At 67.4% G+C, this 115,343-nt stretch carries 105 protein-coding genes, 3 tRNA genes and 1 riboswitch (2 of these 109 cut by a window edge); of the genes, 70 read left to right on the top strand and 38 right to left on the bottom strand.

Annotation, left to right across the window (positions count from 1 at the left end; genetic code table 11):
* The 5 genes from CAM01S_RS09860 to CAM01S_RS09840 form a co-directional block, all read left to right on the top strand.
* Positions 1–429, top strand: partial view of an RluA family pseudouridine synthase gene (locus tag CAM01S_RS09860; RefSeq protein WP_066520462.1) — the final stretch only. The gene continues 498 nt to the left of window position 1, outside the view; the window shows 429 of its 927 coding nt (coding positions 499–927); its start codon lies beyond the left edge, outside the window; it ends in the stop codon at positions 427–429.
* A gap of 198 nt (positions 430–627) precedes the next feature.
* The gene (dnaE, locus tag CAM01S_RS09855) at positions 628–4,107 is read left to right on the top strand and encodes a DNA polymerase III subunit alpha (protein WP_066521190.1); all 3,480 of its coding nucleotides are present in this window, start codon (positions 628–630) and stop codon (positions 4,105–4,107) included.
* Between the two features lie 23 nt (positions 4,108–4,130).
* Positions 4,131–5,444 (top strand): histidinol dehydrogenase, encoded by a 1,314-nt coding sequence (gene hisD / locus CAM01S_RS09850; RefSeq protein ID WP_066520457.1) that lies wholly within the window; start codon positions 4,131–4,133, stop codon positions 5,442–5,444.
* Positions 5,445–5,484: 40 nt separating this feature from the next.
* Positions 5,485–5,964 (top strand): transcriptional regulator NrdR, encoded by a 480-nt coding sequence (gene nrdR, locus CAM01S_RS09845; protein WP_066520454.1) that lies wholly within the window; start codon positions 5,485–5,487, stop codon positions 5,962–5,964.
* Complete coding sequence (locus CAM01S_RS09840; protein ID WP_245631601.1) at positions 5,961–7,103, top strand: quinone-dependent dihydroorotate dehydrogenase; 1,143 nt, start codon at positions 5,961–5,963, stop codon at positions 7,101–7,103. Before nrdR ends, CAM01S_RS09840 begins: the two co-directional genes overlap by 4 nt.
* Here CAM01S_RS09840 and CAM01S_RS09835 read toward each other — a convergent pair.
* Positions 7,078–7,641, bottom strand: coding sequence for a DUF3043 domain-containing protein (locus tag CAM01S_RS09835; protein WP_066520449.1), 564 nt, complete (start codon positions 7,639–7,641; stop codon positions 7,078–7,080). The two genes, CAM01S_RS09840 and CAM01S_RS09835, sit on opposite strands and share 26 nt — an antisense overlap.
* An 89-nt stretch (positions 7,642–7,730) precedes the next feature.
* On the opposite strand from CAM01S_RS09835, the gene CAM01S_RS09830 reads away from it, so the two are divergent.
* The 6 genes from CAM01S_RS09830 to CAM01S_RS09805 all read left to right on the top strand — a co-directional run bounded on the left by CAM01S_RS09830 (position 7,731) and on the right by CAM01S_RS09805 (position 14,573).
* Positions 7,731–9,182 carry a dipeptidase gene (locus tag CAM01S_RS09830; protein ID WP_066520448.1) on the top strand — a complete coding sequence of 484 codons (1,452 nt, stop codon included), beginning with the start codon at positions 7,731–7,733 and terminating at the stop codon, positions 9,180–9,182.
* Positions 9,183–9,306: 124 nt separating this feature from the next.
* Complete coding sequence (locus CAM01S_RS09825; RefSeq protein ID WP_066520447.1) at positions 9,307–9,684, top strand: HesB/IscA family protein; 378 nt, start codon at positions 9,307–9,309, stop codon at positions 9,682–9,684.
* A gap of 269 nt (positions 9,685–9,953) precedes the next feature.
* Positions 9,954–10,856 (top strand): aa3-type cytochrome oxidase subunit II, encoded by a 903-nt coding sequence (ctaC, locus tag CAM01S_RS09820; protein WP_066520445.1) that lies wholly within the window; start codon positions 9,954–9,956, stop codon positions 10,854–10,856.
* An 11-nt stretch (positions 10,857–10,867) separates the two neighbouring features.
* On the top strand, positions 10,868–12,634 hold the full coding sequence (gene ctaD / locus CAM01S_RS09815; RefSeq protein WP_066520442.1) for an aa3-type cytochrome oxidase subunit I: 1,767 nt from the start codon (positions 10,868–10,870) through the stop codon (positions 12,632–12,634).
* A 26-nt stretch (positions 12,635–12,660) separates the two neighbouring features.
* Entirely contained in the window at positions 12,661–13,077 is a 417-nt protein-coding gene (locus tag CAM01S_RS09810; RefSeq protein WP_066520434.1) for a cytochrome c oxidase subunit 4, read from the top strand.
* A gap of 122 nt (positions 13,078–13,199) precedes the next feature.
* Complete coding sequence (locus CAM01S_RS09805) at positions 13,200–14,573, top strand: glucose-6-phosphate dehydrogenase (RefSeq protein WP_066520430.1); 1,374 nt, start codon at positions 13,200–13,202, stop codon at positions 14,571–14,573.
* Between the two features lie 260 nt (positions 14,574–14,833).
* Here the strand turns inward: CAM01S_RS09805 and CAM01S_RS09800 are convergent, their stop codons facing one another.
* Positions 14,834–15,883 carry an App1 family protein phosphatidate phosphatase gene (locus CAM01S_RS09800; protein ID WP_066520428.1) on the bottom strand — a complete coding sequence of 350 codons (1,050 nt, stop codon included), beginning with the start codon at positions 15,881–15,883 and terminating at the stop codon, positions 14,834–14,836.
* Between the two features lie 208 nt (positions 15,884–16,091).
* Here CAM01S_RS09800 and CAM01S_RS09795 point away from each other — a divergent pair, with 208 nt between their 5' ends.
* The 9 genes from CAM01S_RS09795 to holA all read left to right on the top strand — a co-directional run bounded on the left by CAM01S_RS09795 (position 16,092) and on the right by holA (position 27,356).
* On the top strand, positions 16,092–16,751 hold the full coding sequence (locus CAM01S_RS09795) for a TetR/AcrR family transcriptional regulator (protein ID WP_066520426.1): 660 nt from the start codon (positions 16,092–16,094) through the stop codon (positions 16,749–16,751).
* A 158-nt stretch (positions 16,752–16,909) separates the two neighbouring features.
* Positions 16,910–17,827: an ABC transporter ATP-binding protein gene (locus CAM01S_RS09790; RefSeq protein WP_066520421.1), complete on the top strand. Its 918-nt coding sequence runs from the start codon at positions 16,910–16,912 to the stop codon at positions 17,825–17,827.
* A complete protein-coding gene (locus CAM01S_RS09785; RefSeq protein ID WP_066520419.1) occupies positions 17,824–18,558 on the top strand; it encodes an ABC transporter permease in 735 nt (244 codons plus the stop codon). The genes CAM01S_RS09790 and CAM01S_RS09785 overlap by 4 nt, the downstream gene beginning before the upstream one ends.
* Positions 18,555–19,283 carry an ABC transporter permease gene (locus tag CAM01S_RS09780; protein ID WP_066520416.1) on the top strand — a complete coding sequence of 243 codons (729 nt, stop codon included), beginning with the start codon at positions 18,555–18,557 and terminating at the stop codon, positions 19,281–19,283. Before CAM01S_RS09785 ends, CAM01S_RS09780 begins: the two co-directional genes overlap by 4 nt.
* Complete coding sequence (locus CAM01S_RS09775; RefSeq protein ID WP_083527923.1) at positions 19,280–20,206, top strand: ABC transporter substrate-binding protein; 927 nt, start codon at positions 19,280–19,282, stop codon at positions 20,204–20,206. The genes CAM01S_RS09780 and CAM01S_RS09775 overlap by 4 nt, the downstream gene beginning before the upstream one ends.
* A 220-nt stretch (positions 20,207–20,426) precedes the next feature.
* Entirely contained in the window at positions 20,427–22,988 is a 2,562-nt protein-coding gene (gene leuS / locus CAM01S_RS09770) for a leucine--tRNA ligase (protein WP_157071532.1), read from the top strand.
* 108 nt (positions 22,989–23,096) lie between these two features.
* Complete coding sequence (locus CAM01S_RS09765; RefSeq protein ID WP_245631600.1) at positions 23,097–23,873, top strand: ComEA family DNA-binding protein; 777 nt, start codon at positions 23,097–23,099, stop codon at positions 23,871–23,873.
* Positions 23,870–26,512 (top strand): ComEC/Rec2 family competence protein, encoded by a 2,643-nt coding sequence (locus tag CAM01S_RS14380; RefSeq protein WP_083527922.1) that lies wholly within the window; start codon positions 23,870–23,872, stop codon positions 26,510–26,512. Before CAM01S_RS09765 ends, CAM01S_RS14380 begins: the two co-directional genes overlap by 4 nt.
* A complete protein-coding gene (gene holA, locus CAM01S_RS09760) occupies positions 26,415–27,356 on the top strand; it encodes a DNA polymerase III subunit delta (RefSeq protein WP_169795854.1) in 942 nt (313 codons plus the stop codon). Before CAM01S_RS14380 ends, holA begins: the two co-directional genes overlap by 98 nt.
* 85 nt (positions 27,357–27,441) lie before the next feature.
* On the opposite strand, the gene rpsT is transcribed toward holA, so the two are convergent.
* Entirely contained in the window at positions 27,442–27,705 is a 264-nt protein-coding gene (gene rpsT, locus CAM01S_RS09755; protein WP_066520406.1) for a 30S ribosomal protein S20, read from the bottom strand.
* A 235-nt stretch (positions 27,706–27,940) separates the two neighbouring features.
* Between rpsT and lepA the strand changes: the two genes are divergently transcribed.
* The 3 genes from lepA to hemW are packed head-to-tail and all read left to right on the top strand — an operon-like array spanning position 27,941 to position 31,660.
* Positions 27,941–29,788 carry a translation elongation factor 4 gene (gene lepA, locus CAM01S_RS09750; protein ID WP_066521183.1) on the top strand — a complete coding sequence of 616 codons (1,848 nt, stop codon included), beginning with the start codon at positions 27,941–27,943 and terminating at the stop codon, positions 29,786–29,788.
* Positions 29,785–30,435, top strand: a complete 651-nt coding sequence (locus tag CAM01S_RS09745) for a DUF1990 domain-containing protein (RefSeq protein WP_066520404.1) — start codon at positions 29,785–29,787, stop codon at positions 30,433–30,435. The genes lepA and CAM01S_RS09745 overlap by 4 nt, the downstream gene beginning before the upstream one ends.
* Positions 30,436–30,442: 7 nt before the next feature.
* Positions 30,443–31,660, top strand: a complete 1,218-nt coding sequence (hemW, locus tag CAM01S_RS09740; protein WP_066520401.1) for a radical SAM family heme chaperone HemW — start codon at positions 30,443–30,445, stop codon at positions 31,658–31,660.
* A gap of 77 nt (positions 31,661–31,737) precedes the next feature.
* Here hemW and CAM01S_RS14375 read toward each other — a convergent pair whose 3' ends face one another.
* Positions 31,738–32,199 (bottom strand): DUF4870 domain-containing protein, encoded by a 462-nt coding sequence (locus tag CAM01S_RS14375; protein WP_083527921.1) that lies wholly within the window; start codon positions 32,197–32,199, stop codon positions 31,738–31,740.
* Between the two features lie 147 nt (positions 32,200–32,346).
* On the opposite strand from CAM01S_RS14375, the gene hrcA reads away from it, so the two are divergent.
* The 20 genes from hrcA (at position 32,347) to CAM01S_RS09635 (ending at position 52,303) form a co-directional block, all read left to right on the top strand.
* A complete protein-coding gene (gene hrcA / locus CAM01S_RS09730) occupies positions 32,347–33,369 on the top strand; it encodes a heat-inducible transcriptional repressor HrcA (protein ID WP_066520397.1) in 1,023 nt (340 codons plus the stop codon).
* 61 nt (positions 33,370–33,430) lie between these two features.
* Positions 33,431–34,531 (top strand): molecular chaperone DnaJ, encoded by a 1,101-nt coding sequence (gene dnaJ / locus CAM01S_RS09725; protein ID WP_066520394.1) that lies wholly within the window; start codon positions 33,431–33,433, stop codon positions 34,529–34,531.
* A 3-nt stretch (positions 34,532–34,534) separates the two neighbouring features.
* Entirely contained in the window at positions 34,535–35,287 is a 753-nt protein-coding gene (locus CAM01S_RS09720; protein WP_066520385.1) for a 16S rRNA (uracil(1498)-N(3))-methyltransferase, read from the top strand.
* An 88-nt stretch (positions 35,288–35,375) separates the two neighbouring features.
* The gene (locus CAM01S_RS09715; protein ID WP_066520383.1) at positions 35,376–35,729 is read left to right on the top strand and encodes a histidine triad nucleotide-binding protein; all 354 of its coding nucleotides are present in this window, start codon (positions 35,376–35,378) and stop codon (positions 35,727–35,729) included.
* A gap of 64 nt (positions 35,730–35,793) precedes the next feature.
* Positions 35,794–36,870: a PhoH family protein gene (locus CAM01S_RS09710; protein WP_245631620.1), complete on the top strand. Its 1,077-nt coding sequence runs from the start codon at positions 35,794–35,796 to the stop codon at positions 36,868–36,870.
* Positions 36,867–37,328 carry an rRNA maturation RNase YbeY gene (gene ybeY, locus CAM01S_RS09705; RefSeq protein WP_066520376.1) on the top strand — a complete coding sequence of 154 codons (462 nt, stop codon included), beginning with the start codon at positions 36,867–36,869 and terminating at the stop codon, positions 37,326–37,328. Before CAM01S_RS09710 ends, ybeY begins: the two co-directional genes overlap by 4 nt.
* A 6-nt stretch (positions 37,329–37,334) precedes the next feature.
* A complete protein-coding gene (locus CAM01S_RS09700; protein ID WP_066520375.1) occupies positions 37,335–38,663 on the top strand; it encodes a hemolysin family protein in 1,329 nt (442 codons plus the stop codon).
* Entirely contained in the window at positions 38,660–39,682 is a 1,023-nt protein-coding gene (era, locus tag CAM01S_RS09695; protein ID WP_083527919.1) for a GTPase Era, read from the top strand. Before CAM01S_RS09700 ends, era begins: the two co-directional genes overlap by 4 nt.
* Positions 39,683–39,745: 63 nt before the next feature.
* A complete protein-coding gene (locus tag CAM01S_RS09690) occupies positions 39,746–41,002 on the top strand; it encodes a sensor histidine kinase (protein WP_066520373.1) in 1,257 nt (418 codons plus the stop codon).
* On the top strand, positions 40,999–41,712 hold the full coding sequence (locus tag CAM01S_RS09685) for a response regulator (RefSeq protein ID WP_281176696.1): 714 nt from the start codon (positions 40,999–41,001) through the stop codon (positions 41,710–41,712). Before CAM01S_RS09690 ends, CAM01S_RS09685 begins: the two co-directional genes overlap by 4 nt.
* Before the next feature lie 34 nt (positions 41,713–41,746).
* Positions 41,747–42,502 (top strand): ABC transporter ATP-binding protein, encoded by a 756-nt coding sequence (locus CAM01S_RS09680; RefSeq protein ID WP_066520364.1) that lies wholly within the window; start codon positions 41,747–41,749, stop codon positions 42,500–42,502.
* A complete protein-coding gene (locus tag CAM01S_RS09675) occupies positions 42,499–43,887 on the top strand; it encodes an ABC transporter permease (protein WP_066520360.1) in 1,389 nt (462 codons plus the stop codon). Before CAM01S_RS09680 ends, CAM01S_RS09675 begins: the two co-directional genes overlap by 4 nt.
* Positions 43,888–44,051: 164 nt before the next feature.
* The gene (leuA, locus tag CAM01S_RS09670) at positions 44,052–45,827 is read left to right on the top strand and encodes a 2-isopropylmalate synthase (protein WP_066520358.1); all 1,776 of its coding nucleotides are present in this window, start codon (positions 44,052–44,054) and stop codon (positions 45,825–45,827) included.
* A gap of 41 nt (positions 45,828–45,868) precedes the next feature.
* Positions 45,869–46,642 carry a DNA repair protein RecO gene (recO, locus tag CAM01S_RS09665; RefSeq protein ID WP_066520356.1) on the top strand — a complete coding sequence of 258 codons (774 nt, stop codon included), beginning with the start codon at positions 45,869–45,871 and terminating at the stop codon, positions 46,640–46,642.
* Entirely contained in the window at positions 46,639–47,436 is a 798-nt protein-coding gene (locus tag CAM01S_RS09660; protein WP_066520354.1) for an isoprenyl transferase, read from the top strand. The genes recO and CAM01S_RS09660 overlap by 4 nt, the downstream gene beginning before the upstream one ends.
* 78 nt (positions 47,437–47,514) lie before the next feature.
* A complete protein-coding gene (locus tag CAM01S_RS09655) occupies positions 47,515–48,900 on the top strand; it encodes a glycine--tRNA ligase (RefSeq protein WP_066520347.1) in 1,386 nt (461 codons plus the stop codon).
* A 57-nt stretch (positions 48,901–48,957) separates the two neighbouring features.
* The gene (locus CAM01S_RS09650; protein WP_066520346.1) at positions 48,958–49,659 is read left to right on the top strand and encodes a DsbA family oxidoreductase; all 702 of its coding nucleotides are present in this window, start codon (positions 48,958–48,960) and stop codon (positions 49,657–49,659) included.
* Entirely contained in the window at positions 49,656–49,853 is a 198-nt protein-coding gene (locus CAM01S_RS09645) for a hypothetical protein (RefSeq protein ID WP_066520344.1), read from the top strand. The genes CAM01S_RS09650 and CAM01S_RS09645 overlap by 4 nt, the downstream gene beginning before the upstream one ends.
* Positions 49,850–51,004, top strand: coding sequence for a tRNA dihydrouridine synthase DusB (dusB, locus tag CAM01S_RS09640; protein ID WP_066520342.1), 1,155 nt, complete (start codon positions 49,850–49,852; stop codon positions 51,002–51,004). The genes CAM01S_RS09645 and dusB overlap by 4 nt, the downstream gene beginning before the upstream one ends.
* A gap of 21 nt (positions 51,005–51,025) precedes the next feature.
* Entirely contained in the window at positions 51,026–52,303 is a 1,278-nt protein-coding gene (locus CAM01S_RS09635; RefSeq protein ID WP_066520334.1) for a deoxyguanosinetriphosphate triphosphohydrolase, read from the top strand.
* A 19-nt stretch (positions 52,304–52,322) separates the two neighbouring features.
* Here the strand turns inward: CAM01S_RS09635 and CAM01S_RS09630 are convergent, their stop codons facing one another.
* The 5 genes from CAM01S_RS09630 to CAM01S_RS09610 all read right to left on the bottom strand — a co-directional run bounded on the left by CAM01S_RS09630 (position 52,323) and on the right by CAM01S_RS09610 (position 56,600).
* Complete coding sequence (locus CAM01S_RS09630; protein WP_066520328.1) at positions 52,323–53,480, bottom strand: ABC transporter permease; 1,158 nt, start codon at positions 53,478–53,480, stop codon at positions 52,323–52,325.
* The gene (locus CAM01S_RS09625) at positions 53,477–54,088 is read right to left on the bottom strand and encodes an ABC transporter ATP-binding protein (protein WP_217999729.1); all 612 of its coding nucleotides are present in this window, start codon (positions 54,086–54,088) and stop codon (positions 53,477–53,479) included. The genes CAM01S_RS09630 and CAM01S_RS09625 overlap by 4 nt, the downstream gene beginning before the upstream one ends.
* 73 nt (positions 54,089–54,161) lie before the next feature.
* Entirely contained in the window at positions 54,162–55,343 is a 1,182-nt protein-coding gene (locus CAM01S_RS09620; protein WP_066520326.1) for a hypothetical protein, read from the bottom strand.
* The gene (locus tag CAM01S_RS09615) at positions 55,336–56,208 is read right to left on the bottom strand and encodes a hypothetical protein (protein ID WP_066520325.1); all 873 of its coding nucleotides are present in this window, start codon (positions 56,206–56,208) and stop codon (positions 55,336–55,338) included. The genes CAM01S_RS09620 and CAM01S_RS09615 overlap by 8 nt, the downstream gene beginning before the upstream one ends.
* A 47-nt stretch (positions 56,209–56,255) precedes the next feature.
* On the bottom strand, positions 56,256–56,600 hold the full coding sequence (locus CAM01S_RS09610) for a hypothetical protein (protein ID WP_066520322.1): 345 nt from the start codon (positions 56,598–56,600) through the stop codon (positions 56,256–56,258).
* 131 nt (positions 56,601–56,731) lie between these two features.
* Between CAM01S_RS09610 and dnaG the strand changes: the two genes are divergently transcribed.
* The 4 genes from dnaG (at position 56,732) to CAM01S_RS09590 (ending at position 60,868) form a co-directional block, all read left to right on the top strand.
* The gene (gene dnaG, locus CAM01S_RS09605; RefSeq protein WP_066520320.1) at positions 56,732–58,705 is read left to right on the top strand and encodes a DNA primase; all 1,974 of its coding nucleotides are present in this window, start codon (positions 56,732–56,734) and stop codon (positions 58,703–58,705) included.
* Between the two features lie 20 nt (positions 58,706–58,725).
* Entirely contained in the window at positions 58,726–59,655 is a 930-nt protein-coding gene (locus CAM01S_RS09600; RefSeq protein ID WP_066520317.1) for an ATP-binding cassette domain-containing protein, read from the top strand.
* Positions 59,652–60,677, top strand: coding sequence for a D-isomer specific 2-hydroxyacid dehydrogenase family protein (locus CAM01S_RS09595; RefSeq protein ID WP_066520310.1), 1,026 nt, complete (start codon positions 59,652–59,654; stop codon positions 60,675–60,677). The genes CAM01S_RS09600 and CAM01S_RS09595 overlap by 4 nt, the downstream gene beginning before the upstream one ends.
* Before the next feature lie 118 nt (positions 60,678–60,795).
* A tRNA-Asn gene (locus tag CAM01S_RS09590) sits at positions 60,796–60,868 on the top strand.
* Between the two features lie 100 nt (positions 60,869–60,968).
* On the opposite strand, the gene def is transcribed toward CAM01S_RS09590, so the two are convergent.
* Positions 60,969–61,544 carry a peptide deformylase gene (gene def / locus CAM01S_RS09585; protein ID WP_066520307.1) on the bottom strand — a complete coding sequence of 192 codons (576 nt, stop codon included), beginning with the start codon at positions 61,542–61,544 and terminating at the stop codon, positions 60,969–60,971.
* A gap of 40 nt (positions 61,545–61,584) precedes the next feature.
* On the opposite strand from def, the gene CAM01S_RS09580 reads away from it, so the two are divergent.
* The 5 genes from CAM01S_RS09580 to CAM01S_RS09560 all read left to right on the top strand — a co-directional run bounded on the left by CAM01S_RS09580 (position 61,585) and on the right by CAM01S_RS09560 (position 65,974).
* The gene (locus CAM01S_RS09580; RefSeq protein ID WP_245631599.1) at positions 61,585–62,520 is read left to right on the top strand and encodes a multidrug DMT transporter permease; all 936 of its coding nucleotides are present in this window, start codon (positions 61,585–61,587) and stop codon (positions 62,518–62,520) included.
* Between the two features lie 126 nt (positions 62,521–62,646).
* On the top strand, positions 62,647–63,906 hold the full coding sequence (locus tag CAM01S_RS09575) for a glycosyltransferase (RefSeq protein ID WP_245631598.1): 1,260 nt from the start codon (positions 62,647–62,649) through the stop codon (positions 63,904–63,906).
* Positions 63,897–63,971, top strand: a tRNA-Ile gene (locus tag CAM01S_RS09570). The genes CAM01S_RS09575 and CAM01S_RS09570 overlap by 10 nt, the downstream gene beginning before the upstream one ends.
* Before the next feature lie 80 nt (positions 63,972–64,051).
* Positions 64,052–65,173: an AI-2E family transporter gene (locus CAM01S_RS09565; RefSeq protein ID WP_083527917.1), complete on the top strand. Its 1,122-nt coding sequence runs from the start codon at positions 64,052–64,054 to the stop codon at positions 65,171–65,173.
* 261 nt (positions 65,174–65,434) lie between these two features.
* The gene (locus CAM01S_RS09560; RefSeq protein ID WP_066520304.1) at positions 65,435–65,974 is read left to right on the top strand and encodes a DUF3145 domain-containing protein; all 540 of its coding nucleotides are present in this window, start codon (positions 65,435–65,437) and stop codon (positions 65,972–65,974) included.
* A 153-nt stretch (positions 65,975–66,127) separates the two neighbouring features.
* On the opposite strand, the gene CAM01S_RS09555 is transcribed toward CAM01S_RS09560, so the two are convergent.
* The 6 genes from CAM01S_RS09555 to aceE all read right to left on the bottom strand — a co-directional run bounded on the left by CAM01S_RS09555 (position 66,128) and on the right by aceE (position 73,902).
* Positions 66,128–67,375 carry a beta-ketoacyl-[acyl-carrier-protein] synthase family protein gene (locus CAM01S_RS09555; protein ID WP_066520301.1) on the bottom strand — a complete coding sequence of 416 codons (1,248 nt, stop codon included), beginning with the start codon at positions 67,373–67,375 and terminating at the stop codon, positions 66,128–66,130.
* 113 nt (positions 67,376–67,488) lie between these two features.
* Entirely contained in the window at positions 67,489–67,737 is a 249-nt protein-coding gene (locus CAM01S_RS09550) for an acyl carrier protein (RefSeq protein ID WP_066520299.1), read from the bottom strand.
* A gap of 72 nt (positions 67,738–67,809) precedes the next feature.
* Positions 67,810–68,844, bottom strand: coding sequence for a beta-ketoacyl-ACP synthase III (locus tag CAM01S_RS09545; RefSeq protein WP_066520297.1), 1,035 nt, complete (start codon positions 68,842–68,844; stop codon positions 67,810–67,812).
* Positions 68,841–69,770 (bottom strand): ACP S-malonyltransferase, encoded by a 930-nt coding sequence (locus CAM01S_RS09540; RefSeq protein ID WP_066520295.1) that lies wholly within the window; start codon positions 69,768–69,770, stop codon positions 68,841–68,843. Before CAM01S_RS09540 ends, CAM01S_RS09545 begins: the two co-directional genes overlap by 4 nt.
* Before the next feature lie 156 nt (positions 69,771–69,926).
* Positions 69,927–71,150 carry a PucR family transcriptional regulator gene (locus tag CAM01S_RS09535; protein WP_066520286.1) on the bottom strand — a complete coding sequence of 408 codons (1,224 nt, stop codon included), beginning with the start codon at positions 71,148–71,150 and terminating at the stop codon, positions 69,927–69,929.
* Between the two features lie 7 nt (positions 71,151–71,157).
* A complete protein-coding gene (gene aceE, locus CAM01S_RS09530; protein ID WP_066520285.1) occupies positions 71,158–73,902 on the bottom strand; it encodes a pyruvate dehydrogenase (acetyl-transferring), homodimeric type in 2,745 nt (914 codons plus the stop codon).
* Between the two features lie 220 nt (positions 73,903–74,122).
* On the opposite strand from aceE, the gene CAM01S_RS09525 reads away from it, so the two are divergent.
* From CAM01S_RS09525 to CAM01S_RS09515, 3 genes are all read left to right on the top strand, one after another.
* Positions 74,123–74,596, top strand: a complete 474-nt coding sequence (locus tag CAM01S_RS09525; RefSeq protein ID WP_066520284.1) for a peroxiredoxin — start codon at positions 74,123–74,125, stop codon at positions 74,594–74,596.
* A gap of 108 nt (positions 74,597–74,704) precedes the next feature.
* Positions 74,705–74,777: transfer RNA gene (locus CAM01S_RS09520), tRNA-Val, on the top strand.
* Positions 74,778–74,927: 150 nt separating this feature from the next.
* Positions 74,928–75,212 (top strand): hypothetical protein, encoded by a 285-nt coding sequence (locus CAM01S_RS09515; RefSeq protein ID WP_066520281.1) that lies wholly within the window; start codon positions 74,928–74,930, stop codon positions 75,210–75,212.
* Positions 75,213–75,260: 48 nt separating this feature from the next.
* On the opposite strand, the gene CAM01S_RS09510 is transcribed toward CAM01S_RS09515, so the two are convergent.
* Positions 75,261–76,094, bottom strand: a complete 834-nt coding sequence (locus CAM01S_RS09510) for an aldo/keto reductase (protein WP_066520280.1) — start codon at positions 76,092–76,094, stop codon at positions 75,261–75,263.
* 70 nt (positions 76,095–76,164) lie between these two features.
* On the bottom strand, positions 76,165–77,535 hold the full coding sequence (locus CAM01S_RS09505; RefSeq protein WP_066521163.1) for a sugar porter family MFS transporter: 1,371 nt from the start codon (positions 77,533–77,535) through the stop codon (positions 76,165–76,167).
* A gap of 255 nt (positions 77,536–77,790) precedes the next feature.
* Here CAM01S_RS09505 and CAM01S_RS09500 point away from each other — a divergent pair, with 255 nt between their 5' ends.
* A complete protein-coding gene (locus tag CAM01S_RS09500) occupies positions 77,791–78,204 on the top strand; it encodes a VOC family protein (protein ID WP_066520278.1) in 414 nt (137 codons plus the stop codon).
* A gap of 84 nt (positions 78,205–78,288) precedes the next feature.
* On the opposite strand, the gene CAM01S_RS09495 is transcribed toward CAM01S_RS09500, so the two are convergent.
* Positions 78,289–79,242, bottom strand: a complete 954-nt coding sequence (locus CAM01S_RS09495) for an AraC family transcriptional regulator (RefSeq protein ID WP_066520275.1) — start codon at positions 79,240–79,242, stop codon at positions 78,289–78,291.
* 174 nt (positions 79,243–79,416) lie between these two features.
* Here CAM01S_RS09495 and CAM01S_RS09490 point away from each other — a divergent pair, with 174 nt between their 5' ends.
* The 7 genes from CAM01S_RS09490 (at position 79,417) to CAM01S_RS09460 (ending at position 87,196) form a co-directional block, all read left to right on the top strand.
* Entirely contained in the window at positions 79,417–79,773 is a 357-nt protein-coding gene (locus CAM01S_RS09490) for a hypothetical protein (protein WP_066520272.1), read from the top strand.
* A gap of 8 nt (positions 79,774–79,781) precedes the next feature.
* Positions 79,782–79,886, top strand: a riboswitch (TPP riboswitch).
* A gap of 91 nt (positions 79,887–79,977) precedes the next feature.
* Positions 79,978–80,637, top strand: a complete 660-nt coding sequence (locus tag CAM01S_RS09485) for an ECF transporter S component (protein ID WP_066520270.1) — start codon at positions 79,978–79,980, stop codon at positions 80,635–80,637.
* Positions 80,638–80,718: 81 nt separating this feature from the next.
* Positions 80,719–82,935, top strand: a complete 2,217-nt coding sequence (locus CAM01S_RS15100; protein ID WP_066520267.1) for an ATP-binding cassette domain-containing protein — start codon at positions 80,719–80,721, stop codon at positions 82,933–82,935.
* Positions 82,936–83,102: 167 nt separating this feature from the next.
* Positions 83,103–84,122: an SDR family oxidoreductase gene (locus CAM01S_RS09475; protein WP_066520263.1), complete on the top strand. Its 1,020-nt coding sequence runs from the start codon at positions 83,103–83,105 to the stop codon at positions 84,120–84,122.
* Positions 84,119–84,829, top strand: coding sequence for an SDR family NAD(P)-dependent oxidoreductase (locus tag CAM01S_RS09470; RefSeq protein ID WP_066520261.1), 711 nt, complete (start codon positions 84,119–84,121; stop codon positions 84,827–84,829). The genes CAM01S_RS09475 and CAM01S_RS09470 overlap by 4 nt, the downstream gene beginning before the upstream one ends.
* A 130-nt stretch (positions 84,830–84,959) precedes the next feature.
* Positions 84,960–86,012: an L-threonine 3-dehydrogenase gene (gene tdh, locus CAM01S_RS09465; protein WP_066520258.1), complete on the top strand. Its 1,053-nt coding sequence runs from the start codon at positions 84,960–84,962 to the stop codon at positions 86,010–86,012.
* Complete coding sequence (locus CAM01S_RS09460; RefSeq protein ID WP_066520255.1) at positions 86,012–87,196, top strand: glycine C-acetyltransferase; 1,185 nt, start codon at positions 86,012–86,014, stop codon at positions 87,194–87,196. The genes tdh and CAM01S_RS09460 overlap by 1 nt, the downstream gene beginning before the upstream one ends.
* Positions 87,197–87,402: 206 nt before the next feature.
* On the opposite strand, the gene CAM01S_RS09455 is transcribed toward CAM01S_RS09460, so the two are convergent.
* A complete protein-coding gene (locus CAM01S_RS09455) occupies positions 87,403–88,380 on the bottom strand; it encodes a helix-turn-helix domain-containing protein (RefSeq protein ID WP_066520250.1) in 978 nt (325 codons plus the stop codon).
* Between the two features lie 134 nt (positions 88,381–88,514).
* Positions 88,515–89,087: a TetR family transcriptional regulator gene (locus CAM01S_RS09450; protein WP_169795861.1), complete on the bottom strand. Its 573-nt coding sequence runs from the start codon at positions 89,085–89,087 to the stop codon at positions 88,515–88,517.
* A gap of 77 nt (positions 89,088–89,164) precedes the next feature.
* Here CAM01S_RS09450 and CAM01S_RS09445 point away from each other — a divergent pair, with 77 nt between their 5' ends.
* Positions 89,165–90,214: a zinc-binding alcohol dehydrogenase family protein gene (locus CAM01S_RS09445; RefSeq protein WP_066520240.1), complete on the top strand. Its 1,050-nt coding sequence runs from the start codon at positions 89,165–89,167 to the stop codon at positions 90,212–90,214.
* Positions 90,215–90,295: 81 nt separating this feature from the next.
* Here CAM01S_RS09445 and CAM01S_RS09440 read toward each other — a convergent pair whose 3' ends face one another.
* The gene (locus tag CAM01S_RS09440; RefSeq protein ID WP_169795860.1) at positions 90,296–91,528 is read right to left on the bottom strand and encodes an FtsW/RodA/SpoVE family cell cycle protein; all 1,233 of its coding nucleotides are present in this window, start codon (positions 91,526–91,528) and stop codon (positions 90,296–90,298) included.
* Positions 91,529–91,634: 106 nt separating this feature from the next.
* Here CAM01S_RS09440 and CAM01S_RS09435 point away from each other — a divergent pair, with 106 nt between their 5' ends.
* Positions 91,635–92,378, top strand: a complete 744-nt coding sequence (locus CAM01S_RS09435) for a class I SAM-dependent methyltransferase (protein ID WP_066520229.1) — start codon at positions 91,635–91,637, stop codon at positions 92,376–92,378.
* Here the strand turns inward: CAM01S_RS09435 and lgt are convergent.
* The gene (lgt, locus tag CAM01S_RS09430) at positions 92,375–93,370 is read right to left on the bottom strand and encodes a prolipoprotein diacylglyceryl transferase (RefSeq protein WP_083527914.1); all 996 of its coding nucleotides are present in this window, start codon (positions 93,368–93,370) and stop codon (positions 92,375–92,377) included. The two genes, CAM01S_RS09435 and lgt, sit on opposite strands and share 4 nt — an antisense overlap.
* Positions 93,371–93,508: 138 nt before the next feature.
* Between lgt and CAM01S_RS09425 the strand changes: the two genes are divergently transcribed.
* Genes CAM01S_RS09425 through CAM01S_RS09415 form a run of 3 tightly spaced genes read left to right on the top strand, consistent with a single transcriptional unit; the run spans position 93,509 to position 96,390 of the window.
* Complete coding sequence (locus CAM01S_RS09425; RefSeq protein WP_066520227.1) at positions 93,509–94,051, top strand: GtrA family protein; 543 nt, start codon at positions 93,509–93,511, stop codon at positions 94,049–94,051.
* A gap of 1 nt (position 94,052) precedes the next feature.
* Positions 94,053–95,243 carry an NAD-dependent epimerase/dehydratase family protein gene (locus CAM01S_RS09420; protein ID WP_066520225.1) on the top strand — a complete coding sequence of 397 codons (1,191 nt, stop codon included), beginning with the start codon at positions 94,053–94,055 and terminating at the stop codon, positions 95,241–95,243.
* 7 nt (positions 95,244–95,250) lie between these two features.
* Complete coding sequence (locus CAM01S_RS09415; protein ID WP_066520223.1) at positions 95,251–96,390, top strand: glycosyltransferase family 4 protein; 1,140 nt, start codon at positions 95,251–95,253, stop codon at positions 96,388–96,390.
* A gap of 260 nt (positions 96,391–96,650) precedes the next feature.
* On the opposite strand, the gene CAM01S_RS09410 is transcribed toward CAM01S_RS09415, so the two are convergent.
* From CAM01S_RS09410 to CAM01S_RS09395, 4 genes are all read right to left on the bottom strand, one after another.
* Positions 96,651–97,988: an extracellular solute-binding protein gene (locus CAM01S_RS09410; RefSeq protein ID WP_066520221.1), complete on the bottom strand. Its 1,338-nt coding sequence runs from the start codon at positions 97,986–97,988 to the stop codon at positions 96,651–96,653.
* Between the two features lie 130 nt (positions 97,989–98,118).
* On the bottom strand, positions 98,119–98,925 hold the full coding sequence (locus CAM01S_RS09405) for a carbohydrate ABC transporter permease (protein WP_066521158.1): 807 nt from the start codon (positions 98,923–98,925) through the stop codon (positions 98,119–98,121).
* A gap of 116 nt (positions 98,926–99,041) precedes the next feature.
* Positions 99,042–99,992 (bottom strand): carbohydrate ABC transporter permease, encoded by a 951-nt coding sequence (locus CAM01S_RS09400; RefSeq protein WP_066520219.1) that lies wholly within the window; start codon positions 99,990–99,992, stop codon positions 99,042–99,044.
* The gene (locus CAM01S_RS09395; protein ID WP_245631597.1) at positions 99,989–102,025 is read right to left on the bottom strand and encodes a beta-galactosidase; all 2,037 of its coding nucleotides are present in this window, start codon (positions 102,023–102,025) and stop codon (positions 99,989–99,991) included. The genes CAM01S_RS09400 and CAM01S_RS09395 overlap by 4 nt, the downstream gene beginning before the upstream one ends.
* Positions 102,026–102,244: 219 nt before the next feature.
* On the opposite strand from CAM01S_RS09395, the gene CAM01S_RS09390 reads away from it, so the two are divergent.
* Positions 102,245–103,273: a LacI family DNA-binding transcriptional regulator gene (locus CAM01S_RS09390; RefSeq protein WP_066520216.1), complete on the top strand. Its 1,029-nt coding sequence runs from the start codon at positions 102,245–102,247 to the stop codon at positions 103,271–103,273.
* Positions 103,274–103,370: 97 nt separating this feature from the next.
* Here CAM01S_RS09390 and CAM01S_RS09385 read toward each other — a convergent pair whose 3' ends face one another.
* The 7 genes from CAM01S_RS09385 to CAM01S_RS09355 all read right to left on the bottom strand — a co-directional run bounded on the left by CAM01S_RS09385 (position 103,371) and on the right by CAM01S_RS09355 (position 110,383).
* On the bottom strand, positions 103,371–104,996 hold the full coding sequence (locus CAM01S_RS09385) for a N,N-dimethylformamidase beta subunit family domain-containing protein (RefSeq protein WP_066520214.1): 1,626 nt from the start codon (positions 104,994–104,996) through the stop codon (positions 103,371–103,373).
* A gap of 28 nt (positions 104,997–105,024) precedes the next feature.
* Entirely contained in the window at positions 105,025–105,915 is an 891-nt protein-coding gene (locus CAM01S_RS09380) for an SDR family oxidoreductase (RefSeq protein WP_066521147.1), read from the bottom strand.
* Between the two features lie 106 nt (positions 105,916–106,021).
* A complete protein-coding gene (locus tag CAM01S_RS09375; RefSeq protein WP_157071505.1) occupies positions 106,022–106,195 on the bottom strand; it encodes a hypothetical protein in 174 nt (57 codons plus the stop codon).
* 33 nt (positions 106,196–106,228) lie between these two features.
* Positions 106,229–106,423, bottom strand: a complete 195-nt coding sequence (locus tag CAM01S_RS09370) for a DUF2795 domain-containing protein (protein ID WP_066520210.1) — start codon at positions 106,421–106,423, stop codon at positions 106,229–106,231.
* A 5-nt stretch (positions 106,424–106,428) separates the two neighbouring features.
* Complete coding sequence (locus tag CAM01S_RS14670) at positions 106,429–107,415, bottom strand: glycosyltransferase family 2 protein (RefSeq protein ID WP_157071504.1); 987 nt, start codon at positions 107,413–107,415, stop codon at positions 106,429–106,431.
* Complete coding sequence (rfaE2, locus tag CAM01S_RS14665) at positions 107,412–108,938, bottom strand: D-glycero-beta-D-manno-heptose 1-phosphate adenylyltransferase (protein ID WP_066520209.1); 1,527 nt, start codon at positions 108,936–108,938, stop codon at positions 107,412–107,414. Before rfaE2 ends, CAM01S_RS14670 begins: the two co-directional genes overlap by 4 nt.
* Entirely contained in the window at positions 108,935–110,383 is a 1,449-nt protein-coding gene (locus CAM01S_RS09355; protein WP_083527912.1) for an aldehyde dehydrogenase family protein, read from the bottom strand. The genes rfaE2 and CAM01S_RS09355 overlap by 4 nt, the downstream gene beginning before the upstream one ends.
* Before the next feature lie 177 nt (positions 110,384–110,560).
* Between CAM01S_RS09355 and CAM01S_RS09350 the strand changes: the two genes are divergently transcribed.
* Positions 110,561–111,688: a glycosyltransferase family 9 protein gene (locus CAM01S_RS09350; protein ID WP_066520206.1), complete on the top strand. Its 1,128-nt coding sequence runs from the start codon at positions 110,561–110,563 to the stop codon at positions 111,686–111,688.
* Here the strand turns inward: CAM01S_RS09350 and CAM01S_RS09345 are convergent.
* The 4 genes from CAM01S_RS09345 to CAM01S_RS09330 form a co-directional block, all read right to left on the bottom strand.
* Positions 111,657–112,349, bottom strand: coding sequence for an SDR family oxidoreductase (locus tag CAM01S_RS09345; RefSeq protein WP_066520204.1), 693 nt, complete (start codon positions 112,347–112,349; stop codon positions 111,657–111,659). The genes CAM01S_RS09350 and CAM01S_RS09345 overlap by 32 nt on opposite strands.
* Positions 112,350–112,427: 78 nt before the next feature.
* On the bottom strand, positions 112,428–113,801 hold the full coding sequence (locus CAM01S_RS09340) for a PfkB family carbohydrate kinase (protein WP_066521140.1): 1,374 nt from the start codon (positions 113,799–113,801) through the stop codon (positions 112,428–112,430).
* Between the two features lie 8 nt (positions 113,802–113,809).
* Positions 113,810–114,457, bottom strand: coding sequence for a D-sedoheptulose-7-phosphate isomerase (locus CAM01S_RS09335; protein WP_066520201.1), 648 nt, complete (start codon positions 114,455–114,457; stop codon positions 113,810–113,812).
* Between the two features lie 2 nt (positions 114,458–114,459).
* On the bottom strand, positions 114,460–115,343 hold the 3' portion of the coding sequence (locus CAM01S_RS09330) for a glycosyltransferase (protein ID WP_066520198.1). It continues 454 nt past the right edge of the window; the window shows 884 of its 1,338 coding nt (coding positions 455–1,338); its start codon lies beyond the right edge, outside the window — the gene reads right to left on this strand; it ends in the stop codon at positions 114,460–114,462.

Genomic DNA, 115,343 nt, shown 5'->3' with positions numbered 1-115,343 from the left:
GTCGAGAAGGTCTATCACGCGCTCGTCCAGGGGCATCCAGACCCCTCCGCCGGAACGATCGACGCGCCGATCGGCAGGCACCCGTCGAATGAATGGAAGTTTGCCGTCGTCGCCGACGGGAAGCCGAGCGTGACCCATTACGAGACGCTTGAGGCCTTCCGCGCGGCGTCCCTGCTCGAAGTGCATCTCGAGACCGGTCGTACGCACCAGATCCGCGTGCACATGGCAGCGACACGGCATCCCTGCGTCGGGGACACCATGTACGGCGCCGATCCCGTGCTCGCCGGCGAGCTCGGGTTGACGCGGCAGTGGCTCGATGCCGTACAGCTCGGTTTCGATCATCCACGGACCGGGGAGTGGGTGTCCTTCGAGGCGTCCTATCCCGAGGATCTGCAGCGCGCGCTCGACACGGTGCGCGCAGCCTCCTGAGCCCGTCTGCTGCCGGGCTTGAACGTCCGACCGCGGGCTTCCTGCCATCCCCGTGATGCTGGCGCAACGGCCCACGCGGCCACGCCGAGGATGTCGTCGGCCGCGATTAGGCTTACTCCACCAGCGTCGATCGAGAACAGGGGTCCCGTGACCAGCTCCGATTCCTTCGTCCACCTTCACGTGCACAGTGAGTACTCGATGCTCGATGGCGCTGCACGAATCGGTCAGCTGGTGTCCGAAACCGCCGCGCAGGGCATGCCCGCGGTCGCGGTGACGGACCACGGCAACATGTTCGGCGCGTTTGACTTCTGGAAGACGGCGACGGCGGCAGGAGTCAAGCCCATCATCGGCACGGAGGCCTACCTCACGCCCGGGACGCACCGGTCCGACAAGACGCGCGTCCGGTGGGGCGATGGTGGTGGCGACGACGTGTCCGGGTCGGGCGCCTACACGCACATGACGATGTTCGCTGCAACCACGGAAGGGATGCACAACCTCTTCCGGCTGTCGTCGCTCGCCTCGATCGAGGGGTATTACTTCAAGCCACGGATGGACCGGGAACTCCTCGAGCGCTACCACGACGGCATCATCGCGACGACAGGGTGCCCATCCGGAGAAATCCAGACGCGCCTCCGCCTTGGCCAGCTCCAGGAAGCCCGGCAGGCCGCTGCAGACTTCCGAGACATCTTCGGCGCCGAGAACTTCTTCGCGGAGATCATGGACCACGGTCTCGGAATCGAGCGTCGGGTGATGAGCGACCTCATCGACCTTGCGAAGGACCTCGGGCTTCCGCTCGTCGCGACCAACGACCTCCACTACACGCACGCCGGCGACGCGACCTCGCACGCCGCGCTGCTGTGCGTCCAGTCCGGATCGACGCTGAACGATCCCAATCGGTTCAAGTTCGACGCGGACGAGTTCTATCTGAAGACGCCGGCGCAGATGCGCCATCTTTTCCGAGACCACCTCGACGCCTGCGACAACACGCTCGCGATCGCGGAGCGATGCGACGTGCAGTTCAACACTGCGGCGAACTACATGCCCCGATTCCCGGTGCCGGAGGGTGAGACCGAGGAAAGCTGGTTCGTGAAGGAGGTCGAGAAGGGCCTTCACTACCGCTACCCCGACGGCATTCCGGAAGCCGTCCGCAAGCAGGCGGACTACGAGGTCGGGATCATCACGCAGATGGGGTTTCCGGGCTACTTCCTCGTCGTCGCCGACTTCATCAACTGGTCGAAGAACAACGGCATTCGCGTCGGCCCCGGTCGTGGCTCCGGCGCTGGCTCCATGGCCGCCTACGCAATGCGGATCACGGATCTCGACCCGCTGAACCACGGATTGATCTTCGAGCGGTTCCTCAACCCCGACCGCGTGTCGATGCCCGACTTCGACGTCGACTTCGACGACCGTCGCCGCGGGGAGGCGATCAGGTACGTCACCGAGAAATACGGCGACGAGCGGGTCGCACAGATCGTGACCTACGGCACGATCAAGGCGAAGCAGGCGCTGAAGGACTCATCGCGCGTCCTCGGCTTCCCATTCGGCATGGGCGAGAAGCTGACAAAAGCGATGCCGCCGCCCGTCATGGGGAAAGACATTCCGCTCACCGGAATCTTCGACAAGGAGCACCCGCGCTACAAAGAGGCGGTCGATGTCCGGACGGTGGTCGAGACAGATCCCGACGCGCGCACTGTCTTCGACACAGCGCTCGGCCTTGAGGGGCTGAAGCGGCAGTGGGGCGTGCATGCTGCCGGCGTGATCATGTCGAGCGAACCGCTCATCGACATCATCCCGATCATGAAGCGCGAGCAGGACGGTCAGATCGTCACGCAGTTCGACTACCCCGCGGCGGAGTCGCTCGGTCTGATCAAGATGGACTTCCTTGGGCTGCGGAACCTCACGATCATCAGCGATGCGCTCGACAACATCCGGAGCAACCGAGGGGTCGAGCTCGATCTCGAGACGCTTCCCCTTGAAGATCCGGAGGCGTACGCGCTGCTGCAACGCGGCGACACGCTCGGCGTGTTCCAGCTGGACGGCGGCCCGATGCGTGGGCTGCTCCGGCTGATGAAGCCCGACAACTTCGAGGACATCTCGGCGCTCATCGCCCTCTACCGCCCGGGCCCCATGGGCGCGAACTCCCACACGAACTACGCCCTGCGCAAAAACGGTGAGCAGGCGATCACGCCCATCCACCCGGAGCTCGCCGAACCACTGGCAGACATCCTCGACACCACCTACGGCCTGATCATCTACCAGGAGCAGGTGATGGCGATCGCGCAGCGTGTCGCGGGGTTCTCACTCGGCCAGGCGGACATCCTCCGACGCGCGATGGGGAAGAAGAAGAAGTCCGAGCTCGACAAGCAGTACGCCGGGTTCGAGCAAGGCATGCGTGAGAACGGCTACTCGCCTGCCGCGATCAAGACGCTCTGGGATATCCTCCTGCCGTTCTCGGACTATGCGTTCAACAAGGCGCACTCGGCGGCGTACGGGCTCGTCAGCTACTGGACCGCGTTTCTCAAAGCGCACTACCCAGCCGAGTACATGGCCGCGCTCCTCACCAGCGTCGGCGATGCCCGCGACAAGCTCGCGCTCTACCTGAACGAGTGTCGGCGCATGGGCATCAACGTCATGCCGCCGGATGTCAACGAGTCGATCGGCTTCTTCGCGGCGGTTGGGGATGACATCCGATTCGGTCTCGGCGCCGTGCGGAACGTCGGGTTCAACGTGGTCGATGACATCGTCGCGGCCCGGACAGACCGGGGACGATTCGAGTCGTTCCACGACTTCCTCCGCAAGATCCCGATCACGGCGTCGAACAAGCGCACCGTCGAGTCGCTGATCAAGGCGGGCGCGTTCGACTCGTTCGGCGACACCAGACGTGCGCTCGTCGAGATCCATGAGTCGGCCGTGGAGGCCGCTGTGAAGGTCAAGCGCGACGAGGCGCATGGAAACGTCGGCTTTGATTTCGACAGCCTCTTCGCGGAGGACGCGGAAGCGTCGCCGTCCCTTGTCGTCTCGCAGGTACCGTCGCGTCCCGAATGGGCGAAGCGCGACAAGCTTGCGTTCGAACGCGACATGCTCGGGCTCTATGTGTCCGACCACCCACTCGCCGGTCTCGAGCTCGAACTGGCGAAGCATCAGTCGACGACGATTGCGGATCTGCTCTCAGCCGACGACGGTATCGACGGCGAGACCGTCACCGTCGCGGGGCTGCTGACGAGTGTGCAGCACCGCGTGGCGAAATCGAGCGGCAACCCATACGGCATCGTGCAGATCGAGGACTTCGGCGGTGAGATCGGCGTGATGTTCCTCGGGAAGACGTATCAGGAATTCGGGCCCTCGCTGACGCCGGATGCGATCGTCGTGCTTCGCGGGCGCGTCACCGTCCGCGACGATGGCAAGGCGCTCCATGCGGTGAGCATGTTCCAGCCGAATGTCGGCGACTCTGCGTCGAGCGGTCCGCTGACGTTGTCGCTCCCGGAGCGTCGCGCGACAACCGAGACGGTGAGTGAATTGGCCGCTGTTCTGGCCCGACACTCCGGGTCGACCGAGGTCAGGCTTCGCCTCCTCCGCGACGACGCGGCGCGCACATTCGAGATCCCGTTCCCCGTCCACGTCACGCCCGACCTCTTCGGCGAGCTCAAGAGCCTGCTTGGCCCGTCATGCCTCGTCTAGCGCACCGGTAACCTGGTCTCCTTATGATGCGACGTATCGACCTGCGTGGCGGCCTCCCTGACCGCGCGACGCTGGCCGCGATGATGCCGCGTTCCGTCGGTGATATTGCCAGCGCAACCGACGCCGCGCGGGAGCTCGTCGATGGCGTCCGATCCGGTGGTCTCGTCGCGCTTCGCGCGCAGGCGGAGCGTTTCGACGGCGGGGCTCCCGACTCGGTCCGCGTGCCTGCGGAGATGCTGCAAGCGAGCGTGGCATCGCTCGCGCCCCGGTTGCGGTCGGCGCTCGAGGCGTCGATCGACCGTGTGCGAACGGCCTCGGCGGCCCAGATCCCGTCAGCATCCACCACGCTTTTCCCCGATGGGGGCGTGGTGGAGCAGCGGTGGCAGCCCGTTCGGCGTGTCGGCCTGTATGTTCCCGGCGGCAAGGCTGTCTATCCGTCGAGCGTGGTGATGAACGCCGTCCCCGCGCTGGTCGCCGGCGTCCAGTCGATCGCAATCGTCTCCCCTCCGCAGCGCGCCCACGCTTGGGGCGTTCATCCCACGATCCTCGCGGCGACACACCTCCTCGGCGTCGACGAGGTCTACGCGATCGGCGGTGCGGGAGCCATCGGCGCTCTCGCATACGGCGTTCCGGAGATCGATCTCGAACCGGTCGACCTGATCACCGGGCCCGGCAACAACTACGTTGCAGCCGCAAAGCGCCTTGTCCGGGGCGTCGTCGGGATCGATGCGGAAGCCGGTGCCACCGAGATCCTCGTCATCGCGGACGACTCGGCGAATCCCGCGTTCGTAGCGGCCGATCTGATCAGCCAGGCGGAGCACGACGAACAGGCCGGAAGCGTACTGGTCACCACGTCGGAGGCGTTTGCTGACCGGGTTGAGGCCATGATCCCGGAGCAGGTTGGTTCCTTGGCAACGGCAGCGCGCCTCCAGACCGCGCTGGAAGGGCCGCAGTCGGCAGTCGTTCTTGTGGATTCACTCGCGGATGCTGCTGCGGTGAGCAATGCGTACGCGCCCGAACATCTTGAGATTCAGACGGCCGCAGATGAGGCGGTCGTGGAGTTGATCGATGCCGCGGGAGCAATCTTTGTCGGCCCGAGCTCGCCGGTCAGCGTCGGAGACTACCTCGCCGGATCGAACCATGTCTTGCCAACCGGCGGACAGGCGCGGTTCAGCTCCGGGCTCAGCGCGAGCACGTTCCTCCGGCCGCAACAGCTCATTCGCTACGGTGCGAGCGCACTCGCCGCGGTTGCACCGCACATCGAGGTCCTTGCCGCCGAAGAACACCTCCCCGCACATGGCGCTGCCGTGGCCGTTCGTGCACAGCACGACGCGTGAGGCTGAGCGTCTGACCGCGACCCGGTAGCCTGATCCGACCATGTTCTGCCCGTTCTGTCGCCATCCTGACTCGCGCGTCGTCGACTCGCGCACCACCGACGACGGCACGGCGATCCGCCGACGTCGTCAATGCCCGAACTGCGGGCGTCGGTTCTCGACGACGGAAACAGCGAGCCTCAACGTTGTGAAGCGGAATGGCGTTCTCGAACCGTTCAGCCGCGAGAAGATCATCTCCGGCGTACGGAAGGCCTGTCAGGGGCGGCCGGTCACCGATGGTGATCTGGCCATCCTCGCCCAGAAGGTCGAGGAGACCGTTCGCGCTTCTGGGGCGAGCCAGGTCGACGCGAACGAAATCGGTCTGGCAATTCTCGCACCGCTCCGTGAGCTCGACGAGGTCGCCTACCTTCGATTCGCAAGCGTGTACCAAGCGTTCGAGTCGCTCGAAGACTTCGAGGACGCGATCGGTCAGCTTCGAGTCGATCACCATGGCACGGTCGACGCTGCGGACGAGCGAGCATGAGCGCGGGAATGGCGGAGGCCTTCGTCCGCAACGCGTACCGAATCGTCTTCCGCGTCGTGTTCGCGCCGATGGATCCTGAGCGCGCGCATCATCTGGCGTTCGCTGTCATCCGGGTCCTTCCGCGGATCCCGATCATCCGCGGCGTGCTCGAGCACTACGGTCGGCCGGGAGCCGCGGACGGCGTCACGACCATGGGCATTCACTTTCCATCGCGGTTCGGCCTTGCTGCGGGCTTCGACAAAGACGCGAAGGGAATCGCAGGGCTCGGGTTGCTCGGGTTCGGGCACGTCGAAGTCGGCACTGTCACCGCACGAGCGCAGCCAGGCAATGAGCGACCTCGCCTGTTCCGACTGATTGCGGACCGCGCGCTGATCAATCGGATGGGCTTCAACAACGATGGTGCGGATCGAGTCGCGCGTCGACTCGAGCGTGCGCGTCGTCGTCCCGGCCGGCCGGTCATCGGCGTCAACATCGGTAAGAGCCGAGTCGTGAGCGTCGACGCGGCGACGGAGGACTATGTCACCTCGACGCGCACGCTCGCACGGTTCGCGGATTACCTCGCCGTGAACGTCAGCTCCCCGAACACTCCGGGCCTCCGCGGGTTGCAAGCGATCGATCAGCTCCGCCCGCTTCTCAGCGCTGTTCAGGAGGCGGCCGGCAGTACTCCGGTCCTCGTCAAAATCGCCCCGGACCTCACCGACGACCAGATCGATGGGATTGCGCAACTCGCCGTTGAGCTTGGGCTTGCCGGACTGATCGCGACGAACACCACCATCGGGCGCGAGGGGCTACAGACGTCGTCCGACACGATCTCGTCGATCGGCGACGGAGGGCTGTCCGGCGCGCCGTTGCGTGATCGCGCACTCACGGTGTTGCGGCGGGTTCGAAGCGCGGTCCCCCCAGAGATGTGCGTCATCGCGGTCGGGGGAGTCACGAGCGCCCAAGATGTGCAGGACCGGCTCGATGCGGGGGCAACGCTCGTGCAGGGCTACACGGCGTTCCTCTACGAGGGACCAACGTGGGCGATGCGCATCAATCGGGAACGGCGCCGTGCCGTGTCTCGGAAGGCGCGTGCACAGGCAGCGGCCTCCCGGCACCAGCCGGACGCGCCCGCTACTTCGGGTACTCGCCGCGCTTGACCTGCGGCTTCGGCAGCCGCAGGAATCGCATCTGGAACGAGCGATTCACGATGTACCAGAAGGTGCCGCGCTGAACCGAACCGAACTTCGCGGTGAGTTTGCGGCCGAGAATGCGCCAGGTGATGAACGCGTCGAGTGCGAAGAGCGCGACGAACGCCCAGATGAGCAGCATCGCGATGTTCGCGAGCGCGCCGCCGACCGTGGATGTCAGCAGGACGATGAACATGATCGGCAGCATGACCTCGCCGAGGTTCCATCGCGCGTCGATGTGGTCGCGAACGAATCGTCGCTGCTCACCGCGGTCCCGCGCGGCGAGGTATCGCTCCTCTCCGTTCGCCATACCGGCACGAGCCCGATCACGCTCCTGATTGAGCCGAGCGCGAGCGGCCTTTCGGTCCGCGGGGGTGGCGCCGACGAGCGGTCGACGATTCGCTGCTTCGCGCTCGCGACGGCTCGGCGTCGGACGACCCTTGCCCGGACCTGTCGGCCCGTCCGCCTGGGTCGTCGTCGTGTTCGTCTTCGGTGCCGCTTTGGCCACGGTGTTCCTCGATCCGTATCGCGCTCCGTTCGCACCGGCTCCGAGGTCGACCCTCAGGCCGCCACGGGCCGCCTCCTAAGATTACCGGCATGACCGAACCCGCACAGTCCGCACCCGCCACCGATGCGTCCCTGCTCGACGCCGTACGCGAACAGGCGCATGCGGGCCTCCCCGCGACGATCGCGGACCTCTCGCGCCTCGTGCGGATTCCATCGGTCTCATGGCCTGCGTTCGATCAGTCCCAGGTCCAGCGGAGCGCTGAGGCGGTCGTCGAACTCGCAACGAGCACAGGGTTGTTCGACGATGTCCGCATCGTCCGATCCGCGGAGTCCGGCGGCGCTGACGATGCTGATAGCGCGACAGGAGAGCCGTCGCTCGGGCAGCCTGCGGTGCTTGCAACCCGTGGTGCACGGGACGGGCGGCCGACCGTCATGCTCTATGCGCACCACGATGTGCAGCCGCAGGGCGATGATGCGCTGTGGGAAACGCCACCGTTCGAACCCACGCTGCGCGGCGAGCGCCTGTACGGGCGTGGTGCTGCCGACGACAAAGCCGGCGTCGTGACGCACATCGCCGCACTCCGTGTGCTCCGCGCGGTCCTCGGCGATGACCCAGACCTCGGCATCGTGCTCTTTGTCGAGGGAGAGGAAGAGGCCGGCTCCAGGTCCTTCGCAACCTTCCTCCGTGAACAGCACGATGCCCTCGCTGCTGACGTGATCATCGTCGCTGACAGCGACAACTGGTCGACGGAGGTTCCCGCCATCACCGCGACCCTTCGCGGCAACGTCACCTTCAAGTTGACGGTCAGCACCCTTGAGCACGCGTCGCACAGCGGGATGTTCGGCGGCGCCGCTCCGGACGCCATGATTCCGATGGCTCGGCTTCTCGCGTCGTTCCACGCGCCCGATGGACAGCCAGCGGTCGAGGGGCTGCGGTCATATGACGGTCCGGTTCCCGAGCGGTCCACCGATCAGCTTGCGGCCGAGGCTGCATTCCTCCCCGGCGTGCAACCTGTTGGAACGGGCCCGGTGCTGGGGCGCATGTGGTATCAGCCGTCGATCACCGTCACGGGTATGGATATCCCGAGTGTGGCGAACGCGTCGAATACGCTTCTTCCGACCGTATCTGCGCGCGTGTCGGTGCGCGTCGCCCCGGGGCAGAGCGCGCGCGAGGCCTTTGACGCAATTGATCGCCACGTCCGGTCCAATGTCCCGTTCGGCGCACACGTGACGATTTCCGACCTCGACACCGGTGACGGCTTCCTGGTGGACACGCGCGGATGGGCAGTGCAGGAGGCCCGCACAGCCATGCGCGAAGGATGGGGTGCCGAGCCGGTCGAGCAGGGGATCGGAGGCTCGATTCCGTTCGTTTCGGACCTCGCGCAACAGTTCCCGGACGCGCAGATTCTCATCACCGGTGTCGAAGACCCCGACACGCGGGCCCACAGCCCGAACGAGTCCCTGCATCTCGGTGTCCTCCATCGAGGCATCACGGCGGAAGCGATCCTTCTCGTCCGGCTTGCGCTCCGCGACCAAGGCTGACCCGGTCACACGTCCCGTCGGGATGCCCATCGCCGGCAGGGCGGTGGACCTGCCGGCGCTGTCGGCACCCGTGCTTACAATCGAGACAGGCGTGTGAAGCGCACCGCAGAAGAGGGAGACGGCAATGACCGACACCACCATCACCACGAAGCCGGACGCGCCGGTCGAGACGCCGGTCCACGGCGTTCTGCTCTCGGATGCCGCTGCGAGCAAGGTGGCCAGCCTGCTCGCTCAAGAAGGCCGCGATGACCTTCGGCTGCGGCTCGCCGTTCAACCGGGCGGCTGCTCCGGACTCATCTATCAGCTCTACTTCGATGAGCGACTGCTTGACGGCGACGCGGTCGCGTCCTTCGACGGCGTCGAGGTCGTGGTCGACCGGATGAGTGTCCCGTACCTGGACGGCGCGACGATCGACTTCGAAGACACCATCCAGAAGCAGGGCTTCACCATCGACAATCCCAACGCGCAGGGCAGCTGCGCATGCGGCGACAGCTTCCACTGACTCGCTCCGTACGCGGGGTGAGCACGGTTCGATCCATGGGCGAGACGAACGGGCGTACGCCGTCCTTCCGACCGCTGTGATGGGGCTGCGCAGCGCGTTGGAGACCAGTCTCTGAGCGGATCAGAAGGCGGCCATACACGCGCGGCCCGTGCACGAGGCGCCTGTCGCTGCGAGTAGGCTAGGAGTTGTTCCAACGAAGCTGGGACAGACCGTGCGTCGACCAAAACCGGCACCGGGATCCCCGCTTCACGACCTTCCGAGAGGTAATAGTGCGTTCGAATCGCCGTAAACGTTGGGCAGTCATTCCGCTGGCTGTCGGTCTGGTCGTCGCACTGGCCGGCTGCACGCAGGAGCAGTTGCACGGCTGGCTTCCCGGCACGAATACGACGGTCAACACGACGAATCACACCTCGAGCGTCGTCGGTCTCTGGGTGACGAGTTGGATCGTCCTCCTGCTCGTGGGGTTGATCGTCTGGATCCTGATCATCTGGGCCGCGGTCATGTTCCGTCGGCGGAAGGGTCAGACTGGCCTGCCCATCCAGCTGCGCTACAACATGCCGGTCGAGATCTTCTACACGGTCGTCCCGCTGATCCTGGTCCTGGGGTTCTTCGCGTTCACGGCGAAAGACCAGGCCGCCATCGAGAAGCCGTTCGCTCACCCGGACGCGACGATCCACGTCTACGGCAAGCGCTGGGCGTGGGACTTCAACTACATCGACACGAGCAATCCGAACCAGAGTGTCTACACCCAAGGGATCCAAGCCCAGGAGATCCAGGGTGCGAACGGTGCGATCAAGACGAACGAGCTGCCCACCCTGTATCTCCCGCAGGGCAAGAAGGTGCGGATCGAACTCTCGTCGCGTGACGTCAACCACTCCTTCTGGATCATCGACTTCCTCTACAAGAAGGACATGATCCCGGGTCGACTCAACGACGAATACGTGATCCCCGAGAAGCTCGGAACCTACGCCGGCAAATGCGCGGAGCTCTGCGGCGAGTACCACTCGCTGATGCTGTTCCAGGTGAAGGTCGTGACCCCTCAGCAGTACGACACCTACCTGGCTTCGCTGAAGAAGGCCGGGAACGTGGGTCTGCTCGGGAGCGAGTACAACACCAACACGAATCAGCCGAACAATGTGACGCCCGTCCAGGCGTCAGGTGCAAACAAGTAAGGCGCACACCGATGACCACTTCTTTCGTCGGCCAATCTGCTCCGACCGCGGCGCCGGGCTATCAAGCGTCGCGTGTGGGGCGGAAGGGCAACGTGATCGTCCAGTGGATCACGTCCACTGACCACAAGACGATCGGGTACATGTACCTGATCACCTCCTTCTTGTACTTCCTCCTCGCCGGAGTGATGGCACTGGTGATTCGTGCGCAGCTCTTCGAGCCGGGCTTGAACATCGTCGCGACCAAAGAGCAGTACAACCAGCTCTTCACCATGCATGGCACGATCATGCTGCTGCTCTTCGCGACGCCACTGTTCTCGGGATTCGCAAACGCGGTCATGCCGCTCCAGCTTGGCGCCCCTGACGTCGCGTTCCCGCGCCTCAATGCATTCGCGTTCTGGCTCTACTTCTTCGGAGGCCTGGTCGTTGTCGGCGGTTTCCTGACACCACAGGGCGCCGCGTCATTCGGGTGGTTTGCGTATGCGCCGCTGTCGGACACGACTTTCACACCCGGGCTCGGCGGTTCGCTCTGGGTGTTCGGTCTCGGCCTGACCGGATTCTCGACCATCTTGGGCGCCGTCAACTTCGTCACAACGATCATCACGATGCGCGCCCCCGGAATGACGATGTTCCGGCTCTCGATCTTCACGTGGAACACGCTGGTCACGTCACTGCTCGTTCTGATGGCGTTCCCGGTCCTCGCAGCGGCGCTGTTCGGGCTCGGGCTCGACCGCGTGTTCCACGCGCAAATTTTCAATCCCGCAAACGGCGGAGCGCTGCTCTGGCAGCACCTGTTCTGGTTCTTCGGGCACCCAGAGGTGTACATCATCGCGCTCCCGTTCTTCGGGATCGTGACCGAGGTGTTCCCGGTCTTCAGCCGGAAGCCGGTGTTCGGGTACAAGACGCTGGTCTACGCGACCATCTCGATTGCAGCGCTGTCCGTGACGGTCTGGGCGCACCACATGTACGTAACCGGTGCAGTTCTGCTGCCCTGGTTCTCGCTCATGACGATGCTGATCGCGGTGCCCACCGGCGTGAAGATCTTCAACTGGGTCGGAACGATGTGGCGGGGATCGGTGACGTTCGAAACGCCCATCCTCTGGGCGATCGGCTTCCTGATCACCTTCACCTTCGGTGGTCTGACGGGCGTCATCCTCGCCTCACCGCCGCTCGACTTCGCGCTATCCGACTCCTACTTCGTGGTTGCGCACTTCCACTACGTCGTCTTCGGAACCGTGGTCTTCGCGATGTTCTCCGGGTTCTACTTCTGGTGGCCCAAGTGGACGGGCAAGATGCTCAATGAGCGGCTGGGCAAGATCCACTTCTGGCTGCTGTTCATCGGCTTCCACACGACCTTCCTGATCCAGCACTGGCTCGGCGTCATCGGGATGCCCCGTCGGTACGCGACCTACCTGCCACAGGACGGGTTCACGTGGATGAATCAGCTGTCGACGATCGGCGCGATGCTGCTCGGAATCTCGATGATTCCGTTCGTCTTCAACGTGTACGTCACCGCGCGGAACGCGCCAAAGGTCGCCGTAAACGACCCGTGGGGCTACGGACGCTCGCTCGAGTGGGCGACGTCGTGCCCGCCGCCGCGGCACAACTTCACGTCCATCCCTCGCATCCGGTCCGAGTCGCCAGCATTCGACCTGAACCACCCCGAAGCGGGTATCCCGATCGGGTTCGGTCCCCTCTCTGACGCTCCGGATGCCGCAGTGCACGACGCCGGGATCGGACGGACCAAGAATCCGGGCGCGAGCAGCGGCCAATCGATCTGACGCACAAGGAGTAGTGAAAAGCCGCCATGCGCGCCAACATCAACCTGTTCTGGATCATCGCGATCTTCTTCTTCCTCTCGGATGCCATCTACACGATCTTCGGGGTCATGTACTACGGTCATCCGGAGTGGGTCGGCACGGTGGCGATCGGACTGACCGGTGTCTTCGGAGTCTTCATCGCGTTCTACCTCGGGCGCACGCTCTCAGCGCAAGGCGGCACGCTCCCTGAGGACCGTCCAGACGCCAACATCGAGGACGGAGATGCCGAGCAGGGCCACTTCAGCCCCTGGTCATGGTGGCCGATCATGCTCGCAGGCTCAGCGTCGATCTGCTTCCTCGGCGTGGCCGCTGGTTTTTGGATTTCGTCCATCGGAATGGCGCTCGGTGCGGTTTCGCTGGTCGGGTGGGTGTACGAGTATTACCGAGGGAACTTCGGTCACTGACCGAGTCCCACGGATTGACGGGCGGCGCCGCTTCGGCGCCGCCCGTCGTATGAATCGGGAATGGAATGCGGCCCAATCTGTTCCTCGAGTAGGCCGTCATCCGATGAAAGGAGTCACCGCAGGTGACTGACAAGCGCACACTGATCGTCTTCGGCGCGACCGGGGATCTCGCGGCCCGGCTGCTTCTTCCCGGGCTCGGAACGTTCCTGCAATCCGGGCGCGCTGTGCCCGTCCAGCTGATCGGCACCGGACGAAGCGAGCGCAATCCGGAGCAATGGCGCTCGGTGGTGGAGAAGGCGTTCGCGTCGCAAGACGTGAAAGGCCCGGAGGTTGACGCGACACTGGCGACCACTGAATTTGTCCAGGGCGACCCGACTGACCCGGATCACCTCCGTCGGCTCTTCGATGCCGCCGATGCCGAGCCCGTTCTCTACTTTGCGCTGCCGCCCCAGATTGCTGCGGCGATCTGCGAGGCGCTCCAGCATGTCGACTTGCCGGAAGGGACGACGCTCGCGTTCGAGAAGCCGTTCGGTACCGATGCGGCGAGCGCACGACGGCTGAACGACTCGGTCCTCGGCCTCGTACCGGAAGACCGCATCCACAGGACCGACCACTTCCTGGGCCGGACAACGGTGCTCAACATCATCGGCCTGCGGTTCGCGAACCGCCTGTTCGAGCCGATCTGGAACGCTGACAACATCGAGAAAGTGGACGTCTTCTACGACGAGACTCTCGGGCTCGAAAATCGGGCGCAGTACTACGACGAGGCCGGTGCACTCATCGACATGATCCAGTCACACCTCCTGCAGGTGCTCGGTCTTGTGACGATGGATGCGCCCGCGGCGATCGACGCCGTCGAGTTCCGTTCATCCCTTGCGCGCGTGCTTCGCTCGACGCGCCTGCTCGGCGGAGACCCGGCGATCGCGTCGCGCCGTGCTCGGTACACAGCGGGTGCGATCGGCGGAAAAGACCTCCCGGCCTACATCGATGAGAAGGGCGTTGAGCCGTCTCGGCAGACCGAGACCCTTGCCGAAGTCACGGTCGAGGTCGACAACGCACGCTGGGCGGGTGTTCCGTTCACCCTCCGATCTGGAAAAGCACTCGGCGTCGCTCGCAAAGAAGTTCTCATCACGTTCAAGCCGGTACCGCGATTGCCGTCCGGTCTTCGTGGGCGTCCGAAGACCGACACACTCCGGATCGTGCTGAACCCTGACGAGATCGAGTTGAGCGTCTCAGCAAACGGCGGCGGCAATCCGTTCGAAATGGGCCAGATGGTGCTCAGCTCGTCATTCAGTGATGGCGAGCTCACCCCGTACGGCGAGGTGCTCAACGGCATCTTCCATGACGATCCACTGCTGTCGATCCGCGGGGACGTCGCGGAACGGTGCTGGGAGATCCTCGAACCAGTGATCGACGCGTGGCGGAAGAATGTCGTGCCGCTTGAGGAGTATCGGGCTGGATCTCGTGGCCCCGCTGACTGGGAGTCGTCCTCCTGACGCGACGCCTCCTTGCGCGGCCGCAGGTGCGGCTGATCAAAGGTCGGGCCCCGAAGCACATGCGCTTCGGGGCCCGACCTCTGCGGTTCTGCCGGAGCGAAGGTGGGCGGCCGCGGATCATGCGCGCCTGCTCAGCCCTCCGTTCAGCCTCCTGGCCTATCCGCCAGCCACCTGGCACTACTGGTTCGACCAGTCCCGACCTCAGGGTCTGTGCCGTCCGGCTCGATGGGCTCGTTCCGGGTGGACTCCACCCGGGCTAGCTAGATGGGATCGACGAGACCGATGCGTACAAGCTCTTCCCAGATGCCAGCACCGTCGGGTGCGTACATCCAGGGCGCTTCGGAGGACTTGTTGCGTTCCTGCGCGCGAGAGCGTCCGCCGGCGAGTACCGCCTCGCTCGTCGACAACTGTCTGATCGCGATCCCCGCCACGTGGTCGGCCTGCTGGCTCACGAACTCGCCATAGAGCTCTTCGTCGTGTTGGCCGTCGTCGCCGATGAGCAGCCACTCGATGTTCGGGAAGTCATCTGCGAGGCGACGAAGGCTCTCCTGCTTGTGCAGACGGCCGCTGCGGAACAGTCGATCGTGCGTCGGGCCCCAGTCGGTGAGGAGCATCGTCCCGGCCGGGTACATGTTGCGCGTGAGGAATCGCTCGAGTGTCGGTGCCACGTTCCATGCGCCCGTGGAGAGGTAAATGACCGGGGCGCCCGGATGCTGCGCGAGCACGCGCTCGTACAGAACGGACATCCCGGGCACAGGGCGACGCGCATGCTCGGTGAGCACGAACGAGTTCCACGCCGCCAGGAGGGGCCGCGGCAGGCTGGTGACCATCACGGTGTCGTCGACGTCGGAGAGCAGGCCGAACCGGGTCTCGGGATCCACGATGAACACGTGCGCGACCACCGAGCGCAGTCCTTCGGCGGTCAGTGTGATCGTGCGCCAGCCGGGCTCGAGATCGATCGGCACCTTGGCGTCGACGACGCCACCGCGGTCCGCCTGCACAGTATGGCTGGAACCCCCTGCAGTCACGGTGACCGTTGCCCCATCGACGGCGACGGAGGTGAAGCTGCGCCAACCTCTGACGCCTTCGAAGGCGGCATCGGATGCGAGTCCGCGCCGCGTCAGGATCACCCGGCACAGCACCCGGATCCAGCCGGGCGCGCCGTAGCCCGTGTACGGAATCACGGTGGGCACCATTCCCCGGGACCGGGCGCGGCGCTCGCGAAGATCTTGCACAGCGTCTTCGATCTGCGCAGCGCGGTGGAGGATCGGCTCGACTCGCGCGAGTTCCTGGGGCGTCCGGTCGGGCACCCGACCATCATTCCATGGACTTCCGGCCCTGGTTCGACCTGGGCCGGGAGACGTACCGTTAGCCGGTCGCCGATATGAGCGCGTGACGAATCCCGAGAACAACTCCATGAGAGTTCCGAGAGTCGCAGGTGAGTGCCAGACAAGTTCTGCGAGAGTTTCGGAGTACTAAGTCAGTCGGTCGCGCATCGCGCGCTATCAAGGAGAACACGTGCTCGTCACCGAGGTTTCGAACGCACTGCCGGGGGGATCATCACTGCTCAGGAATGAGCCGGTCCAGGCCCGCAGTTCGGCGCGGCTGACCGCGCTCCTCGACGCCGCCGCGGCGGTCATCGACGAGATCGGGCTGGAGCGTCTCACGACGGCTATGGTCGCCGAGCGTGCCGGCGCCTCCATCGGAACGGTCTACCGGTACTTCCCGGATCGCATCGCAGTCGTCGAGGCGCTCGCGATGCGGTGCACGCAACGGCTGCGTGATCGATTCCTCTCCGCCATCGACGCGTCCCGCGCGTCGACGTGGCAGGAGGGCTCGGACGCACTCATCGACATGACCGTCGATATGTATCGGACAGAGCCAGGCTTCCGCGCAATCCGCTTCTCTGGCGAGAACGTGGCGACCGACGACGACGATGAGGATCGTCTCGCCTCCTTGGGTGCCGCTGTCGTGACGATCTTCCACGAGCGGTTCGGCATACCCGACACCGAGCGAGTGCGCCGTGCATTCGTGATCCTGGCCGAGTCGTCACATGCCGTCATGGCACGAGCCCATCGTGACCCCTCGCGGCCGGATCGATCGCTCATCGATGAATACCGCGCGATGTCGCGGGGCTACCTTTCCTCCGTGATCGACACGGAGGCTGCCGCCGGCTGATTCCCGGAACACGCGCGGGGGAGACCCGCAGTCAGATCAGTTGAACGCCTTCATCGGCGGTCACGACTGTGTCACGGAATGACATCGGCCCGACCGATGTCGGAGGCGAGGGGTACTGTCAAGCGGGCCGGGCTAGCCGACGACCAGAAGGACACCCCATGATCGAGTTCCGCTCGGTACGCAAGACGTACCCTGACGGCACCACAGCGGTGGACGACTTCAGTCTCGTCATCCCATCGCGCAGCACGACTGTCCTCGTCGGATCGAGCGGATGCGGTAAGACAACCCTGCTTCGGATGATCAACCGCATGGTCGACCCCACTTCCGGCGTTGTCGCGATCGACGGCGACGACGTCGCGGCGGTCCCAGCAGTGGGCCTGCGCCGCCGCATCGGCTACGTGATGCAGAACTCTGGGCTCCTGCCGCACCGCCGCGTTGTCGACAACATCGCGACCGTGCCGCTCCTCACCGGCGTCCCGAAAGCTCAGGCGCGTGCGCGCGCGTTGGAACTGATGGACACGGTCGGACTTGATCGCGGGCTCGCCCAGCGCTACCCCTCGCAGCTCTCCGGCGGACAGCAGCAGCGCGTCGGGGTTGCGCGAGGGCTGGCCGTCGACCCGAACATCCTCCTCATGGACGAGCCGTTCGGCGCCGTCGACCCGCTCGTCCGAAACGACCTGCAAGACGAGTTGATTCGTCTGCAGCGCGATCTCGGCAAGACGGTCGTATTCGTGACGCACGATATCGACGAGGCGTTCAAGCTCGGCGACCAGGTAGTCATTCTCAAGAAGGGCGGCGAAATCGCGCAGCAGGGCACGCCGGCGGAAATTCTCGCCGACCCCGCCGATGACTTCGTCGCTCGGTTCATCGGGGCTGGTCGCGGTCGCCGCGCCCTCCGAATCGAGCAGACGCCGACCGGTCCGGTCGTCGTCGACGGCGACGGTCGTGCGGCGGGTGTGCTGACCGGACCGGTTCCGGTTTCACCCGCCCCCGCTGCATCCGAGCTGCCCTCAGAGGCCGCGGCATCCCCCGAGGATGTCGCGGGTGCTTCGGCGCAGGGTGGGGGCACGCGGTGAACTGGGTGCTGTCGAACCTCGGCACGATCTGGTCCGACACGCTCGCGCACCTTGTGGTGGCGCTCCCGCCGATCGTCGTGAGCTTCGTGCTGTCGGTGCCGATCGGTTGGCTCGTCGTCCGTCTTCGTCGCGCGAATAGCGAATCTGCCGCCGTCCGAGGAGTGTCTCGCGGCGCGGGCGGAGTGATCATCACGGTGTCGTCCTTGCTGTATGCGATACCGTCCCTGCCCCTGTTCATCGCGCTTCCGAGCCTCATCGGGACGAACATTCAGGACCCGATCAACATCGTGATCGCGCTTACCCTCTACGGTCTTGCGCTCATGGTGCGCTCGACGGCCGATGCCTTGGAGAGTGTCGATGCATCGATCCTTGACGCTGCCTCCGCGATCGGCTACTCGCCAGCGCAGCGCTTCTTCCGCGTCGAACTTCCGCTCGCCGGGCCTGTGCTGCTCGCGGGCATCCGCGTCGTGGCAGTGTCGACGATCTCGTTGACCACAGTGGGTGCCGTGCTCGGCGTGATCAGTCTTGGCTCACTGTTCACTGACGGAATCCAACGGGGCATCCCCGAGGAAATTCTCTCCGGCATCGTGATGGTGCTGATCCTCGCGTTCGTGATCGACGCAGTCCTCGTCGGGCTGGCGCGCCTTATCCTCCCGTGGTTGCATCGAACGGCGACCCCGTCCGGGCGCAAGCGTGCGGCGGCACCACGAGAATCGACGGTTGCGTCATGATCATTGGACAGGCATTCGCGTGGGTCTTCGACCCGACGAACTACCCCGGCCCGAGCGGCATTCCTGCGCTCGCGTGGGAGCAGGTCTGGATCACGCTCCTTGCGGTCGCTATCGCGGGGCTGATCGCCGTTCCCATCGGGTACGCGGTCGGACACACTGGGCGCGCACGAGGCTTCGCCATTTCGGTGTCCGGCGGCGTTCGCGCACTGCCGACGCTGGGTGTGCTCACGATTTTCGGCCTTTGGCTCGGAATCGGTCTCCAAGCCCCACTCATCGCACTCGTGATTCTCGCGGTCCCCTCAGTGCTCGCCGGGGCATATGCGGGGGTCGAGTCAGTCGACCCCGTCACGGTCGACGCGGCTCGAGCGATGGGCATGACTGAGTGGCAGATCCTCTGGAAGGTCGAGATTCCACTCGGACTGCCGCTGCTCATCGGAGGCATCCGAGCGGCGGTACTCCAGGTTGTGGCAACAGCGACGCTCGCCGCGTATGTCGGCGCCGGCGGCCTCGGCACCTATCTCTTCAGTGGGCTGAAAGTGCAGAACTATCCGGAGATGCTCGGCGGTTCAATCATCGTCATCGCACTCGCAATTCTCTTTGAGATCCTCCTCGCGATCCTCCAGCGGGCCGTCGTGCCGGCCGGAGTCGCCGCGAAGGGCCGCTCTCGTCGTCGGAACCGCCGCGCGCGGTCGTCTACTCCCATCCTGGAAGGAACCCCCTCGTGATCACAGCAACCAAGATCCGCGCAGCACTCGCCGCTGCGCTCGCCGTCGGCGTGACGGCCGCACTCGTCGGGTGTTCTTCCGGCAATCCGCTTTCAAGCGGCTCTTCCGCGTCCGCTGCGCCGGCTGGCACGATCGTCATCGGATCGCAGCAGTACTACTCGAACACGATCATCGCCGAGCTGTATGCGCAGGTGCTCGCCCACGACGGCTTCACCGTGAAGCGTGACTACAACATCGGGCAGCGCGAGGTTTATCTGCCGCAGATGGAGAAGGGCAACATCGACGTCCTTCCCGAGTACAGCGGCAACCTGCTGCAGTACTTCGACAAGTCGTCGACGGCGTCAAGCCCGGCGCAGATCGCAGCGGGGCTGAAGACGGCACTGCCGAAGACCATCACCGCGCTTCCGGCAGCTCCGGCCACCGACCAGGACAGCTACACCGTCACCAAGGCGTTCTCGGACAAGTGGGGCGTCACATCGCTCGCGCAGCTCAGCAAGGTGACAGTGCCCCTCACGGTCGGAGCGAACTCGGAGTTCAAGACGCGACCGTACGGGCCAGACGGGCTGAAAAAGGATTACGGCGTCACCGTCGGATTCACCGCCATCGAAGACTCGGGTGGCGCGTTGACGGTCAAAGCGCTGAATGATGGCTCGGTGCAACTTGCAGATATCTACACCGCAGACCCAAGCATCAAAGCGAACAACTTCGTCACGCTCAAGGACCCGAAGAACCTGATCCTTCCCCAGAATGTGACGCCGATCGTGTCGAAGAAGGTCAACAGCAAGGCGCAGGCCGACATCGAGAAGGTCGACAAGTATCTGACGACGAGCGCGCTGATCACCCTGAACTCGGAAAGCACCGTGGGCAAGCAGCAGACCTCGGCGATCGCGAAGAAGTTCTTGCAGCAGCATGGGCTGATCTGATCGATCCATGCGATCACGGAGGGCGTCGGGAGACCGGCGCCCTCCGTCGTTCCGGTCGTCATCGACGGTGCGCGACCAAGCGAAGGGCGGAAGGTCTACCGCCGCGGTCTATAGCTGGTGGCCTCGACCGCGGACGGCGGGGAAGTGCGCGACCGATATCCTTGGAGACCGGCGCCGACTCTGTGGGTCGCGCCGCGCCTCCCGATCGAATGTGAGCACAGTGACGAACGAGCCGAACGCCGAGGACCCGCACGCCTACGACTTCCGCGCCATCCAGGCGAAGTGGCAGGCCCGGTGGGAACAGATGGGTCTCTTCACCGTCGACCCCGACGACCGCCGCCCGCGGAAGTACATTCTCGAGATGTTCCCGTACCCGTCCGGTGACCTTCACATGGGGCACGCCGAGAACTGGGCGCTCGGAGACTTCGTCGCTCGCTATTGGCGGCAGCAGGGGTTCAACGTCCTGCATCCGATCGGTTGGGATTCGTTCGGCCTCCCCGCGGAGAACGCGGCGATCAAGCGTGGCGTCGATCCGCGCGAATGGACGTACGCGAACATCGAGCAGCAGAAGGAATCCTTCAAGCGCTACGCGCCGTCATTTGACTGGACCACAGAGATTCACACCTCGGACCCCGAGTACTACAAGTGGAATCAGTGGCTCTTCCTGAAAATGTACGAGAAGGGCCTCGCGTACCGGAAGGACAGCTGGGTCAACTGGGATCCGGTCGATCAGACCGTTCTCGCGAACGAGCAGGTCCTGCCCGACGGCACATCCGATCGCTCGGGCGCGGTGGTCGTCAAGAAGAAGCTGACGCAGTGGTACTTCAAGATCACGGACTACGCCGACCGGCTCCTCGACGATCTCAACCAGCTTGAGGGGCGTTGGCCGGCAAAGGTCCTCGCGATGCAGCGGAACTGGATCGGCAGGTCCGTCGGCGCCGATGTTGACTTCGTCATCGAGGGGCGATCTGAGCCGATCACCGTGTTCACGACCCGTCCGGACACCATCTTCGGCGTGACGTTCCTCGTTGTCGCTCCCGATTCGGACCTCGCGACCGAGCTCGTCGCTGACGCGGGCGTCGACGATGCGACCCGCCGCGCGTTCGACGAATACCTCGTGCAGACGCAGGCCACGAGCGAGATCGACCGCCAGAACGCCGATCGGCCGAAGACGGGCGTGTTCACCGGGCGCTATGCGCTTCACCCGATCACGGGGGAGCGGATGCCGATCTGGGCCGCCGACTACGTGCTCGCGGACTATGGCCACGGCGCCGTCATGGCAGTGCCGGCCCACGACCAGCGTGACCTCGACTTCGCGCGAGTATTCGACCTTCCGATCCGGGTTGTCGTGGACACGAACGCGCCGGTCACCGGCGCGATTCCGGTGATTCCGGAGGGTGCGTCGATCGACGACCTCGATCTTCCGCCGCTCGACCCGAAGTCGACCGGTGTTGCACTCGCCGGGCAAGGGCGCATGATCAATTCCGGTCCGCTTGACGGGATGTCGAAGCAGCATGCCATTCAGGCCGCGATCGAGCTCCTTGAGGAGCGCGGGGCCGGGCGCGCTGCGAAGACGTATCGACTTCGCGACTGGCTGATCTCGCGGCAGCGTTTCTGGGGAACCCCCATTCCCATCATCCACGGCGCCGACGGCACCGAGTACCCGGTCCCCGAGGATGAGCTCCCCGTCCTCCTGCCGAACAGCGCGGGCTTGGACCTGAAGCCGAAGGGCACGTCGCCGCTCGGCGGCGCCACCGAATGGGTCACCGTGCCCAATCCGGTCGACGGATCACCCGCGCGTCGTGACGCGGACACGATGGACACCTTCGTCGACTCCTCCTGGTACTTCCTGCGCTTCCTGTCGCCCCGCGACGACACCCAGGCGTTCGACCCCGAACGAGCCCGGATGTGGGCGCCGGTCGATCAGTACGTCGGCGGCGTCGAGCATGCCATTCTGCACTTGCTCTACGCGCGCTTCGTCACCAAGGTGCTCTTCGACCTCGGCTACGTCGACTTCACCGAGCCGTTCTCGGCGCTCCTGAATCAGGGCATGGTGCTCTCTGGCGGCTCGAAGATGTCGAAGTCGAAGGGAGGCGTGTCCCTCGGCGACGAGCTCGACGCGCACGGTGTCGACGCCATCCGACTCGTCATGGGTTTCGCCGGACCGCCGGAAGACGACATCAACTGGGAAGACGTCTCGCCGGCGGCCTCCGTGCGATTCCTCGCTCGCGCCTACCGACTCGCCGTCGACGTTCGTTCTGCTCCCGACGTTGTCTGGGCCGAAGGCGACCGAGCGCTGCGGCAGGTGACGCATCGATTCCTGCAAGACGCGCCCGGGCTGATGGAGTCCTTCAAGTTCAACGTCGTCATTGCGCGTCTGATGGATCTGGTCAACGTGACGCGGAAAGCTGTCGACCAGGGTCCGGGGCCCGCTGACCCGGCGGTCCGTGAGGCGGTGGAGACAGTCGCGCTCGGTCTCTCGGTATTCGCGCCGTACACCGGGGAAGAGATGTGGGCAAAGCTCGGCTATGAAGCGTCCGTCGCGACATACGGTTGGCGCAAACCCGACCCCACGCTGCTGGTGCAGGATTCCGTCACCGCGGTGGTTCAGGTGAACGGCAAGGTGCGCGACTCGTTCGAGGTCGCGCCCGGGATCGAAGCCGGCGAGCTCGAACGCTTGGCCCGCGATTCGCATGCAGTTCGTCGGTACATCGGTGAGCGCGAGATCGTCAAGGTGATCGTTCGCGCGCCGAAGCTGGTCAATATCGCGATCAAGCCGTAGGGCGCCACTGGTGGCCGCGGGCCCTCCACAGGCTGCATGTCTGTGGCGGACCGCACCCGTGTCGGGAGCGGGAGCGGTTGCTCCCGGGGCGCCAAATAGCGTGAGCTCGTGCTCGACCTTCCGCCTCCGCCCGGGTCGCTCGACGTCCGCGCCGATGGACCGGACTCCCAGATGTCGGGCGACCCGGATTCGCCCCCATCCGGCGCAACGCGGCTGGCGGTGTCGCCCCGAGCCATGATCGTGGTGGCCGGGGTGGTCGCGTTCGTCGTGATCGTCACGATCGCGATGGGAGCCCGGGCTGGCCGGACCACGGAGATCGTGAACCTCGCCCCCTCCGCGAGCGCACCGACAAACCGGCAGTCGACGTCCGGCGACGGGACTCCCAGCGAAGAAGCGCGGACCGCACCGGTCGACGTCGTCGTCCATGTGCTCGGCGCCGTTCTCCAGCCCGGACTGGTGCGCCTCACCGCTGGCGCTCGTGTGGAGGCTGCGATCGCCGCGGCAGGCGGCATCACCGATCGGGCCGACCTCGCTCGGGTCAACCTCGCGCGTCCGCTCATCGACGGTGAGCAGCTCTACGTTCCAGCGACCGGAGAGGTCGACCTCCCGACCCCGTTGCCCCCGAATGTGAGCGGTTCAGACGGCAACGGCGGGTCGGGTGGTGCAGCCGGGTCCGGCACACCACAGGCCGGCTCGCTCGTCAACATCAACACCGCGGACGCTTCCCTGCTCGCCACGCTGCCCGGCATCGGGGCCGCGATGGCCGGCCGGATCATCGCCTGGCGGGAGGCCCACGGTCGCTTCACCGAGATCGATCAGCTCCTCGACGTGTCCGGGATCGGGGCCGTCCGATTCGCCGAACTCGAGCCCCTGGTGACCCTGTGAGCGACCCAGGGCCGGCTTCGGCGATGTTCGCGGGCGGCCGAACGGCATCGGCGCTCAGGGTGGCGATTCCTGCTGCGTGCGTCTGGCTCGCCGCGGCGCTGCTCATCGGAGTACCAGAACGCGCCGTGTGCGTGGCGGTCTGCGTCGCGCTGACACTGGGCGTCACTGCTGGCATCGCCGTGGCTGTCCGCCGGAGACCGCCGATCGCTCGGCTGCGCGCAGCGATTTCTGTGGTACTGCTCGCACTGCTGCTCGTTCTGGCAACGGCCGTCTGCGTCGTGGTCGGCCTGCAGAAGCGATCGTCTCCTGCCGTGCTCGCCGCCACGTCCACTCCCGTCGACCTCGACCTCGAGATCCGTCTCGCTCGAGACATCGAGCCGCGCGACCGCGCCTGGTCGGCCTCACTCGTCGCCGTCCAACAGGGGGATCCAATGGGCGGGGCGGACGCTCGTTCAACCGGTCACGGGCCTCCTGTTCGCGTCATCCCACCCCGGGGCGAGCGCGTGAGCCATATCGGAGCGGGCGCTGTGGTGCGGATTCAGGGCCGGCTCGTCCCGACGGAGCCGGGCGATGCGGCGGTCGCCCTCATCTTCGCGCGCACGACTCCGCTCCTGGTCAGCGCACCACACGCCGCGGACGCGTGGACCGATGCGGCACGGACTGCCTTCGCAGGAGTCGTCGCCCCGCTGCCCGCGCCGGGGGCTGGGCTTCTCAGGGGTCTCGCCATCGGTGACCGATCGGGAATCGACGACGGGACGGATGCCGCGATGCGTGCCGTCGCTCTGACGCATCTCACCGCTGTGTCCGGATCGAACTGCGCGGTTCTCGTGGCTCTCGTCGAGGGGATCGGGCGGGCGCTTCGAGTTCGAACCTCGGTCCGCCTGATCGTCTCGCTTGTCGTGCTTGGCCTGTTTCTCGCACTCGTCCGCCCGGACCCGTCCATCGTGCGGGCAACGATCATGGCTGTCGTTGTACTGCTCTCCGCGAGCGTAGGGCGACGAGGCCGAGGCATTCCACTCCTCGCGCTCGCCGTCGTCGTCATGATCCTGATGGACCCGTGGATCGCTCGATCGTTCGGGTTCACGCTCTCCGTACTCGCCACGGCCGGCGTGTTCGTCGTCGCGCCCGTGCTGGCCGCTGCGCTCGCGCGCCGACTCCCAGCAGCGGCTGCCGCCGCGATCGCTGTGCCCGTGGCCGCGCAGGTGGCGTGCTGGCCCGTGACCGTGCTTCTTGCGCCGGAGATCCCGACCTTCGCGGTGCCCGTCAACATCGTGGCGGAGCCCCTCGCACCCGTCGCCACCGTGTTCGGACTCGGCGCCTGCCTGACCGCTCCGCTGGTGCCGGGGCTTGCGTCGGTCCTCGCTACCATCGCGTGGCTTCCCGCAACGGCCATTGCGATGCTCGCCCGTGCGGCCGCGCAACTTCCTGCTGCGACGATCCCGTGGCCGCCGGGTCCGCTCGGTGCTGCGGTCGCGGCCGGTGTGTCACTCGCGGTGATTGCAGCAGTGCTCGGCAGTCGGGGCCTCCGGCCGGCGGCAGCCGCGAGTGCAGGAGTGCTCGTCATCAGCGGTGTCGCGCTCGTCGCCGTCCCGCAGTTGGTCGTGCGCGGAACCCTGCCGGGCGACTGGAGCGTCGCGATGTGCGACGTCGGGCAAGGGGACGCCACCGTGCTCCGGGATGGCGAGCACGTCGCGCTGATCGACACCGGTCGCGACGACGAACTGCTGAAGCGATGCCTCGACCTGTTGGGCATCGACCGGGTGAGCGTCCTCGTCGTGACGCACTTCGATGAGGATCACGTCCGCGCCGCTCCGTCTATCGCGTCCAGCGTTGACACGGTTCTCATCGGTCCGGTTGCTCGGCCCGGCGACCAGCGCATCGTCGACGATCTCCTTCGGGGCGGAGCCGATGTTCGTCGAGTCGCGGCCGGAGACGTGGTCGCGGTCGGGGACTATGCCCTCCGCATTCTGTGGCCCGAGCCGCACGACGAGGCCGGCGGGAACCCGTCGAGCGTGGTCGTGTCGGCCTCCGCGACGCGGGAGGGCTCATCGTTGTTGTCGGCGTTGCTGCTCGGTGATCTCGGCGAGCGGGCGCAGCGCTCGCTCCGTCACTCGGCTGCTCTGTCGACGGCGTCGGCACACGCGCTCGACGTCGTGAAAGTCTCCCACCACGGCTCTGCCGACCAGGATGCATCGCTCTATGCCGCGGTCGGCGCGCGCATCGGACTCATCGGTGTTGGCGCCGACAACGGATACGGGCACCCGACGCAACGAGCGCTGAGCATGCTCGACCACAGTGGGACCGCGGTCTTTCGCACCGATGAGCGAGGCACCACCGTTCTGTCGCGATCGACAGACCACACCATCCGGGTATGGGCCGAGCGGAACGACGCCGCGGCTGCTGGGGCACGCGCACGTCAGCCCTCCGACTTACACTCGACGTTGCCCCCGACGAGCGAAAGAAGCCATGCCCGCGAAACGAGTCAGCCGGTCCGTAGCAATAGCGCAACTGTCGTGGTCGGACGTCCGCGCCGCTCCGGTGGTGCTCGTCACCGGGCCGGAGCAGTTCCTCGCCGAGCGGGCGACACAACTGCTCCGGCAGCAGCTCGCCGCCATCGATCCCGCCCTCGAGATCTCTGACATCGAGGCCGACCAATATGCGCCGGGATTGATTGCGACGCTTGCGAGCCCGTCGCTCTTTGGGGAGCCGCGCCTCCTGCGCGTGAGCGGGGTCGAAAAGTGCACCGATGCGTTCATCGCCGACATGATCGCGTACCTTGAACGACCCGCCGACGACGTCACCATCGTTCTCCGCCACGGCGGCGGCGTGCGCGGCAAGAAGCTGCTCGATGCCATCAGGAGCGGCTCGGGTGGGGGCATTGAAGTGCAATGCCCCGAGTTGAAGCGCGAGACCGACCGCGTCGATTTCGTGCAGGCGGAGTTCCGCGCTGCGAAGCGGCGAATACGGCCCTCGGCGGTCCGCACGGTCGTCGCGGCATTCGCGGACGACCTCGCGGAGCTCGCCGCCGCGTGCCGACAGCTCATTGCGGACGACGACCAGGAGATCACTGACGCGACGGTCGACCGGTACTACGGCGGTCGCGTCGAGACGAATGCGTTCAAAGTCGCCGACATCGCCCTCGGCGGCCGCTCAGCCGCGGCGCTGGTCGAACTGCGTCACGCTCTGGCGACCGGGGAAGCGCCTGTACCCATCGTGGCGGCCTTTGCGAGCAAGTTGCGCACGATGGCGAAGGTGTCGGCCTACCGCGGCACCCCCGCGCAGGCTGCGCAGGCCCTGGGCCTCGCGCCCTGGCAGGTGCAACGCGCACAGCGCGATGCTGCGGGGTGGACAGAAGCGGGTCTTGCGGGCGCGATCCTCAGTATTGCCGAAGCGGACGCAGCGGTGAAGGGCGGATCTCGTGATGCCGAATTCGCGCTCGAAACCATGGTTCGCACGATCGCGCGCCGTGGCGAGCAGCGGTGACCGGCAGCGCCGACAAACGACGAGGCCGCCCCGACGCGTGTGTTCGGAGCGGCCTCGTGTTGCGGCGACGGGTCGTCGCGGGGGCTCAGGAGAGCGCGGACACCTTCTTGGCGATCGCGGACTTCCGGTTGGCTGCCTGGTTCTTGTGGATGACGCCCTTGCTCACTGCCTTGTCGAGCTTCTTCGACGCGAGCGCCAGCGCGGCGGCGGCCTTGTCCTTGTCGCCAGCAGCGACGGCCTCGTTCGCGTGACGGATGAAGGTCTTGAGCTGCGACTTGTACGCCTTGTTGCGCTCCTGCGCCTTCTGATTGGTCTTGATGCGCTTGATCTGCGACTTGATGTTCGCCATGTGTTGATTCCTGTTCGACTCGGACGGGTGGAGCGACAAGTGGGGGTAGAGGGGCCCGTGTCGCATCGCGTTCCACCCGTGGGCGACGGAACGCGTAAATCCAGCGGTCAAGCCTAGCAGTGGTGCACGCTTCGAACAACGCGACGCTCTCGGGCTGCGCTGCGTGCACCGACCGGGCTGGTCGCGCACCCCGGACGTGGGAGAATCGTCCGACCGCGACACCAACCGAGGAACCGTGAGCCCACAAGCATCATCGCCGCTCGAGCCCGCTTCGACGCCGGCGTCGGCGATCCGCAATTTCTGCATCATCGCGCACATCGACCACGGGAAGTCCACTCTCGCGGATCGAATGCTGCAGATCACCGGCGTCGTCGACGAGCGGGCGATGCGCGCCCAGTACCTCGATCGGATGGACATCGAGCGTGAGCGCGGCATCACGATCAAGTCGCAGGCGGTGCGCATGCCGTGGGACGTCGACGGTGCGACGTTCGCGCTCAACATGATCGACACCCCCGGCCACGTCGACTTCTCCTACGAGGTCTCACGGTCGCTTGCTGCCTGTGAGGGAGCGATCCTCCTCGTCGATGCTGCGCAGGGCATCGAAGCGCAAACCCTCGCAAACCTGTACCTCGCCCTCGAGAACGACCTCGAGATCATCCCCGTGCTGAACAAGATCGACCTGCCCGCGGCGGAACCCGAGAAGTATGCCGCCGAACTCGCGCAGCTCATCGGCGGTGACCCCGACGATGTCCTCCGCGTGTCCGGGAAAACGGGTGCGGGCGTTCAGGAGCTGTTGGACCACGTCGTGCGGCGTGTTCCCGCGCCCACCGGCACAATGGACGCTGCCCCGCGTGCGATGATCTTCGACTCGGTCTATGACAGCTACCGAGGCGTGGTCACCTACGTGCGCATGGTGGACGGGCGAATCGGGCCGCGCGAGAAGATTCAGATGATGTCGACGCGGACCACGCACGAGATCCTCGAGATCGGTGTCTCGAGCCCGGAGCCGACCCCGACAAAGGGCCTCGCTGTCGGCGAGGTCGGCTATCTCATCACGGGTGTCAAGGACGTCCGGCAGTCGAAAGTGGGCGACACGGTCACGAGCGCTGCCAAGCCCGCCGGCGTTCCGCTCGCCGGCTACGTCGACCCGAAACCCATGGTGTTCTCCGGGCTCTACCCGATCGACGGGAGCGACTATCCGGAGCTTCGGGAGGCGCTCGACAAGCTGAAGTTGTCGGATGCCGCGCTGGTCTACGAGCCGGAGACCAGTGTTGCGCTCGGCTTCGGGTTCCGCTGCGGTTTCCTCGGGCTTCTCCACCTCGAGATCATCACGGAACGTCTCAGCCGGGAATTCGGCCTCGACCTCATCACTACCGCGCCGAGCGTGATCTACGAGGTCACGACCGAGGATGGCAACGTCACTGCGGTGACGAACCCCTCCGAGTTCCCGAACGGACGCGTGACCAGCGTGCGCGAGCCCGTCGTGCGGGCTGCGATCCTCGCACCGAAGGACTACGTCGGCGCGATCATGGAACTGTGTCAGTCGCGGCGCGGAAGCCTCCTCGGAATGGAATACCTCGGTGAGGATCGAGTCGAGCTCCGGTACTCGATGCCGCTCGGCGAGATCGTGTTCGACTTCTTCGACCAGCTGAAGAGCCGCACCCAGGGCTATGCGAGCCTCGACTACGAGCCGATGGGCGAGCAGGAAGCCGACCTCGTCAAGGTCGACATCCTCCTGCAGGGGGAGCAGGTCGATGCGTTCAGTGCCATCGTGCACCGCGAGAAGGCCTACGCCTACGGGACGATGATGGCGGAGCGCCTTCGAAAGCTCATCCCGCGGCAGCAGTTCGAGGTGCCGATTCAGGCAGCGATCGGAGCACGAATCATTGCGCGCGAGAACATCCGTGCGATGCGGAAGGACGTCCTCGCCAAGTGCTACGGCGGTGACATCACGCGGAAGCGCAAGCTGCTGGAGAAGCAGAAAGAGGGCAAGAAGCGCATGAAGATGGTGGGTCGCGTCGAAGTGCCCCAGGAAGCCTTCATCGCCGCGCTCTCCGGGGACGTCGAGGAGAAGAAGCGATGACCGCGCGTCAGACGCACCGGCCCACATCGCTCAGCTATGCCGCGGTCGGCGCGACGCAGGCGCCTGACCTCATGACCTATCCGCCCAAAGGCTTCGTTCCTCGGGAGGATCGCACGCGGATCGGACACGGTGACCAGCGATTCGAGACGGCATGGCTGCAGACACTGACGTGGCAGATCCAGGAGCGAGCCGGGATCGGCGTGCATGTCGACAGCGTGCCTCCCGAGGATGAGGTCAGCTACACCCCTGTCACGTTCGACGACAGCGGTGCCGCGATCGAGGCGGCGTCGATCGGGTCGACGACCACGACGCGGTTCGCACCCGACGGAACTCCGCTGATCGTGCCTGGTACGACGGCGACGCTGACGCTCCATGCGTACGGTCGCTCGATCCATGCGCCGGTTCGTGTCGTGTCCGTCGTCGACGAACCGGACCGCAAGGGATTCGCGTACGGAACGCTCGAGGGGCACCCGGTGCGCGGCGAGGAATCGTGGGTCATCGAACGCACAGCGGACGGCTCCGTGTGGCTGCAGGTCCGCGCGTTTTCCCGTCCCGCGAACTGGAAATGGCGCCTCGTGGGCCCGCTCCTGCGTCGACAGCAGCGTCGCATGACCGAGGAGTATCTCCGAGCGCTCGTGGGGGAGTGACCGGGGCATGCCGAGCGCGCTTCCGTTGGGCGATCCTGCCCCGAGCGACGGGTTGATCACTCCGGCCACGGGCGTCGGCGCCGTGCCGTTCGGGGTGTACGTGCACGTGCCGTTCTGCCGCGTTCGCTGCGGCTACTGCGACTTCAACACATATACGGCATCGGAGTTGCGCGGCGTCCGCCGCGACGACTATGCCGGGCACGTCCTGCGGGAACTCGACTTCGCCGCGTCGGTACTCGAGCGCTCGGGCGTTCCGGCTCGCCCCGTGTCGACGGTGTTCTTCGGCGGGGGAACCCCCACGATGCTGCCCGCATCCGATCTCTCGATGATCCTCGCGCGGATCCGTTCGCTCTGGGGTCTGGAGGCCGGGGCTGAGATCACGACGGAGGCCAACCCCGATTCTGTGGACGCGGACACCCTCGCCGAACTCGCATCCGGTGGCTTCACGCGGGCGAGCTTCGGGATGCAGTCCGCGGTGCCGAACGTGCTGCGAACGCTCGACCGCACGCACGTTCCGGAGCGGGTGCCGCTGGTGGTCGAGCAGGCCAGGGCAGCGGGGCTCGACGTGAGTCTCGATCTCATCTATTCGACGCCGGGGGAGTCGCTTGCCGATTGGCAGACCAGCCTCGACGCGGCGATTGCATGTGAGCCGGACCACATCTCCGCCTATGCCCTGATCGTCGAGGCAGGTACCGCTCTTGGCCGCGACGTTGCTCGCGGTGTGATCGCCGCTCCGGATGACGATGTTGCCGCAGATATGTACGAGCTCGCGGACGCGCGGTTGAGCGCGGCCGGATACGAGTGGTACGAAGTCTCGAACTGGGCCCGCGGCGAGGAGCACGCAAGCCGGCATAATCTCGCGTATTGGCGCTCGTTCGATTGGTGGGGGGCCGGCCCTGGGGCGCATTCGAGTGTTGCGGGCACGCGATGGTGGAACGTCAAGCACCCGGCGGCCTATGCCGCTCGCGTGCTCGACGGCGCGTCACCAGCTGCGGGCCGCGAGGTGCTCGACGCCGAGACGCGCTCGTTCGAGCATGTCATGCTCGCGGCGCGCGTCCGTGGCGAGTTGCAGTTGAACGAACTCGCGCCGACTGCGCGCACGCGTGTCGCAGACCTGATCGCTCGCGGGCTCGTGGATGGTCGGAGCGCGCTCAATGGGCGACTCGTGCTGACGCTGCGAGGGCGTCTCCTCGCCGACGCAGTCGTGCGTGAACTCCTGGAGTAGACGGCTGCGGAGCTGGCGCGACGTGACACCAGCTCGAGTGTCGATCCGCCTCCGGGTCGCCCGAGTGTGCGACGGCGTCAGCGCCGGATGAACTCGATGCTCAGCGGATAGGTGAAGAAGCGGCCCTGATTCGCGGCGACCGCCGCCTGAACGGCGAACACGATCGTCACGATGAAGGCGGCCAGGTTGATCAGGAAGCCGATCCCGATGATGGAGGTCGCGCCTCCGATCAGATAGGCGATGAGCATCGTCAGGTTGAAGTTGAGAGCGACGCGGGTGTGCTCACGGACGAATGCGCCCCGGTCCCGGAGCACGAGGTACGCGACCAGGGGCGCGACGAACGAGAACAGGATGCCGCCGACATGCGTCAGCGTCGACCAGAGGCGCTGATCCTCGGGGCGAAGCGGCTGCGGCGGTTGCCAGTCGGGGTGGTGGGTTGCGTTCCACTCGGGGCCCGGCCCGCTCTGACCGTAGCTTGGTTGGAATCCGTTCGAGCGGGGGTCGTTCGGCGCTGAGCCGCCGGGCGGGGTCGTACTCATGGCGCAGAGCGTACCGCGTCGTGTCGACGACGTCCTCGTTCGGGTGCGGATCGGTGGGTGTCGGCGCCCCGGCGTAGAATCAGCAGTCCGAGGCGGAGAGTGCCAGGTTCCGTCGGAGTTCCGTCCGTAGGCCGTGAGGAGGTCGTCGTGGTCAGCGAACGCAGTCTCGAGGTGTTGCAGGCGATCGTCCGCGATTACGTGGCGTCTCGGGAGCCGGTCGGATCGAAGACCATCGTGGAGCGTCATGCATTCGGTGTCTCCGCGGCCACGATTCGGAACGACATGGCGGCGCTCGAGGAAGAGCAACTCATCGTTGCGCCGCACACGTCGTCCGGCCGGGTCCCGACCGATAAGGGATATCGCGTCTTCGTCGATCACCTCAGCGAAGCGCGCCCGCTGACCTCGGCGCAGCGGCACGCGATCGAGACCTTCCTCGGCACCGCGACCGACCTCGACGAGACGCTCGCCCGAACGGTTCGTCTCCTGAGCCAACTCACCAACCAGGTGGCGCTCGTGCAATACCCGTCGATGGCGCGGGCGCGCGTGCAGCACATCGAACTCGTCCGGCTCGGCGACGCCCGCTTGATGAGTGTGCTCATCACCGACACCGCACGAGTGGAGCAGCGTGTGCTCGACGTCGATGTATCGCTTCAGGATGACGTGCTCGCGGCGCTGCGAACGGTGATCAACGGCGCCGTGGTCGGTGTGCTCCTGCAGGACGCCTCGACCATCCTGCGTGCGCTTCCCGAGCAGGTGCGGCCGGAGTGGCAGGCGCTCGCCGGAGTTGTCGTCGCGAGTCTGGTCGAACAGGTGGGTGCGAACAGGACGGATCGGCTCGTGCTCGCCGGGACAGCGAATCTCGCAAAGAGCGAGCAGGACTTCGCCGGCGGCATCTTCCCCGTGCTGGAGGCGATCGAAGAGCAGGTGACCCTCCTGCGGCTGTTCGGCGAACTGCAGCTCGACAGCGCGGCCGTCACCGCGAGCATCGGCGAGGAGAACGCCGAATACGGCCTGAACGCGACGAGCATCGTCGCCGGTGGCTACGCTGCGTCGGGCGGCGAGGTCGCCCGCCTGGCCGTGCTCGGGCCGACCCGGATGGACTACGGGTCCAACATGGCCGCGGTTCGTGCTGTCGCCCGATATCTGTCGAGCCTGCTCGGCACACCGTGAGTCGCCGCTCCCCGACCGTTCGCCCTTGACCGTGACCGCCCCCGACTCGACAGAGGAATTCGTGGCTGACCATTACGACGTACTCGGCGTCTCGCGTGACGCATCGGACGCCGACATCAAGAAGGCGTACCGCCGTCTCGCTCGCGAGTTGCACCCGGACGTCAATCCCTCGCCGGACGCCGCTGAGCGATTCAAGGACGTCACGCACGCGTACGACGTGCTTGGCGATCCGGAGCAGCGCCGACGCTACGACGCAGGCCCTCAGGCGGGGAACCCCTTTGGCGCGGGCGGATTCGGCGACATCTTCGACGCATTCTTCGGCGGGGGCGGTGCCCGCGGCGGAGGGCCTCGCAGCCGTGCGGAGCGCGGCCAAGACGCGTTGCTGCGTATCGAGGTCGATCTCGACGAGGTCGTATTCGGCACGCACAAGGATGTCGAGGTCGACACCGCCGTACTCTGCGACACCTGTGGAGGCTCGTGCTGCGCCCCAGGGACCGGTCCGGTCACCTGCGACATCTGTCACGGGACGGGTCAGATTCAGCGCACGGTTCGGTCGCTCCTCGGCAATGTCGTGACGAGCGCGCCCTGCGGCACCTGCCGAGGGTATGGCACTGTGATCCCGAACCCGTGTCCCACTTGCCAGGGTCAGGGACGCGTGCGTGCGCGCCGGTCCATTCCCGTCGACATTCCGGCGGGGGTCGACTCCGGGCTTCGTCTTCAGCTCCCCGGGCAAGGGGAAGTCGGCCCAGCCGGTGGACCAGCGGGCGACCTCTACCTCGAGGTCCGCGTTCGGCACCACGAGGTGTTCAGCCGTGACGGCGACGACCTGCTTGCAACCCTCGAGGTGCAGATGGCGGATGCCATCCTCGGCACTGCCGTGCGCGTGGACGGGCTCGATGGCCCAGTCGATCTCGAGATCCGGCCAGGCGTGCAGAGCGCAGACGTCCTCGTGATCAAGGACCGTGGGATCACGCGACTTCGCGGGAACGGTCGGGGTGACCTGCGCGTCGGGGTGCAGGTCGTGACGCCCACGAAGCTGTCGCACAAGGAACGCGGGCTCATCGAGTCGTTCGCGAAGGCGCGGAAGCCCCAGGCGCCGCAGCTCGCGCGATTCCAGCAGGGCATGTTCGGCAAGCTTCGAGACCGCTTCTTCGGAGCCTGATCGGTGGCGTCGCTGTACTTCGTCGAGACCCTCGCCGGAATGGCCGAGGGATCGCTCCTGGCCGTGACGGGCGCCGAAGGTCGGCACGCCAGCACGGTGGCGCGCGTGCGCGTCGGAGAGCGGCTCCGTGTGGGAGACGGGAACGGCACCGTCGCGGAGGTCGTCGTCGAGCAGACCGAGCGGGACTCGCTCATGGTTCGGATCGATCGGCTCGCTCATGTCGATCCGCCGCGGCCGACATTGGTGCTCGTCCAAGCGCTCGCGAAGGATCGCCGGGATGAGATGGCCGTCCAGGCGGCGACCGAGGTGGGCGTGGATGTGATCGTCCCGTGGGCCGCTGCACGCAGCGTGTCCCGTTGGGACGGCCCGAAGATCGAGAAAGGCCGAGCCCGCTGGACGGCGATCGCTCGGGAGGCCGCCAAACAGGCGCTCCGGCCAACCGTGCCGCGCATCGGGTCGCTGGTGTCCACGGCAGACCTGCTCGCTGGACACGGCGATGTGGTTTGGGAGGCGCGCATCACCACCCTGGTTCTCGATCCGACCGCGTCGGCTCGCCTGTCGACCTGGCGGTCGGGAGCCGATGCCGAGGCATTGGCGCTCGTGGTCGGTCCTGAGGGCGGCATCGACGATGGAGAGCTCGAGCGCTTCGCCGCGGCTGGCGCCCACCGGGTCCGACTCGGCGATTCGGTGCTCCGCACCTCAACCGCCGGACCGGTCGGGCTCGGCCTCCTGCAGGCGGCGCTCGGCCGATGGTGATGCCCGGCGCGAGGCCTGCCCGGCCACGAGCATCCGCGCTCCGCACCGGGGAAGGTTCGGCGTCAGCCGTGCGTTCTACGATGGAACCATGAGCGAGAACCCGAGCATCTTTACGCGGATCATCGCGCGGGAGATCCCCGCGACGATCGTCGCTGAAGACGATCGGATGATCGCGATCGAAGACATCGCACCGAAGGCGCCCGTCCATGTGCTCGTGATCCCCAAGACGCAGCAGTATGCGACGGTATCCCAGCTCGCGGCGGGCGACCCGGACCTCCTGGCACACATCGTTGCCACGGCGCAGCGCATCGCCGATGAACGCTCCGCTGGGGAGTTCCGATTGGTATTCAACTCGGGATCGTCCGCCGGTCAGACCGTGTTCCACGTCCACGCACATGTGCTCGCAGGTGATCTGCAGGAAGGCTCTCTTGCCGCTCAGTAATGCTGATGGAACGCCGTCCAGCGACGGCTCCGCCCTGTCCGAGCTGACCGTCGACGGCATCGCGATGGTGCAGCTCCTCGGTCCCCAGGACCGGTTGCTTCGCACGCTCGAACGGCAGTACCCGGCGGTGCAGGTACTCGTTCGCGGGAACGAGGTGACGCTGACGGGGCCGGAGCGCGACGTTGCGCGTGCGCGCGCCCTCGTCGACGAACTCATCGTGATGGTGCGCCGCGGTCAAGACATCGGCCAGGCGGACGTCTCGACGTCGGCCCGTGTGATCGCAGACGATCGCCGTCCGACTGAACTGTTCGGGGAGCCGATCGTGTCGAGTCGCGGCAAAGCGGTGCGCCCGAAGACCGACGGCCAACGCGCCTATGTGGCTGCCATCGACGAGAACACCATCACGTTCGGTATCGGCCCGGCCGGAACCGGTAAGACGTACTTGGCGATGGCGAAGGCCGTGCAGGCGCTGCAGCGTCGCGAGGTCAACCGTATCATCCTGACTCGGCCTGCGGTCGAAGCCGGTGAGCGCCTCGGGTTCCTTCCCGGCACGCTCACTGACAAGATCGATCCGTACCTGCGGCCGCTGTACGACGCCCTGAACGAGATGATGGATCCGGAGCTGGTCCCGAAGCTCCTCGCCGCCGGCACCGTGGAGGTCGCCCCGCTCGCGTACATGCGCGGTCGGACGTTGAACGATTCGTTCGTCGTCCTGGACGAGGCGCAGAACACGACGCCGGAGCAGATGAAGATGTTCCTGACCCGACTCGGCTTCGGCTCGAAGATGGTCGTGACGGGCGACATCACCCAGGTCGATCTGCCGGGTGGGGCGAGCGGCTTGCGCATCGTGACGCAGATCCTCGCCGGCGTCCCGGACATCCACTTCGCCCGCCTCGGGAGCGAGGACGTGGTCCGGCACACGCTTGTCGGGCGGATCGTCGACGCCTACACCCGCTATGACGAGGAGCGAATGGCTGCAGAGGCCGGGTATCGACCTGGCGGACGCGGAACTGCTCCGACGGGCAACATCGCGGGCGCCAACCGCGCCGAGCGTCGCGGCAGAGTCCCGCAGGATCGGCAGCAGCCGTGGTACCACCAGGAAGCCCGGTCCGGGCGCGAGCAGCATGGGAGCGCGCGGTGAGCATCGAATTGAACAACGAGTCCGGTATGTCGGTCGACGAGGACGCAATTCAGCGGCTCGCGTCGTTCGCGCTGGACGCATTGCATGTGCACGCCGACGCCGAGCTCGCCATCGTGCTCGTCGATGAGGGCGCGATGGAACAGCTCCATGTGCGGTGGATGGACGAGCCCGGTCCCACCGATGTCTTGAGCTTCCCGATGGACGAGCTCCGGCCCGGCACCGAGGACGACCCGACGCCTCCCGGGCTTCTCGGCGACATCGTGCTGTGCCCGCAGGTCGCTGAGGCGCAGGCAGTTGCCGCGCACCATTCGACGCTCGACGAGCTCTTGCTGCTGACCTGTCACGGCCTGCTGCACCTCCTCGGCTTCGACCATGCGGAGCCCGATGAGAAGGCCGAGATGTTCGGCATTCAGGGTGAGATCCTCAGCGCCTTCGCGGCGCAGAGTCGGGGGCGGTGACCGCTCGTGCTCCTCGTCACCGTCCTGACAGCGGTGGCCGTGGTGCTCGTCGTGCTCGGAGGGGTGCTCGCGGCCGCTGACGCCGCGCTCTCCGTCCTCTCACGTGCCGACCTGGAGGAACTCGCGGAAGCGTCGCCACCAGCAGCGCGCCGCCGCCGGTCGTTGACGGCGATCGCTGCTGATGTGGACGCGCATGTGAACGCGCTGAACTTCTTCCGGGTACTCGCCGAGACGGCCGCCGCGGTGCTCGTCACCATAGCGCTCGCGCGGACGTTCGGTTCCTGGTGGGAGACGCTGATCGTCGCGGCGCTCGCGATGAGCGCCGTCTCGTTCGTGCTCGTCGGCTCCAGCCCACGGAGTGTTGGCCGGGCACGTCCCGAGGTACTGCTGCGGTGGTTGAGCGGACTGATCCACGGCGTCCGCATCGTCCTTGGGCCGCTCGCGTTGGTCTTGATCGTCATCGGTGATCGCGTGACTCCTGGTCGACGTGGAGGTCGGGCAGTGTCGAGCGAGGAGCAGCTGCTGTCGCTCGTCGACGAAGCGACAGAGAGCAACGTCCTCGAAGCCGACGATCGCGAGCTCATCCATTCGGTCTTCGAGTTCAGCGACACACTCGTCCGCGAGGTCATGGTGCCGCGAACGGACATGGTCACGGTCGACGCCGCCGCGTCGCTCGCCGCGGTGATGGACCGGTTCCTCGCTGCCGGTGTGTCGCGGATCCCGGTCATCGGGACGACTGCCGACGATGTGCGGGGCGTGGTGACGTTGCGCGACGTCTCCCGAGCGCTATACGCGGACCCGACGGCGTCGTCGGCGCGGGTCACGACACGGCTTCGACCTGCGGTCTTCGTCCCGGAGTCGAAGCCTGCGGACGACACCCTGCGGTTGATGCAGGCGCAGCGGAGTCATCTCGCCCTTGTTGTCGACGAGTATGGCGGCGTCGCAGGCCTGGTGACGATGGAAGACCTCATCGAGGAGCTCGTCGGGGACATCACCGACGAATCCGATCGTGAGGCGGTCGATCACGTGGAGATCGATGACGGGGTGTGGCGGGTGTCCGGTCGAATGCCAATCGACGAGCTCGGCGAGCTCTTCGGCGTCGAGCTGGACGACGATGACGTCGAGACTGCGGCCGGATTGCTCACCAAGGAGCTCGGCCGCCTTCCCGCCGCCGGTGAGCGGGCGACTGTGTCGGGCATCGTGCTCGCAGCCGAGCGGGTCGAGGGACGTCGGAAGAACCTCGTGACGCTTATCGTGGAGCGGTCGGCTGAACTCCGGTCGGCTGAGGACGCGTTCCTCGGAACGGCTGTGCCAGAGATCGGGAATCAAGAATGACGGACGACATCGGCCACGACGCTTCGCTCGAATCCGATGGTGGGACCAGGGGTGCCGCCCCGATCGATGCTTCGACGGCGGACGGTGTGGCTGACCGACCGTTCCGGGCGGGCTTCGTCTCGTTCGTCGGGCGTCCGAACGTTGGGAAGTCGACGTTGACGAACGCGCTGGTCGGCGAGAAAGTGGCGATTACGTCCCCGAAGCCGCAGACGACGAGGCGCGCCATCCGCGGCATCGTGCACCGGCCGGATGGTCAGGTCGTCATCGTGGATACGCCGGGCGTGCACCGACCGCGGACACTGCTTGGCGAACGGTTGAACGACCTGGTCCAGTCGACGCTCGCGGATGTCGACGTCATCGGATTCTGCGTGCCAGCCGGCGAGCCGATCGGGCCGGGCGACCGCTACATCAACGACACCCTCGAACAGTATCCGCGGGCGAAGAAGATCGCGATCGTCACGAAGATCGATGGCGTCGGGAAAGAACGCGTCGCCGGGCAGTTGCTGGCCGTCTCCCAGCTCCGCGACTGGGACGCGATCGTCCCGACGTCGGGGACCAGGTCGCTCCAGCTGGAGACCCTCCTCCACGAGATCATCGGGCTGCTTCCGGAGTCGCCGCAGCTCTACGACGCGGAGACCGTCACGGAAGAGACCATGACGGATCGCATCGCGGAGCTCATTCGCGAGGCGGCGCTCGACGGTGTTCGGGATGAGCTCCCGCACTCGCTCGCGGTGGTCATCGACGACATCGACGAGCCCGCGGAGTCGCCCGAGACGGATGCCCCCGCCGCGGAGCGCACCAACGGCGCCACTCGAATCTTCGCGAACCTCTTCGTGGAGCGCGACAGTCAGAAGGCGATCGTGATCGGACGCGGTGGGGAGCGGCTCCGCGACGTCGGCACGCGCGCCCGCGCTGAAATCGAGCAGCTCCTCGGGCGGCACGTCTACCTGAACATCCGGGTGAAGGTCGCGAAGGAGTGGCAGCGCGACCCGAAGCAGCTGTCCCGGTTGGGGTTCTGACGTCTGGCGCTTGTCATCCTGGGGACTGATCCGCGAGGCGACGAACCGCTCTACGGTATTCGTGTGATCCGGTCCGTGGTGCGCAGTCAACTGCTCTTCGACGCCGCGCTCGCTGTCATCCTCGCCGGGTTCGCGGCGTTCGCCGCCCGGCTCGATGTCGTCTCGACGCTCGCAGCCGCCGGAATCGGGATCGCCGTTGCGCTGCGGCGCATCGCGCCGGGCATTGCGCTCGGCGTGGCAAGCCTGATCGCGGTCGTGCAGATGCTGCGACTCGAGCCATTTCTCGTGCCGGATCTCCTGATTCCCGTGGTCATGTACGGAACGGCCGCCTATGGCACTGCGCGTACCCGGCGGCTCGGCCTCATTGCGGCGTTCGCCGGTGCCCTCGTCGGTGCTGCGTATCTCCTGCTTCGGCTGGACCTTCCGTTTCAGGAGGCCATCCGGACCCTCGGGTCGTCAACGCAAAGCAGACTCGAAGTCATCCAGCGCTTCGGCGCGGTCTTCCTCGTCGCGCTTGCGATGCTGCTCCTTCCATGGCTTGCCGGCCTCGTCGCGCGGAGCCGGACAGCTGCGCGCACCTCGAGTCGGGCGCGCCTCATCGCGGAACGCGACGCCGCGCGCGCCGATCGCGCCGTCGCCGTCGAACAGGAGCGCGTGCGCATCGCCCGAGAGATGCACGACATCGTGGCGCATTCGCTCGCCGTGGTGATCGCGCAAGCGGACGGGGCCCGCTACGCATTGCGCGACTCGCCGAGTGCCGCGGAAGACGCGCTGACCACAATCGGCGCGACGAGTCGACGGGCGCTCGGCGATGTGCGCGAGATGCTCGGTGCACTCCGTCACGAGGAGGGCAGTGCGCCGACGCATGACGCGAGCGACCTCGCGCGTCTCATCGGCGACATGCGGGAGCTCGGTGTGCAGATCCGACTGCATCAGCGCGGCGATGCGAGCCGGCTTCCGACCACCACGCAACTCGCGCTCTACCGGATCGTGCAAGAGGGGCTCACAAACGCCATGAAGCACGGGGTCCCCGGCGGTCCGGTCGACCTTCGGATCGACACCGATGGCGACCCGATGCGTATCGAGATCGTCAACGGGGTCGGAGATCGATCTGACCTCGCCCCCGGTACGGGCCACGGTCTCGTCGGGATGCGCGAGCGGGTGTCCATGTCGGGCGGTCGCCTGTCCGCAGCCCGCGTCGACCAGACCTTCACGGTCGACGTCGCCCTTCCGCGCCCACCCCAGGTCGACGCCGATCGGGGTGACCGTCCCGCGGTCGTCGCAGGCACTGCCGATGGCGATTGGAGGGCATCGCCGTGACCGCGTCGCCGATTCGGGTCGCGCTCGTCGACGATCAGGCGCTCTTCCGTGCCGGCATCCGCATGCTCCTCAGCTCGCAGGACGATCTCCGATTCGTCGGAGAGGCCGGAGACGGTGCGGACGGCGTCGACCTGGTCCGGTCCCTCGAGCCGGACGTCGTGCTGATGGACGTCCGTATGCCCGGCATGGACGGCATCGCCGCGTCAGCCGCGATCACCGCCGACCCCGCCGCGCGCACGAAGGTGCTCGTGCTCACGACGTTCGACTTCGACGAGGCCGCGGCCCGTGCCGTTCGCGCGGGTGCCAGCGGGTTCCTTCTCAAAGACGCGGATCCCGAGTTCCTCCTCGCCGCGATTCGCACGGTGCATGCGGGGACCGCCGTATTCGCCGCATCCGCAACGCGGGAACTGCTCCGGAGGCACGAGTCGCCTCCCACGCGCTCGCCGCTGCCCGACTCCTACCGCACGCTGACCCCGCGGGAGCGGGAGATCTTCGGTCTCGCCGCGATCGGGCTGAGCAATACCGAGATCGCCGCCCGTGAATACCTGAGCGAAGCGACCGTGAAGACGCACATCTCTCGGATCCTCGCGAAATTGCGGTTGCGCGATCGCGTGCGTCTCGTCGTGTTCGCGCACGAGCACGGTCTCGCCGACGCCGCCGAGCGGTCGGAAGTCATCCTCCAGGATGAGATGAGCCAGCCCGACGACTGACGCGCACCGGGCCGTCGCCCGACACGCTGAGAGCATGACCGAACTCAGCAGTCCATCGGGGACGCCGATCCTTCAACTGGAACGTGTTTCGAAGCGATACGGGCAGAGCGTCGTCGCGCTCGATCACGTCACGCTCAACGTCGTCGCCGGCGAATTCACCGCCATCATGGGGCCGAGCGGCTCCGGGAAATCGACGCTGATGCACGTGGCGGCGGGGCTCGACAGCGTCTCGGACGGACGCATTCTGATCGACGGCATCGACATCACGCGCACGCCTGATCGCGGCCTGACGGAACTGCGCCGCCGGAAGGTCGGGTTCGTCTTCCAGTCGTTCAATCTCGTCCCGACACTCGATGTCGCCGAGAACATCGCGTTGCCGATCACGCTCGACGGACGACGACCTTCCGGGGCGGAGTCGCAATGGATAGCCACGCTGGTCAACCAGCTCGGGTTGCGCGACCGCCTCCAGCACCGACCCGCACAACTGTCCGGCGGCCAGCAGCAACGGGTCGCAATCGCCCGCGCACTCGCGACGCGGCCGGCTGTCATCTTTGCGGATGAGCCGACCGGCGCGCTCGACTCACGGACCGGGCGTGAGGTGCTCGCGATTCTCCGACGAGCGACGAGCTCGTGGGGGCAGACCGTTGTGATGGTCACCCACGATCCGATCGCGGCGGCGACCGCGGACCGCGTCGTGTTCCTCGCGGACGGGCGCATCGAGGCTGATCACAGCGGCCTTGACGCGGCCTCGATCAGCTCGGTCGTGCTCGGGCTGGAGACAGCGGCATGACGCTCCTGCGCGATTTCGTCTCGACGCTGGTCGTCGCCGCGCTCGGTTCCGCGTTCGGCAGCGCGATGCTGATAGCCAGTGCGCTGCTCGGCGACTACGCAGTCGCGAGCGGGCTCCAGCGCTTTACCTCCTTGATCGCCGTGCTCGACATCGTGGGCTTGGTGTTCCTCGGCATCGCGCTCTACGTGTCGGGCGTCGTGACCGCGAACACATGCGCGACCGTGATCGCCGGACGCAGCCGTCTCATCGCCCTTGAGCGCCTCATCGGCGCTTCGAGCGCTCGCCTCCGATCGACGATCACGCGCTCCGGACTGCTCGTCGGCGCGCTCGGCGCCATCGCCGGGACGGCGTTCGCCGTCCTTTCGGGCGCAATCGTGCTTGCAGCACTCCGCAATGCGGGCGTGTTCCCGCCCGGCCACTACACGCTCATCCCGACGACGCTGATCCTGCCCGGCGCAGGCGTCGTCCTCACCACATGGCTCGCATTCCGTGTCGGTTCCCGACGCGTCCTCGAGGTGCGTCCCATCGAAGCGCTCGCGGGCGAATCCCGGTCGGCGCGCACGGATCGTCGCGCATCGCGGGGCCGCGCGGTGGCAGCACTCCTGGCAGTGATCGCTGGGACTGCGTTGCTCGCGATGGGCGTGCTCGGGTACAGCGCGGGCCCGGAGATGGTCTTCGTCGCGATGCTTGGCGGGTTCGTGTCATTCACGGGAGTGGTGGTCGGAGCGCCGTTCTTCCTGCCACCGGTTCTCGGCGTGGTCGGACGCCTCGGAGCATCGAGCCCTACCGTGCTGCTCGCCGGACGGAACGCTGTTCGGGAGCCCGCTCGGGCTGCCCGCGCCACAGTCGGCCTCGTGATCGGCGTGACGCTCCTCGTCACCTTCTCGACAGCCCTGGCGACGTATGAGCATCAGATCGTCGGACAGTTCGACCTTCCCAAGGCGACGCTCGTGGCGACCCATCGAGCGTTCGCAACGATGGATGCGATCGCCGGCGGCCTCGCCGGCTTCTCGGCAGTCATCGCAGCCATCGGCGTGATCAACGTCCTCGCGCTCGGGATCCTGCAACGCCAGCGCGAGGTCGCGCTGCTGCGCGCGATCGGACTCACCGGCGCGCAAGTCCGTGGCATGGTCGTCATCGAGTCCTTGCAGATGGTCGCGACGGCGTTGCTCGTCGGGGTCGTGCTCGGCACCGTGTATGGGTGGGCGGGCGCCGTGGCACTCTTCGGATACAAGACAACCGGTGCACCGATCGTGCCGGTCCTGCCGCCGACGACGCTCGGCATCGTCGCTGTCGGCGGCGGGCTGCTCGCCGTGCTTGCGTCGATCGCCCCGCTGCGCCGTGTCACCCGTGTCCCCCCGACCGAGGCCCTCGCCGTCGAGTAGTCACGGCAGGTGACGAGCTGGGATACCAGTGCTACGGTGGCGGTGATGCTTTCGGCAACGCTCCTCCTTCGCTGCCGCGACGGGGCCTGACACTCGGCCCACCCCGTCGCGGAGTTCGTCGTGGCCGTACCACTCCAGCCGACGAAAACACAGAGGTACGCATCATGCAGAACACGCAGCGCCCGTCAGGGATGCCGATTCACAAGTACGTCCCGTACGCCGAGCAGATCACCGTCGACCTTCCCGACCGCACGTGGCCGTCCAGGCGCATCGAGCAGGCTCCGCGGTGGTGCGCGGTCGACCTCCGGGACGGCAACCAGGCACTGATCGATCCGATGGACGCGGACCGGAAGCGCACCATGTTCGATCTCCTCGTGCGCATGGGCTACAAGGAGATCGAGGTCGGCTTCCCGAGCGCGTCCCAGACGGACTTCGATTTCGTCCGCTCGCTGATCGACGATGACGCAATCCCGTCGGACGTCACGATCCAGGTGCTCACACAGGCGCGCGAGCACCTGATCGACCGCACCTACGAGGCGATCGACGGTGCGAAGCAGGCGATCGTGCATCTCTACAACTCAACGTCGATCCTGCAGCGCGAGGTCGTGTTCCGAACGGACGTCCAGGGCATCGTCGACATCGCCCTGGAAGGAGCGCGGCTCTGCAAAGCAGCCGAGGCGCGGCTCCAGCGCGGCACCCGGGTCTTCTACGAGTACTCGCCCGAGTCCTACACCGGGACGGAGCTCGACGTCGCGCTCCGTGTCTGCAACGAGGTTCTCGAGGTGTTCGAGCCGACCCCGGATCGCAAGGTGATCATCAATCTGCCTGCAACCGTCGAGATGGCGACCCCGAACATCTACGCCGACTCGATCGAATGGATGTCGCGACGTCTGCACCACCGTGAGAACGTGATCCTCTCGCTCCATCCGCACAACGACCGTGGCACGGCCATCGCGGCCGCAGAACTCGGCTACATGGCAGGTGCGGACCGGATCGAGGGCTGCCTGTTCGGGAACGGCGAGCGCACGGGCAACGTCGATCTCGTCGCGCTCGGCATGAATCTGTTCACCCAGGGGATCGACCCGCAGATCTCATTCGCGGACATCGATCAGATCAAGCGCACGGTCGAGTACTGCAACCAGTTGCCCGTTCCAGAGCGACAGCCTTGGGCGGGGGATCTCGTCTACACGGCGTTCAGCGGATCACACCAGGATGCGATCAAGAAGGGCTTCGAGTCGATGGAGGCTCGTGCCTCCGCCGCAGGAACGACCGTCGACGAGATCGTCTGGGCCGTCCCGTATCTGCCCGTCGATCCGAAAGACATCGGCCGCTCGTACGAAGCGGTCATTCGCGTCAACTCGCAGTCCGGCAAGGGCGGCGTTGCCTACCTGCTGAAGACGGACCACGCGCTCGACCTCCCGCGCAGACTGCAGATCGAGTTCTCGGGCGTGGTGCAGCAGCGCACCGACGCCGACGGCGGCGAGTTCACGTCCGAGGCGATCTGGGAGCTCTTCAAGGACGAGTACCTGCCCGCGGACGTCGACGAGGAGAAGTGGGGTCGGTACGAGCTCACGAAGACAGCGACGGCGAGCGACTTCACTGGATCGACGCATCTCTCGGTACGGCTTCGTGTCGACGACGATGTGCTCGATGCGGAGGCCGACGGCACCGGGCCGATCGATGCGTTCATCGATGTCCTCCGGCAGCAGGGCGTCGTCGTCACGCTGTACGACTACGTCGAGCACACGTTGAGTGCATCGGGCGATGCGCAGGCCGCGTCGTACGTCGAGCTCGACGTCGATGGCCGGCGTCTCTGGGGCGTGGGAATCGACGCTGACATCGCCACGGCCTCCCTGAAGGCGATCGTCTCCGCCGTGAACCGGGCTATCCGCGCCGGCGCAGCGACCGGTACCGAGGAGCCGGTGCTCGCCGGAGCCTGAGCGGTCCCCACGGTGTCGGCCCCGCGCGGGATACTTGACGAATGCCGTTGTACCGGGACGAGTGCGTCGTACTGCGCACCCATAAGCTGGGTGAGGCAGACCGCATCGTCACGATGCTGAGCCGGCAGCACGGCAAGATCCGCGCGGTGGCCAAAGGCGTCCGTCGAACCGCATCGAAATTCGGTGCCCGACTCGAACCGTTCATGGTCGTCGACGCGCAGTTCTATGAGGGCAGGTCGCTCGACATCGTGACGCAAGCGGAGTCGCTCGGCTCGTACGGTGCGGACATCGTGGCCGACTATCCGAGCTACACCGCAGCGAGCGCCATGGTCGAGACGGCGGACCGCCTGAGCGATGCCGACGCGGGCCTCCAGCAGTACCTGCTGCTCGTCGGAGCGCTGCGGTCGCTCGCGCGACGAGAGCACCCGACGGCCTCGACGCTGGACTCCTACCTGCTGCGCGCCATGAGCATCGCCGGCTGGGCACCGTCATTCGGCGACTGCGCGGTCACCGGCGACCCCGGCCCGCACAGCGCGTTCGTCGTCCAACTCGGCGGCGTCGTCGCGGACCGCGCGGCGCCGCCCGGAGCGCCTCGTCTCGATACGCCGACGCTGTCCCTCCTCGGGTCGCTCCTCGCTGGTGACTGGACAGCGGTGGACGGAGCCGACGAACGGACGCGATCACGCGCCTCCGGTGTCGTCGCCGCGTACACGCAGTGGCATCTGGAACGCGCGCTTCGATCGCTCCCGCATGTCGACCGACACGAGACACCGGCACCCATCGCAACCACATCGCAAGGATCCACACACCCATGAGCCCCCGCCGCAAGGTCGTCCTCGATCCGATCCGTCCCGTCGACTGGACTGGAGAGGAACCGCCGGCGATTCCTGCGCAATTCGTGCCGAACCACGTCGCGATCGTGATGGACGGGAACGGCCGGTGGGCGAATCAGCGCGGCCTGCCTCGGATCGAAGGGCACCGTGAAGGGGAGGCATCGTTGCTCGACGTCGTCGCGGGCGCGATTCAGATCGGGGTGAAACACGTCTCGGCGTACGCGTTTTCCACGGAGAACTGGAAGCGGTCGCCAGAGGAGGTGCGGTTCCTCATGGGATTCAACCGGGAGGTTCTGCACCGGCGTCGCGATCAGCTCAACGCCTGGGGCGTCCGGATCCGGTGGGCCGGGCGTCACCCGCGCCTGTGGCGAAGCGTCGCGGATGAGCTGCAGAAGGCCGAACGGGCTACTGCGCACAACGACGTGATCACGCTCACGATGTGCATCAACTACGGCGGCCGGACCGAGATCGCAGACGCCGTCCGGAGCATCGCTGAGGAGGTCGCGGCGGGCCGGATGAAACCGAACCAGGTCACCGAGCGAGCCATCGCACGGCACCTGTACATCCCTGACCAGCCCGATGTCGACTTATTCGTGCGCAGTTCCGGTGAGCAGCGCACGAGCAACTTCATGCTCTGGCAATCGGCGTACGCGGAGATGGTGTTCCTCGACCGTCTCTGGCCGGACTTCCGACGGGCCGATCTGTGGGCGGCCATCGATCAGTACGCCCGCCGGGACCGGCGCTTCGGCGGGGCGGTGGACGTCCCCACCCGGTGAGCGTCCCGCTAGCATTGCGGGGTACATCGCCCGTGCCGTACACCCAGTCCGGCGCGCAACACAGGAGTTCACCACCGCATGGCACAGCCCTCCCGTCTCGACAACGTCATCGCCCTCGCGAAGCGCCGCGGCTTCGTCTTCCAGTCCGGTGAGATCTACGGAGGGTCGCGCAGCGCGTGGGACTACGGTCCGCTCGGCGTCGAGCTGAAGGAGAACCTGAAGCGGCAGTGGTGGCAGCGGTTCGTGCGCGGCCGCGGCGACATGGTCGGCCTCGACTCGGCGGTCATCCTTCCGCGCAAGGTCTGGGAGGCGTCTGGTCACGTTGCGACGTTCACCGACCCGCTCGTCGAGTGCCTCCACTGTCATCACCGCTTCCGGGCGGACCACCTCGAAGAGGGCTTCGCCGCGAAGAAGGGGCGCGCTCCGGAAGGCGGGTTGGCGGAGGTGCCGTGCCCGAACTGCGGGACGCGCGGCCAGTGGACCGAGCCGCAGATGTTCTCGGGCATGCTGAAGACGTACCTCGGGCCGGTCGAATCGGAGGAGGGCCTGAACTTCCTCCGACCGGAGACCGCGCAGGGTATCTTCGTCGACTTCGCCCAGGTCGTCACCACGAGTCGGATGAAGCCGCCGTTCGGGATCGGCCAGGTCGGCAAGGCGTTCCGCAACGAGATCACGCCCGGGAACTTCATCTTCCGGACCCGTGAGTTCGAGCAGATGGAGATCGAGTTCTTCGTCCCACCGGCCGAGGCGCCCGACTGGTACGAGCGCTGGATCGCGGATGCGATCGCCTGGTACACGGATCTCGGCATCGATCCTGACAACCTGCGGCGGTTCGACGTGCCCGACGGGGAGCGGGCGCACTACTCGGACGCGACCGCCGACATCGAATACCGCTTCGGCTTCACCGGCTCGGAGTGGGGTGAGCTGATGGGCGTCGCGAACCGCACGGATTTCGACCTCGGCAATCACATCCGAGAATCCGGACAGGACCTTCGGTACTTCGATCAGGCCTCCGGCGAGCGGTACATCCCGTACGTCATCGAGCCGTCCTTCGGTCTGACGCGCGCGCTCATGGCGTTCCTCATCGATGCGTATCACGAGGACGAGGCGCCGAACGCGAAGGGTGGCGTCGACAAGCGAACTGTGATGCGGCTCGACCCGCGTCTTGCTCCCGTCAAGGCGGCGGTGCTGCCGCTGTCGCGCAACGAGCAGCTGTCCCCGGTCGCTCGCGGACTCGCGGATGACCTGCGCAAGCACTGGAACGTCGACTTCGACGACGCTGGCGCGATCGGGCGGCGCTATCGGCGTCACGATGAGATCGGCACGCCGTTCTGCATCACCGTCGACTTCGACACCCTCGAGGATCATGCCGTGACCGTGCGCGAGCGCGACACGATGGCGCAGGAGCGAGTCGGACTCGACCGTCTGCAGGGGTACCTCGCGGGCCAGTTGCTCGGCGCGTGATGCGCTCGGGTGAAATCCGGCCGGAATGCGGGGCCATCATGCAGCGTTCGGTCGGGCATGAGTGACGTTGTGAAGGTCGATGTCTGGTCCGACATCGCGTGCCCGTGGTGCTTCATCGGAAAGCGCAAGTTCGAGGCCGGGGCCGCGGCATTCGCTGCTGCGCACCCCAATGCCGCCATCGACGTCGAATATCACTCGTTCGAGCTGAGCCCGGACACGCCGGTCGACTTCGAAGGGTCGGAGGCCGACTACCTCGCACAGCACAAGGGACTTCCGGTCGAGCAGGCGCAGCAGATGGTCGACCGCGTCACCGGCATCGCCGCGCAAGCGGGGCTCCAGTACGACTACGACGCGTTGCGCCACACGAACACGATCAAGGCGCATCAGGTGATCCACCTCGCGAAGGTGCACGGCAAGCAGCTCCCGATGATCGAGCGGCTGTTCGCGGCCTACTTCGAGCAGGGCCGGCACCTGGGTCACGATGACGAGCTCGCCGACCTCGCGTCGGAGCTCGGTATCGATCGGGTCGAGACGCTGCGGGTGCTGCAGGATGACACCTTCCTGGACGCCGTGCGGGCCGACCAAGCGCAGGCGCAAGCCTATGGGATCACCGGAGTTCCGTTCTTCGTCCTGGATGGCAAGTACGGGGTGTCGGGTGCGCAAGAACCGGAGGCGTTCGCGCAGGTGCTGAGCCAGGTGCTCGAGATGCGCGCGGCAGACGGAGCGCACGGTGCTGCCGACCCGGAACCGGCGCGATGACGGAGCCGATCGTGAATGTCGGCGCGACGACGGAGCCAGCCGTGCAGGGTGGTGACGGTGCGAACCCGACGGGTGATGCGCCTCCCCAGCCGTTCGCGCAGCAGCCCGGTCTGATCCCGATCGTGATCGACCAGTCCGGACCGGTGTGCGTCGGCGATGTGTGCGATCTCCCGTGGGAGAATGGGGCGCGATGACGATCACGGACACCGCTTCGACGCCGCTGCAGATCGGCCGCATCCAGGTCGACACGCCGGTCGTGCTCGCACCGATGGCGGGCATCACGAACACCGCGTTTCGACGCCTCTGTCGAGAGTACGGCGCAGGTCTTTACGTCTCCGAAATGATCACCTCGCGCGCACTCGTCGAACGCACGCCCGAGTCGATGCGTCTGATCCGCCACCACGAGTCCGAGACGCCCCGGTCGATCCAGCTCTACGGCGTCGAGCCGAACACGGTCGCCGAGGCCGTCACCATGCTCGTCGCGGAGGACCGCGCCGACCACATCGATCTCAACTTCGGGTGTCCCGTTCCGAAGGTCACCCGGAAGGGCGGCGGCGCGGCACTCCCGTGGAAACTCGACCTGTTCCGCGACATCGTCGAACGCGCGGTGAAGGCGGCTGGCGACATCCCGCTCACGGTCAAGATGCGGAAAGGCATCGACCGCGACCACCTCACATATCTCGAGGCGGCACGGGCTGCCCAGGGGGCGGGCGTTGCGAGCATTGCGCTCCATGCCCGCACGGCGAGCGAGTTCTATTCCGGCCAGGCGGACTGGAGCGCGATCGCAACGCTGAAAGAGACCATCGCCGATGTCCCGGTGCTCGGCAACGGCGACATCTGGTCCGCCGCGGACGCGCTCCGGATGGTGGATGAGACCGGTTGTGACGGTGTCGTCGTCGGTCGCGGATGCCTTGGGAGGCCGTGGCTGTTCGGCGATCTCGCCGCGGCGTTCCGGGGCGAGCGTGCGCAGGCGATGCCGTCCCTCGGAGAGGTCGCCGAAGCGTTCCGCCGGCATGCAGAGCTGCTTGTCGAGTTCTTCGAGGACGAGGACCGCGGGTGCCGCGATATCCGCAAGCATGTGGCGTGGTACTTCAAGGGGTATCCCGTCGGAGGGGATGTTCGGTCGTCGCTGGCCACGGCGAGCAGCCTGCAGGAGATCGACGATCTCCTCGGACAGCTCGATGGGGCGCAGCCGTACCCGGGCGCGGACGCCGAGGGGCCGCGCGGCCGCGCCGGGCACCCGAAGAAGCCGTCCCTCCCGGACCGATGGTTGGAGAGCCGCGAGATCGACACCGAGTTCCGCAAGGTGCTCGCTGCCGCCGAACTGCATCACTCCGGCGGCTGACCAGTGCGCGGAGGAGTGTGAATGGGAGCGAGCGCGAGTTACGGGCCGGCTGACGCGGAGCGCTGGCTCCCGGAGGAGCATTCCAATCGACGGAGTGACTTCGCACGCGATCGGGCTCGGCTCCTGCACTCGAGCGCGTTACGTCGACTCGCCGCGAAGACGCAGGTGCTCAGCCCGACGACGGGTATGGACTTCGCGCGCAACCGCCTGACGCATTCGCTCGAGGTCGCGCAAGTGGGGCGTGAGCTCGCGGACAGCCTGGGGCTCGACCCGGACGTCGTCGACACTGCGTGTCTTGCCCACGACATCGGCCACCCGCCGTTCGGACACAACGGGGAAAGCGCCCTGAACGAGTGGGCGGCAGACTGCGGCGGGTTCGAAGGCAATGCGCAGACCCTCCGCCTGCTCACACGCCTCGAGCCGAAGGTGTACAGCGACGACGGTCGCCCCTTCGGACTGAACCTCACGCGGGCGAGCCTGGACGCGAGCTGCAAATACCCGTGGCCGGCTGCGCAAGGCACGACAGAGCCGTCGTCCGGACGACGCAAGTTCGGCTTCTACGACGATGACACTCCCGTCTTCGCCTGGCTCCGAGCGCAGGCGCCGCGCCGACAGCGGTGCATCGAGGCGCAGGTCATGGATATGTCCGATGACATCGCGTACTCGGTCCACGACTTCGAGGATGCAGTGGTCGCCGGGTTCATCGATGTCGCCGCGCTCGGCGACCGCGTCGGCGAGAACGACATCGTCTCCGCGATGCACGCCTGGGTCGGCGATGACCTCAGCCGGGACGAGCTCCTCGACGCGTTCGATCGGCTCCGATCGATGTCGCTCTGGATGACCACGTACGAGGCATCCCGACGCGACCAGGCGCGGTTGAAGAATCTGACAAGCCAGCTCATCGGACGGTTCGCGCGAACCGCGACGGAGGCGACTCGCGCCTCCTACGCGTCGGGATCGCTCGTGCGGTTCGCCGCGAGCGTCGTCGTTCCGCCCGAGATCATCAGTGAGATCGCGGTACTGAAGGGCGTCGTCGCAGCTTTCGTCATGACGCACGACGACCGACGTCCGGTGTATGAGGAGCAGCGCCGTCTCCTGACGGAGCTGCTCGACGCGCTCTGGCAAAGTGGCGGCATCGATCTCGAACCAGGCTTCGCGGCCGACTGGCGTGCTGCTGACGGGGATGCGGCACGGCGCCGGGTCGTCCTGGACCAGGTTGCGAGCCTCACAGACCAGAGCGCGATCGCATGGCATCGGAGGCTCGTGATCGGCGATCGGGCGCCGGTCACCCTGGTCTGAGATCGGCGGCTCGGACGCGTCACTCCGTTCGGAGCAGATCGGCCGGGTTGACTCTGGACGCCGTCCACGCAGGGAACGCGCCCGCGGCTGCGCCGACGAGCGCGCTCGCGGGAAGGACGAGCAACAACTCCGGCCTGAGGATGAGCGACCAGTTTTGGAGCTGAGCGCCGGTGGCGGCAACGAGCACGCCGAGAGCGAAGCCCGCCGCTCCACCGATCAGCCCGAGAATCGTCGCCTCGAGGAGGAATCGCGTTCCGATCGACGCTCTGGTCTCGCCCATTGCCCGGCCGATGCCGATCTCGCGTCGCCGCTCACGAACGGCGATCTGCATCGTGGTCACGAAGCCTGCGAGCGCAGAGATCAGCACGATGGTCGAGATGCTCACGACGAAGGCTCGGCTTCCGGAAAGGAGCTGGCGCCGCAACTGCTCCGGTGACGGGTCGGTACCGATGGACACATTCTCGGGATCCTCCGGAAACACCGCGACCGGGAGGACATCGGCGAGGGCATCAGCGTTACCGGCGTGTGCCATGATCTGCATGGCACGCTGCTCCGGAAGGATCCCGAGCCGTTGCGCGGTTGCCGGTGGCAGCAGGACCGATGTGTTCGCACTCGAACCATCGAGCCCGTCGCGGACGACGCCGCTCACGAACACGCTGACGCCATTGACTCGGAGCGTGTTCGATCCGTCTGTTGGAGAGAGTCTGAGTTCCTTGGCTAACGCGGCCCCGATGAGCACGCCATCCGCGATTCCGTCAGGGTCGGCCGAAAAGGTACCCGCGACGATGCGGGCGCCCCGGGCGTCCAGTCCCTCGGCTGTCGTAATGACGCTCGCGACGCGGACCGGCTCGTCGGCCAATGGAGGCTGGGCGCTGACATGCGGGGCGCCTCCATCGCTGTCCGTGTAGGTCCCGGCCCGCAGCGCCCCACCGGTCGTCCGGATCCGCTGTGTCAGTTCCTGCTCGGAGCGTGTCCACGCGTCGTGTGGCAGTGCGGCGATCACCCGATTGGAGCGCAGGCGGTCGACGGTCGCTGCGGTTTCGTGTGCGGCGGTCTCACTGAGGCCCTGCACGCAGACGAGGGTGGCGGTCCCGACCGCTACGGCGGCGACCGTCAGCAGCTGACGGCGCCAGCGGCGAGTCACAGCGAGCACGGAGATGGAGAGCGCGCTGTTCATCGGCGCCGCTCGACTCGCCCGTCGGTCACGACGAGTTCGGCCCCGCAGCGTTCCGCGACCGAGGGGTCGTGCGTGACGACCACAACAGCGCAGCCGCGGGTACGCGCGCCGAGGATCAGATCGAGCACGCGGCTGGCGTTCCGGGAGTCGAGGTTGCCGGTTGGCTCGTCGCACAGCAGCAGATCCGGTGCGGCGACGAGCGCTCGTGCCACGGCGACGCGCTGTTGCTCGCCCCCGCTCAGCACGTTCGGGCGGGCCCACGCCCGGTGCGGGAGCCCGACTCGGGAGAGCTCCGCGGCGGCGCGCTCGCGTCGATCCTGCCACGATCGACCCGATATCCGGAGTGGCTCGGCGACATTCTCGACAGCGGTGAGATGCGGCACGAGGTGGAATGCCTGGAAGACGAACGCGATCCGTTCGCGACGGAGCCGGGTGCGTTCACGGTCACGCAGCCCGGCGGTGTGGAGGCCGTTCACCGCGTAGTCGCCGGACGTCGGTTCGTCGAGAAGCCCGAGAATGCCCAGGAGGGTGGACTTGCCCGAGCCGCTCGGTCCGACGATCGCTGTTGACTCACCGCTCCGCAGGTCGAACGACACGTCGCTGAGCACGCGCTGGTCCGAAGCAAATGACCGGCAGATCCGGTCGAGCGACGCGACAATTCGGGGACTTGTGGGTTGCGACTCAACGGGCACTTGCATCGGGGAGCCGTATCGCTCGACCAGCGGAGATGTTCGAGCCGGAGATCGAACAGACTCCGTGGGCGCAGAGACCAACTGAGATCGGCAGCGTTATGCCGTCGCGCGCCACGAGCCATCGTTCGCTCCCTCTCGAGCGGATCGCGACTTCCGCGACACGGAGGCCGTCATCGGGCGTCGTCGCGACAGTCACCGTCGCTGACCCCGTCGCTCCGAGTGAAACCCGGTCGGCAGTGTCGAGCGCGAACGATGCCCCGCGGACCCTGCCGCCGGGATCCGAACCAGAGGCCGAAGTGGTATCCGCGCCGTTCGTGCCCTCCGTCCCGTCGCCAGGTTCTGTCGATGCATCGGAAATGCGCGATCCAACGCTGGCTGCGATTGAGGAGCCATCCGCGAGCGCGACGGTCACCGGTTGCCCAGCCTCAATGGCATCGGCTTCGCTGTCGGGAACAGTCATTCGGAGCAAGCCTGTCGGAGGGAGGAGCCGACAGAGCGGCCCATTGACGACGGTGCCGCTCTGCCCGCATCGCGTGGTCGAAACCACAGGAACCCTCGGAGCGGCGACGAGTTCGCCTTCTGGGACCGCGGTGCCGGTCGCTGTCGTGAGGTCGGTTGGGGTTCCGGTCGAGTCGACGGGCTGATGCGACCTGTCACGGTACAGAAAGAACACTGCCCGAGCGGTCCCCGGGCCGAACTTCCCGCTCGCGTCACTGCCGAGTCCGTACCCGAGTCCTCGAAGTCCGCGCTGGAGCGCGTCGACATCGCGTCCAACTGTGCCAACGGTCATGGACCGGTAGAACGGGACGTCGCTCGTGATAAGAAATGTCGGGCGCTCGTTGACGACAGCGATGACGGCACCCTCGTCGAGCGGGGTGTCCGGGGCAGCGCCTTCTCGGGTGACGATGCGCGTTCCGCTGGTGCTCTCGGCGGCTCCGGATACGACGCTCGCCCCGTCCGTCATCACCGTGACGCTGCCGGAAACGGACCGGCGAACCGAACCGGACTCGATCACGGTCACCCCAGTGTGGAGGGATGGAGTCGGCGTCGACGCCTGGGACTGCTCGTGAATGCCGCTGACCGTCAGGGTCGCGGCCGAACCGGCGACGACGACGGCGCTGCAGGTCGCGGCGCCGGCCGTGAACCATCGCGCTCTCCGTGGATCAGCCATTGTCGATGATGTTCTTCGCCTGCTTCTGCGCCGTGCTGAGGTCGTCTCGCCATGCGATGATCTGACCTTCGTGCGCGATGACCCAGTGTCCAGCGGTCCGGAAGAACAAGCTGTTCGTGTCGCTCGTCATGCCGGACTCGTGCTGGCACTTCGCGTCAGTCTCCGCCATGACCGCTTCTGCTGGCTTCGGCGGATCGCCGGGGTCGCGATAGACCCCGAATCGTTCTCGTGCCTGCTTCGAGGCATTCGTTTCCTCTGGCCCGAGCACATAGCCGGACGTTGCCATGCATGACCGGTAGCTGGGGAGATCGCGCTTCAGAACACGAGCAATGGCCGAGGGTTCGAGCTGCGCATAGATCTCGTTGGCGAAATTCTCAAGCCGGAGCGCGGTTTCGACGGAGCCGTAGACCGCGGTCGTACCCTCGGCCGCGCACCCTTCGGCCGAACGCGAGACGGTGCCGCCACGCATGAGCGTGACGCTCACCTGACGAGCGTCGGAGGCTCCGTGGAGCGCGATCGCGAACCTCGTGCTGTCTGCGCTGTCAAGATGTTTCCCGAATGCGCTGATCGGATCGTCCGACTCCCTGATCGTGGTTCCGTATCCGCTGACCCGTGCCGCCGACGCGCTTGCGAACAGGCCGGGCACCCCGGCGATCGACGACGTCGGGTTGTGGGCGAAATCGGAACCATATGGGATATCGAACCCCGCTCGAAGAAGGCAGGAGCGAGTCGCGATGAACTCAGCCTCGGTGACTTCCGAGGGCGTCTGCGCCAGCGCCACCACGCTCCGCTGAAGTCGATCGGGAACGGGGCCCTCTGCCTTCGGAGCGGAGCACGACGAGAGCGCGGAGACGAGAATGCACAATCCTGCAATCCGACGCCATTGACGCGGCACCTGAGATCGCATCAGCGTCAGGCGCAGCCGCCGGCGGTCCCTGCCCAGAGGAAGTCAGTGACCCGATTCATGGTGCCGAGCGTCGAGTAGGACCCCTGGGCGAAGCGGAACCGGATGATGTTGATTCCGGCCTCGACATTTACCGCACACCAGCGGCGACTTTGCGCGTTCTTCGCAGATGACAGAAGGTTGTCGGCGACATCGACGGTCGTGTTCGCGGTCGTCGAGCTCTGCACGAGAATCGAGCCGCTGTAGTTCGTATTGGACCAGCCAGTGAAGGTGGCTGCGCTCGCCGGAGCAGCGACTCCGGCGGCGCCGACGACAGCAATTCCGATGACGGCCGCTGCGAGTGCTTTCCTCATGTGATCTCTCCTCACCTGCGTCGCCGGATGGCAGAACGCTCCGTACACCTTGGCTGCCCTGAAATATTAAAATTTCGAATGAGAGGCAATGGCTCGCGGGGGAGGTCCCCGCTCAGAACTAGGATCATCGGGTGGCACGGATCGCGCGGAACGACATCGACGAGCTCCGCGCGCGCGTCAACATCGCTGAGGTTGTCGGGGACTACGTTGCGCTCAAATCTGCGGGCGTCGGCAGTTTGAAGGGCCTCTGTCCGTTCCACGACGAGCGGTCGCCCTCGTTCCATGTCCGTCCTCAGGTCGGGCGCTACCACTGTTTCGGCTGTGGCGAGGACGGCGACGTGTTCAGCTTCCTGATGAAGCAGGACCACATGTCCTTCCAGGAGGCCGTGGAGCGGATGGCAGCGAAGGTCGGCTTCACGCTGCACTACGAAGAGGGCGACGGCCCGCGGACCGACTACAACACGCGCGCCCGGCTCATCGCGGCGAACGAGGTGGCGCAGGAGTTTTTCGTCGCCCAGCTGACCTCGCCCGGTGCGGAGCCAGGCCGGCGGTTCCTCGGCGAACGCGGATTCGACCCGGCCGCGGCGCAGCGCTTCGGCGTGGGATTCGCCCCCAAATCGTTTGATGCGCTCCGCGACCACCTGACGCGCCGCGGCTTCACCATCGACGAGCTCATCAGCGCAGGGCTGCTGAGTCAGGGTGACCGATCTCCATACGACCGGTTTCGTGGTCGGCTCATCTGGCCGATCCGTGACGTCACCGGCGCGACAATCGGTTTCGGTGCCCGCCGCCTCCTTGAGGACGATAAGGGGCCGAAGTACCTGAACACGCCCGAGACGCCGATCTACCACAAGAGTCACGTGCTCTACGGGATCGATCTCGCTCGGCGCGACATCGCGAAGAGCAAACAGGTCGTCATCGTCGAGGGCTACACCGACGTCATGGCGTGTCACCTCGCAGGGGTCACGACGGCAGTCGCCACGTGTGGAACATCGTTCGGCGTCGATCACATTCGGGTCATCCGACCGATGATCGGCGACTCGGCCGGTCAGGCGCTTTCACAGAGCGGCGAGATCGTGTTCACGTTCGACCCCGACGATGCCGGTCAACGCGCAGCGTCGCGAGCCTTCGCCGAGGAGCAGCGGTTCGCAGCGCAGACCTATGTCGCGGTCGCGCCGGGTGGTCTCGACCCGTGCGACCTCCGGCTGGCGCGCGGCGACGACGCGATCCGACGCCTGGTCGCGGCCCGGCGGCCCATGTTCGAGTTCATGATCCGGCGCCGTCTCGACGCGCACGACCTCGAGACGGTCGAGGGCAGGGTGAGCGCGCTTCGCGAGTCCGCGCCCGTCGTCGCCGGAATCCGCGACCCGGCACTCAGCCAGGGGTATGCGCGGAATCTCGCGGGCTGGTTGGGCATGGACCCCACAGACGTCAGCAGGGCCGTCGCAGCCGCCCGGCGGCGTCCCGAGCAGTCGACGGCGCAGCGCGGTGCTGCCGCGACCGGGTCCGACAGACCTGCATCGACCCAGCGCTCGAGCGAATCGATCGGCGGCCATGGTGCCGATCGGCGCGACGCGAGCGAGCCACGTCGAATGGCGCCGTCCGAAGAGGAGCCCCGTGCCACGATGCGGGCGCTCCCGAACGACCCCGTCACGCGAATGGAACGAGACGCCGTCATGGCGATGGTCCAGCAACCGACACTCGTGGGTGGTCCGCTGCTCGGCCTCGCTGCGGCCGCGCGGTTCTCGAATCCAACGCTCGCAGTCGTCCGCGATGGCGTGGTCGCGAACATTGACGCCGTCGCCGATCCTGCGTGGCTTGACCGAGTGCTTGCAGACGTGCCCGAGCCCCTGCGGACGCTCGTCCAGGAGCTCGCGCTCGCACCGATTCCCGCCCGATCCGATGAAGACCTCGCCGCATACTGCACGAGCATCGTGACGGCGCTCGTCGAGCGCGATCTCCTCGCGCGGAAGGCGTCGCTGCTGGGTCAGTTGCAACGCGCCGATCCGCGCGAGCACGCCGAGCGCCGTGCCGAGTTGCAGCGGCAGCTCGTTGAGATCGACGCGCAGCGCCTCCGGCTTCGCGCGAACGCAGAGGGGCTGTGACCGTGCGTAGGGTTGAGTCCATGGACGCAGCGGTCGTGGCCGACGACGTATCGATCGAGTATCGCGGCTCGGCGGTGACCCGTCCCGTCCGCGCCGTGGATGGCGTGACGTTCACGCTGGAGCACGGCGAGATCCTGGCGATCGTCGGCGAGTCCGGGTCCGGCAAGTCAACCATCGCGGCAGCGATCGCAGGACGCCTCGGTGATCGCCGTGCGGACGAGAGCACCGCGCGGCGCCGGATCGTCGGCGGTCGGCTCGAGGTGCTCGATCAGCAGGTGCGGAACCTCCCGGCACGTTCCCGCCGTCGTACGCGACTCACCGGCCGGATCGGGTACCTCGCGCAAGACGCAGGAGATCGTCTCCCGCCGGACCTCACCGCCGGCGAGACCATTGCGGCGCCGATCTACGCCCGGGATCGTCGGTTCGACCGTCGCGAAGCCGGTCTCATGGTCGCACGCCTCGTCGACGCCGTGCATCTCCCGCTCGGCGTCATCGAGGCAGGCACCTGGGAGCTTTCCAGCGGCCAGCGTCAGCGCGTGGCGCTCGCTCGGGCACTCATCCTCGAGCCGGAACTGCTCGTCGCGGACGAACCAGCCCGCGGCGTCGATGTCCTCGTTCGGCAGTCGGTCCTCGAGGCGCTGACCGGACTGCAGCGGAATCGACGGTTCTCGGCGATCGTGGTCTCAAGCGATCTCCGCGAGGCGCGGGCGCTCGCCGACGCGGTCGCCGTGATGCGGTCCGGGCGGATCATCGGAATCGGTGCGTTCGACGATGTCCTCGACTCGCCGACGGACCCGTACTTGAAGACCCTCGCCGCGACCCTCGGACGGCCGGTCCGTCGGCCGGCTCCGACGTCGCGGCGCGTGGCGAGCGCCGTCGGCGCGGGCGCGATGGCCTCCGCACCTGGGAAGCCGGACGCGGTCGATGACACGCAGGAGGACATGCCATGAGCGAGCAGCCCGTCGGGACCGCCGAGCACGAATATCGCGGACACCGAGCGGTCGTGACCGACGCAGGCCGCCCACTTCCGGGGCCGGTGCCGACCCCCGGACCGGTTGCGATCCTCCCGGAGCCGGGAGCCTTGCCCCGCGAGGCGGTCGAGTCCGCTGGCGTCACGGTCGCTCCGCTCTCCGACGAGACCGCCGGAATCGTGTGGCTCGATCCGCGTGACCCGAACGGTCTGGAGGCTGCGCTCGCCTCCGCCCCGTCCGCCACCTGGGTGCAGCTCCCGTTCGCCGGCGTCGACGCGTTCGCGCATCTCATTGCCGCGCACGGCGATCGAGTGCTGTTCACGAGCGCAAAGGGGGCGTACGCGGAGCCGGTCGCTGAGCACGCGCTCGCACTGACGCTCGCCACCATGCGAGTACTCCCGAAGCGGGCACGCGCCGAATCGTGGTCACGCGAGCCGGAGGGCGTGTCGCTCTACGGTCGGTCAGTGCTCGTGATCGGTGCTGGGGGAATCGCCCTCGAGTACATGCGGCTTCTGCAGCCGTTCGACGTCCGCGTGACGGTGGTCCGGCGGGCCGAGGAGCACGTCCCCGGAGCGACGCGCACGGTCGGCACGGACCGTCTGGACGAGGTGCTCCCGGACGCGGACGTGGTGATGATCGCCGCTGCGATGACCCCGGACACGTCCAAGCTCTTCGGAGCGCGCCAATTCGAGCTCATGCGACCGGAGGCGCGACTCGTCAACATCGCGCGCGGGGGACTGATCGACACCGACGCGCTGGTGGACGCGCTCCACTCCGGAGCGATCGCGGGTGCTGGACTCGACGTCACCGATCCTGAGCCGCTTCCCGACGGGCATCCGCTCTGGCGCGCTCCGAACGTCGTCATCACGCCGCACCAGGCGGACACGCCGGACATGGTGGCTCCGCTCCTCGCCGAACGCATCCGTGTCAACGCCACGGCGTTCCGCGGGGGCCAGGGAACGGGATTCGTCGGCGTTGTCGACCCCGCTGCGGGCTACTGAGCCGGACGTCTGCTCGCGCGCGCTGCCCGCTGCGTGGTCCGTTCGCACTCAGGATTGCTGCTATGCTCGATTCCGCTCCACGGGGGGCGGAGGCTCGCTGAAGCCCCCGGAGCAGTGATCCTCGATAGCTCAATTGGCAGAGCAGCCGGCTGTTAACCGGCAGGTTCTTGGTTCGAGTCCAAGTCGGGGAGCAACGCGAAGGCCCGCATCGTCAGATGCGGGCCTTCTTGCGCTGCTGAGGCTGGCGTTGCTGAGGCTGGCGTTGTCGAGGCAGCGGGTCGATCCGCGCGTTCACCCTTCCGGGTGATCGCGTCCCGGGAGCCACTGCTGTCCCGGCCCACCCCAGCTGCGCTTCCGGATCGCCTTGGCGACCTGCTTCGCGTGCGGGTGCGTGAGACGGTCGGCGTAGAGCACGCCGTCGAGGTGGTCGTACTCGTGCTGGAAGATGCGTGCGAGCCAGCCGTGTGCCTCCAGTTCGAACTCGGTGCCGTGCTCGTCCTGCGCGCGGAGGATCGCCGATGCTGCGCGACGCAACGGGAAGCGCTCGCCCGGAATCGAGAGGCACCCCTCGGACTCGTCATCCTCGTCGAGCTCTTGCTGCGACTCGGGAACGGCCGGACTGATCCAGAGCGTCGGGTTGGCGGCGACGCCGCGCCACGCAGTTCCGTCCTCATCCGTCCATGCGTAGACGAACACCCGCTTGCCGACGCCGACCTGCGGCGCGGCAAGTCCGACGCCGGGGGCCAGCGCGACGGTCTCGAACATGTCGGCGACGAGTTGCTGGAAGTCGTCGTCGAACGCGGTCACGGGCGCAGCGGGGGAGTGGAGGACGGGATCGCCGGTGATGCGAATCGGAAGGACGGCCATTCGTCCAGGTTATCGGGGCGGTCCGGGATAGCCTCGTGGCGTGACCCCGGAGATCAGTGACCTCACCTCCGGTGTCAGCCAGCTTGCGTCGAAGGTCAATCTGACGCCGTTCCAGGCGCTGATGATTCCGGTGGCACTGGTGGGGGCGCTGTTTCTCACCCTCGGAACCCAACTGCAGAGTCGCGGTGTGCAGCGGGTGGAGGCGCGGCTCGGTCGGCAGACCTCCGGCCTCAACGTTCGGCATCTGCTGGCGCTCGTCTCGAGCGGCTATTGGGTGCTCGGCACCGTGATGCTCGGCCTCGCGGTCGTCTTGCAGTTGACGAGCATCACATTTGCGCCGCTGATCGTGGTGCAGCCGCTCGGCGCGGTCGCGCTCGTGCTGACGACCTGGTTCTCAAGCCGGCAGTCGGGGATTCCGCTCAGTGCCGCATCGCGTCGCGCGGTGTGGACGTGCATCATCGGCATCGGGGTATTCGTCTTCATCGCGGCGCTCGTCGGCCACGAGACGGTTATCTCGAGGGCGCAGCTGGTCACGGTGCTCATCGTGCTCGCGGTCGTGTTGGCCCTCGTGCTCGCCTCGTTCCGGTTCGTCGCCCGGCATCGAAGCGCGCTCTACTACATCATCGGTGCTGGCGTGCTCTACGGATTCGTCGCAACCCTCGCAAAGGTCACGCTGAACAGATTCGTCAACCACGCGTTCGACTGGGTGACCGTGTTCGCGATCATCGGGGTGATCGTCGCAGCAGCGCTCGGCGGGTACTTCGTGCAGAACGCGTACTCATCCGGGCCAGCGGACCTGGTCATCGCCGGCCTCACGGTCGTCGATCCGATCATCGCGGTCAGCATCGGCGTGATCGTGCTCCAAGAGGCTGCGGGCGCTCCGGTGATCGCGGTCCTCGGATTCCTTGCCGCCGGGGCGACGGCCGTCACCGGGGTGTTCCTGCTCGCCCGCTACCTGCCCAAAGGGCGTCGCTGATCCGGATCGCGCACACCAGCCCCACTCTGCGAGGATGGGACTGATGGCCCGTGTGCCATGCACCCGCTTCCGAAGGGGTGCGGTAGCGTTTGGGGCCTACCGAGCATGACGAGAGGACGACCCGCCGTGCCAGGATCGGACGAGGCGACCGAGGTGACCCCGCACGTGGACGATGCCGATCTTCCGGTCGACTGGGCACCGGATGCGGGCAGGCGTCTCCGGGTCATGATCGCCGCAGACACGTTCCCACCGGACGTCAATGGGGCCGCCACGTTCGCGGAGCAGCTCGCGGTCGGGCTCGCGCAACGGGGGCACGAAGTCCACGTCATCGCACCGGCCTCCAGTCGGCAACATGGCACCTTCGACGAGGAGCATGGCGGTGTCACGCTGATCGTGCACCGGCTCTTCTCGCTGAAATGGCCACTGCACGCCTGGTTGCGGTTCGCGCTCCCGTGGAATGTGCGCCGTGACGTCGGCCCCATCATGGAGGCCGTCCAACCAGATGTGATCCACATCCAGTCGCATGTCGTGATCGGTCGCGGTGTCGCCCGCGAGGCGTCCGAGCGTGGAATCCGAGTCATCGCGACCAACCACTTCATGCCGGAGAACCTGCTCGAATACGCTCCGTTCGGCAAGCACACGCTGCCGATCGCGCTGAAAATCGCGTGGGGTGACGCAGCGAAGACGTACCGGTTTGCGGACGCGGTGACGGCGCCCACACAGCTCGCTGCCGACTACCTGGAGGCCGCGATCGGCAAGCGCGACGTGATGGCGATCTCCTGTGGCATCGACATCTCGCGCTACGTCTCGATCGACGAGCGCCCAGAGCGGAACGAGATCGTCTTCGTCGGACGGGTTGCGCCGGAGAAGCAACTCGACGTCCTGGTGCGCGCGCTGCGGCACCTTCCGGACGAATTGGAGGCGCGACTCACCATCGTCGGCGACGGCGAGCAGGTGCACAAACTGACGGCGCTGGCACGCGAGCTCGGGCTCGAGCATCGCGTTCGCTTCCTCGGGTTCGTGTCCGACGACGTGAAGCGGCAGACGCTGACCCACGCCACAGTGTTCGCGATGCCCTCGACCGCAGAGTTGCAGAGCATCTCGAGTCTCGAGGGCATGGCATCAGGACTGCCGATCGTCGCCGCGAACGCGATGGCGTTGCCGCATCTCGTCGATGGGAACGGGTACCTGTTCGTCGCCGGCGATGAGCTCGATCTCGCATCGAAGCTCGCCGCGGTGCTCACCGCACCCGAGGACGCCTACCTGCGTATGAAGCGCCGGAGCGTCGAGATGGCTGGGCTGCACGACATCAATCGCACGCTGTCGACGTTCGAGGCGCTGTATCGTGGGAACTCGGTTGCCGCTGGCGCCGGTACGGGGCGGTAGCCAAGCTGGTCAAGGCAGTCGGCTCATAACCGAACGATTCGCGGGTTCGAGTCCCGCCCGCCCTACGATCCCCCGGGAGTTCGCGGATCACGCCTTCCGGCCAGTCTGGCCCTGCGGCGTCGGTTCCCGCCGGTAGGGTCATCCCATGAGAAAGCGCGCCGAGCCTCCGAAGACGGCCCGGCTGCACCCGAACGTGACCATCGACACGAGTCACGGCGATTCGGGCGTTCGAATCAGCGCGTTCCGAATCGGATTCGTCGGCACTCTCGGGGTGCTCGTCGCCATTCTCGCCGGAACGCTGGTCAAAGAGCTCTCGACGGTGTTCGTCTACGTCGGTGTCGCGCTGTTCATCGCGCTCGGGCTGGACCCGCTGGTGTCCTTCCTGGAGCGGTTCATCCCGCGCTGGCTCGCGATCCTCGCCGTCGTGCTCGGGGTGCTCGCCGTGTTTGCCGGGATCATGCTCGCGATCGTGCCCGTCATCGTCGAGCAGGCGGTGAAGCTCGTGCAGAACTTCCCGACGTTCGTCCAGGACGTCTCGCAGTCGCACTGGTTCCAACAGCTGTCCAAGCAGTTCTCCGGCACGTTCGACATCAACAAGTCGCTCCAGTCCGTTCAGACGTTCGTCGAGCAGCCGAGCCACATCCTCAGCTTGAGCGGTGGCCTCCTTGCCGTCGGAGCCGGTATCGCCTCCGGCCTCACCGGCGTGATCATCGTGTTGATCCTGATGCTGTACTTCCTCGCGTCGATGCGCAGTATCAAGCGGCTCACGTATCGGTTCGTGCCGGCGTCGCGCAGAGAGAACTTCGCGGAGGTTACGGAGCAGATCACGCAGTCGGTCGGGCGATATGTCGTCGGGCAGATCGTCGAGGCGGTGCTCAACGGGGTGCTCAGCCTCATCTTCCTCACCATCATCGGTGCCCCGCTGCCGGTATTGCTGGCGACCTTCGCGTTTCTCGGGGCGCTGATCCCGCTCGTCGGAACCCTCGGGGCAGCCATCGTGATCAGCCTGCTCTGCCTGTTCGCGTCGCCGGCGACGGCGTTGGCGTCGGCGATCTACTACCTGATCTACATGCAGGTGGAGGCGTACGTGATCGCTCCGCGGATCATGTCGCGGGCAGTGCAGGTGCCCGGTGCGCTCGTCGTCATCGCCGCAGTCGCGGGCGGCACGATCGGCGGGGTCCTCGGCGCGTTGGTCGCCGTCCCCATCGCCGCGTCGGGCATCATCATCGTGCAGCAGGTCATCTATCCGCGGCAGGATCAGCTCTAGCCGGCCAGGCCACCGCTGCGGCAGGACCAGCTCTCCGCGCCGCGAGGTCACCACTGTCCGTTCCCGCGGCGGTTTCCCGCGGCGGCCTGCTCTTCACACCCTGCTCGATTCGATCGCCGGATTGTCGACACGCATCCTCGCCCGTTGGGCGTGTAGTGGCGCGGAATGCCATGCGCCGTGCATAATGGGCCCTGTCCGCAGGGACATCACAATCAGATATCGAAAGACGGTTCCCGGCGTCGGGATCCTCCACACAGGTCGATGGGGAAGTCGCACCTGACGAACGGAGGAATCGTGACGAAGCAAGGAACCGCGTCCGGGGTGCTGTATGTGCACTCCGCGCCGCGCGCGCTCTGCCCGCACATTGAGTGGGCAGCTGGTCGCGCTATGAGTCGCGCCGTGAACTTCTCGTGGGTCGATCAGCCCGTGCTTGACGGCGCGCGGCGTACCGAGTTCACCTGGACTGGTCCGGCCGGGACGGGCGCGGCGATCGCGTCCGCGCTTCGCGGATGGGAGCACCTCCGGTTCGAGGTCACCGAGGACGCCTCCGCCGAGGCCGACGGCGGCCGCTGGATGCATACGCCCGATCTCGGGGTCTTCTACGCGCAGACCGATGTCGTCGGCAACATGGTCGTTCCGGAGGACCGCATTCGGTATGCGATGGAGGTCGCCGGAAGCAACGCGCTCGAGCTGCAGCGTGAACTCCGGCTCGCGCTCGGCCAGGCGTGGGATGAAGAACTTGAGCCGTTCCGCCGGGTCGGCGAGGCGAACCCGGTGGTGTGGCTTCACCGCGTGGGGTGATCGGCTCGGGTTCCACTCGTCAGGTGCACGTCGAGGGCCGGGAGGTATGAACCTCCCGGCCCTCGTTCGTCCGTCTGTGGCGCAGACCGCGGACGCGCGCACGCTTCGGCCTATCGCCCGAGGCGTACCGTGCCGGGCGCGGGTTCTGCCGCGTCAGGCCGTGCGGAACGCCACAACCGCGTTGTGGCCGCCGAATCCGAAGGAGTTGCTGACCGCGAGGAGGTCGCCGCTCGGCAGCGGTCGCGGAGCGGTCGCGACATCCATGACGATTTCCGGATCCTGTTCGGCGAGGTTGATCGTCGGCGGAGCGACGCGCTCGTGGAGTGCCATCACCGTGAAGAACGCCTCGATCGCGCCGGCACCGCCGAGCAGATGTCCCGTCGACGCCTTCGTCGCTGAGACGACCACGTTGTCGAGATGGTCGCCGAAGACGCGACGCATCGCTTTGTATTCGGCGATGTCGCCAACAGGAGTCGAGGTCGCGTGTGCGTTGACGTGAACGACGTCCTCCCGCGCAGCCCCGGCGTGCTCGAGGGCCTGGATGACCGCACGTGCAGCGGCGCTGCCTTCCGGGTCGGGTGCGGTGATGTGGAACGCGTCCGAGGTGATTCCGGCGCCAGCGACTTCCGCGTAGATGGTGGCACCGCGCGCTTCGGCGTGCTCGCGCGTCTCGAGGATGAGCGCCGCCGCGCCGTCGGCGAGGACGAACCCGTCGCGGGTGACGTCGTATGGGCGGGACGCCGTCTGCGGGCTGTCGTTGCGTCGTGAGAGCGCCTGCATCGCGGCGAACGACGCCAACGGCATCGGGTGCAGTGCCGCCTCAGTGCCGCCTGCGATCACGACGTCGGCGTCGCCGGATGCGACGTGACGGTACGCCTCTGCGAGCGACTCGGTGCTCGATGCGCACGCGGAAAGGTACGTGCGTGCGCCGCCGCGCGCACCGAAGTCCATTTCAATAGCGGCAGCCGGCCCGTTCGCCATGAGCATCGGCACGGTCATCGGGAGGACGCGACGCGGACCCTTCTCGCGAAGCGTGTCCCAGCCGTCGAGGAGGGTGTTGACGCCGCCGATGCCGGTTGCCCAATCGACGACAAGCCGCTCCGGGTCGACGGTCGCGTCGTCGATGCCGGCGTCGGCCCATGCCTCGCGCGCCGCGATGAGGGCGAGCTGCGAGGACGGGTCGAGGCGCTTCATCTCGGGCCGCGTCAGCTGATCGGTGATGAACCGCCGGGCCTGCCCCGCGAAGTGCACCGGGATCTCGTAGCGCTCGACCCAGTCGGCTTCGATCGGAGTGATGCCGGACTCGCCGGCGAGGAGCGCCTGCCAGGATGCGGGTGCCGTCGCGCCGAGGGGCGAGATGGCGCCGACTCCGGTGACGACGACGGTTCGGTTGCTGGTCATGACGACGTACTTTCTCGGTTGGACCGGCGCAGCGCCGGAGGTCGCACTGAACGTCGAACGCCGTGGCCGACGACCCGGTGGGTCAGCGGGCCACGGCGTTCAAGACGGTTCGGTCAGTTCTGCGCCTTGACGATGTAGTCCACGGCGTCACCGACGGTCTTGAGGTTCTTGACTTCCTCGTCCGGGATCTTGACGTCGAACTTCTCTTCGGCGTTGACGACGATGGTCATCATCGAGATCGAGTCGATGTCCAGGTCGTCCGTGAAGGACTTGTCTGCCTGGACGGTGTCGGCAGCAATGCCGGTCTCGTCATTGATGAGCTCGGCAAGGCCGGCGAGGACTTCTTCGTTGGACAGGGCCATTGCTGTTCTCCTTGGGTGTCGTGTGACCGGGGTCAAGCCTAGGGCACGGGGTGTGTAGCGGATTTGCGGGGATCAGGGGAGGACGACGACCTGTGCGCCGAAGACCAGACCGGCTCCGAAGCCGATCTGGAGCGCAAGACCGCCGTGGAGCTGTGGATGCTCGGCGAGGAGCCGATGCGTTGCGAGCGGGATGCTCGCCGCCGACGTGTTTCCGGTCGTCGTGATGTCCCGACCGATCATGACCGATTCCGGGAGGCCGAGCTGCTTCGCGAACTCGTCGATGATTCGCATATTCGCCTGGTGGGGAATGAATGCGGCGAGCTGGTCCGCGGTGATGCCGGCAGCCTCCAGTGCGCGCTTGGCGACCGTGACCATTTCCCAGACCGCCCAGCGGAAGACCGTCTGTCCTTCCTGCCGGATGGTGGGCTGCGCTCCGCCGGCGCGCCATTCCGGATATGTCCTGGTCATCCAGATCGCATCCCACTTGGAGCCGTCCGATCCCCAGATCGTGGGGGCGATACCGGGATAGTCGCTCGGCCCGACGATCGCGGCTCCGGCCCCGTCGCCGAGCAGGAACGAGATCGAGCGATCGGTGGGGTCGACGATGTCACTGAGCTTCTCAGCACCGATGACGAGGACGTACTCCGCGATCCCGGTCTTGATGAACGAGTCGGCTTGCGCGATGCCGTACGCATACCCGGCGCACGCTGCGCTGATGTCGTATGCGGCGGCCGGTGTTGCGCCGATGCGCTCTGCGAGCAGGGTCGCCATCGATGGCGTGGCAACGGTGTTCGTGACCGTCGAGATGAGGACGACACCGATTTGGGACGCGTCGATGCCTGCCGCTGCGATGGCTTCGCGGGCTGCCACTTCGGCGAGGTCGACCGCCTGGACGTCCGCCCCGGCGCGGACCCGGGTGACGATTCCGGTGCGCTGCCGAATCCACTCGTCAGAGGAGTCGATCGGACCGACAAGGTCGTCGTTCGGCACGGACCGCTCACCGCGGGCGGCTCCGAGGGCCACGATGCGTGTGAACTGGTGGCCTGTTCGCTGCGCCAGTTCCGGGAGGCCCGCCGGGCGTCCGTTCGACGATGTCACGTCCGTCATGCGCTCGCCTCCGCCTGGTCGAGCAGCGCGACTGCTGCGGGCAGGTCATCGGGCGTTGTGATGCCCACTGTCGGGACGCCGCGCATGGCCCGCTTGGCGAGACCCACGAGGGCGCCGGCCGGAGCAAGCTCGATCACGCCGGTCACATCCGACTCGAGGAAGGATGTCATGACGGCATCCCAGTGCACGGGGTTCGCGATCTGGCCGACCATGAGGTCGACGAAGCGGCGCCCCGAGTCGATACGGGTTCCGTCCGCGTTCGTCCAGATCGGAAGCGTCGGGTCGTTGGCGGTCACCGCAGCAGCGACGGGACGGACGCGATCGACGGCGCTGGCCATGTACGAGGTGTGGAACGCTCCGGCCACGCTCAACGGGAGGACGCGCGTCTTCTCCGGGGGCTCGGCGGCGAAGGCTGCGAGAGCGTCCGTCGGCCCGGCGACCACGGTTTGGCCGCCGCCGTTGAAGTTCGCGGGGGCAAGACCGCGTTCGGCGAGAATCGCGGGGAGGGTTGCCACGTCGCCACCGAGCACGGCGCTCATGCCGGTCGACTCGGTGGCTGCTGCGTCTGCCATCGCCCGACCGCGCTCTGTGACGAGTCGGAGCGCGTCGGTCGGCTCCAGGATGCCCGCGATCGCTGCGGCGGTGAACTCTCCGACGGAGTGCCCGGCGACGCCGCCGACGCGGCTCCGACGACCATCTGCGAGCAGGGCCTCGGCGGTGATGAGTCCTGCTGCGACGATGAGCGGCTGAGCCAGCGCCGTGTCCCGGATGGTCTCCGCGTCTGAGTTGGTGCCGTGCTCGGCGAGGTCGATTCCGATGAGCTCGGACCACGATGCGACGTGCGAGCGAACACGCGCATCGGCGAGCCACGGAGCGAGGACCCCGGGCTTCTGCGAGCCCTGTCCTGGAGCGACGACGACAATCACCGGACAATCCTCCCGAAGCCCGCGAGGGGGTTCCGTGTGGACTTCCACACAGAATCAGGCGAACGCTTGTCGGGTGTCGCCAGACGGGGACCCGTCCCCGTTCAGCCGCGGCCCGGCCGATCCCGCGATGCGGCCGCGCGTCGGGGACGGGAGCGCTCAGCGCCGTTGCACCCGGCGGCGTCCGTTCGAGGATTCGGACATCGCCCCGATGATGAGCGCGGACTGCACAATGAGTGCGTCCCGGGGGTTTGTGGCGTCCCAGCCGATGATGTCCGCCACGCGGCGCAGTCGGTACCGCACCGTGTTCGGATGCACGAACAACTCACGGGCGGTCGCTTCGAGTGAGCGCCCGGTGTCGAGGTAGCACCAGAGGGTTTGGAGCAGCTCGGTCGACTGATCCTTGAGCGGAATATAGATGCGCTGCACCAGTGCTGATCTGGCGAGTGGGTCGCCGGCGAACGCCCGTTCCGGGAGGAGGTCGTCCGCGAACGTCGGCCGCGGCGCGCCACGCCACGCGCGGGCGACCGCGAAGCCGGCGAGGGCTGCTTTCGCGCTGGTGGATGCATCCACGACGCCGGGGACTTCGTTCCCGAGCACTAGGTGTCCTTCGCCGAACTGCGACTCCAACGCGGCCGCGATCGCCATGAAGGACGTCGGCTCCTCGCCGTCGGGGGTGTCGTCTCGGGGCGTTGCCCGGCCGATGACAACGACGAGCCGCGAGCCCTGAACGCCGATGAGGACATCGGCATCCATGTGCCGAGCGGTCCGGCGGATCGTGTCCACTTCGAGTTGTTTGGGCGCCGTGCCGACGAGCACTGCGACTTCGCCGTGGCCCCGCCACCCGAGTGCCGCGATCCTGCTCGGCAACTCATCGTCGTACTCGCCCGACAGGATGGAGTCGACGACAAGCGCCTCGAGGCGGGCATCCCACAGTCCGCGCGCCTCCGCCGCTCGCGCATACACGTCCGCTGCCGCGAACGCGATGTCTCTCGAGTAGACGAGGATCGCCTCCTGGAGGAGATCGTCGCCCGATGCGCGCTGTTCGACAACTTCGACGACGACACGGATGAGTTGCAGTGTCTGCTGCAGGCTGACCGAGCGGAGCAGCTCCCGGGGTGCGCTGCCGAAGACGTCCGCGGCGGCGATCCACGGGGTGGAGGCTGTGCCTTCGAACCACGAAACGAACGACGTGATCCCCGCCTGCGCGACGAGTCCGACCGCGGAGCGCCGACCGGGTGGCATTTCGCTATACCAGGGGAGCGTCTCTTCGAGGCGCTTGATCGTGGCGCTGGCAAGCTCACCGGACACACCGCGGAGCCAGGAGAGCGTCCGTTCCCGGTCGCGCTCCCGGCCCGCAGTGTCCGCTCGCAGCGTCGTCACTGCCAGGTCAGCTTTCGCCGCCCGCGCTACCCGTCGTGCCTGCGCTGACATCGTGGAGGCGGTACTTGTCGATCGCCGCCTGCACGGTCGACGGGTCGATCTCGCCTCGTCGGGCGAGCTGCTGCAGTGTGCGCACCACGACCGACGGACCGTCGATCGTGAAGAAGCGTCGGGCAGCGGCCCGCGTGTCGGAGAACCCGAACCCGTCGGCGCCGAGCGTGGCGAAGTCGCGCGGCACGAACTGCCGGATCTGGTCCGGCACTGCGTGCATGAAGTCGGTGACCGCCACGACCGGTCCTTCGGTGTGCTGCAGGCGCTCGGTGACGTACGGGGTACGGACCGGCTCGTTCGGGTGCAGGAATGCGTGCTCGTCGGCTGCCAGGCCGTCGCGGCGGAGCTCGCCCCAGCTGGTGACGCTCCAGACGTCGGCCGAGACACCCCAATCCTCGGCGAGGAGCCGCTGGGCCTCCAGGATCCACGGCACGGCGACGCCGGAAGCGAGGAGCTGGGCCTTCGGGCCGTCGTGGTCGGAACGCTGGAGGAGGTGCATGCCTCGCACGATCCCGTCGACGTCGACATCCTCCGGTTCGGCGGGCTGCGGCATCGGCTCGTTGTAGACGGTCAGGTAGTACATGACGTTCGGGTCGGCGTGCTTCGGGGTGCCGTCCTCGTTCGTGCCGTACATGCGCTCGAGCCCGGACTGCACGATGTGCGCGATCTCGTATCCGTACGCGGGGTCGTACGCGACCACCGCGGGGTTCGTCTGCGCGAGCATGAGCGAGTGGCCGTCCGCGTGCTGGAGGCCTTCTCCGGTCAGGGTGGTGCGTCCGGCCGTCGCGCCGATCAGGAATCCGCGGGCCATCTGATCGCCCGCCGCCCACAGGGCGTCGCCCGTGCGCTGGAAGCCGAACATCGAGTAGAAGACGTACACCGGGATCAGCGGCTCACCCTGGGTCGAGTACGAGCTTCCGACGGCGGTGAACGCTGCGACCGCTCCGGCCTCGTTGATGCCGACGTGGATGATCTGTCCTTGCGGGCTCTCCTTGTAGGCGAGGAGCAGTTCGCGGTCGACCGACGTGTAGTGCTGACCGTTCGGGTTGTAGATCTTCGCGGTCGGGAAGTAGGCGTCCATGCCGAACGTCCGTGCTTCGTCCGGAATGATCGGGACGATTCGCTCACCGAAGTCGGGCGAGCGAAGCAGATCTTTCAGCAGGCGCGCGAAGGCCATCGTCGTGGCGACTTCCTGCTTGCCGGACCCCTTCTTCGCGATCGCGTACTTCGAGTCGTCCGGCAGCGTGATCGCCGTGTGGGCTGTACGGCGCTCCGGCACGTAGCCCCCGAGGGCCCGACGACGCTCGTGCATGTACTCGATCGCTTCGTCGTCCGCACCGGGGTGGTAGTAGGGCGGCAGGTAGGGGTTCTCTTCGAGCTGCGCGTCGGAGATCGGGATTCGCATCTCGTCGCGGAACTGCTTGAGGTTCTCGAGCGTCAGCTTCTTCATCTGGTGGGTCGCGTTGCGCCCCTCGAAGCTCGGCCCGAGCCCGTAACCCTTCACGGTCTTCGCGAGGATGACGGTCGGTTGGCCCTTGTGCTCGACCGCGGCCTTGAACGCGGCGTACACCTTGCGGTAGTCGTGCCCGCCACGCTTGAGGTTCCAGATCTGGTCGTCGGTGTAGTCCTTGACGAGCTCGAGCGTCTTCGGGTCGCGGCCGAAGAAGTTCTCGCGCACGTAGGCGCCGTTCTCGGCCTTATAGGTCTGGTAGTCGCCGTCCGGGGTCACGTTCATCAGGTTGAGCAGTGCGCCGTCGGTGTCGCGCGCCAGCAGGTCATCCCACTCGCGACCCCAGATCACCTTGATCACGTTCCAGCCCGCACCGCGGAAGTAGCTCTCGAGCTCCTGGATGATCTTGCCGTTGCCACGCACCGGACCATCGAGGCGCTGCAGGTTGCAGTTGATGACGAATGTCAGGTTGTCGAGGCCGTCGTTGGCGGCGACCTGAAGCTGCCCGCGCGACTCGACCTCGTCCATCTCGCCATCGCCGAGGAACGCCCAGACGTGCTGGTCGGACGCGTCCTTGATGCCCCGGTTGCTGAGGTACTTCGCCTGCTGCGCCTGATAGATCGCATTGATCGGGCCGATCCCCATGGACACGGTGGGGAACTGCCAGAAGTGCGGCATGAGCCGCGGGTGCGGGTATGACGAGAGACCGCCGGCCGCGTGCGATTTCTCCTGACGGAACCCGTCGAGTTGTTCGGCGCTGAGACGCCCCTCGAGGAACGCGCGGGCATACATGCCGGGGGAGGCGTGTCCCTGGAAGAAGACCTGATCGCCGCCGGACGGGTGGTCCTGCGCACGGAAGAAGTGGTTGTAGCCCACCTCGTAGAGGGCTGCGCTCGACGCGTACGTCGAGATGTGGCCGCCCACGGCGATCCCGGGACGCTGCGCGCGATGCACGGTGATCGCAGCATTCCAGCGGATCCACCGCCGGAATCGACGCTCGAGCTCCTCATCGCCCGGGAATTCGGGCTCGTTCTCGGGCGCGATGGTGTTGACGTAGTCCGTCGTCGGAACCATCGGAACGCCGAGGTGGAGCTCTTTGGACCGCTTCAGGAGGCTGAGCATGATCTCGCGGCCGCGGCCGTGCCCTTGCGACTCCACGAGACCGTCGAGCGATTCGCGCCATTCGGCGGTCTCTTCCGGGTCCTGGTCGTGGCTGCCTGCGCTGTACGGGTCCTGGTCGTTCACCGTCACCCTTGACCTCGTTCGTTCTCGTGGTGGACATGTCGAGCCCGAGGCCGGGTCGCGACCGTTTCGAGCCTCACACACTCTAGTTCCTGGCACCGACGACCCGCTCGCCCGGCGGTGCGCTTGCGTTCGGGCAGAGCCGGCGTAGTATTCCCGATCGTGCTCGCCAACGCGCGCACGCGAATCGGGCGGCCATCCGCTGCCTTGAGAGGGAGACGCACCGGCCATGGCACTCGAGATCGGTTCACTGGCACCGGACTTCGAATTGCCCAACCAATTCGGCGAGCACGTGCGACTCAGTGACTTCCGCGGCGTTCGCCCGGTCGCGCTCGTGTTCTTCCCGCTGGCGTTCTCGTCGACGTGCACGAACGAGTTGTGTGCGCTGCAGGAAAATCTCGCAATGTTCACCGACCATCGCGTCGAGTTGCTCGCGGTGAGCGTGGACTCGAAGGCCGCATTGCGATCGTTCGCCGACGCGAAGGGATACGACTTCACCCTCCTGGCGGACTTCTGGCCGCATGGGGCCGTGTCGAAGGAGTACGGCGTGTTCCTCGAGCGCAAGGGATTCGCGACCCGAGCAACGTTCGTGATCGACGCGGACGGCCGGATTCGCGCCTCCGTGATCACTGAGCCCGGCGTCGCCAGAGACATCGCCGAATACCGACGTGCGCTCGATCGGCTCGCTCCCGTCCACGCCTGAGTCGTTGCCGCACTGCGCTGCGGAACGCCGACGGTCCTGAGGAATCGGCGGATTCGGAAGAACGGTACAGTGGGGCGCCAGGCGCCACGCGCCACGCGCCACGCGCACGGGCCTTTAGCTCAGTTGGTAGAGCGCCACGTTTACACCGTGGATGTCGTCGGTTCGAACCCGGCAGGGCCCACTGTCTCCCGTCTTGGCGGCGAATAGCCGCGACCCGCCGTGCTCAGGAGGATCGAGACGAGTTCCTCCGCGACACATGCGTAATCCAGCACGGGGGCGGCGACGCCCGGTAGCCGAGAGCGGCCGCAAGCGGCGAGCATACGATGGCGCAATGAGTGACCACGAGCACATTGACGAGCACACGAACGACCCGATTCACGGCGCTGACGAGCCGGTTCATTCCTTCGACCAGACCAACGGAGTCGTGGAGGGTCTCGACGGCGATGCGGACGCTCCGGAGAACGCAAACGGCGATGTCGGCGACGAGCGCGCTGCATTCATCGCGGCCCCGGCTCCGGGTGCGCAGATGGCGCCCGGTGTGTTCCCCGTCGGCGCCGAAGCGGCCGACGACGAGACGGAGGCCGACCCCGATTCCGACGACCCGACTCCGGCCTGATTTCCCCGTCGCGGTGGGCCAGGGAAGGGCTCCCGGCGGGCGCGATCGTCAGTTCACCTGAGACGGGTCTCCGCCGACGCGTCGATTCTCGTCGAGCTCATCGATCGCGCGCATTTCCGAGTCCGTGAGCTCGAACCCGAAGAGGTCGATGTTCTGCGCCATCCGCTCGGGCGATGTCGTCTTCGGAATGACTACGTTTCCGGTCTGCAGGTGCCATCGGAGCACCACCTGCGCCGGAGTGACCCCGTGCGCTCCCGCGGCCGCCTGAATCGGCGCGAGAGTGAAAAGGTCGTATTTACTTTGCCCAAGAGGTCCCCACGCCTCTGTGACAATCCCCGCACGCTCGTGGAATGCTCGCAGCTCGCGCTGCTGGAAGATCGGGTGCAGCTCGACCTGGTTCACCGCCGGAACGACCTCGGTCTCATCGAGGAGGCGTGTCAGGTGTTCCACGAGGAAGTTGCTGACACCGATCGCCTTCGCTCGTCCGTCCCGGAAGAATCCCTCGAACGTACGCCAGGTCGTGATGTAGCGGTCGCTTGCCGGCAGCGGCCAATGGATCAGGTAGAGATCCAGGAAGTCGACGCCGAGCGCCTCCAGGCTGCGTTCGAACGCGGCCGCGACGTCGCCATCGCGGTGGTGATCGTTTCGGAGCTTCGTGGTCAGGAAGATCTCATCGCGCGGGATTCCTGATGCGCGGAGTGCGGCGCCGACCTCGCGTTCGTTGTTGTAGCCGGTGGCCGTGTCAATGTGCCGATAGCCCGCCGCGAGCGCCTGTTCGACGACGCGTTGGGTGTCGCTCGGCTCGACCTTGAACACGCCGAACCCGAGCTGGGGGATCGTCGTCCCGGAGTTCAACCGAACCTGTGGTGTGTGAGCGCTCATGGCGCCAGTGTCGCACAGCGCCGCATGTCACCGCCGTTTCCGGTGCCCGGAGCTCTGAGTACCTGACCGGTCATCGAGAGGTGAGCTCGCTTTGTATCGACTCGAGGGACCGGTTGCTTGTCTCCGGCACCCGGAAGGCGAAGAACAGGAACGCGACGATTCCGAGCCCCGTGTAAACGAAGAACACGCCCTGGGTGGTGATGAGTTGCGTGGCAGTCAAGTACGTTCCTGCAACGACGAAGTTCGCAGCCCAGTTCACCATCGTCGAGACGGCCATCGACTTGCTCCGGATGCCGATCGGGAAGATCTCGGAGATCATGAGCCAGAACACCGGACCGAGTCCGATCGCGTACGCCGCAATATACAGGATGAGCCCGACGAGAGCGGTCCAACTCGCGTGGTGCTGCAGCCAGGGGCTCCAGAAATAGACGCCGAGGAACGCAAGCGCGACGGTGAGCCCGGCCGTCCCCGTGAGCAGGAGCGGCCGTCGGCCGACGCGGTCGAGCAGAACGACTGCCACGATCGTGAACACCACGTTCGTTATTCCGATCGACACGGTTCGTGCGATGGAGGAACTGCTGGTCAAACCGGTGTGCTGGAGGATCGTCGGTGCGTAATAAATCACCGTATTGACCCCGACGAACTGCTGGAAGAACGCGAGCCCCATCCCGACGAACAGCAGCGGTCGGATCGACTTCGACACGAGGTCGCGCCAGCGGCTCGACGACTCCTGCTTATTCGCGTCGCGCATTCCAGCCAACTCATCGTCCACGTCCGCGTGCGGATCGTCGTGCCGAAGACGCTCGAGGACCTTGCGGGCGTCATCATCACGGTCCCGCATCATCAACCAACGCGGCGTGTGGGGCACTGTGAGCATTCCTATGGCGAGCGCAGCACCGGGGATCGCAGCGATCCCGAGCATCCAACGCCAGTTCCCCGGAACTCCGGTGAATGCGGTATTGACCAGATACGAGATAAGGATGCCCGTTGTCACCGCGAGCTGGTTGAACGACACGAGGCCGCCGCGAATGCGAGGTGGCGCCGACTCCGAGATGAAAAGGGGGGAGACGAACGATGCGGTACCGACCGCGAGGCCAAGCACGAATCGGGCGACGATCAGCATCGGAACATCCACGGCGAAGGCGCATGCGATCGCCGCGACGAAGTACACCGAGCCGGATACCACCTTGGTCCACTTCCGACTGAATGCGTCGGCGGCGAACGCTGAGATGAGCGCACCGCCGATCGCGCCAAGCAGCAGGACGGAGACGATCCATTCCTGCTCGGTCGGCCCCGCATGGAGATCCTTTTTGATGAAGAGGATCGCGCCGGAGACGACACCGGTGTCGTATCCGAACAGCAGGCCACCAATTGCCGCGACTATCGAGACCCGGATCAGGAGCGGATTCGCGCTCGCTCGAACCTCCTGCAGGTATCCCATCGACCGCTCCTTTCGCACCGCGTGTTTCGGGTCGGTGCCGACCGATCGCGTCGGCAATCGACGTGTCAGCCGGGTTGCACACCATCCGTCGCTACGCGGCGAGGCCTTGCGGGGCATCCAGGGCTGTCAGGTGTGCGCTGCCCAGCCGAACGGGCTTCGCCGCATGCTCGACCCGAGATGCAGGCCTTGACGTGCCATCGCCGACACCGCGACCATGAACCGTCACGCGAGACCGCGCGAGAAGGTGAGGATGCGATGCAGGGGTTCGGACCCACTCCGTATCTGCTGATGGCTGGAACAGCGCGAGAGGCGCTCGAATGGTGGGCCTCGGTATTCGGCGGAGCCGTGTCGACGCACACGTTCGAGCAGTTCGGGCGGACCGACGGGGATCCGAACGCTGTCGCCCACGGCACGCTCACCGGACCGGTGTCACTCTATGCAGCCGACGCTGGAACCGACGACGCCCCCTTCGCGAGCGCCGGGCTGTTCTTCGCCCTGCTTGGGACAGGCAGTCCTGAGCAGTCGAAGAAATGGTTCGATCGTCTCAGTGAGGGCGGGCATGTCATCGACGCTTTGCAGCAGCGTGGATGGAACGCATGGGACGGCCAGGTGCGTGATCGGTACGGCGTGACCTGGCTCGTCGGCTACGAGCTGGACTCGGCATCGTAAGCCGCCGAGTCCAGGACCCAAGCGCGCAAGCGCGCAAGCGCGCAAGCGCCCGAGCGCGCAAGCGCCCGAACGCGGCGAAACCGACTAGAGCAGCCGACGTCGGCGGAGCGTCTCCGAGGGAGCCTCCCCGAATTGGTCGCTGTAATAGGCGGAGAACCGACCGAGGTGCCGGAACCCGTGCGCGAGCGCCTGGCTCGCAACACTCGTGCTCAAGGGTGAATGCATCAGGAGTTGCGCGCGGACTCGGTGTAGCCGCGTCTCACGGAGAAAGACGAGCGGGCTGGTGTGGAGATGCCGCTGGAATGAGGCCTGCAACGTGCGCGTCCCGACGTCGACGGCCGCGGCGATCTCGATGATCGTCAGCGGCTCCGCGGCGTGTGCCGCGATGAACTCCTGCGCGGCTCGTAGGGTCTTCCCGCCGGCGAGTGCCGACGGCGCCGGTCGCGCATCGTAGGCCTCGACGACGGCCTCGGCGACGAGAAGGTTTGCCCGGGTTCGCACGGCCCGGTCCGAAGCGGGGTCCAGCAGGACGGGTGCGTGAGTAGCAATCGCCTGGCGGAGCTGCTCGATGCGCTCAGGACTGGCTGCGCGCCGGAACCGCAGCGGCGCGGGCGGTCGGCCGATGCGCGCAGCGGCCACAGCCTCCAGGAAGTCACCCTCGAATCGAACGAGATTCTGGGTGGTCGGCGGTGCATCGAACGTGAAGGGGCGCCCCGCGGGGTACATCACCGGGATGCCGGGGATCATGGTGGTCGGCTCGGCCCCGTCAGGATCCAGGATGACACCGGGGGTGCTCGTCCAGGCAAGGAAATATTGCCGCCCGGAAGGGATGGTGCCCCACCGGCGAGCGTCTACCGTCGTGCTGCCGAGTGTGACGGCGCCGTCGCCGACCGCGCGATAGCGATAGCCGAAGTTGGTGGCGGATCGGTCGAAGTGGATGTCGTTGCTGTCGTACACGTGCTCGTAGAAGTCCACCGCCTCGTCGATGGAGTGCCCGTGTTGCTCGAAGTTCAGGATGGGAAGCGAGTCAGAAGGCATGCACGTCCCATTGTGAGTGGTGCCACTGTCAAACGGGCTGGATGTCCACGAAGACGCCTCCCACGAAGAAGCCTCCGACGCTGACGCCGCCGAAAGGGAGTGGCTCCACCTCGAGAGTCTGCGGGATTGTCATAGGGCCGAGCCCTCGCGACTGCGGCGGCGTTGAGTGAGCGTGTGAAATACCTGGTGTACGGCGACAACAAGGTCATGACGGGCGATGCGATCGCAGAGGCGGTGCTCGCCTATGCGGCAGCGCTCGGCCAGAACGGGACGACTGACATCGTCGAGGTGCCGACCATGGACGAGCTCGGCCAGACCGCGGTCGCCGAAGTGCTCGTCGGGCCGGCGAGTCAGGTCATGGTGGAGGTCGCCCCCGACGACGAACTCGAGCCCGAGGACGAGCAGCTCGTCGACGAGTTGCATCGCCGTACCGCCGAGGTCGGCGGCGGTCGATTCGTCGATGCGGCGTCATCGCATTCGAAGGACCCCGCTGCGCGCCGCTTGCGCACGGACCCCCCGACGCAGGGGTAAGATCACACCTCGTACGACAGGGGAGCGCCCCGAGCGCTGAGAGTGCGGCTTGCCGCAGACCCTCCGAACCTGATCCGGTTAGCACCGGCGAAGGGAGTCGAAGATTCTCGAGACACCACGGCACCATCGCTCTGGCGACGGCTGCGCAGCATGGATCCTCCTGTCCGCACTGACCTTTTCGCGGAATCAGGAGCAGACAGCATCATGACCGGCACGACCTCCGGTGCGGTTCGCCGCACGCCCCCCACATTCATCCCTGCTCGTGCTCCACTGCCTCGGTGGCGCGCGATCGACCTGCTCACTGCGGCGATGGTCGCCGTCGCGTTCGGCGTCGTGTTCTGGGCGTTCGACACATTCGTGTATCCGGTGGTCTCTGCGGTCACCGCCGGTTTCCCGCCCCTCGGCGAGCTGGCACTTGGCGTCTGGCTCATCCCCGCCGTCGTGGGCGCCCTCATCGTACGGCGGCCCGGTGCCGCTGTGCTCACGGAACTCGTCGCAGCGAACGTCGAGCTCCTGCTCGGGAACCAATGGGGGATCACCGTGCTCGCGTCGGGATTCCTCCAGGGCGTCGGCGTCGAGATCGTCTTCGCGATCCTGCTGTGGCGCCGATTCGGAGCGGTGCCAGCCGTGCTCGGCGGCATGCTCTCGGCGGCACTCGAGATCGCCTGCTACGAGTGGTGGTCGTACGTGCCGTCATACTCCTGGGGCTGGAAGCTCATCTACCTGGCGGCGGGCCTCGTGTCGGGCGCCGTCATCGCCGGCCTTGGCGGCTGGTCACTCACCAGAGCCCTCGCACGCTCGAGTGCGCTGAACGCGTTCCCGGCCGGACAGGAGTTCCACGAAGGCCGCACCAGGAAGGCCTGAGTCATCGACAGAGCGACCGGACGCGGCGCCCTGATCGAGGTCGACGGGCTGACCTGGCGTCCATTCGGCCGATCACGACCGGTGCTCGACGGGTTGACGCTGACGATCAAGCCCGGCGAGCGAGTGTTACTCGCCGGACCGAGCGGCAGTGGTAAGTCGACGCTGCTCCGAGCGCTCGTCGGCGGCCTCGAGACCCAGGGCGGCGGCGAGGTCCGGGGATCGATCCGCATCGACGGGGCGGAGCCGGAACGTGCGCTGAGCGGTCTGCTCCTCCAAGACCCGCGCGACGCGACGGTTGCGGAGACTGTCGGCCGGGACACGGCATTCGGTCTCGAGAATCGAGGGGTGCCGCGGACGGATATCTGGGAGCGTGTGCGATCCGCGCTCACGGAGGTCCGCCTCCCGCAATCCCCGGACCGCGCGGTGCGATCGCTCTCCGGCGGCGAAGCGCAGCGTCTCGCGCTCGCCGGGGTGCTCGTCCTCGGACCGGGACTGCTGCTCCTCGACGAGCCGACGTCGATGCTCGACCCGGTTGCTGCCGGAGCGGTGCGCGAGGCGGTCGTCGCCGCCGTCGAGGCAACAGGGGCGACGCTCGTGCTCGTGGAGCATCGATGCGCCGAGTGGATGCCGATCGTCGACCGGGTAATCGCTCTGAGTGCTGACGGCAGTGTGATCGCCGACGGCGACCCGGCCGCCGTGTTCAGCAGTGTCGGGGCGACGCTCATCCACGATGGCGTGTGGGTGCCGGGCGCACCGCAGCCGCTGCCCGTCCCGACCTCTCCGGATCTCCTCGTACCGAGCATCGTGCTGTCGCCCGGATCTCCGGCCGTCAGCGCAGCGCGAGTCTCGGTCGACCGTTCGATGCGCTCGCCGCTCGCTCGCGGCGAGGAAGAGCGCTGCGTCCGGACGCTGGACTCCGTTGACGTGGTGGCTGTGTCCGGCTCGATCCTGGCGATCGTCGGCCCCAGCGGCGCCGGGAAGTCGACACTGTCCGGGTTGCTCGCCGGCCTCGAAGCGCCGACTGCCGGCGCGGTTCGAGCGTCCGCTGCGCTCGCCGTCGCGGGAGACGACCGGCCGGCCGCATGGCCCGCCGCCGCGATTCGCGCACGGATCGGATGGGTTCCCCAAGATGCGGAACTCGCCGTCCTCGGACGCACGGTCCGGCAGGACGTGCTCGTCGCTGCCGAACGACCTGAGGACGCCGACCGGATCCTCGAGCTGCTCGACCTCGCACCGCTGGCGGACTCGGACCCGCACCAGCTGTCCGGCGGTGAGCAGCGCCGACTCGCCGTCGCAGCTGCGATCGCGCAGCGTCCAGCCATCCTCGTCCTCGATGAGCCGACCGTAGGGCAGGATCGGCGCACGTGGAGTGCGGTGACCGGACTGCTCCTCGCCGCCCGGGAGGCCGGGGTCGCCGTGGTCGTGACCACGCACGACCCGAATATGATCGCGTTGGCCGACCGCGTGCTCCGACTCGATGCCGGTCATCGCGCGGACCGCCCGCTCCGGGCGATCGAGCACTGCGTCGACGAGCCCCCTGACGCTCAGCGCTCGAGCGCATACGCCCGCCCGCCCGCACGTTCGCCCGGTCTCGCCCTCCGATGCGGGCCGCTCGCGCTCGTCGGCGCCGCGATGCTGTTGCTCATCGGATCCCTCGGCGTGACCGGGATACCCTCCCCGCTCGCGGGGATCCTTGCCTGGCTGGCGCTCGCTCCGTTCGTTGCGCGGGGGGCGCGGCTCCAGCCCCGACGGCTCCTGCCGGGTGCGATCGCGGCCCTCTCGGTCGGGTTCTCGTCGTGGCTTCTCGGGTCGCCGCACTCGGCAGCGGTCGGGGTCAGCGCTGGACTGCGGATCGCGTTCTTCGTCCTTCCCGGCATCTGGCTGGCCGGACTCATCGAACCGTCTGCCTTCGGAGACCACCTTGCGCAACGCCTGCACCTTCCGGCACGGCCGGTCGTCGCCGCATCGGCAGCCCTCCAGCAGTTCGATCGTCTTGCCGCCGACTGGCAGCAGCTTCGCGCGGTTCGGCGAATGCGCGGCGTCAGCGCCGGGCGCAGCCCGGGTGCGCGCGGCCGCGAGTTCGCCGGGATGACCTTCGCCCTGCTCGTGCGTTCGCTCCGGACAGCGGCACGGATGTCCGTCGCGATGGATGCCCGCGGATTCTCGGCCGCCCACGATCGCGGCATTCGTCGCTCGTGGGCCGAAGCCGCGCGGTGGGGTCGTGCCGACACGACGCTGATCGTGCTCGCCGCGGTTGTTGCCGCGATCCCGACCGTCGTTCATCTGCTCGTCACCTAGCCGGGCTGCTCCGCACGTCTTCCAGCGGAGCGGTCTCGCGCCGCGGCCGCTGTCCGGGGGCCGCGTCGGCTTGCCAGAGCGTCGCCGATCGGGGGCAGGATGGGCGTATCCGGCAGGATGCCAGGCCAGGGCCGCGCAGCTGCGGCCGACCACCAGGAAGGAACACGATGACCGGAGCGAGTGTGCTCTTCATCGGCGGAAGCGGCGTCATCAGCGCGGCATGCGTGCGAGAGGCTGTGCAGCAGGGATTCGACGTGCACGTGGTGAACCGGGGGAAGACGGACGCGCGGCCGCTCCCGGAGACGGTGACGCGCCTCCAGGCCGACAGTACCGACCGGGATGCGCTCGCAGCGGCGGTCGGCGACCGCGTCTGGGATGTCGTCGTGAACTGGATCGCGTTCACGCCCGAGCAGGTCCAGGCAGACATCGATCTATTTGCGGGGCGTGCACGGCAGTACATCTTCATCAGTTCCGCGTCGGCGTATCAGACGCCTCCGACGCATCTGCCGATCACCGAGTCGACGCCGTTGAAGAACCCGTACTGGGAGTATTCGCGGAACAAGATCGCGTGCGAGGACCTGCTCATGGGCGCGTATCGCGAGCAGGACTTCCCGGTGACGATCGTCCGGCCCTCGCATACGTACGACGAGACCCGCCTGCCGTTCACCGGTGGATGGACCGTCATCGACCGGATGCGAAAGGGCAAGCCGATCGTGATCGCCGGTGACGGCAGCTCGCTCTGGACGATCACGCACGCACGCGATTTCGCTGTGGGCTTCACCGGGCTCCTCGACCGCGCTGATGCGATCGGAGAAGCCGTGCACATCACGGGTGACGAGGCGCCGACGTGGGACCGCATCGCGGCGGAACTGGCCGTTGCCGCGGGCGTCGGCGACCAGCTCCGGATCGTGCATGTGCCGACGGACGCGATCGTCGCCGCAGACCCGGAGTGGGGCGCCGGCCTGATCGGCGACAAGACGAACAGTTCCGTGTTCGACAACACCAAGATCCGCAGGTACGTCCCCGGGTTCACTGCCCGCACGACCTACCGGCAGGGCGCCCGCGAGGTGCTCGCCTGGTTCGAGGCGCACCCGGAGGAGCAGCGGGTCGACGAACGTCTCGACGCGCTCATGGACGAGCTCGCCGACCGATATGCGCCGAGCGGCGCGGGGGAGGGCGCGCGATGAGCCGCGTGCTGGTCACCGGGTCCACCGACGGGCTGGGGCGCCGGAGCGCCGAAGCGCTGCTCGACGCCGGGAACGAGGTCATCGTGCACGCCCGCTCTGACGAGCGGGCGCGTGTGCTGCAGCCGCTCCTCGACCGCGGGGCGACGCTCGTCATCGGCGACTTGGCGAGTGAATCCCATGTGCGCGCGATCGCCGACGAGGTCGCTGCGCGCGAGGTGGATGCGATCATCCACAACGCCGGCGTCAATACCGGTGGGCAGATCTTCGCGATCAATGTGCTCGCTCCGTATCTGATGACCGCCCTCTCGCCGCAGGTCCACCGGCACGTGTATCTCAGCAGCGGCATGCATCTCAGCGGCAGCCCGACGGTCGACATGCAGCATGAGGGCTCGGTGAGCTACGCGGACAGCAAGCTGCTGATCACCGCGTTCGCAGCAGCGCTCCCGCGGTATCGCGAGGAGACGGTCGCGCACGCCGTGGACCCGGGCTGGGTTGCGACCCGCATGGGCGGTCCGGGCGCCCCGGACGATCTGGAGGCAGGACACGAGACCCAGGATTGGCTCGCGACCACCGAGGACAACGCTGTGCGCGACTTCGGCTACTGGTTCCACCGTGCTCGGCGCGACCCGAACCCGGCGGCGCTCGACGAGGCATTCCAGGATCGGGTCGTTCACGTCCTCGCGGAACGCAGCGGCGTGACGCTGTAGGCGCGCCGCGTCGACCCGACCGAGCCTCCGGCGGGTGTTTGATTGTCGGTGGCCGGTCGGAACCGCGATCGTGCCGCACGCACCTCGACATGCGCCACAAGCGCGCGTCGAACGAGGAAGACGAGGGCCGATGAGGGCGCTGTACAAACCGGATGCTGGGCCGGGACTCGTGATGGTCGATCGACCAGAGCCTGTTCCCGCGGCGGACGAGGTGAAGATCCGTGTTCTGCGGACCGGCATCTGCGGGACGGACCTGCATATCCGTTCGTGGGACGACTGGGCTGCATCCGCGGTCACGGCGCCGCTGATCCCCGGTCACGAGTTCTTCGGCGAGGTCGTCGAGGTCGGTCCATCCGTGCATGACGTCCAGGTCGGCGATCTCGTCTCCGGAGAGGGGCACATCGTCTGCGGAACCTGTCGGAACTGCCGAGCCGGGCGCCGACAGATGTGCATCCGCACGAAGGGGCTCGGGGTACAGCGGGACGGCGTGTTCGCTGAGTTTCTGACGCTGCCCGGCGCGAACGTGTGGGTGCACCACGAGTCCATCGCTCCCGAGGTGGGCGCGCTGTTCGACCCGCTCGGCAATGCCGTGCATACAGCGCTTGCATTCCCGGTCGTCGGTGAGGACGTCCTGGTGACGGGCTGCGGGCCGATCGGACTGATGGCGATCGCGGTCGCGCGGCATGCGGGCGCCCGATTCGTGGTCGGCACGGACATCAGCGAGAACCGGTTGGCGATGGCGGAACGCATGGGCGCCGACCTCGGTGTGAATGTGCGTGGCGACGGCGCAGCGGTGATCCGCGAGGCCCAGCAGCAGCTGGGCATGCGCGAGGGGTTCGATGTCGGCTTCGAGATGTCCGGTGCGCCGCAGGCGTTGCCGTCGATGGTGGCGAACATGAACCACGGCGGGCGCATTGCGATGCTCGGCCTTCCGTCGGGTCCGATCGCGGTCGACTGGGGAACCGTGGTGACCCACATGCTCACCGTCAAGGGAATCTACGGCCGGGAGATGTTCGAGACGTGGCAGGCGATGGGGTCGATGCTGCAGACAAGTTCTGTGCTGCGCGAGCGGATCGCATCGATCGTCTCTGCGACATTTCCGGCGCGTGACTGGGAGCAGGCGTTCGCTGCTGCCGCCACCGCGGACGGCGGCAAGGTCATCATCGATTGGACGGAGCACTGATGTACGGATCGATTCGAGCACACCTCGCCGACGAACTCGCCGGGATCGACGCTGCGGGGCTGACGAAGCGAGAGCGTGAGATCACGGGACCGCAGCGCGCCGCGATCGAGGCGGACGGCCAGCCGCTCCTGAACTTCTGTGCGAACAATTACCTTGGGCTCGCTGATGCGCCGGAACTCGTCGATGCGGCGAAGCAAGCGCTTGATCGGTGGGGTTACGGCATGGCGAGTGTGCGCTTCATCTGCGGGACCCAGGATCTCCACCGAGACCTTGAGCGCCGTGTGGCGGCCTTCCTCGGTACGGAGGCGTCAATCCTGTATTCGTCGTGCTTCGACGCGAACGGCGGACTCTTCGAGGTCCTGCTCGGCGCGGAGGACGCGATCATCTCGGACGAGCTGAATCACGCCTCCATCATCGACGGCATCCGGTTGAGCAAGGCGCAGCGATTCCGATACAAGAATCGGGACATGGCCGATCTGGAGGCCCAACTCGCGGCCGCCGCATCCGCCCGGTTCCGTGCGATCGTGACCGATGGCGTGTTCTCGATGGACGGCAGCATCGCGCCGCTCGGAGCGATCTGCGACCTGGCCGAACGGTACGAGGCGCTGGTCATCGTGGACGATTCGCACGCCGTCGGGTTCGTCGGCGAGCACGGCCGCGGGACGCCGGAACTGTGCGGCGTCGAGGGGCGCGTCGATGTGTACACGGGGACGTTCGGCAAGGCTCTCGGGGGAGCCTCGGGAGGGTACGTGGCTGCGCGACAGGAGATCGTCGACCTGTTGCGGCAGCGGTCCCGCCCCTACCTGTTCTCGAACTCACTCGCTCCGATGATCGCCGCGGGCACGGTGGCCGCGCTCGACCTCATCGAACGATCGGGCGCCGCGCGTCGACGGCTGGTCGAGAACGCTGCGCTGTTCCGCTCGCTCATGACCGAGGCCGGATTCGATCTGTTGCCGGGCGAGCATCCGATCGTGCCGGTGATGTTCGGTGACGCAGCGGTCACGGCACGAATTGCCGACGCGATGCAGGAGCGCGGCATCTACGTCACGGCCTTCAGCTACCCGGTCGTTCCGCGAGGGCGGGCGCGCATCAGGGTGCAGCTGTCCGCCGGGCACACCGACGAGCAGATCAGGCACTGCGTTGCCGCGTTCATCGATGCACGAGGCATCGCGACATCGGCGTAGCAGCCGCAATGCGACGGGTGTGCGGTCAGGCCTTCGTGTAGCGGGCCATGTCGGCGATGAGTTCCGCCATGTTGATGGGCTGGGTCGGGTTCGGGTCGACGTGCGGGAGTTCCGAGGTCATGGCGTTCATGGGGTGCCTTCCGGTGCTCGTTGTGCCCCACCAGGGGTACAACTCATCATGCTCCGCGAATAACTCGGGAGGCTAACTATGCGCTCGCGAGGCTCGCCGATCGGATAGCCCGACCCTGGGCGAGCGTCGCGGACGGCAGCTCACCGAACTGACTGGCGTAGTAGGCGGAGAACCGACCCATGTGCGTGAACCCCCATGCGATCGCCCGGTCGGAGACGTTCCAGGAGCGCTCCGGGCGGAGCAGCTCGGCGCGGACACGATGCAGGCGAACGGTGCGCAGGAACTCCATGGGGCTCATCCCGACGTGACGCTGGAACGCGGCCTGGAGCGTTCTGGCGCCCGTTCCGGTTGCGGCCGCAACGTCGCTGATCGTGATCGGCTCGGAAGCGTGCGCGACCATCCATTCCTGTGCGCGACGTGTCGTCTGCGACCCACCTCGCCGCTGGTCGACGACAGGAATCGGCCGGAACGCTTCGATGACGGCTTCCGCGACCCGGAGGTTCGCGCGCCGGCGAACGGGCAGTGGTGTCAATGGATCGAGGAGCGCTCCGGCCGACTCGCTGATCGCGCCGCGGAGGATCGCCAGCGCTTCCGGTTCTGGACTGCCGGTGAACTGCAGCCTCGTCGGCGCGTCCCCGGTCCGTGCCGACTCGACGCCCTCGAGGAATTCGCCGCCGAAGCGCAGTAGATGCTGCGTGGTTGGGAGCGCTTCGAATTCGAACGCGCGACCCGTGGGGTACATCATCGGCACGCCGGCACGCATCTGGATCGGGTCGGAGCTCGCGGTGTCGAGCGTGATGCCGGGGCCGGTTGCCCAGGCGAGGATGTACTCGGTCCCGGGATCGATCGTTCCCCATCGCCGTGCGCGTACAGCGGATGTGGCGAGTGCGACGTCTTGGTCACCGACCGCCCGGTATCGGTATTCGAAGTCGGGTGCCGCACGATCGATGTGGATGTTGTCGCTGGTGTAGATCGCTTCGTAGAGCGCGACGGCGTCATCGATGTCGATTCCTCGACGATCGATCGGAGCGTGGGGTGTGATGTCTGCTGGCATTCGCCCTCAGCATGCGGCATCGGCCCTGCTGCGCTGCTATCGGGGTACGGATGATCCGCGAAACGCATGATTGTCAGGACGCCGAACGAACTGCGCCTGGTGCCTCTGAGGGGCTGTCACCTCTCTGCCCCAGATCAGACCGAGAGCTCGTCCAGTGCGCGGCGGACGTCGGCGATGCATCGAAGGATCGTCCGGCTCGGGAGATCGGTGTCATCGTCCGCAAGCCACTGGTCGAGTGCCGCGTGCAGGGTTCCGATGCCGAACGCGGCGAGGGCGGAGGCCGCGTGCTCGGAGACACCACGTTCGACGAAGCCGACGCGGACTGCTTCGGTGAGGTCGTCGCGCTTTCGGGCGTCGCGTTCGCGGAGCGCGGGCTCTGCCGCGATGATCGGACGGAGTCGCCGCATTGCCTCCCGGCGCGGCGGGAACCGTTCATCGGCGATGCTGCACATCCCGCTGACGAGGAGTTGCATCGGCGGCACCTCGGCGGGCGCCGCCGCGAGAAACGCACGGGCCAGCGTCGGGATCGTGTCGCCGTCGAAGATCACCTCTCGCTTGTCGGGGAAGTAGCGGAAGAACGTTCGTGTGGTGAGGCCGGCCCGAGCAGCGATCTCCGGAATCGTCGTCGCCGCGTAGCCCTGCGTGCTGAACAGGTCGACCGCGGCTCGCTCGAGTCGTCCTCGTGCGTCGGGCTGCCAGCGGCTCATGGCGGAAGCATAGACGATGACACGTCGTGCCATGGGGTACATAATGACATCACGTGTCATCACTCAAGGAGTCCGCAATGAACGAAGCACTCTGGTTGTCGCGGCCCACGGGGCGGCTCCGGCTGGCGTCCGCCCCGCGGACTCCTCCCCGAAACGGAGAGGTCCTCGTGCGTGTCCGTGCGGTGGCGTTGAACCCGGTCGACGCGATCCCCGGCATCGCCCACTACGTCGTCACGCCCTGGCTGCGATATCCCACCGTGCTCGGGACGGATATCGCAGGAGACGTCGTCGACGTCGGGCCGGGCGTCGAGGGGATCGCGCCCGGAGACCGGGTGCTCGGGTTCGCGGCGGGCCTGGAGCGGAGTGCGAACCGCCCTGCCGAAGGCGCGTTCCAGCGGTTCGCCATCCTTCGCGCGCGGGTGGTCACGGTCCTCCCGCCCACCGTGAGCTGGACGGAGGCCGCCACATTGCCGCTGGGGATCGCGACGGCGGCCGCCGCGCTCTTCGAACCGGACCAGCTCGCACTCGAGCTGCCGACGAGCGATCGGCAGCCGGAGCGCGATGCATCAGTCCTGATCTGGGGAGGCTCGACGAGCGTCGGCTGCAACGCGATCCAGCTCGCGACGAATGCGGGCTACGACGTGGTGACCACAGCCTCCCCGAAGAACGCAGAACTCGTCCGGAGTCTTGGCGCACGGGTGTCGGTCGACTATCGCGATCCCAAGGCACAGAACACCCTGCTCGAAGCACTGCGCGGCCGGTTCCTCGCCGGCACCGTCGCGATCGGAGGCGGCTCGCTGACAAAGACCATCCCGATCGTCCGCGCCGCGCAGGGCTCGGGACGCCTGGCTTCCGCCTATCCGACCCCGGCCACCCGGATGCGCTCCGTCTGGGAGCGACGTCGTGGCGTGGCGATCTCGGCGATCTGGGGAGGATCGCCAGTCGACACGGCGGTCGGTCCGGCGATCTTCCGCGACTTCCTCGGACCCGCGCTTGCCGATGGTCGGTATCGTTCGGCGCCACCAGCACGTGTCGTGGGGTCGGGGCTCGCAGCGATCCCAGCCGGCCTCGATCGGCTCCGTGCAGGTGTCTCCGCCGAGAAGCTTGTCGTCGTCCTCGACGACTGACGGTTGCCCCGTGCAGAGGTCGCTGGGAGCGCCGGGGAGCGGGCAGAGCCCCGGAGAGCACGGCCCCACGCAGGAGGCGCGTCAGACGTCGTGCATCGCGAACGCACCGGATTCGGCGGGCGCCGGCGTCCGACTCCGCGTCGGCGCCGTGCTCACCGCCTCCGGCTCCTCGACCCGTCCGGCAAAGGACGCTGCCGCGCCGAGCCCGATGAGCGTCACGACCATTGAGGAGCCGCCCGCCGAGATGAGCGGCAGCGGCACGCCGAGAACAGGGAGCAGTCCGAGGACGACGGCGATGTTGATGAGCGCTTGGCCGACGACCCACACCAGGATGCCGCCGCTCGCCGCGGACCCGAAGACATCCGAGCGGCGCCGCGCCGTGCGGATCAACGCAATCGCGATCACGATGAACAGCGCGAGCACCGTGCACGCGCCGATGAGGCCGAGTTCCTCGCCGATGATCGCGTAGATGAAGTCGTTGTCCGCCTCCGGCAGCCACGACCACTTCAGCATCGAGTCGCCAAGGCCCTTGCCGAAGATCCCGCCTGCCGCAAGCGCCCATTGCGCGTGCACGGGCTGCCAGCACGCCGCTTGCGTCTGGTCCGAAACGCCGCACCCGTGCAACCAGGTTGTGATGCGACCGGCTCGCGAGGACCGGGTCATTGCCAGGAGGACGACGACTCCGCCTGCTCCCAGCGCGCCGAGCACGATGTCGCGAATCCTGATGCCGCTGAAGATCAGGACCCCGAAGACCGCGGCGACGATGACGATCGAGGTGCCGAGGTCCTTCCCGAGGAGCACTGGAGCCACCCCGATGAGCAGGGCGATCGCGATCGGGAGATAGACCTCCCGGACGACGTGGACGCCGGTGCGGATCGCCTCGCGCTTCCGGTCAATGATCGCCGCGACGATCAGCACGAGCCCGAGCTTGATGAGCTCAGAGGGCTGCGCGGAGAACGCGCCGAGCCGAAGCCAGTTTCGGTTCCCCTGCACGGTCATTCCAAGCGGGGTGAAGAGCACGAGGAGCTCGAGGAAGACGCCGGCGACGAAGATCGGGAGCGCCCAGCGCTTCCAGGACATCGCGGACACGCGGGACGCGATGAACATCATCGGCAGTCCCACGACCGCGAACATGAGCTGGTGCGTGAACGCTGCGAACGGGCTTTGATGCACCGCGATCTCTTCGACGGACGACGCGGAGAGCACCATGACGGTGCCGAACACGGTGAGGAACACCGCGACCGAGAGAATCACGGCGCCGAGCGGATTCTGCCGCCAGGACAGTGTCGGAAGCACCAGGCGATGAAAACGCATGGCGGCAGTATCGGTCGTGCGGGGCATCGGTCGCGGGACCGACACGTGAAGATTCGAGAACTCGTCGCTCGGTCGCAGGCCGGGCTCAGCGCGCAGACTGTGCGGTATGCACGACTTCGACGCCGCCGGATGGGACAGGCACTGGACCGACGCCCGGGGCGATGAACTCCGGGAGCCGGTGGAGCCGAACCCGCGTCTCGTCGATGTTGTCGCCTCGCTCCCGGTCGGAACGGTGCTCGATGCCGGGTGCGGCACCGGCACCGAGGCGATCTGGCTCGCGCAGCAGGGATGGAGGGTCACCGCTGTCGACCTCTCGAACGCGGCCATCGATGTCGCACGGACCCGGGAAGCGCAGACTGCGCGGGAGGACAGTGCGCTCCCGCCCGGCGAGCGCGCGCGAGCACGGCAGGCGCCGGTGCCGGTCGATTGGAACGTCGCCGACCTCACGGTCTGGGAGCCATCGTCGTCGTTTGACCTCGTCGCGTCCCACTATGCGCACGCGACCATTCCCCAGCTCGAGTTGTACGCCCGGATCGCCGATTGGGTACGACCCGGGGGAAGCCTTCTCATCGTCGGGCACGGGGCCGGAGGGCGGCATAGCCATGGCGGGGAGCCGCCCGCGGACGCGATCGTTCGCCTCGAGGGCATGCGCGGCGTCCTCGACCCCGCAGAGTGGCGCAGCGAGGTGACGGCCGAGTCGCGGTGGATCGAACGCGACGGGGAGCGAATCACGCTGCACGACATCGTCCTGCGTGGAACGCGCCTGGCAACGCCGTCGTCGGATCCGCTGGACGGTCCAGCTCGATCCTCGGTGGGGCTGCTCGGCGAGTCTGGTCGTTCCCGCGACTAATCGGCGGGGCGCCCCGGCGGCGACGACGCCACGGTGTGTTCGCTGTCCATGGGTGCGGAGTCGTGCGTCTCATCGGAGCGGACGACGCCATCCGATGAGGCTTCCGCCGAAGCACCTGCGGTTGCCGCTGGCGCGGCGTCCGGACTCTCGGCAGTGGTCGTTCCGGACCGGAGCCGCTCACGGTCACGCCGAACGGACCAGATGATGATCAGGAGTCCGAGAATCGCTCCGATGATCGCGGCGAGCGTGTTCGCCTTCACGCCCCCGATCGTCAACTCCGTCGGATCGAGACGGATCACCTCGAGGTACGCGCGCCCGGCGCCGTACCACAGGAAGTACATGCCGACGGGGACGCCCCGGGGCAGGCGGAACCGCCGTCCGAGCACGATGATAAGGATGCCACCGATGGTGTCCCAGATGAGCTCATAGAGAAACAGCGGCTGGAAGAGCGTGCCCGGAGGCGTTCCTGGCGGGAAGTGCGGACTGCTGGTGCTGATCTGCAGGCCCCACGGCCACGTGGTGGGCGGTCCGAAGAGCTCCTGGTTGAAGTAGTTGCCCAGGCGACCGAACGCCTGGGCGAAGAGCATGCCGGGTGCCACCGAGTCAGCGAAATCCGAGAAGCGAACGCCCGCGCGACGGCTGCCGATCCAGGCTCCGACCGACCCCGCGAGAATGCTCCCGTAGATGGCCAGTCCGCCCTCCCACAGGGCGAACACGTTCCACAGGTTGTCGCCGGCGGAGAAGTAGTCGCCCGGGTGCGTGAACACGTGGTAGAAGCGACCGCCGACGAGCGCGATCGGCACTGCCCAGATCGCGATGTCGACGATCTTGCCGCCCTCGATGCCCCGCGCCTTCAGCCGACGACCCGCAACGGTGGCAGCGATCACGATGCCCGTCAGGATGCAGAGGGCGTAATAGTGGATCTCGAACGCGCCGATCTGAAAGCCGTTCGTAGGCGGGCTCGGGATTCCCGCGGCGAGCAATGCGGACATCGGTTCCCTTCCGGAGGAGCGGTCTCACTGTAGCGCGGTTGCCCGGCGCGGCCGGCCGAGCGGAGGGTCCTCTCAGACGCGGCGTTCTCGGATACGATCATTCGGGCTTTCTGAGCGGCGAAGGCGGAGGATCGTGGCATGACACAGTCGGACGAGCGGCCTGTCGCGGCGGCTCCCGGCATGGCGGCGGACGATGCGCTTCCGACCCCGGTCCGAGACCTGCGACGCGCGTCGCTTGTCGGGGACGCCGCTCGCTTCAGCGCCGTCGGGCTGATCAGCTACATCGTCGACCTCGGGATCTTCAACCTGTTGCGCGTTTCCGCGGCCGGTACGGTGCTCGGCGGGCCGGTGGAGGCGAAGACGGCAGGCGTCATCGCCGCGACCATCGTCGCGTGGCTCGGCAGTCGGTACTGGACCTTCCGCAGTACCGGCCGGCGTGACATCGTGCGAGAGTTCGTGGAATTCATCGTCGTGTCGCTCGCCGGATACCTCGTGAACGTCATCGTGCTTGCGATCTCGCACTATGGTTTCGGATTCACGTCGCTGCTCGCCGACAACATCGCCGGTAACGTCGTGGGGGCCGGTATGGGCGCCCTGTTGCGCTTCGTGCTGTACCGGCGATGGGTGTATCGCAACGATCGCGGCGCGGCCGCGGCTCTCCGAGAGAAAGTGGACAACTGACATGCGGATTCTCGTGCTCGGTGGCGACGGCTTCTGCGGCTGGCCCACCTCCCTGCATCTCTCCGCCTCGGACCACGAGGTCACGATCGTCGACAACTTCTCACGCCGACGGATCGACGACGAGCTCGGCGCATCGTCGCTCACGCCCATCGAGTCACTCGCTGGCCGCGTGGCTGCGTGGCATGAGGTGACCGGGCGCACGATCGACACGATCGAGCTCGACGTCGCGCAGGACTACGACGGCCTCCTTGCCGTCCTCGAGCGGGTACAGCCCGACGCGATCGTCCACTTCGCCGAGCAGCGGGCCGCGCCGTATTCGATGAAGACCTCGGCGACGAAGCGGTACACGGTCGACAACAATGTCAACGCGACACACAACCTCCTCGCTGCGATCGTGGAATCCGGGCTCGACCCTCACGTGGTGCACCTCGGCACCATGGGCGTCTACGGCTACGGCACCGCCGGGGTGCGCATCCCCGAGGGGTACTTGACGGTCGGCATGCACGGCGCCGATGGCGAGGTCATCGAGACGGAGATCCTGTATCCGGCGAACCCGGGCAGCGTCTACCACATGACGAAGACCCTTGATCAGCTCATGTTCGCGTACTACGTCAAGAACGACCGGCTTCGGGTGACGGACCTGCATCAGGGCATCGTGTGGGGCACGCAGACCTCGGAGACGGAGCTCGACCCCCGCCTGATCAACCGCTTCGACTACGACGGCGATTACGGCACAGTCCTCAACCGCTTCCTCATGGAGGCTGCCGTCGGCCACCCGCTGACCGTCCACGGCACCGGCGGGCAGAAGCGGGCGTTCATCCACATTCAGAACACCGTCCAATGCATCCGTCTGGCCATCGAGAACCCGCCGGCGACCGATGCCGGACGCGTCCGTATCTTCAATCAGATGACGGAGACGCACCGCGTTCGCGATCTCGCGGAAATGGTCGCGCGAATGACCGGTGCGACGATCTCCTACGTCGACAACCCGCGCAACGAGGCGCCCGAGAACGAACTGCTCGTCGCGAACGACGGCCTGATCGAACTCGGCTTGTTCCCGCTGACCCTCGAAGACAACCTGATGGACGAGGTCTTGGACGTCGCACGCGCCTACGTCGAGCGCGCCGACCTCGACCGCATCCCGTCGGTCTCGCAGTGGGTGCGTCCGCGGCGGGTGCCCGCAGCGAACTGACCGCAGCATGCGCATCGCCTACGTCAGCGAGGTCTGGGAGCCCGCCATCAACGGCGTGGTCACCCGGCTCCGGTCGACGATCGACGGGCTCCTCGCGGCCGGACACGAGGTGCTCGTGGTGGCGCCGCGGATGCCGGGTGCGCCGCATCATGAACAGGAGGGGCGCCTCCGGATCGTGCGCGTGCCCGCGTTCCGGGTGAGCTGGGTGTACGGCGGTCAGCCGTGGGGGCTCCCTTCGCCGGCGGTTGGCCGGGCGCTTGCGCCGTTCGCGCCCGACCTCGTGCACGTCGTCAGTCCGTTCACGATCGGCATCGCCGGTGTGCTCTGGGCAAAACGGCATCGCGTGCCGCTGGTCGCGTCGTTCCACACCGACATCGCGCTGTACGCGGGCTCCTACCATCTGGGTTGGTCGCGCCCGATCATCTGGCGCATCATTGCCGCCCTGCATAACGCGGCCGCCGTGAACCTTGTCACCTCCGAGCATTCGCGGCAGCTCTTCGCCGAACATCGGGTCCGGAACGTCGTGCTCTGGCGCCGAGGCGTCGACCTCGAGCGCTTCCAGCCAGGCGGGCGGGAGGCGCGTCCAGACAACGGAAGGATCGTCGCGCTCTACGTGGGTCGACTCGCCGACGAGAAGGGCCTCCGGCGCCTGCTGCCGCTCGCCCGGTCGGCGGACGTCGAACTCCGCATCGTCGGCGACGGGCCAGACCGGGTGGCGCTCGAAGCGGCATTCGCAGGGACCGGAGCGGTGTTCGTCGGGCCGCTTCGCGGCGACGACGTCGCGCGGGAATACCAGCGCGCGGACGCGTTCGTGTTCACGTCGACCACCGAGACCCTCGGGCTCGTCCTCATCGAGGCGATGGCGTGCGGCGTTCCGGTCGTAGCGGTTGACTCCCCGGCCAGCCGGGAGCTGCTCGCGCACGTGCCCGTGGCGCGACTGGTGCCGACCGATGCCCCCGAGCGATTCCGTCCGCTCATCGACGAGGTGCTCGCCGTCGGTGACCCCGCCGAGCGAAGCCGTCTCGCACGGCGGGAGGCGCTCGAGTGGGGATGGAGCGGCGCGACGGAGCAGGTGATCGACATCTATCGCGGACTGGTGCAGCCCGCGTCGACCGCGGATCCGTCGCGCACGAGCGCGCTGCAGTAGCGCGGCTGCCTGCCCGGTACGCGGCCTCGGGCTGTCGGCGTGCCGCTGCTCCTCTCAGCTTCGGGGTGTCGGCGTGCCATTGCTCGTCCCGGCTTCGGGGTGTCGGCGTTCCATTGCTCCTCCCAGCCCTGGGGCTATCAGCAGCCGTCGGGCTGCTCCTCGCACCCGCGGGCGCAGAGAAGCGCCGGCCGCCTCCTGGGGGGAAGGAGACGACCGGCGCCGGGGGAGGCCGGAGCGGGGATCGGCCCGCTCGGCCGGCTTTACTGGACCGGGATCGACTGCGCCTTGAGGGCCGCGATCGTCTTGGTCTGACCGGTCTTCAACGCGTCGAGCAGCGTGCCCTGGCCGGTCTCGGCGGAGCCGAAGCCGTCGGAGACGTCACTGTACGTCTGCGTCATGGTCGGGCCCCAGGTGAACGGCTTGATGTTCTTCGCCGCGGTGGCGAATTCCTGGTAGATCTTCTGGTTGCCGTAGAACGGCAGTCCGCTGCTGAGCGCCGGGAGGTTCGCGCCGGTCGACGCGGCGGGGTAGAGGTTGGCTGCGCTGTTGAGCGCGCTGAGCGCCTCTTTGGACGTGTTCAGCCAGAGCAGGAACTTCGCCGCCTCGGCCGGGTGCTTGCTGTCCTTGAAGACGACATCGGACGAGCCGCCCCAGGCTGCCGAGGCGTTGTCGCCAGCGGTCCACTGCGGCATCGGCGCGACGGCCCAGTCACCTGAGGTGCTCGGCGCACCGCTCGAGATCGTGTTCGCACCCCAGACGGCGGAGACCCACGTCCAGTCCTTCCCGCTGTTGTACGCGCTGTTCCACTGGTCGGTGAAGCTCGGCAGCGTGTTCACCTCGTTGCTGCTGATGAGCTGCTGCCAGTAGTTCGCGACCTTGGTCGACGCGGCGTCGGTCAGGTTCACGTTCCAGGTGCCGTTCTTCGTCGAGAACCACTGGCCACCGGCTTGGCTCACGAATCCGGCGAACTGGTTGACGTCGCCCTTGGCGAAGTCGGTGATGTATCCGCCCATCGCCTTGATCTTCGCGGCGTCGGCAGCGTACTCATCCCACGTGGTCGGAACGGGGATGCCCGCCTTGGCGAACAGGTCCTTGCGGTAGTAGAGCGCCATAGGGCCGGAGTCTTGCGGAATGGCGTACGCGGAGTTCGACTCGCCGAACGTGACCTGGTTCCAGAGCCCGGACGAGTAGTCCGCCTTGGCGGCGGAGACGCCGGCGCAGGAGGCGATGTTCTGCAGCCCGTCCTGCACGCGGAAGGCGGGCAGCGTGTCGTACTCGACCTGTCCGATGTCCGGCGCCTGCTTGGCCTTGAGCTCGTTGAAGAAGTTCTGGTAGGTGCCGCTGTTGCCGTTCGCGACGATCGACACCTTGACCTGGATGTTCGGGTTCGCCTTGTTCCAGATCGCGACGACCTTGTCCATGTTCGGCACCCAGGTGGTGAAGGTCAGGTTGACCTTGCCCTTGGACGGCGCGCAGGAGGCGGACGCGTTGGACGAGCCGGATGAGCCCGAGCCGGACCCAGAGGAACTGCAGCCCACCAGGGCCACCGTCGCCGCGACGGCGAGTGCCGCGACGCTGAGGAACTTCGTTGTCTTCATGCTGTCTTCCATTTCGGGATGTGCCGGACAGGCGTCCGGGCAGGAGGCACGGTGCCGGTCGAGCCGGACCGTGTCGGTCGGTGAGATCGCGGCCGGTGCGGCCGTTTGGGGAGGCGAGTGGGAGGCGCGCCTACTTGACGGCGCCGCTTCCGAGCCCGCTGCGCCAGAAGCGCTGCAGGCTGAGGAAGGCGATCAGGAGCGGGATGATCGACACGAACGATCCGATGAGGACGAGCGTGCGAAGGTCCGGGTACTGGCTGACGCTCGAGTTCCACGTGTACAGCCCGAGCGTCACCGGGAACAGGCTCGAGTTGCGGAGCATCACGAGCGGCAGGAAGAAGTTGTTCCAGATCGCCACGAACTGGAACAGGAACACGGTCACGAGCGCGGGGGACATCAGTCGGATCGCGACGGTGAAGAACGTGCGGACCTCGCCCGATCCGTCGATCCGCGCCGCTTCGATGATCTCGTCGGGAACGCTCGAGGCCGCGTAGATGCGCGCGAGGTAGACGCCGAACGGACTCACGATGCTCGGCAGGAACACCGACCAGAAGGTGTCGGTGAGCTGCACCTGGCTGAAGATGAGGAAGAGAGGGAGCGCGAGCGCGGTCGCGGGGACGAGCACGCCGCCGAGGAACAGGTTGAACAGCGCCTCCCGTCCGCGGAACCGGTACTTCGCGAGGGCGTAGCCGCACATGGCGGCGAGGACCGTGCCGAGGGCGCCGGCGACCGTCGCGTACACGATGCTGTTCGCCATCCAGCGCAGATAGATCCCGCCCTGATGCGTGAACAGATCGGTGAGGTTCTTGACCGTGTCCTGCAGGCTCGTCGCGCTGAACCACAGCGAGAACGTCGAGTTGAAGTTGCTCGTGGTCTTCGTCGAGGAGACGAGAAGCCAGAAGATCGGGAGCAGGAAGTAGACCGTGAAGACCGCCATGATCAGGGTGGCGGCACCGCGGGAGAGCACGCTCTCACGAGGACCGCGCGCACGGCTGGACCGGGCTGGGTGGGGGTCGCGGAGCGGTGCGGCGGGGCGAACGGGCGTTTCGACGGTCACTGGGCGGCCCTCCGTTGCGTCAGTCGGAGGAATCCGATCGACAGGATGAACGTGGCGACGGCCAGGACCACGGAGAACGCGGCCGCCAGGTTGAAGTTCGGGATCGACGACGTCGAGTAGACGAGCATGTTCGGCGTGAACGTCGATGAGATCGTCGACGTGAACTGGCGGAACACGGTCGGCTCGGTCAGCAGCTGGAGCGTGCCGATGATCGAGAACACCGCGGTGAGCACGATCGCGGGGGCGACGAGCGGGATCTTGATCGACCAGGCGACGCGGAACTGGGACGCACCGTCGAGGCGTGCTGCCTCGTAGATCTCGCTCGGGATCGCGAGCAGCGACGAGTAGATGATCAGCATGTTGTAGCCGACGTAGACCCACGTCACGACGTTCGCGACGGCCCACAGCACGAAGCCGCCGCCGAGGAAGTTCACGTGCGAGGTCGCGAACCCGAACGGCGAGAGCTGTGGTGAGTACAGGTAGCCCCACATGATCGCCGCGATCACGCCCGGCACCGCGTACGGGGCGAAGAACGCGAGTCGGTAGAACCGCTTCCCGCGAACGAGTGGCGAGTCGAGCAGGAGCGCGAACAGCAACGCGAGGGCGAGCATGATCGGCACCTGGACGACCCCGAAGAGCAGCACGCGCAACACCGACGCCCAGAACTCGCTGTCCTGGAACACGAGCACGTATTGGCTGAACCCGCCGAACACCTGCGTCGGGGCGCCGAAGGTGCCGTTCCGGTGGATCTTGAGGAGCGACTCCCACACCGCGTAGAGGATGGGTGCGAGATAGAACGCGGTGAACAGCGCCGCGAACGGCACGATGAACACGGCGATCGCGCGCCGGTAGCGGAATCCGCCGCCGGATCGGCGCTTCGGATCGTCGGAGCGGCGGCGCGTCTCGGCGAGTGTGCGCTCCGCCGCGCGCGGCGTGGTGGATGTCATGGACGGCTCCTGTCCTGGCGGATGATGTGCGTGCCTCCGGCTGGGAGTGCGGTGGTTCCGCTGATCGCGCGGTCGGTGACGAGCTCATGCCCGCTGAAGCCGTGCTCGACCGGTGCGTCGGTGTGGTTGAGGACGAACACCCATTCGTGCGTGTCGTTGGAACGGCGGACGATTTCGACACCTGCCCCGGCTCCGGGTGCGGTGGGGTGCACGCCGGCTTCGCGAGTGACCCGCTCGACGATCGCGCGGAGCGACGCGGGCTGCAGCACGGTCGACACGTACCAGGCGGAGCCCGCGCCCGCCCGGTTGCGGGTGACGGCCGGCATCCCGGCCAGCGGACCGGATACGTACTGGAGGATCGACTCGGCCCCGGTGAGTGAGACCGGCTCGGTCCATATGGTCGCCACCGATCCGTCCGAGAGTGCGACCGCATCGTGCTCGGCGAGCGGCGCGAACTCCTCGACTCGGACACCGAGCAGATCGCGGAACGCCCCGGGGTAGCCGCCGGCGCGGATCCGGTCCGTCTCGTCGACGATGCCGCTGAAGAACGTCACGAGGGCGTGGCCGCCGCGTCGGACGAAGTCCGCGATGACCGCGGCGTCGGCATCGCGCACGAGGTAGAGGTGCGGCACCACGACAAGTGCGTAGTCGTCGAGGGGTGCACCAGGGGGCACGATGTCGACGGTGACGCCGAGGTCCCAGAGCGCGCCGTACAGGGCGTGGACCTGCTCGAGCGCGCGGATGTCGCTGGTGGGGTGCGCCTCCTGATCGGCGGCCCACTGGTTCTCCCAGCTGAACACGAGGGCGACGTCGGCGTGGACGCGGGCGCCGCGCACCTCGGCGAGTCGTGTGACGATCCGGCCGAGCTCGACCGTGTTCGCCCAGCCGCGCGAGTCGGTTCCGGCGTGGGGGAGCATCGCGGAGTGGAACTTCTCGCTGCCGCTCACGGAGGCGCGCCACTGGAAGAAGCAGACCCCGTCCGCACCGCGAGCGATGTGGGCAGCGGTGTTGCGGAGCATCTCGCCAGGCGCCTTCGGGAGGTTCCGCGGCTGCCAGTTCACGGCGGACGTCGAGTGCTCCATGAGGAGCCAGGGCGAGCCTCCGGCGAGGCCGCGCGTCGTGTCCGCCGCGAATGCGAGCTCCACATGCGGCCGTGGGAGCCGGTGATCCAGGTAGTGGTCGTTGGCGATGACCGACATCTCGGGCGCCCAGCTCCAGTAGTCGAGCGCTGTGATGTGGGCTGCGACCATGAAGTTCGTCGTGATGGGGATCTCGCTGAACTCGCGGATCGTGGCGGCCTCGGCCCGGTACTGTCCGAGGAGCTCGTCGGAGCAGAACCGGTCGAAGTCGAGCCGCTGCGTGGGGTTGACGAACGAGAGCGTCGCGCGCGGCGGCAGGATCTCGGCGAAGGTGTCGTACCGCTGGCTCCAGAACGCGGTTCCCCACGCGCTGTTCAGCGCGGCGATGGATCCGTAGCGTGCCTCCAGCCAGGAGCGGAATGCTGCCGCGGAGACGTCGCAGTAGCAGGCCGCGTTGTGGCAGCCGAGTTCATTCGACACGTGCCAGAGCTTCACCGCCGGATGCGACCCGTAGCGCTCCGCCGTCGCGCGGACGAGTGCGATCGACTTCTCCCGGTAGACGGGGGAGCTCGGGCACCATGCCTGGCGACCACCGGGCCAGCGGGTCGTGCCGTCCGCGACGACGGGGAGAACCTCGGGGTACGCGGTGGTGAGCCAGGGCGGGCACGAGGCCGTCCCCGTGCCGAGATCGATGCCGATGCCGGCGTCGGCGAGCAACTCGATGATCTCGTCAAGCCCGCTGAAGTCGTACTCGCCGTCGCGCGGCTCGACGTGAGACCAGCCGAAGATGTTGATCGCCACGAGGTTGACGCCGGCCTGACGCATGAGGGCGACATCCTCGCGCCAGACGTCGCGGTCCCACTGCTCCGGGTTGTAGTCGCAGCCGAAGGCGAGCCCGTCGAGACCGAGGCCGGGCGCGGTCTCGGCCGGGATCGGGAGGGAGCGGAGCGTCACGGGAATCCTGTCGTCGGGGCCGCCCGACGAGCACCTGCTTCGACGGTGAAGACCCATGGTCTGGGAGCGTTCACAGAACCGAGGCGAACAGTGCGCTGATCAGTTCTGGGAGCGTTCCCAGAGTACAGCGCAGAAATTCCGAGATGTCAACTCACAATCGTGTCGGACCGATTCGATCGCTGGTCAGGACGAGCGATCCGCTCGGCTACAGTGGCGCCTATGGGGCGAGACCGAACCGTGGCGCGCCGCGTCACGATCCACGAGGTCGCGGCGGAGGCGCAGCTTTCCCGCGGCACCGTCAGCCGCGTGCTCAACGGGGAGCCGTACGTCTCAGCGAGCGCTCGTGAGGCCGTCGAGGCCGCGATCAAGAAGGTCGGGTACGTCCGGAACACCGCGGCCCGTTCCCTGGCCACCCGGCAGTCGAACGCGGTCGCCCTGATCGTGCACGAGCCGCACTCGCTCGTCCTGGAAGACCCGAACATCGGCAACATCCTCATCGGGACGAACGCCGTCCTCTCCGACGCCGACTACCAGATGGTCACACTGATGGTCGACTCCCAGCGCGACAGCGACCGCGTCGTCGACTACCTGCGGGGCGGATTCGTCGACGGCGCGATCGTCCTCTCGGCACGAACCGGAGACCCGATCACCGAGGCGATCGAGGAGCTCGGGATCCCCGCGGCACTGGTCGGACATCCGCCCGATCTGCATCATGTCTCGTACATCGGCATCGACAACCGACGGGCAGCGGAGGAAATCGTCACTCGCCTGCTCGCGACCGGTCGGCGCCGCGTGGGCATGCTCGCGTGCGGTCTCGACCGCGATTCCGGGCAGGATCGCCTCGCCGGCTTCACCGCCGTGCTCGGCGAGCGGTTCGATCCGGCGCTCGTCATCCCGCACGCCTTCTACAGCTATGACGCCGGTGTCGCTGGCATGGAGGAGCTGCTGCGGCGGGCCCCGGACCTCGACGGCGTGTTCGCAGCGTCGGACGCCGTCGCCGCCGGAGCGCTCGATGTGCTGCATCGCCGTGGCATCGCGGTGCCCGAGCAGATCGGCATCGTCGGCTTCGATGACAGCTCGTGGGCGACGCGCTGCGTTCCGCCGCTGTCGACCGTCCGGCAGCCCGCGGAGACGCTCGGCCGGTACGCGGCACAACGCGTGGTGAATCAGCTTCGCGGCGCGGACGACGACGATGTGCTCGAGAGCGTCATGCTGCCCACCGAGATCGTCTGGCGCGAGTCCGCCTGAACCACATTCAGGGGCCGCGGCGTGCCGGCGTTCCTTCGATCGCCGGGCGCTGCATGGTCGCTTCCACGCGGCGCCCGCGCTGTCGCGCTCGCCGAGATCAGTGCACGCCCGGGTAGTCCTGCTGCCAGTTGCCCACGCTCGGATGCAGGTGGCCCGCTGGTCCTTCGCCGAAGGCTGCAAGCAGATTCCCCGTGATCTGCGCGAGGACCGGATGGGCCGGCATGTTCGGGATCCAGGCGACCGTGCCGGTGTCGAACGAGCCCGCTCCCGACACGGGGTCGGTCTGGTAGCTCATGTCCGAATACGCGGGCGGCATGGAGGTCTGGATGCCGTTCGCGGGCATCGCCGAATGGGCGAAGAGCTCGAGGTTCGACGCGTGCAACGATCGATCGAACTGGTCGAAGTCGCTCTCGATCACGCCGGGCACGACGGAGCCGACGTGCAGGCCGGTACCGCCGAAGAGCCAGCTCGGGGCGTCGGTGATCGTCATGCCGACCGGTCGGCCGCCGGGCTCCATGAACCCCGAATACGCCTCTCCGACCATCGGTACCTCCGACCAGTTCGCCGGCGGTGACGACCACGTGTTGCCGGTGACGTTCCTTGGATCGCCGTGACCAGCGAGCGGATCTGCGGCACCGTCACGGTAGTCGACGACCTCGCGGTCGGCGCCCAGTGGTGAGCTCTGTGGTCGGACGTGTCGGAGTACCGGACTGGCCCCGAAGTAGACGATGTTCAGGCCGTGCTGGCGTTGCGCTGCCACCGCGGCCTGACGCTCTCCAAGTGACCAGCACTCGTCATGCCCGAGCGAGAGCAGCACCCGGTGCTGCATGAGGAACGACGGATGTTCGTCGAACACGATGTCCGGAGCGTAGGTCACATCCAACCCGCGCTGCTCCACGAGCGAGACGAGGGGAAGCTCGTTCGCCATGAAGTCCCCAGCACCCTGTCCGTACCCGTATGGTCGGTCGAACGATACGACGCGCGCGCGGTTGCACACCGGATAGGTCGGCTTGCACGCGCCGACCCCCTGATAGAATTCGAATCCGCCGTAGGGGTTCCAGGCCTGCCAGGTGTACTCGTCGTTCTCGACCAGGTACGCGGCCGTGCTCGTCGGCGACCACACGGTCAGCGGGACGTAGCTCTGCGCACCGTTGTCGCCGACGAGTTTCAGCAGGTAATCGCCCTGCACGAACGCGGCCGTGATCGGCAGCGTCAGCGATTTCGTCCAGCCGTCGCACGACACCATGTTCGTGCCGGGCGTCACTGGGCAGGTCGCCTGCTGATGGCCAGGTAGCGGCCCCGAGCGCCAGATGAGGCGGGCGCCAGCACCCCCGTAGTAGCCCATGCGATACGCCTCGACGCGGAACGTCGTCGCCCGGGTGGAGACGAACACGCCGACCGTCTCACCGACGGTGGCTTGGGTGTGATCCGCGAACCCCGCGATCGCCGACGATGCACCGGCGGGGATCCGCCATGCGGCCGTACCCGGCCGACGGTTCTCTTCGATCACCCAACGCGCCTCCACCCCCTGGGCAGTGGTGAAGGTCGCGGGAGTCGGCTGCGCCGAGTGCGTGGCGAAAGGTGCCGGTCGGGACGATGCCGCAACGGACCGAGGGCCGCTCGTCGTGAGCGTACGAACAGTCACGACCGTGGCGATCGCGAGGACGAGGACAAGAGCAAGCGCGAGGACGGTGCGAAGCAGTCGTCGACGAGGGACGGACACGGCGCGAATCTACCGGACGACCACCGGACTAGTGGATCGGAATCGCTCCCGTGACGGCGATTGTCTCGCCGCTCGTGTACGACGCCTCTTGCGACGCGAGGTACACGTACGTCGACGCCAGCTCCGCGGGTTGGCCCGGTCGGCCATAGGGGCCGCTGCCTCCGAAGTTCTCAAGCTTCTGCTTCGGGTCCGAGGCCGGCTGCAGCGGCGTGTAGAAGGGCCCCGGCGCGACGGCGTTCACACGGATGCCCTCTGACGCCAACTGCGCGGCCATCGCGCGCGCCCAGTTGGAGATCCCCGCCTTGGTGACCGCGTACTCGACCAAGCTCGGGCTGGGCTGGAACGCCTGCTCCGAGCTCGTGACGGTGATCACGGCGCCGGGGCCGAAGTGCCGCTTTGCGGCCTTCGTGATCCAGAACAGCGACGAGAGGTTCACGTCGACGACGTTCTGCCAGTTCGACGTCTCGAAATCCTCGATGCCGTCGATCGTGGGCATGCGCCCGCCGACGAACGTGAGCAGGTCGATGCCACCGAGGAAATCGACGGCGGCGCTGACCAGATCGGTGCAGAACGATTCGTCCGAGAGATCGCCGGGAACGAGGTGCGCCCGCCGGCCGGCCTGCTCGACGTAGCGCGCGGTGTCCTCGGCGTCCTGCTGCTCGTCCGGCAGGTAGTTCAGCACCACGTCGGCCCCTTCACGGGCGTAGGCGATGGCGACGGCGCGACCGATACCGGAGTCGCCGCCGGTGATCAGCGCGCGTCGACCCTCGAGTCGGCCGTGACCGACGTAGCTGTCCTCGCCGTGATCCGGTCGCGGATCCATATCGCTGATGCTCGCCGGGCCGGGCACCTTCGGCGTCTCGAACGGGGGGCCGGGGTACTTGGTGCTGACGTTCTGGGGTTCGTTGAGGTCTGCCATGTCCCGGACGCTAACCGGCGCACGCATGGTGCCGACCCAGGATGTGCGGCTGCCGGCCAAGACGGAGACGGGAGGCGCATCGGATGTCCGACGCGCCTCCCGTTCGTCAGCGGGTGCGATCCGTGCGCACCCCGGGCGTCAGGTTCTCACGCAGGTCGTCGACGGACGGCTGCGGGGACTCGCCGCTGACCTGCCACCCGCGTCGCATCGCCCGGACTTCCTGGCGATAGCTCCGGATCCGGAGCGGTTCGACGGTCTCGTCGCGTTCATAGGCGGTCATGGCCACTCCTTTCTCGTGATCGGTCATGTCGGATCAGTCGAGGTCGCCGATGGCCTCTGACACGGCGGTCGGAGCGTCGTACTCGCCGTCCGGAATACGTCGGAGCGCGTCGAGCACGGCGTCGTCGGCACCGTGCTGCTCGGCGGTCGAGACGAGGTCATCCTTCGACGCCGGGTAGTCGACGCCGCCGAGGTACTTCTGCATCTGAATGGGGTTCGGACTGCTCATGTCCTCTATTTCCTTTCCTGATCGGCGCCGCCCTGCACGGCGCATTGGTCAGCCGCCTGGCGCGGCGGCTCGGGCTTCTGGGAGTCGGCGGCCGCGTCGTCACGGTCTGTCATCAGCACGTCGGGGGCATCGATGCGGCGATCGACGACCGTGGTCGGCGCTTCGGTGTGCACGGCGCCGCTCGGCAGAACGCCGGCGCCGCCGAACCGCTCCATGACGCGCCATTGCGCGACCACGTCCTCGCCCGCGTGCTCGGGCGGGAGGTCGCGCCAGAAGTCGAACCCACCGACCGCGAGGAGGTCCTCCCGGTCGTAAAGCACGCAGCCGCCGACCCAGGCGATGCGGTACGCGCGCCACGATCCGTCGGGCCGCACGTGTCGCGCCGCGAGATGCGTCGGGTTCGCGGCGTTGTGGAGCGGCCACCGGTCGTGCTCGGGAGTGCCTCGGCGCACACGCTCGGGCTTCACCGGGCCGTCCCACGGTTCGAACGCGCGCAGCTCATCGGGGCGCTCGTCGTCGAGATAGGACAGGCCCTGCACGGCCGACCCGATGAGTCCGCAGTCGTACGTTCGCAGCGCGTCGAGCATGCGATCGACGGTTCCCGGTTCCAACCAGACGTCGTCGTCGAGGAACAGCACCGCGGGCGCGTCGGCGTGGTCGAGGAGGAACTGTCGCTGTTCGGCGAGACCGCGCCGCTCCGGATGCATGAGCACCCGCGGGGCGCGTCCCTGCGCATCGAGCACGCGAAGCATTGCCTGCACGGCCGGCGCGGCGGTCCCGCTTCCGCCCGGCGACTGATCGCTGATCGTGACCCGGAACGACGGACGGTCCTGGCCCGCGAGACCGGCGAGGGTGACCGCGAGATCCGCCGAGCGGCCGGCGCTCGGGATGAGCACATCGACCTCGGGCGCCTGCCGATCCGCTGGCGGCCGAGCCCACTCGGCCGCTGGGCGTGCATGCGGAGCCACCGCCGAGACGCTGGTCGACGTCATCGCGCGGCCTCCCGAATGCGTCGGACCACCTCGGACGTCGAATGCTCGGGCACGTAGTCCACCATCACGACCTCGCCGCCATACGAGCGGACGACGTCGGTCTCGGCGAGCATGTCGGGGGAGTAGTCGCCGCCCTTGACGTAAACGTCCGGACGGACCCGCTCGAGCAGCGGGATCGGCGTGTCGGTCGCGAACACGGTGACGAGGTCGACGCATGCCAGCGCCGCGAGCACGCCCGCGCGATCCTCGGCGCTGTTGATCGGACGCTCGGGCCCCTTGAGTCGGCGGACCGAGTCGTCGTCGTTCACGGCGACGACAAGGAGGTCGCCGAGCTGCCGTGCCTGTCGCAGGTACGTCGTGTGCCCGCGGTGCACCACGTCGAAGCATCCGTTCGTGAAGACGATGCGTCGACCGTCGTGCCGCGCCGCCGCAACCACGTCCACGAGATCGTCATGATCGACCACCCGCGATACGGGGCCGGTCGCCGCCTCCCGGAGTTGCGCAGGTTGGCACACGGACGTTCCGGCTTCCCGGACCACCACGTCGGCAGCGGTCTGCGCGATGCGGGCCGCGTCGACGATGTCCTCACCGACTGCGAGCGCCAGCGTGAGGGTCGCGCAGAACGTGTCGCCCGCGCCGGACGCCTGCTGCTCGGAGGCAGGGGTCGCCCGGGTTCGGATGGGGCCCCGCGTCGACGAGCCAGCGTCCGCCGGTCCAGCTCCCTTTGTGCCGGCGCCCTGCGGCGTCGGCTCGGGGAATACGACCGTTCCGTCTCGGTCCAGGGTCACGATGACGTTGCGAGCGCCGCTCGCCGCTCGGAGCGGCTCGGCGAGATCGCTGACGATCGCAACCCGGTCTGCTCCGTGGCCGAGCGACCGCCCGAGCAGCCGTTCGGTCTCCGCGCTGTTCGGCGTGACCACATCGGGCGCGAGTGCGGTCCACCGAACCACCTCGTGCGCATCCACGACGACCGTCGCCGGACGTGTGGTCTGTATCGCGGGAATGAGCGCGTCGGGATGGATCCCGAGCTCGTAGTCGCAGACGACTACGGCGGCCGTCTCGACGAGGGCGCGGGCGAGTGCTCCGCCGAGCCGCGACAGGTCGGCGTCGCTCGGGGCATCGGGAAGGTCGTCCACGCGCACGACAACCCGGTCGCCACCGACGATGCGCGTCTTCGTGGCCGTGCGCCGGTTCGCCACCGCGACGAGGCCGCTCGTGTCGACGCCGGCCTGATCGAGCAATCGGCGGAGCACACGGCCCGCGTCATCGTCTCCGACGAACGCCACCATGCGCACGTCGGCCCCGAGCGCGGCGAGGTTCGCGGCGGTGTTCGCGGCACCGCCCGCGACGTCGATCGATTCGGTGAGGCGGACCACCGGCGCGGGCGCCTCTCTGCTGACCCGTTCCGCGAGTCCGACCGACCAGCGGTCGAGGATCATATCGCCGACGACAGTGACGACGGGACGCTCTGCGGCCGCGCGCACCAGCACCCGTTCGATGAGACGCGGATCGGCGACGGTCATCGTTGCACCGTCTCAGGCGACGTGACGGCGGCCTCCAGGTGCACCACCGTGAGGGTCGTCATCTCATCGAGCAGGCGCGGTCCGTATCCGAATCCGGCTCCGGAGGCGCCACGCGGCTGGGCGCTCCCGCCCGGCGCTCCGCCGAACACCGCGTTCACCTTCACCGTGCCGACCGGCAGCACCGCTGCGGCCTCGAGTGCGCGGCCGGTGTCCGCGGTCAGGACCGTTGCTGCCAGGCCGTAGCGATCCTCCTGCGCGAGACGGAGGCCCATTGCGAAGTCGTCGACGATCTGGACCGGGGCGACGGGGCCGAAGGTCTCCTCGCGCATCACGAGCATGTCCGGAGTGCAGTCCGCGATCACGGTCGCCGGGTAGAACGTGCCGTCGCCGGACGGGATGCTCCCGCCGGCGAGCACGCGGGCACCGTTTGCCACGGCGTCGTCGACGTGCGCCTGGACGGCCTCGCGCATGCGGGCATCGACGAGGGGCCCGAACGTGTCCGGATCCGACGCGGTCAGTGCCTCGGCCCGGGCGACGAGTGCGCGCAGGAACTCGTCTGCGATCGCCCGATGCACGTAGACGCGTTCGACGCTCGTGCAGATCTGTCCGGTGTTCGCGAATGCGCCGAGCGCCGTCTGCGCAGCGGCCCACTCGGGATCCACCGTGCCGTCCACGATGATGGCGTCGTTGCCGCCGTTCTCCCGAATCACGTGCGCCCGTGATCGCACCGCTGCCGCCGCGAGCAGGTCGCCGGTCGCCGTCGACCCGACGTGCGCGTAGACGGCGATCCCATCCTGGGACAGCAGCGCCTCGCCCGTCGCCGCATCCCCGTCGATCCCGACGAGCACACCGTCGGGCAACGACGCCGCGAGCAGTTCGTTGAGCCGAGCTCCGGTCGCAGGGCACCGCTCGCTTGCCTTGTGCACCACGGTGTTCCCGGAGACGATCGCCGCGCCGAGGATCCCGCATGCGACCGCCACCGGGTCGTTCCACGGTGTCAGCGCGAGCACGACGCCTCGTGGGTGGGGGACCGCGAAGTCGCCCGCGCCGAAGCTGCCGCGCAGCGCCTCGCCGCGATGCAGCGGACCGAGCTCCGCGTACTGCAGGAGCGTGTCGATGCCGGCCATCACGCCGCCGAGCGCGTCCCCGGGAACCTTGCCCGTTTCGCGCGTGTTCAGCGCCGCGAGTTCCTCCGCGTGCTCGCGAAGCGCGAGTGCCGCAGCCCGAAGTACCTGACCGCGCTCCCCGGGGGCGGTCCGCGACCACCCCGCGAATGCCGCTCGGGCGCGACGCACTCCGGCCTCCAGCGCAGCCGGAGACGCAACCTCGACGCGCGATGCCATCATTCCGTCCCGCGGATTGCGCACGTCGAGAACGCGCGGCGCCTCCCGGTCGGACGGGTCGGTGGTCAGCGGATCGGAGCTGATGCTGGTCGCGATGGTCACGCGGGTCCTCCTCAGGGTCGGTCGGTCCCCACCTTGCGCGGCACCGCTGTCCGTGTCCGGTCCTGCAGCAACTGTCCGGAGAGATGTCCCCCGGGTTTGTCCGGAGAGCGCGACACGGGACCGTTCGCGCCCGGACGAGCGGGCCACGAGCAGTTCTCCACCCGGTAGACAGGAACGATGCGCGCAATCGGTGAGCTCTGGCCAACGTTCGACGATGTCCACGAGATCGCGGTGCTCCGCGGCGGCGGGCTCGGTGACCTGATGTTCGCGCTGCCTGCCATCGATGCACTCGCCGCCGCCTATCCGGAGGCACGGATCACCCTGCTCGGCACGCCCCTCGCCCGTCAGCTGCTCGCCGGGCGCCCCGGACCAACGGACGCCGTCGAGCTGATCCCGATCGCCCCAGGCGTTCGTGCAGGAACGCCCGGCCCGCGGGATGAGCCGGTGGACGCGTTCGTGGCACGGCTTGCCGGTCGCTTCGACCTTGCGGTGCAACTGCACGGCGGCGGACGGCATTCGAATCCGTTCCTCATGCGCCTCGGGGCCCGGCACACGGTGGGCACCGCGACCGAGGACGCGGAGGTGCTCGAGCGCTGGCTGCGCTACGAGTACTACCAGCACGAGATCGCTCGATGGCTCGAAGTCGCTGGGCTGGCCGGCGCCGCGCCCGTCACGCTCGACCCCACGATCGCCGTCAGCGACGCCGAGCGGGCTGCGGCGGCCGCGCGGATCGCGGCGGACGGGCGCCGAGTGATCGTCCTGCATCCGGGTGCGACCGACCCGCGGCGTCGGTGGCCAGCAGAACGGTTCGCGGCCGTGGCACGGGCTCGCCTGGCCCAGGGGGACGCGGTCGTGGTGATCGGCGACGCGTCGGATCGATCCGCAGCGGCGGAGATCGAGCGCGCCGTCGGAAGCGACGCCGCCGGGCGGTTCTGGAACCTGGCGGGCGATCTTCCGATCGTGGAGCTGCCGGGAATGCTCGCCGTCGCCGACGTCGTCGTCGCCAACGACTCCGGCCCGCGTCACCTCGCGGTCGCTGTCGGGACGCGCACGGTCGGCGTGTTCTGGTTCGGCAACGTGATCAACGCCGGCCCGTTCGACCGTGCCCGGCACCGTGTCGAGATGGCCTTCACGACACGGTGCCCGGTCTGCGGGATCGACGTGACCAAGGTCGGATGGACTGCCGAGCGCTGCGAGCACGATCCGTCGTTCGTCGCCGATGTGTCCACGGACGCTGTGCTCGCGCAGGTCGAAGACCTGCTGCGGACTTCCGCTACGGCCAGCTCGGCTCGTCCGCCGGCATGATCGCAAGCTCTCGGATCTCGCAACCCGCGGGCTGTCCGAGCGCGAACAGGATGCTGTTTGCGACGTACTCGGGCTCGATGAGCTTTGCGTCGGGACCGGGCTTGTACTGCTCAGACCGTCCTTCGAAGAACGCCGTCCGCATGCCGGCCGGGATCACGTTGATGACCCCGACCTCCCCGCGCAGCTCTGCGGCGAGCGCCTGCGAGAACCCGCGCACGCCGAACTTCGACGCTGAGTAGGCGGTACCGTCGCCGACGCCGCGAAGCGCGAGCGACGACGACACGACGACGACGCGTCCGTGCGACTGCCGCAACGCTGGAAGCGCGGCACGCACCACGGCCGCGGTACCGATGAGGTTCACACGCACGATGCGCTCCCACGCCTCGGCCGCGATCCCGTCGATCGGAGCGGGCGTGTCGATGCCCGCGGCGGTGACGACCGCATCGAGACCGCCGTGTCGCTCGGCTGCGTCGCGCACGGCGGCGTCGGTCGCGGCCGTGTCGGTGACGTCGACGGCAGCGCGATCCCACCCACTGGGGACACGATCGACGTTCAGGTCCAGCACGATCGGCGTCCCGCCGGCCTCCGCGACCGCGGCAGCGACGGCCGCACCGAGTCCGGAGGCTCCGCCAGTGATGAGGACGCGTCCGATCGGAGTCATGGGAATAGGCATAGGTGTCCTTTCGACGGGGTCGCCGCGCTGATCGCGACGACCGGGGAGGGGCAGGTCGGCGCCGGGTCAGCCCACGCGGGCGAGCGCAGCGGCGAGCCGCGTCGTCGACCGCCCGGGATGGAAGGGCACGGTCACGACTCGACCGCCCCACTCGGCGAGCGTCCGGCTCTCCGGGAGGTCGTCGGCGGAGTAGTCCCCGCCCTTGGCCCAGATGTCGGGATGGAATCGCCGCAACGCGTCGTCCGGCGTGTCTTCGTCGAACACGATGACCGCGTCGACGCAGTCGAGCGCAAGAAGGAGTTCGACGCGGTCATCCTGATTCATGATGGGGCGGTCGGGCCCCTTCAGCGCTCGGACCGATCGGTCCGAGTTGAGACAGACGATGAGGCAGTCGCCGAGCGCTCGCGCCGCGGAGAGTGTTCGGGCGTGGCCGGCGTGCAGGAGATCGAAGCAGCCGCCCGTCGCGACGACGGTGCCGCCGTCCGCCCGGACGGCATGGGCGATCCGGACCGCGTCGCGGTCGGTGCCGGGGACGGTCGGCGGCGTCATCGGCCGCAGCATCGATGCGACACCGCCAGCGCGCAGATAGGCGCCCGCCGCCGCGACACCGGTCGCAACCGCGTCTTCGACCGCGGCGCCCTCCGCGAGCGCGACCGCTGTGCTCGCTGCAAGGCGGTCGCCCGCCCCGCAGGGATCAGCCGCGTCGACGGCCTCGGCTGGTACGAATCGACTATCGCCGTGCGCGGTGCGGACGAGCGCACCGTGCTCGCCGAGGGTCACTGCGACGGCACCGACGTCCCACCGGGTCAGGAGGGACTCTGCTGCCGCTGCAGCGAACGGCACGCCGGTTCCCGAGGCGTCGGTGAGCCGGCCCGCTTCCGCGGCGTTCGGCGTCACGACCGCCACTCCGGCGACCGGTGCGGCGCCCTTCGGATGCGGATCCCAGACGACCGGCAGCGATGCCGCCAAATCGGCCAGGGTCGAGCGCACTGCCTCCGCTCCGGCGATCCCGCGACCGTAGTCCGCGACCACGATGGCGTCCGCGTGGCGGAGCGCGTCGAGCATCTCGTCGGTCGGCACAGGAACCGGGGGCGCCTCGCAGCCCTCGTCGATGCGGACCAGCGCGTGACCGCCAATGCGAACGCGGGTCTTCACCGGTGTCGGCGCCCCGGAGGGCCCGGCGACGATGGCCACGCCGGGGAGGGCGTCTCGGATCGCGTCGGCACCCGGGTCGTCCCCGAGCGCGGTGACGAGCGTCACGTCATGACCGTCGCGGCGGAGCATCGCGGCCACGAGCCCCGCGCCGCCGGCGCGCTTGACCTCCTGCTGCACCTCGAGGACCGGCACGGGCGCGTCCGGGCTCAGACGCTCGGACGTGCCGGAGAGATCGACGTCGAGCAGCGTGTCGCCGACCACGACGATCCGACGCCGGGATTGCATGGCTCCGCTCACGCGCCCGCTCCGAGCGATGCCGCGACGCGCGCCGACGCATGCGCGGCCCGGCCGCGGAGGGCCGGTTCCATGGCGCGGCACAGGGCGTGGACCAGGACGAGTTGCGCCTCCTGCACATTGGCGGACGGGCCGTCGATGCAGATCGCGTCGTCGACGAGTTCCGCAAGCGGATTGGGTCGGGGGCCGGTCATGGCCCAGGTCCGGACGCCGACGGATCGCGCGGCGCGTGCGGCATTGAGGAGGTTCGCGCTCCGGCCACTCGTCGTGAGGAGCACGAGCACGTCGCCGGCGCGGGCGTGCGCGGCGACCTGGCGCGCGAATACCTGGTCGTAGCCATAGTCGTTGCCGATCGCGGTGACGGCCGACGACTCGGCGTGCAGCGAGATCGCCGAATACGCCGGGCGGTCGCCGTCGAACCGGCCGACGAGTTCGCTCGTCAGGTGCTGCGCCTCCGCGGCAGAGCCGCCGTTGCCGGCGGCGAGGAGGCGCTGACCGCGTCCGAGTCGACCTGCGAGCTCGTCTGCCCACGCGGCGATGTGGTCGCCGTGCCGTTCGAGCGAGGCGATCACGGGAACCGACGCGAGAATGTGGCCGCGAACGGCGGCTGCGCTGCTGTCGAGGCGCGTGGTCTGTTCGATGGTCATCGTCAGTTCCTCCCGGAGACGGTCGTGGGCAGGGTTGCGCGGCGGGCAGCGACCCGACCGGTGCTGTGGGCGCCTGGTTCGGTGACCGCAGCGTGCGACGCACGCGTGGCGCGCTCCGTCCTCGCGATCACCCGGTTGTAGACCCGCTCGGTGTCGGCGGCGACCTTCGTCCACGTGTACCGCTGCTCGACGCGTTCCCGTCCGGCACGACCGTAGGCGCGCCGTCGCGCATCGTCGGTGAGCAGTGCGCGGACGGCGGCTGCGACAGCGTCGGCGTCCCTGGGGGGCACGTGCAGTCCGGTCGCGTCCTCGACAACGGTGTCGATGAGACCGCCGACACTCGAGGCGACGACCGGGACACCGCACGCCATGGCCTCGAGCGGCACGATGCCGAATGGTTCGTACCAGGGAGCACAGACGACGACGTCTGCGCTCCGCAGCACTGACGGGATCTCCTGCTGTGCGAGCTGGCCACGGAACGTCACGTGGTCACGGACTCCGAGCCGTCGGGCGAGCGCATCCAGGCGCTGATACTCAGGGTCGTCGGGGAGGTCGACACCCGCCGCGCCTGCGCCGCCCACGATGACCAGCTCGACGTCGACGCCGTCGGCAACGAGGCGCGCGAGCGCATCGATCGTCGTCCCGACGCCCTTCCGTTGCACCAGTCGGGAGGCCGTGACGATCCGGTATCGGCGGTCACGGACCTCGGTCAGGCCGTCGGGTGTGAACGCGTGCACGTCGACGCCGCAGGGAACCACGGAGATGGCACCGTTCCGCACCCCGAGCGCCTTCAACTCGAACGCCTCGTCGGAACAGGTCGCGATGACCTGGTCGACGCGATGCCCGACCCCGGGCTCCAACCATTCGCGCTCCGCGGGGGAGGTGT

Source organism: Curtobacterium ammoniigenes NBRC 101786 (assembly GCF_001571045.1).
GTDB classification, from domain to species: Bacteria; Actinomycetota; Actinomycetes; order Actinomycetales; family Microbacteriaceae; genus Curtobacterium; species Curtobacterium ammoniigenes.
Note: the sequence above shows the minus strand (reverse complement) of the source record. Positions and strands in the feature narration are given on the sequence as shown.

Bases quoted from the DNA above. Each gene is read 5' to 3' on its own strand.
- dnaE (WP_066521190.1), top strand. From the start codon at position 628: ATGCTCGATGGCGCTGCACGAATCGGTCAGCTGGTGTCCGAAACCGCC.
- hisD (WP_066520457.1), top strand. From the start codon at position 4,131: ATGATGCGACGTATCGACCTGCGTGGCGGCCTCCCTGACCGCGCGACG.
- nrdR (WP_066520454.1), top strand. From the start codon at position 5,485: ATGTTCTGCCCGTTCTGTCGCCATCCTGACTCGCGCGTCGTCGACTCG.
- CAM01S_RS09840 (WP_245631601.1), top strand. From the start codon at position 5,961: ATGAGCGCGGGAATGGCGGAGGCCTTCGTCCGCAACGCGTACCGAATC.
- CAM01S_RS09830 (WP_066520448.1), top strand. From the start codon at position 7,731: ATGACCGAACCCGCACAGTCCGCACCCGCCACCGATGCGTCCCTGCTC.
- CAM01S_RS09825 (WP_066520447.1), top strand. From the start codon at position 9,307: ATGACCGACACCACCATCACCACGAAGCCGGACGCGCCGGTCGAGACG.
- ctaD (WP_066520442.1), top strand. From the start codon at position 10,868: ATGACCACTTCTTTCGTCGGCCAATCTGCTCCGACCGCGGCGCCGGGC.
- CAM01S_RS09810 (WP_066520434.1), top strand. From the start codon at position 12,661: ATGCGCGCCAACATCAACCTGTTCTGGATCATCGCGATCTTCTTCTTC.
- CAM01S_RS09790 (WP_066520421.1), top strand. From the start codon at position 16,910: ATGATCGAGTTCCGCTCGGTACGCAAGACGTACCCTGACGGCACCACA.
- CAM01S_RS09780 (WP_066520416.1), top strand. From the start codon at position 18,555: ATGATCATTGGACAGGCATTCGCGTGGGTCTTCGACCCGACGAACTAC.
- rpsT (WP_066520406.1), bottom strand. From the start codon at position 27,705: ATGGCGAACATCAAGTCGCAGATCAAGCGCATCAAGACCAATCAGAAG.
- CAM01S_RS09745 (WP_066520404.1), top strand. From the start codon at position 29,785: ATGACCGCGCGTCAGACGCACCGGCCCACATCGCTCAGCTATGCCGCG.
- hemW (WP_066520401.1), top strand. From the start codon at position 30,443: ATGCCGAGCGCGCTTCCGTTGGGCGATCCTGCCCCGAGCGACGGGTTG.
- CAM01S_RS14375 (WP_083527921.1), bottom strand. From the start codon at position 32,199: ATGAGTACGACCCCGCCCGGCGGCTCAGCGCCGAACGACCCCCGCTCG.
- CAM01S_RS09715 (WP_066520383.1), top strand. From the start codon at position 35,376: ATGAGCGAGAACCCGAGCATCTTTACGCGGATCATCGCGCGGGAGATC.
- CAM01S_RS09710 (WP_245631620.1), top strand. From the start codon at position 35,794: ATGGTGCAGCTCCTCGGTCCCCAGGACCGGTTGCTTCGCACGCTCGAA.
- era (WP_083527919.1), top strand. From the start codon at position 38,660: ATGACGGACGACATCGGCCACGACGCTTCGCTCGAATCCGATGGTGGG.
- CAM01S_RS09680 (WP_066520364.1), top strand. From the start codon at position 41,747: ATGACCGAACTCAGCAGTCCATCGGGGACGCCGATCCTTCAACTGGAA.
- CAM01S_RS09675 (WP_066520360.1), top strand. From the start codon at position 42,499: ATGACGCTCCTGCGCGATTTCGTCTCGACGCTGGTCGTCGCCGCGCTC.
- leuA (WP_066520358.1), top strand. From the start codon at position 44,052: ATGCAGAACACGCAGCGCCCGTCAGGGATGCCGATTCACAAGTACGTC.
- recO (WP_066520356.1), top strand. From the start codon at position 45,869: ATGCCGTTGTACCGGGACGAGTGCGTCGTACTGCGCACCCATAAGCTG.
- CAM01S_RS09660 (WP_066520354.1), top strand. From the start codon at position 46,639: ATGAGCCCCCGCCGCAAGGTCGTCCTCGATCCGATCCGTCCCGTCGAC.
- CAM01S_RS09655 (WP_066520347.1), top strand. From the start codon at position 47,515: ATGGCACAGCCCTCCCGTCTCGACAACGTCATCGCCCTCGCGAAGCGC.
- CAM01S_RS09650 (WP_066520346.1), top strand. From the start codon at position 48,958: ATGAGTGACGTTGTGAAGGTCGATGTCTGGTCCGACATCGCGTGCCCG.
- CAM01S_RS09645 (WP_066520344.1), top strand. From the start codon at position 49,656: ATGACGGAGCCGATCGTGAATGTCGGCGCGACGACGGAGCCAGCCGTG.
- dusB (WP_066520342.1), top strand. From the start codon at position 49,850: ATGACGATCACGGACACCGCTTCGACGCCGCTGCAGATCGGCCGCATC.
- CAM01S_RS09635 (WP_066520334.1), top strand. From the start codon at position 51,026: ATGGGAGCGAGCGCGAGTTACGGGCCGGCTGACGCGGAGCGCTGGCTC.
- CAM01S_RS09630 (WP_066520328.1), bottom strand. From the start codon at position 53,480: ATGAACAGCGCGCTCTCCATCTCCGTGCTCGCTGTGACTCGCCGCTGG.
- CAM01S_RS09620 (WP_066520326.1), bottom strand. From the start codon at position 55,343: ATGGCTGATCCACGGAGAGCGCGATGGTTCACGGCCGGCGCCGCGACC.
- CAM01S_RS09610 (WP_066520322.1), bottom strand. From the start codon at position 56,600: ATGAGGAAAGCACTCGCAGCGGCCGTCATCGGAATTGCTGTCGTCGGC.
- CAM01S_RS09600 (WP_066520317.1), top strand. From the start codon at position 58,726: ATGGACGCAGCGGTCGTGGCCGACGACGTATCGATCGAGTATCGCGGC.
- CAM01S_RS09595 (WP_066520310.1), top strand. From the start codon at position 59,652: ATGAGCGAGCAGCCCGTCGGGACCGCCGAGCACGAATATCGCGGACAC.
- def (WP_066520307.1), bottom strand. From the start codon at position 61,544: ATGGCCGTCCTTCCGATTCGCATCACCGGCGATCCCGTCCTCCACTCC.
- CAM01S_RS09565 (WP_083527917.1), top strand. From the start codon at position 64,052: ATGAGAAAGCGCGCCGAGCCTCCGAAGACGGCCCGGCTGCACCCGAAC.
- CAM01S_RS09560 (WP_066520304.1), top strand. From the start codon at position 65,435: ATGGGGAAGTCGCACCTGACGAACGGAGGAATCGTGACGAAGCAAGGA.
- CAM01S_RS09555 (WP_066520301.1), bottom strand. From the start codon at position 67,375: ATGACCAGCAACCGAACCGTCGTCGTCACCGGAGTCGGCGCCATCTCG.
- CAM01S_RS09550 (WP_066520299.1), bottom strand. From the start codon at position 67,737: ATGGCCCTGTCCAACGAAGAAGTCCTCGCCGGCCTTGCCGAGCTCATC.
- CAM01S_RS09545 (WP_066520297.1), bottom strand. From the start codon at position 68,844: ATGACGGACGTGACATCGTCGAACGGACGCCCGGCGGGCCTCCCGGAA.
- CAM01S_RS09525 (WP_066520284.1), top strand. From the start codon at position 74,123: ATGGCACTCGAGATCGGTTCACTGGCACCGGACTTCGAATTGCCCAAC.
- CAM01S_RS09515 (WP_066520281.1), top strand. From the start codon at position 74,928: ATGAGTGACCACGAGCACATTGACGAGCACACGAACGACCCGATTCAC.
- CAM01S_RS09510 (WP_066520280.1), bottom strand. From the start codon at position 76,094: ATGAGCGCTCACACACCACAGGTTCGGTTGAACTCCGGGACGACGATC.
- CAM01S_RS09505 (WP_066521163.1), bottom strand. From the start codon at position 77,535: ATGGGATACCTGCAGGAGGTTCGAGCGAGCGCGAATCCGCTCCTGATC.
- CAM01S_RS09500 (WP_066520278.1), top strand. From the start codon at position 77,791: ATGCAGGGGTTCGGACCCACTCCGTATCTGCTGATGGCTGGAACAGCG.
- CAM01S_RS09495 (WP_066520275.1), bottom strand. From the start codon at position 79,242: ATGCCTTCTGACTCGCTTCCCATCCTGAACTTCGAGCAACACGGGCAC.
- CAM01S_RS09485 (WP_066520270.1), top strand. From the start codon at position 79,978: ATGACCGGCACGACCTCCGGTGCGGTTCGCCGCACGCCCCCCACATTC.
- CAM01S_RS09475 (WP_066520263.1), top strand. From the start codon at position 83,103: ATGACCGGAGCGAGTGTGCTCTTCATCGGCGGAAGCGGCGTCATCAGC.
- CAM01S_RS09470 (WP_066520261.1), top strand. From the start codon at position 84,119: ATGAGCCGCGTGCTGGTCACCGGGTCCACCGACGGGCTGGGGCGCCGG.
- tdh (WP_066520258.1), top strand. From the start codon at position 84,960: ATGAGGGCGCTGTACAAACCGGATGCTGGGCCGGGACTCGTGATGGTC.
- CAM01S_RS09460 (WP_066520255.1), top strand. From the start codon at position 86,012: ATGTACGGATCGATTCGAGCACACCTCGCCGACGAACTCGCCGGGATC.
- CAM01S_RS09455 (WP_066520250.1), bottom strand. From the start codon at position 88,380: ATGCCAGCAGACATCACACCCCACGCTCCGATCGATCGTCGAGGAATC.
- CAM01S_RS09450 (WP_169795861.1), bottom strand. From the start codon at position 89,087: ATGAGCCGCTGGCAGCCCGACGCACGAGGACGACTCGAGCGAGCCGCG.
- CAM01S_RS09445 (WP_066520240.1), top strand. From the start codon at position 89,165: ATGAACGAAGCACTCTGGTTGTCGCGGCCCACGGGGCGGCTCCGGCTG.
- CAM01S_RS09440 (WP_169795860.1), bottom strand. From the start codon at position 91,528: ATGCGTTTTCATCGCCTGGTGCTTCCGACACTGTCCTGGCGGCAGAAT.
- CAM01S_RS09435 (WP_066520229.1), top strand. From the start codon at position 91,635: ATGCACGACTTCGACGCCGCCGGATGGGACAGGCACTGGACCGACGCC.
- lgt (WP_083527914.1), bottom strand. From the start codon at position 93,370: ATGTCCGCATTGCTCGCCGCGGGAATCCCGAGCCCGCCTACGAACGGC.
- CAM01S_RS09425 (WP_066520227.1), top strand. From the start codon at position 93,509: ATGACACAGTCGGACGAGCGGCCTGTCGCGGCGGCTCCCGGCATGGCG.
- CAM01S_RS09420 (WP_066520225.1), top strand. From the start codon at position 94,053: ATGCGGATTCTCGTGCTCGGTGGCGACGGCTTCTGCGGCTGGCCCACC.
- CAM01S_RS09415 (WP_066520223.1), top strand. From the start codon at position 95,251: ATGCGCATCGCCTACGTCAGCGAGGTCTGGGAGCCCGCCATCAACGGC.
- CAM01S_RS09410 (WP_066520221.1), bottom strand. From the start codon at position 97,988: ATGAAGACAACGAAGTTCCTCAGCGTCGCGGCACTCGCCGTCGCGGCG.
- CAM01S_RS09405 (WP_066521158.1), bottom strand. From the start codon at position 98,925: ATGGCGGTCTTCACGGTCTACTTCCTGCTCCCGATCTTCTGGCTTCTC.
- CAM01S_RS09400 (WP_066520219.1), bottom strand. From the start codon at position 99,992: ATGACATCCACCACGCCGCGCGCGGCGGAGCGCACACTCGCCGAGACG.
- CAM01S_RS09390 (WP_066520216.1), top strand. From the start codon at position 102,245: ATGGGGCGAGACCGAACCGTGGCGCGCCGCGTCACGATCCACGAGGTC.
- CAM01S_RS09380 (WP_066521147.1), bottom strand. From the start codon at position 105,915: ATGGCAGACCTCAACGAACCCCAGAACGTCAGCACCAAGTACCCCGGC.
- CAM01S_RS09375 (WP_157071505.1), bottom strand. From the start codon at position 106,195: ATGACCGCCTATGAACGCGACGAGACCGTCGAACCGCTCCGGATCCGG.
- CAM01S_RS09370 (WP_066520210.1), bottom strand. From the start codon at position 106,423: ATGAGCAGTCCGAACCCCATTCAGATGCAGAAGTACCTCGGCGGCGTC.
- CAM01S_RS14670 (WP_157071504.1), bottom strand. From the start codon at position 107,415: ATGACGTCGACCAGCGTCTCGGCGGTGGCTCCGCATGCACGCCCAGCG.
- rfaE2 (WP_066520209.1), bottom strand. From the start codon at position 108,938: ATGACCGTCGCCGATCCGCGTCTCATCGAACGGGTGCTGGTGCGCGCG.
- CAM01S_RS09350 (WP_066520206.1), top strand. From the start codon at position 110,561: ATGCGCGCAATCGGTGAGCTCTGGCCAACGTTCGACGATGTCCACGAG.
- CAM01S_RS09345 (WP_066520204.1), bottom strand. From the start codon at position 112,349: ATGACTCCGATCGGACGCGTCCTCATCACTGGCGGAGCCTCCGGACTC.
- CAM01S_RS09340 (WP_066521140.1), bottom strand. From the start codon at position 113,801: ATGCAATCCCGGCGTCGGATCGTCGTGGTCGGCGACACGCTGCTCGAC.
- CAM01S_RS09335 (WP_066520201.1), bottom strand. From the start codon at position 114,457: ATGACCATCGAACAGACCACGCGCCTCGACAGCAGCGCAGCCGCCGTT.